Below are 114946 nucleotides of genomic sequence, written 5' to 3'. Positions count from 1 at the left end.
CGTCGATTTTCTGACCATCGGCCAAAATCTCCAACCCACGCGCAAACACCACGCCATCGTACGCTTCGTGCCTCCTGACGAGTTCGAAGCCTACGAGAAGGTCGCCTATGCCAAGGGCTTTCTGCTGGTATCGGCCACGCCGCTGATACGCTCCTCGCACCACGCTGAATGATGACTTCCGCAGGTTGCGCGAGCGCCTGCGGCAACAAGCAGCCTCGCGGGTGGGAGCCCGGAGCAGGCCGCACGATGCCTCCGGGCACCTTCGAGGATCATGTTAAAGACATGGCTTGTGGGAGCCGCCGGGCAACCCTGTCCGAATTGACGAATTCTTTGTTGCTGCAAGTGCGACGCTGGACCGGAGCCGGTCCTTGGTCCCTGCCCGAGCCAAGCGGCAATATTTCCTCCGCGCGATGTGTCCGCCGATCGAAGCGATGCAGGTGCGACGGCAGAGCTACCATCCATCGCACGCAATCGGGGAACATCGGCGTACAAAATCGTGGCGCATTGCAGCGGGGAGCGCTACCAACCCACGCCAACATCTTCTCCAACCTTTATCGTGAAGTTCACGGCAAGATGCCCGCTCAGTTTTTGCGGACACGACTACTGCTCTCTGTGGCCGCCGTACGCCGCCTAACGCAGAATTTTGTTCGCTAAAGAGAATCGTCAGTCGGGCGGTACAGCATTTGGTACAGCATGACTTGCAACGTGCGTGCTTAAGTGCTGATCGCGCTTCGCTTTTTGAGATGTCCCGGTCCAATCCATCATGGGACAGACTCACACACCCGACATGCAGTGTTCGGAACGATCGGAGCTGGCCCCGGTATCTCAGATTCACTAACCGCACCAGTTTCGCACCAGAAGCGACCTCGATAAAGCGCAACGAACGCGATCGAAATCGAAGGAAAAGTCAGTAAAATCAACGAAGCTAACCGATGTTCTGCCGCTCATAACGGTCTGGTTGCAGGTTCGAGTCCTGCCGGGCCCACCAGTAAATCAACGGCTTAGTTGTGTTGCTTCATTGCTCCGTTGAGCCACCGCACCAGAAACGCCCCGCTTCGTCGCTCCATTGCCGTAGTCTGGTGCCCCGCAAATTAATGTTTCCCGTTCGATCGGACCACGGTCTCTCCTCTTTGATCGTAGACTTGGCGGCAATGTCGCACAAACAGGCGAAACCGCACCTGCTCGATTTGTTCATCATACGGCCCGTCAACGGTCTCGACCATGTTTCGCGATAGACCGCCTTGCGCCAGGAGCGGGCGTTCCATGACCCCCGCATTCCGCGAACAACCGGCCCTTGCCCTTGACTGATAAGCTTCACGCTCAAGGAACCTTCAGTTGCTATCTCCACATCTGTGAAGCGGTATGATGGAACGTTCACCTTTGTGCAGGGTTGCCGGTCCATTGCGAAGGAAAGAGGCTCAGGACCGTGGCTTTTCATGTCAGTCTTGTTGGTCGAAGTGACCTCAGCGGAGAAATCTACCGTCAGATCCGGCAGGCAATTCTGGACGGGCGCCTTCGGCCTGGAGAGCGACTGTCTCCTACGCGAGAACTTGCCGCCGCGCTGACGGTTGCACGATCGACGGTGGCGATTGCTTATGAAAGCCTTGTTGCGGAAGGATTCGCGACATCCCATGCGGGCTCCGGAACGTTCGTCAGCCATCACCTTGAGGCAAAACGTCCGGCGTCGAAAACAAGGCGATCGACAGCCCGCGCAATTCGGGTTCGCGGAGTTTGGGAGACGATACCGCTTCCGATAGGCTTTGACCGCGTGGCGCGTTTCGACTTCAGAACCGGTCTTCCAGACGTTTCGTTATTTCCACACCGAGCCTGGCGGCGGATCGTCGCCCGTGTGCTGCGCTCGCGCGAGATGGCGGCAGGCGTCTACGAGAATCCTGCCGGCATTTCGGACTTGCGCGCGGCGATCGCTCGCCACATCGGCATCTCACGCAGCGTTTCCGCATCGCCCGACGACGTAATCGTGGCCAATGGCACCCAACAAGCACTCGACATCGTCGCTCGCGTGCTTCTCGGGCCCGGTGATGTCGTTGCGATGGAGGATCCAGGCTACCGGCCTCTAAAGGAGTTGCTCAAGGCGCTGGGCGCGCGCGTGATCGGTGTGCCGGTCGACCGCGAAGGTCTGGTCGTGGAGGCGCTGCCGGCCGAAGCCAGGGTGGTCTACGTGACGCCGTCGCATCAGTTTCCCCTCGGCGTAGCCATGAGCCTGTCGCGTCGACGTGCGCTGCTTGCCTGGGCCGAGCGCAGCAACGCGGTTGTCGTCGAGGATGACTATGACAGCGAGTTTCGCTTCGGCGGACGTCCGCTCGAGCCGCTTCAGACCATCGATTCGACCGGTCGCGTTGTGTATGTCGGCACGTTCTCAAAGACGTTGCTGCCGGCGCTCCGGCTGGCCTTTATGGTCGTGCCGCCGTCACTGCGAGAGGCGGCGCACAAGGCGAAGTTCGTCAGCGATTGGCATACAGCGACAATGGCGCAGAGCGCGCTGGCGCAGTTCATCGACGAGGGCGCGTTTGCGCGCCACATTCGCAAGGTGAGCCGCATCTATAGCGAACGGCATGAGGTGCTGACCGCGGAGATCAAGAGGGAATTCGGCGATTACCTCGACCTCGTTCCATCGAGCACCGGGCTGCACATCACCGCTTGCGTCCGAGGCGCGTCGGCTGATCGCATCGATGCGATTGTATCACGAGCCTTTGATCTCGGCGTTGCCGTTGATCCGATGTCGCGCTGTCAGGTAGACAGAAAGCCTCCGGCCGGCATGATCCTGGGATATGGGGCGATCGAGACGGCGCGGATTACCGAAGGGCTGAGGCGGCTGCGCAGATGCTTCGATGAACGCGTGTCTCGACGCTCGAAAGCGGCGTGAGCGACGCGCTCAGGTCAATCAATCCGACAAATACAGTCCTGAGGCGTCGCCTGAATTGGACTGATTGAACATCCGCAAATTGGACCTTCCGTCATACCGCTTCGCTTTCTAATGTTGGACCGCTGACGCGCGCGGCGTCAGATAGCTGCGCCGATATTGACCAGACGGCGAGCTACGCGGAACGCGATGCGACCGTGCGCGGGTACGCCCGCCACGACAACGGCCGCTTGCGTTGAGACCGCAAGCACATCTTGACCGCCGACCATGGCTCGTCATCGCACGACTATGTGAGAGGTGAACAAGCTCACACGCCAACGACGTGGATGCCGATAGTTCTATCCGCGCAACTTCTGCGATATCAGGAGAACTCATCATGTCCGTTATCGTCAATTCGCTCATGAGTTGGAAGGAAGCCACGAACGGAATCGCGGCGTCCAGCCATCGTCGACCTGGATGGGGATTACGGTTCCTACACTGGTGGATCCAGTGTTCGGAGCGGTCGCGGCAGCGACAAGCCTTGGCGGAGCTCGATGACCACTTTCTCAAGGACATCGGCAAGACGCGGCAAGAGGCCATGGCCGAAGCAGCCAAGCCGTTCTGGAAATGACGCCGTTCATCGCGCACTTGCTGCCGGCGATGTCCATGCCTCGAGCGGAAATTCGCGTCTATCACTCGTCGAGAGTGGGACTACGTGGATTTGTGCTGAAGACCACCGCGCGGCTTAAGATCTGCGAATTAACCGTCAACACCTGAGGAGAGCACTATGCCGAACCATCAGCGCGCTGCTGCGCACAGGACAACGCTTGCCCGCCAGCCCGGTTCGATCTCGGGCGAGACAAGGCTGCGCGCGGCCGATCAACCGATCGTCACCACGCAGGAGCTTCCTTCCGCCGTCCCGCTAATGGCACTTTCGACCGGCTTCTGGGCTTTCAAGACCCTGGCTGCAGCACACGAGGAGGGCCGTTCAGTCACCTTGCAGGCGGCGCCGGCACCACAGTTGCGGAGCTGGCGGAAGCGCTCGGTCTGCATCCGCGCCCGGCCGAGATGCTGTTGACCGGCTGCGCTGCACTCGGGCTTCTGGAGAAAACGGACGGCCGTTATCGCAATACGCCCTTAAGCGAAGCCTTTCTCGTGCGAGGGAAGCCGTATTATTTCGGTGGCTTCGTGCAGATGGCCGACAAGCGGCTCTACGCGGGCTGGGGCAAACTTACCGAAGCGCTGCGCACGAACCGGCCAACCACGTGGGACCCGGCAGTGCAATCCTCGATGTTCGACGGCGAGGATCCGACGATGCTGGCACTCTTCTGGGAGGCGATGCATTCGGTCTCCACGATGACCGCGCGCAAGCTCGGCGAAGCCGTGGATCTCAATCATTTCCGCCGCCTTCTGGACATCGGCGGCGGATCGGGCGCGTACGATATCGAGCTTTGCAAACTGTATGGGGAGCTGCGCGCGACCGTATTTGATCTGCCGCATGTGGCCGCGATCGCCGCGGGAAAAATTACCGAGGCCGGCTTGACCGACCGCATCGAGACCGCCGGCGGAAACTTCTTCGAACGGCTTCCCGAGGATCACGACGTGCATCTCCTGTCGATGATCCTGCACGATTGGGATGAGGCGAAGAACCGCGCGCTGCTGCGTCGGTCCTTCGAGGTTTTGCCGAGCGGCGGCGCAGTCGTCATCAGCGAGCTTCTCGTCAATGACGAAAAGACCGGGCCGGCGCCGGCCGCGCTGATGAGCCTCAACATGCTGATCGAGACGGAAGGACGAAACTACACGCCGACCGAATATTCGGCGTGGCTCGAGGAAGCCGGCTTCCGGCACATCGAGACGGTCTGGTTCGACGCACCCGCCGCGAACGGCGCCGTGATCGGCCGCAAACCATAAGGCGCAAAGCTGAGTGGCATAGGCGCACCGCAGTTCAGATTCCGAGAATAACCGACTCCAAAGGACCTCCAAAATAAGCAATCAAGCTTATCCCGTACACCGCATGGTCGGAGGCCCGCGACTCCGCCGCCAACTCTAACCATGCGGCATAATCCGAGCTTCGGCATAATGGATCTTATGCCGATATCGGCATAACGGTCACTGCAGAGGGGGGACCAACCAATCGAAGCCAGGGAGGCAAATCATGTTGCGGATTTCAGTTCGTCTTGCATTCGTGACCGCGTCATTTATCGCGCTTCCAGCGTTCGCGGCCATGGCTGACGATTCACAGATCACGCGCGGCAAATATCTCGTCACGCTCGGCGGCTGCAACGACTGCCACACGCCGGGATACTTCTTCGGGAATCCCGACATGTCACGCTTTCTCGGCGGCTCGGATGTGGGCTTCGAGATTCCGGGTCAAGGTGTCTTTGCGGGCCCAAACATCACACCCGACAAAAAGACCGGCATTGGTAGTTGGACCCCAGAGCAGATCGTGAAGGCGATACAGGTCGGTGAACGGCCGGACGGCCGCATCCTGGCGCCGATCATGCCTTGGCACGCTTTTGCGACACTCACAGCGGATGACGCCATGGCGATCGCGGCTTTTCTCCAAAGTTTGAACCCGGTCAGCAACCAGATACCCGGTCCGTTCAAACCCGGGGAAAAGGTTTCGACCTTCATGTTCCGGATTGTGCCACCGGGTGAAACCGCAGCGGCTGCGGCCAAGTAGTCTGGGTCTGATCCAAACAATACTCCGCATTTGTTTAGCGTAAGCGGACGTCGCGGGTTCGTGCGCCAATGTCTGAGAATGACGCCGCACCAGTTTCGCACCAGAAATAACCTCATCAGAACGCAACGAACGCGATCGAAATCGAACAAAAACGCGGCGAAATCAACGAAGCTGATCGATATTCTGCCGCTCATAACGGTCTGGTTGCAGGTTCGAGGACCGTGCTCATCGTGGCGAAGATTACCTAGCCGCACCAGTTTCCGCGCCGGGCTTATCGTTCAGTGCAGTACTCAGGCAGCCAACCGCATCGCACAAGCGATGACGCGCCACTGCTCGCGCCGCCATCCGATTAGTACTCCACGCTAGCCGAATCCCCGCACGCTCGCCCGTGTTGCTGTTCACGGACGCTGTTATCTGTTCCCCATTGATCGAGTGACAGAGCGCGGAGGCGGGAAGTGACGCGGCATTGCGGAGCGAAGCAGTCAAGAGCAGAATTATGTAACTCGGGTTCGATCGACGCGTGACGGGCCCGAGAAGCGCGATGTCGCCACGCTCTCCCCTTCCCGCCCGCTATCCTCCGACCGGCGCATGGCCTGCGGTTATGCGTGCCGATATGGTCGCCGCATACCTTGATTATCGTGATACAAGTGAGTTGGCACGCGGGGTGAGCCGGGGTGAGGCGCCCCCACCGATCGGCCATCACGGAATTGGACGCGCGAGAGAACCAATCTGGTCTAAGGCCGCCATTTACAACTTCGTCGGCGCCTTCGAGGTCGCTCATTATCGACCGAAGGAGCGCCCGAACAGCGTTAGGATCGTGCACCCCAAGAACGGCGAGGAAGCGTGGTGGCCGTTGTTCGATGAGGCCGGTGAAGCGCTCTTTCCGGAGCTGATGGCCGAACTCGACGAAATCAAGAAGACGACCGTCTCAGGCCTCGTTTTCCGGCGGGATCACGCGCACCGTAGATCTCGCACGCCACTGCCCTGGATCACCGAAAAGAAAGATCTTCGCTATCAGCGTGACGTGGTGAAGGAAATCATCCGGTCCGCCGGTCTCCGAGAGGAACTGTCGTTCACCTCGTTCCGCCACGGTGGCTTTACAGAGGGGGCCGACAGCGACCTCACCGACGCTGAATTGCGCGCAGCCGGGCGGCACCGGTCCTCGAGGCAGCTCCCGACATATGCCAAACGCACGCGCAAACAGCTCATCCCGGGCACGAAGAAGCGTCGCGAGGAGCGAACAAAGGCAGCCGGTTTGTCGGAATAGCCGCTGACCGCCTGTCGGAACGGCTCTCACGAGAGGTCCCCAAGCTATTGAAAAGCTTGGTGGGCGCACCAGGGCTCGAACCTGGGACCCGCTGATTAAGAGACATGCTGCTTGCCTTGATTTCTCGGGGGAATTTTTCCAACTGAGCCAAGACCCGATCATTACAGATCAATGGCTTACAGCGAAAAATCCAACCGTCTGCAGACCCAGCGTCCGCGCGCGATCCCGAGGTTCACGGGTGGGTTCATAGCTGGCAGGTGCAACTATCGATCCCAACATTCGCCGGTGGTGGCCGTCTAAAGCGGAGATTCCTGCGTCCCGAACGTAAGTAGCAGTCGAAAAATTCAACAAAAACAATGAATTTTGCGCGCGATTGAAAACCTTTATCGCGGTTTGTTCACGGGGGTTTCGGTGGTCAATCGGTGGTCAGCGCACAGCGCTCGATTGGGAAAGCATGGCAGCTCACGAGATGGTGAGTGGTGAGGCACCGGTCTTGAAATTCTGGAATGGCAGTCTCGGCTAGTACCGAGATGGCCCATTGAGTGCGGAAATGTTGGGGAATCCCCCTCGCCCGCTCTCCTTTGGTCCCCGCTCATTCAGCGTCGTCCCAACCAGTTAGGTAGCAAAACGGGTAGCAAATCGCCCGGGCGCACCCAACGCATGCGAGGGGCGTCATGGGAGATACGGCACTGACACAATCGCCTCGCCGTTCTGGTCATCGCGCTGGCCGCCCTATTCATCGTTGCCGGGCTGTCACGGGACTGGAAGTGCCCGCCAGGATGAACAAGACGGCCCTCGCGAGATGCGCCAGAGCCGTCCACTTCCGGCGGGAGCCTGTTTGGCGACGCAAACCGGAAGCCAGTGAAATCGAATCTCGCAAGCCAACTTCGTTCCTAAATAGCGGCCCGACACACGACGGTTCCGGACGACACGCGCCGGGCGTGGAGACATTCGAACGCCCCCTGTCTCGGGCGACCTATTGTGCCTGAGTGGTCGCTGTCCTTTGAAAGAACGGGACCAGCTTCTCGAAAATCTCCACCCGATGACGATTGATCTCCCAAGTCAGAGCATCATTGAAGCCTCGCGCATGGGTATGAATGGCATCCCGGTCAGCTGATACTTTGGTGGGGGCGCCGTTGATCATGATCCACCCGCTGAGTTCGTTTCCGTTCCACTCGATTGTATTTGTGCGATCGACTGACATGCCTGCTCCAATTGGTTCGGTCACCGTGCGGTCCCGTCCCAAGACCACCAGAAAACGGCGTAAACTGAAATTCTGCAGCTTGCGTAGACGGTAGGATCTTGCGAGGTACTCCACCCTCACGGCGTACCCGCCAATGGCGGGGCAAGCCCCGCATGCCGACTTTCAAACCAATTGCCACGCGGCGCCGATATCAGGCCGCTCTTCGAACACGCGCCAATGGGTACTGGCCCGGCCAACCCTCCACGCCGAATTGCTGAAGAATCGGGCAGCTCATTGTTCGCTGGCGAACCGAAGATGCGTTCGAATTGCGATAAAGTGACGAGGTAATGCCGAGTTGGAGGGAAGCGATTTGAAGCGAGGAAGCATCGAGTTCAACGGTGGCACCATCGCCTGTCTCATTCGTAACCAGTCCGATACTGGGGCGGCGCTGGAGGTGGCCAGCGCCCTCGGCATCCCGGCGCAATTTACCCTTCTGATCGTTGCTGATCGCTTGAGGTGCGGGTGCACGGTTATATGGCGAATGGAACACTTGATCGGTGTCAAGTTCCACGAAGCTTACGTATCCAAGGGATTACCCCGCCAGAGTTGCGGACAAAGTAGCCGGCCCGGCCCTTATTTTCCCCCAGCGTAGATTCTGCGCTCGGGCAGGCGCGCAAGAGGACGGCTCCGGAACGCGCACTCCCAACGTCCGAGCCGGAGCCGCCCTCCCGTAAGACAACGGCGCCGTAAGCTACCGAAACCGATGCTCCGTATCCTAACTCGAGGGTGGCGCCCGTCATGGAGCTATTTCGAGCTGAGAAGATTGCCACTGTTCACCACCAATCAAACTATGACTGCCGTTTCTGCGGAGGAAAGCTCACTCTCGTCCGGACGATCGTGGAATCTGAAAGCGGAGTTGTGATTCAAATGTTTGAATGCCTGCAGTGCGGAGATCGCACTTGGACCGCCTGAGCAAGAAATTCCGCTGCTCTTGTTCTTTTGAAGGTTTCCTGGCCCTGGTCCACACCGTTTGAAGACCCGATTCCGCTTCCGCGGGGACGATCCCTCGTAACCTTGAGGGACGCCGCCGATCACATTAGAGGATCGCCCTCGGGCATCCGATTGATCGTGACCGGCAATATCGGCGCGAACGAAATTGAGCGCCTGATAATTAGACTAGGAAATTCTGGCCGATCAGGACGAGAGCGATCGAACGTATTTTGAATGGACGAAGCCGCCCACCGAGGCGGCTGGTATGCCCCCTACTTCTTCAGCAACAGGCCGATTGAGCGAGCCATTCGCTTGACCGATCCGGCATGCCTTCCAAGTTCGGCTGCAATTTTTGATGCGCGCGTTCCTCGTCTAGCCAATCTGGCCAGCTGCTGCATCTCCGAGCCGGTCCACTCTTTGGGTTTATGCGTCTTCATGCGCGGGAGACCCCGATTCGTCGCACTACATTAACAAATGTTAGGCAACTCTCCTAGATTGTGGCCGGTTATCTCCGCATGCGCAGGTACGCCGCAGCACGGAAAGAGATCACTGACTTAGGGGGCCTATGGCCTGCCACTCAGCCTCAAACGTGACCTTCACCGCTAGCACCGGTCCGGTGTCGTCCCGGACCTCGATCGCGATGCGGTGATCCGCTCGCTGGCGGTGCCTTCGGACCGCATCGCGCAATATGTCAGCCAGTGAGTGGGCGGCCTCCACCCACGCGGCCTCAATGCCGGAGAGCTCGAGACCTTCATCATCAGATGTGACATCGTCCCCCTCGCGGACATCGAAGTAGTAGCGGGGCATTCGCGCCGGAAAATGCGGAGCTAAGTCCATCGTTCCTCTGATCTGCGAACAAGGACACGTCCCAAATCAAATTAGGATACCGGGCGTTGAATACGGACAGTACCAGCGTATGAGTGATGCAAGCGGCCCCGGCAATACGCAACGCACCGGGCCGCCGCCAGGAGGTAACCCCGGCTGGGCTCCTGGAGGGGACCAAGGCCGTACAGAATAGCCCGCCATCAGGGCACGGTCTGTACGGCCGCTGACAAAGGGCAGGTCGCTAGCGGAACTGGCTAGCCGATCTGTCGACTTTAGCGGCAGACACGCCCTCCCCAGGATCAGCATCCATATTGGATGACTGGACGCGTTTATATCGCAATGAAATTCTCAATTCGTGCGCTTTCACCATCGTGGCTGAAAGTCCTCGCCCCAACTCTGAGGCAATATTAGCAGCGGGCATCTTCCCCGCCCTCTCTTGAACTTTGAAAGACGGTCGGACGGCGCCGCCTGGACAATAGCCGGCCACGTATTCTTGATGGCGAGGCCGTGCTGTTCGGCGTCGACGGGCGTTCCGATTTCATACGGGCTCGACAGCCGCAAGCAAATGACGAGGTACTGTTTTATCCCTTTGACGTGCTCGCCTTGCAGGGTGAGACCTGCGGCATGGGTTCTCGCGGCCGCGAAAGAAGCCAGCGTAGTTGCCGGACAGTTCACGCGATGGACGTATCATTTGTTAAGGCGCGGGTGCATCCTGCGAAGCAAAGTACACGTCGATCAGCGGGAGTGACGATGAAGGATTATTAGGCGTCGATCACAAAGTTGCGGAACGACGCGCATGAGGCTTCGCGCGAGCAGGCGTGTCAGGTTGCTCTTACGAAGGTGTAGCGGCAACTGAGAACCGTTTAGCTCATATTCGTACTAGTTCCGCCTTCTCAGCAGCTCGGTTCACAGCGCTGTTTTACTGTCGGAGAGCGCGCTTCAGTGGCATCGGCAGATCTTCTTCTACTGCGGGCGGGCCATCCGCACGCTTGGGAATAAGCTGGTACGGCACTTGAGATTTGGCAAGATCGCTTCACCTTTCATGACCCAGTGGCGCCATGCGATTGCAGATCCAGCTTCCCGATCCGATCGCTGCTGTGTTCATCACAGAGCAGCTCGCCGATCGGAGGTCGACGGCTCCCGACTTCCTTCGCGAGAAGTTGGCGATCCAGGACCTGGCGCAAGTGATGTCGGACCATCCTGACGAGGTCCTGCCGCGGCTGGTCAAGCTTGGCATGGACATCAGCGGCGCTTATTCCGCCGGCATCAGCATCTATGAACCGGAGGCCGCGCAATTCCGCTGGTTCGCGCTCGCCGGCGAACTCGCGACTTTTGCGGGCGCGACGACGCCGCGCAATTCTAGTCCTTGCGGCGTCTGCATCGATTTCGCGGAGCCCATCCTGATGGAGCGGCCGGAACGCGCTTACGGCTGGATTGGCGACGCCGGGATCACCGTGCCCGAGGTCCTGCTCGTCCCCCTCGGCGTCAAAGGCGCGGAGGCGATCGCTGTGGCTCGTCGCAGGCAGTGCGGGCCATTTTAATAGGGAGCATGCGCGGGTGATGGCCGAACTCGCAGCGTTCGCCGGCGTGGTCTTGCGTGTGATCCAGACCGAGCAGCGGCTCAACTTGCCCTGCAACAGCAGGAGACCTTGATGCGCTAGATGAGCCATCGCATCAAGAACCTGTTCAGCGTCGCGGACAGCATGGTCCGGATGACGGCCCGGAACTCCGCGACCAAGGAGGAGCTGGCGGAAACGCTGTCGGGCCGGCTGCATGCGTGGCGCAGGCAAACGGGCTGATCCGGCGCTCCTTCGGAGACGATGTAGGGTACAAGTCATGTGTCCGGCCTGTTTGCGCGGCACCATGACCGCTGGCCCTGATGTAGTCCGCGGATCGGGTCCCAATCATTCGCACGGGCTTTGCCGCCCATGACCCAGAAGCGGGTTGTCCCAATCGACGGCTCGACCGTTTCGCATCACGCCATCATCACCCTCGCAATTCGGTTGTCTTGCTCCGCCGTCGCCTCAGGCTCCCATTGCCAAGCCTCTTCAGGCGGCTGCAGCAAGCTCCGGCGCTCGATAGTATCCTCCCTTGGCCATGATCGCCCAAGCGATGCGCGCCATCTTGTTGGCAACGGCAACGGCGACGAGCTTGGCCGGCTTCTTGGCCAGCAGCCTCATGACCCAAGGATGCTTTTGCGGCTGCTGCCGGGCGTGTCGAACAACGGCTGTTGCACCGATGACGAGCAACCGTCGGAGATAGCGATCTCCTTGCTTGGAGATGCCGCCGAGCCGCTCCTTGCCCCCCGTCGAATGCTGCCGCGGCACAAGTCCGATCCATGCCGCAAAACCCCGACCGGATTTGAAGTCACTCGGGTCTGTGACAGTAGAGGCAATGGCCGTGGCCCCGATCACGCCAATCCCGGGCACGGTCTCGAGGCGGCAGCTCATGTCATTGGCACGATGATGGGCGTGAATGGCGCGATCCAGAGTCCCGATTTGCAATTCCAGAGCAGCGAGTTGATCGACAATGGCCTGCAGCGCCTGTTTCATCGCAGATGGAAGAGCTTCGCGGTTACTTTCGTCCGTGATGATCGCGGCAAGCCGCGCGAGACCTTCGCGCCCTCGTCTCCGCAACGAGGCCGAACTCGGCAAGGTGGGCTCGGAGCGCATTGATCAGCTGCGTGCGCTGACGGATTAAAAGATCCGGCGTTCGATGCAACATCAGCAAGGCTTGCTGATCGGCCGACTTAATCGGCACGAACCGCATTGATGGGCGTGTCACGGCCTCACAGATGGCGGCTGCGTCGGCAGCATCGTTTTTCGACCGTTTGACATAGCCCTTCACGTAACTTGGCGGCATCAGACGCACGGTGTGACCGAGCTTGGAGACTTCACGCGCCCAATGATGAGCGGTTCCGCAGGCTTCCATGCCGACCAGGCAAGGGGGAATCTTGCTAAAGAAGCCAATGACCTGCTTGCGCCGCAACTGACGAGTGATGACGACCTTACCCGCACTATCCACGCCGTGCACTTGGAACACGTTCTTCGAGATCAACGCCGATGGTGCTAACCTGCATGTGGACGACCCCCTCCGGTGATTCGTTGTTGAACAATCACCCTTTGGCACATTCGATGCCGGGAGCGGGCGTCGTCCACCACATCAATCGCGTCATCTTGGTTGTCGGCCGACTGCTTCCGGTATTCCCCCAACTGCGGACATCACGCTTCGGGGCCACCACTTCCGAAAAGTGCCACTAGGCGACATCGCTTGTGCGTCAGGCTGCACGTGCCCATTGTCGGACATTGGACGCGCCGACGAGTAATGTCCGCCGATTCCGAATTCAGGCGAACCGGTTTGTGAATGACAGATGTCATTTCGCATAGTGCGACGCCTACCAATTCATGATGGGGATTCTGAGTATGCGAGTGGCGTTCGGGTATGGTCATCGATCAGATCACACTTAACAGGATCATTCCGACAACCGTACCGATACGTGCGAGGTCGGCCCAAGGGCGCTCACCCTCGTAACGTGCAGCCGATCGCCAGACGCCGACCGTTGCGATGATATTGTAGGGTAGTGAAAATACGTAACCGACGACAAAGGCCGCGACAATATGATCGCCCATGATCAGTGCCAGAAACAAGATTGACGTGAGCACGTTGACCGCAATTCCGCCGGCCACCGCCCAATTCCAGAACGCCTGCCGCAGCGGCAGGTCCCCTTTCCAAAGGCGACGCAGGGCGTTCATCTGGACCAATCCGGTATGGGACTGCAATGCCTCGAAACCGAAAACGGCATGACGGTGTGATCGGCTCGCGTGAGTGGTCCTGATCAGAGGTTAGCTTAGCATGAGCCTTTTGCGCCGCGTGAGTGACGACGCGTGTCGTGGTATCGCGTTTGCCAGATTCCGGTTTGGGTCACTAGCGACATTCGACCAGAGGCCGATCACTTCCGCTCTTCCCGACTAGTAGACGTTTTCGAAGCCGGTCGGCATGTCTCGAGTTGGGCCAAGAGCGGTCATTCCGGCTTCTGGCTTCTCGCGGCAGGAGCGTTGTTGCGGCCACTTAGCGCTTAGTCTCTTCGATTTTATCGAGAACTCGCTCCGGCGCGATATCTGAGGCAGCTTCCTGAAGCTCTTCGTTGTGCCGGGGATCGATCTCCAATTTGGGAGCCATCTCATTCAGGAGCGCGACCATTTTTGTAATCTCATGTTCCGTGAGCAGGCTGATCTGTAGATCCAACTCCGCCCTTCTATCCGCCTCGGCCGCCATACGATTTTGAGAGATCAGCACAAAGGTCGAAAGAAAGATTGCCTCTACAGAGGCGATCATAGCAAGCACTACAAAGCTTTGATCCCATGGTGAAATTCCTGGGAGCCAGCGGACGTTTGCGGCTATCCAAAATCCAAAAACAAATATGTGTAGGTAAACAAACTGCATGCTGCCGGTGAACGAAGTTATCGCATCGGCAACCTTTTGCTGGATGGACGCATCGGATTGCTCGCGCTTCCTTCGTTCGACTAGCGCATGGATGTTCCGTTCGAGAGCGGGCGTCAGCCCCGGCGCAGCTTCTGGGCGGGGTGCTAAAGGTTTCTTCATGCGTGGGAAACGGTCGCGCCTGAGGAGGGTTCCTATTACTCGGCCTGCTCATGACGTCTCACAGGGCAGATCAGAGTGACTCATGCACCGCGGCAAAACCAGCCATTGTTCGATCACCTCGTCGGCCCGGGCGAGAATGGTCGGAGGCAAGTCGATTCCTAGGGCCATCGCGATGCGCAAATTGATCTTCAGATCAAACTCGGTGGGCCGTTCGAAAGATATGGATCATTTCGGGCTTCACCGAACTCCAGCAGCTCTTTGGCCGCCTAACAGGCCCGGGCTAGCTCGCCCCGGACCAGTAGTAAATGCACTGGCCAGACATCACCGCGCGGTAGCGTCCAGGCGGAGGCGGAGCGCCTTTCGACCAAGCTCGACTAGGGCTTCGTCTGTCTATCGTCCGGAGGGGAGAGACGCTTTACTACTCGCGCGCCGCACCGAAGCTCCGCCGGCCGCTGATCCATTAGCTGCTTCGTCCACTCGATAGCTTGTTCGTCCGTATAGCACGCGAACGCTCGGTAGTGTGTGAAACCACCGTCTGAGCCAGCAAAGTACGCCTGATACTTGACCACCTAAAACTCCTTACTTGGCAGGCTGAAATTGAGGCGACCGCAGCAGCTCGCAAACGTGAACGGCAGCCTCGTTCTGTTGGATTCTCTTCATGAGGTGCTCCTTCGCGGCACCGTCCGGCAGCAGCTTAGTTTGCTGTAGGAGTTGCGCTGTATCTTTGGCAAGACGTTCCTCGAGGGAATGAGTTTGCTTCAAACGACGACGTTTGATGATCATGAGTTGCTCTCTATCGAAAGGAAGGCGGTAGCGCTTACTTGCGTTCTCATCACCGCCGGTGCGATGGGCGCATTGTGCACTTTGCAGCGAGTGTGCCCCGAACAATTGTTAGGTCATTTCAAAAACTTAATTCGTCATATACGTGCCGCTATGTCGGCTATCGGGCCGACACGCAGCCTGGGTCCGCCGGCCGCGGTATCTCTGTATCTGTCGGGCTTCTTGCGACCTCAGACCGGGAGTGTAATTTCGCAGGCAAGTCCGTCTTTGCGCCAGTCAAGGTGAACTTTCCCCTTTAGCTGGGTGATCATTCCTTCAATGATGCGGCCACCAACGCCCTTTCGCGTGGGTTCCTGCGCGGCAGGACCACCTGTCTCTGTCCAGCGTAGATGCAATTGACCGCGAGCCTCGTGCGACCATTGCAGGTGGACGTGGCCGTTGGACTGGGACAAAGCACCGTACTTCGCGGCGTTGGTGGCCAGCTCGTGCAGCGTCATGGCAATTGCCTGAGCGACGCCGGGTTCTAACAGGATTGGCGGTCCATCTATCAGCAATCGCTTCCCGGAATATGGAGCGAGTTCATGTTCGGCGATCGCCGATAGATCGGCACCGATCCAGCGTGTCGCGACAAAGAGCGAGCAAACCTTCGCAAGCGCTTCGATGCGCCCAACAATCGTCTGTTTGAGATCTTCCGGCGAGCTTGATTGAGAAAGATTAACCACCGCCAGAACGCTCGCAAGCATGTTCTTGCTGCGGTGCTCGGCCTCGCGTGCCAATGTCGTGATCATCTCCTGATTTTTCTTTTGCTCGGTGATATCTCTCGCGATCTTTGATGCGCCAACGATCTTGCCGCTGGCATCCTTGACAGGAGAAACCGTCAGCGAAACGACAATGAGGCTGCCGCGCTTAGTTTGCCGAACAGCCTCAAAATGGTCGATGCGCTCACCTCGCCTGATGCGAGTAAGTATCTCGCGTTCCTCGCTGTGCCGGTCCTCCGGGATAACAAGCGTAATGGGCTTACCAATCGCCTCACCGGGCGAGTAGCCGAAGATGCGCTCGCAACCCCTGTTCCAGCTCGAAATAATGCCATCGAGATTCTTGCTCACAATCGCGTCGTCGCTGGATTCGACTATGGAGGCCAGCCAGCGCAGCCGTTGCTCACTTTCGCGAAGTGCATTTTCAAAGTCGCTTTTCCGCGTCATAGGGACCCCCTAGTCCAGAAGCTCCGCGGCCTTCGGCAACATCATAGCACCAATGTTCCGTCCAGCGTTGACCCCGCCAACGTAGAAATCTGGTGCCAGTTCATGAGGTCGCCTTTGGGGTCAATAGCGGAAGTCGGCCCGCTTGATCAGTGCGTCCGCTCTACCCTCAAAGGCAGACATGAAGCGGAATGGACGGCATGTCGGCAAAGGGCCAAACTCGGAAGTCCCCGTCGGTTCGCTTTCGCTTGGCCCCGAACATGAACTGGCGGTGGTGCGATGTCCGTTCGGTAATGCCCATCTACAAAGCACTGAACAATTAAGACCTGGATGCAGCGCTTGATCCAATTGGGTCCGAAAGGGCAACCGCAGGATCCGTAGCGCGGCTCTCGATTTGACCAATCAAATCGTTGGCCATCTGCTGGAGGCGTTGGCGATCTCGATCTACAAACTCGCGGGGCTGCGTGTCAACGATGCAAAGGGAGCCTACGACGTGTCCAGCTGAGGTCCGCAAGGGGACGCCTGCGTAAAACCGAATGCCCTTCTCCAGCACGCGTGGATCGTCGGCAAAGCGTGGGTCCTCGGTCACGTCTTCGGAAACCAGCACTTCGTTTGCCGCGATCACGTATGCGCCGAGCGGCTCCTCATGAGGAGCCTGATTGATGGCCTGATTTTCCTGCGACAGGTCTGTTGCGTCTGGCTGAGTCGGGTGAATATCGTCAGCCAGAGATACGAGTGCGATCGGGACATTGAACGCCTGCGCGATCTTCTTGGACGCCTCATCGAACTGCTGTCCTTTCGCAGCGGCCAAACCGAGGCTGTGCAGCGCTGCAACCTGTTCTTGCCTAACGTCAGGAAGCACCGGACGCGTACCGCTGGCAGATGCTGGGCGGCACATCCATTCATCAACTTGCTTGATACAGCCTTCAAGCGAGGCGAATACCGCATCGGCCGCCATCTGCTTGTTGAGCTCTTCCATTTGTTGCGTACCGTGCGCCAGATTCCAGGAGCAGACGATGAGCTTCACATGGGGGGCTCGGCGACGCAGACGACGGAGGATGTACCGGGCATAGACCTGCGGCTGGGGATGCAGATAGGACAGGCACACCACGTCGACGCCTTCGAGACCAAGCTGCCCCAACGCTCCCTGGCTGACTGCGATCGGCGGCAGGACCTTGGCGCTGATGCTCCGCTCCTCGAGCACCTGCGCCATCATCTCCGCCGCCGCGTGATCTAGCTCCGTGCGGCCGGCGACGCAGAGAACGCACGGTAGCCGCTCAGCTGTGCGATCTTCGCCCCGCTCGGCCGCTGAGGAGGCCTTTTCCCGGATATGGTCCTCGACCTCCCGCACAACAGAGATCGCCGTGTCGGCAACTAGCCGCCGGTAATTGGTATCCGTCGTGCTGCGCTGGCGATCGTTTTCCGCAAGGCGCAGTGCCGGTATGGCCACGTTATCATAGAACTCGTGCGAGGAGTATTTGTCGACATAGTCTTCAGCAATCTCCACCGCCTCTTCCAGGTTGCCGGCTAGCAGGCGTTGATAAAGCTGCTCCTCCGGCGCAAGCACCGGATCGCTGCCAAGAAGCACGCCCAGGAACTCGAGTTGCGGGACGTAGCGCCCGATGACGACCGCGCAGACGGTCAGGGGCGTCGCTAGGAACAGGCCGACAGGGCCCCACAGCATGGTCCAGAAGATTGCCGCAATGATGATGGCCAGAGAGGACAGGCCTGTGCTGGCGCCGTAAAGCCATGGCTCGACGACATTGTTGCTAATCAGTTCAGCCACGAGGAACACCCCGACCACCCAGAATAACAGGGTCCAGCCAGGATCAACGGCGACTGCAAGGGCAATAGGAAATAGGGCGGCCAGAAAGGGACCGAGATACGGGATGAATCGGAGGACCGCGGCTAGCAGCCCCCACAGCGGGGCATTGGGCACGCCAATGAAGTAAAGGGCAATGCCAATCGGAATGCCGTAGGTCAGATTCACGACGAGCTGCATCAGGAGGTAACGACTGACCCGGGCGGTGGCGTCGTTGATGGCCTGCGTACTTTTCTGAAGGTCTCCGGCCCCTGCGAGTTTGATGAAGCGATCGCGCAGGTCCTCCCGCTCTAGCAGCACGAAGATCACGAAGATGACGACCAGCCCGGCAGTGGCGAGCGGCGCTAACAGCGGGCCGACTACGGATCGGATAATCTCAAGGGGTTTTGGCCGTGGTGCCTCTAGGCGCACGGTGACCGGCTCGGGAGACTTAGGGCCGGCTCCGACGCGAGGCTGTGCTTCTTCAGGCTTCCTCTCGTCGCCCGAGATGTCCTTGCCGAGATCCTCTATCGTTCTGGTAATATTATCGAGGACGCCGCCGCCAGGGGCGGACTCCTGCAAGGACCGGATTTTCTGAGTGATGGTAGTCTGATAGCTCGGAAGATTGTTAGCGAGTTGGACGAGCTGGCGCCCCACCACGAAGGCGACGCCTGTAATCAGGACAAAGGCAAGGGTAACGGCAATCAGCACCGCGGCAATGCGGGGCAACCTCCAGCGTCCTAGAAAGTTTACCAACGGTGTGAGAACGAAGCTTAAGAGGATGGCGAGGGCGAAGGGAACAAAGATATCTCGGCCGAAATAGAGTCCTCCGATTGCAAGGACGATGCCGCCGGCCGTCAGGATCGGCGAGCCTGTGGGCTGAGTGGCTGGTGAAGATCGAGGCGAGACTGGAGCAAAGTCCGCCATAGCCGCGGCCTTTTCCGTATTGGGATGACCCAACGTAAACGCACGATCGGAGTGTCTGATCCATCAAGAGCATAAAGCGATTGCTGCTCGAAACGTTCAGTCAGTCCAGCCCCGTCCGACGGGTTCGGAGCGGGCCGCGGTGTTGTCCGATCCGGGGTCAGAACGCGACCTGGCGGGGCGGGCGGCTTTAGCGCAAACCGGACACTCGCCGAGCCTAGCAGCCCGCCTCGAGCTGAGAGGTTGGCGCATCGGCTCGGGAAGAGCCAAAACCAGGGCCCGGCTGTAGTAAGGGCATCGAAGTCAATGGAGAAGACAGGGTGGCAATCGCATTATCAGTTGATGGAATCGGCAAACTAACAGTCAAGCAGCGTGCGCCCGCCGCTTGCCGGACGACCCTTTGGGATCGGCGCTTTCGGGCTGCTCCGCCTCTTTGGCGAGCCGGCCGCGCAGCAACGCGAGCACGGCGGCTTCCTCCGGCTTCAGATTTTCGACAGCGCTCCGAAGCTCGCTCTCAGCTTGTGACTTGATCTCAAGGACCAGGTCTCCATCCATATAGGAGTTCAGCACCTCCGGATGTATGTAGCACTTCCTGCAGATGGTCGGCGTGTTGCCGAGCCGTGCGGAGACTTTTTCGATCGCGTTGCGAAGATTGCACTTGGCCTGAGCGGCGCTGTCGAAGCTCTCAAGTTCGCTCAGGGCCATGGCCGCCAGCACCGTCCCCGCCCAGGTTCGGAAATCCTTTGCAGTAATGTCTTTACCGGTAATGGACTTGAGGTACTCATTCACGTCGGTCGACGTGACATGCTGACAATTGCCTTGCTCATCGATGTATTGAAGCAGCTCCTGCCCGGGAAGCTCCTGGCAGGCCCTGATGATCTTCGCGACGCGCCGGTCTCGAACGCGCAGCGACTATTGTTTGCCGCCTTTACCGATGAAGCGGAAACGTACCTCGTTTCCCTCGACCGCCGCGTGCCGGTTCTTCAACGTGGTCAGGCCATAGCTGTTGTTGTGCCTGGCGTAATCGTCATTCCCTACGCGGATCAACGTGGTCTCCAGGAGATGCACGATGGTTGCCAGAACTTTTTCCGCGGCAGGCCTCGCAATGCCATCTGCTCGCGCACTGTTTCCCGAATGGAAGACAGCGCCTCTGCAAATGCCACCACATGCTCGTACTTCGTGCTTTCCCGCACCTCGCGGAAGTGCGCATGGTAGCGATATTGCTTGCGTCCCTTAGAGTCACGGCCGGTTGCTTGGATATGGCCATCTGAAAACGGGCAGATCCACACGTCGGTCCAGGCGGGCGGGATCGCGAGTGCCCTGATCCGCTTCAGCGCGTCGGGCTCGATGAGTTTTGAGCCATCGGGCTGTGTGTAGCTGAATCCCGTCCCTGCCTTCTTGCGCCGAATACCGGGCCGTTCGTCGGAAACATATCTCAGACCCGCAGATTCGGCGGCATCCCGCGGGTCGACGATGGCCTGCGCGCTATCTGGTGACTCGATCAGCAACACACCGCCTCCTATCTCACCCCAAATGAACCTTTCTGATCACAGGGGGTTCCTTGAGGTTTCAGGAGGCATTAGGAGGCGTAAGCTGTCGGCCTGATTCCAAAACAAGACAAACGCCACTGTTTAGCAGTGGGCCCGAAGAGCGGGAGCTGCTGAAGCTATGGCCCCGTTTGGTCAACCGGCTGTGCGGTGGCGCCCGCCGCGCCTTCCCGTGGCCGGTTTCGCCGCGCCGCTCCGGCGGGAAGGCTTTGCCGGGCGCTCGGCGGCGACGCTTCGCCGGAGCGCGTCCATGAGGTTGACGACGTTCTCACGTGACGGCTTGACTGCAGGGGGCTGGACGGGACGTTTTGCCTGTTTCCTGCGCAGGATGCGCACGAGCGCGCGGCGATAGTGATCCTCCAGCATAGCTGGATCGAAATCGGCCGACTTCGTCCGGATGATGTGCTGCGCGAGCTTCATCATTTCGGGCGGCAGCTTCATCTCCGGAATCGCGCCGAAATACTCCGACTCATTTCGGACCTCGTGCGCGAAGCGCAGCGTTACGCCGCGGAGGCCGCGGCCCGTCGGCTCGAGCAGAAACGGCCGCTCGCGTGAGGACAGCACCACGCGCGCAAGGCCTACAACGGCCTCTCGGCTCATCGCATCTCGGATCACCGCAAACGATTCCTGACTGATCTCCTCGCGGGGCATGATGTAGTACGGCTTCTCGAAATATCGCGAGTCGATCTGCCCGGCGGGAAGGAAGTGCTCGATTTGGATTGTGCGCGTGTTCTGCGGCCGCCGGAAAGTGACGGCTTCCTCCTGCTCTTCGTCTTCATCATCATAGTCGGCGGCGCCCTCTTTGGCGGGCTCGTCGTGAAGGCTGGCGGGAACGGTTGGCGGGCTTTCACGGAGGGGCGGGGCGGCAAGCTCCACCTCACCAGGCGCCGGGCGCTCGCGTCGTGCCCGCTCAAGGTCGCGGTCCTCGACCAGCAGAAATTCGTTCTCGCCGACCTCATAGCCGCGCGCCTTGTCGGCTGCGTCTATGGCTTGGCCGGTAACGGAGTCGATGAGTTTCTGTTTGAGGCGATGGCCTGTTCGCCGGTTGACCTGCCGGAAGGAGATCCGCTCGGCCGCCGAAATTGCGGGATAGAGCGCGACAGGACACGAGACAAAGGACAGCTTCAGATAGCCCTTCCAATAGGGTCGGGACGCCGGCACCGGAAACTCCAACGCAACAGGGGTACAAAAGCCAAACCGGAAGCTATGGCGGGGAATCAACGGACGTAAGGGAGGGAAGTTTCAGGGCGACCTGTGTTCCACATCTCTTGCAGGATGTTCCGAACGGCCCTGCGGATGCAGCGACGACCAAGCTTCTTCCCGGCTAAGATGCCTCCCAAATTCGAGCTTATGCCGTTCAAGTCGGAATATGGGACCGGTGGTCGAGCGAGCGCGGGCCGGGTCGGCCAGGGCCCGAGCCGCTAGCAGACCGCCCATGCTAGCGCCGATGACGATTGCGCGCTTGTTCGGAAGATCTTTTTGCATGGCTGCGCCTCCGCGATGAGATATCCGCTTACAAAAAATCTAACACGCGGCGACCGGGGCGGATGTGATATGTTTCATACGTGAGCGACCTTCGCAGCACTGCGCCTCGGCGTGCGTTTCGCGCGCTAATCGCTGCAGCTTGATGACTGCTCTGGGTCCAATAGCCGACGTGATAACAAGGCGATCTATCGCACGGCGACGGTGATTGCTACGGCGAGGACGATCAGCCAAGAAAGCGCGCCTATCCATCCGGCCGAATCTGCGTCGCACAGCAATGCGCCGTTGGGCAAGCGTTTAAAGCCCAACCAGTTGAAGCCGACTTCGTCTGAAGAAAGAACGTCAACTTTGACTTTCTGAAAGGTCAAGGTTGGAAGCAATAATCGCGCTGTCGCGTACCCTACGACGTCAAGAATGAAATCTAAGAAACTCACCTACACCTCCAGCCAATCCGCAACCGCATATCGGGTGACCTCTCGTCCCCAGCAAGCGGAACTAGCGCGTAAACTAACACGTCGATGGAAGCGCCGCGAGCAAGGCCGGGCAAATTGGAAAGCCCAAACTCACAGCGTAAACGTCAGCTTAACGCCGTCATTTCTGTTATGGGTCAATCGCGTCTTCTTGGTCGTCGGCCGACTACTTCCGGTCTTCCTCCAACTGCGGACATCAAGCTTCGGGACCACTACTTCCGAAAAGTGCCAGCAGCGGACGTCGGCCACCCCAATACTCCTTACTCAGAAAGCTGCAGCCCCGGCGAGCGAAGCAATTCGCACCAATGAGAGGCAGCCTCGTTCTGTCTGATCCTAGGCATAACATGCTCTCGAACGCGACCGGGCGGTAGCATCTTAGCTTGCTCGCGTAGTTGCGCTGTATCTTGGGCAAGACGTTCTTCGAGTGATTTGGTTTGTTTAAAACGGCGACGCTTGATGACCATGCGCTGCTCCATTCATTCGAGGAAGGCAGGAGCGCGCAACAGGCGTTCTCATCACCGATAACTGCCGTAGGACCGTGCGGTGATGGGTGAAGGCTTATCCCGCCAAGCTGGCTCGTCTGTCTGGCAGGCGACTAAAGCGAGGAAAAACTTAATGCGCCCAATGAGTTACGAGCAATTTAGACGGATTTGGCGGCTAAACACAGCGTGACGTCTAATTAGTAAGGAACGTTTTTGACGCTTTTTACTTCCAGTGAGTACTTTCTTGCCTTGCTGTGGAGGGGAAGATGGGTGAGCTGAATCGAGCAGAACGCCTTCAGATCATGCTGACTCCAGCCGAATTGAAACTTGTCGACAACTGGCGCTTTGAAAAGCGCATGCCAAGCCGCATCAGCGGTGCGAGAACTGCTCAAGCGCGGATTGCTAGCCGAAGGTTTTGATGAAGCAGAAGATGGCGCTCGCTCAAGAGATTTCGGCCTAAACGACGCAGTGCCGCAGCTGAAAATAAGTTAGCAAAAACGATTCACCGTTGGCGGGTTTTCGCTTCGGGTCGCTTGCGGACTCGAAGCCCCGAGCCCGATATTCCATTTATCCTTCGATCGCTTCTCGTGGTATCAACCGAACTCAAAATCGCAGTGGCGAAATCTATTTTTGGATGTCGGGTACCAGACTGGCGCTTCTCGGAACATTGGTCGTTTGGGAGTTCGCTTGACTTGCCAGACTTCCAGGAAGAGACATTCCGAGTGGGGTTGACCTCGGTTATTGCATCAACTCGTCGGCGCGTGCCTCGGCGGCACCTTAAGGCCGAGCGCGCCGATCTCGGTGCGGAGTTGAACGGCTCCCATCGCCGAAGTTGGAGAACTTCCTTCCCCCTCACGATGTAAGTGCCGACCTGTTGGCTCGGACGCGGCGGCCCGAAGCGGCGCGCTCTTGGCGAAATCGGCTGCTGTATGAAGCGTTCGGCCGAGCCGCGTCAGCGATAGCAGTGAGATCCGCCGCTGATGACCCGACTGCTTGTCTGGAATTACGATCTCACGATCTCCTGTGTCGACCACGAATATGGCAAGCAGCTTCGCCGGAGCAGTGGTACTGGCATTCTGGCTAATCTGGTGATGATCACCCGGCTGCTCGATCCAGCTCTCGCCGGCTTGATAAGTACGCTCCGGCGCCTCGTTCACTTTGCTGCGGATCGCTCCCTCCAGCACGCGCGCATAGATAAATGCCGACGAAGGATGCCGATGGGAGGGCGATCCGCCGCCCGGCCCGTACTCGACGAGCACTGCACGTGGACTCTTGCCGGGCACGTTCGGCAGTTCGTGCTCGTAGACTAGGGTCACCTTGGCGTTCTTAAACTTCGTCTCATCCGCGAGGACGCTGCCGAACGGCAGGGTGGCGACAAGCAGCGAACAGAGGATGCGGTTCATGGAGCCCTCCTTCGGTTGCGAAACGGATCAGGCTCCTGCCCGTGAGCGGCGGAGCCATTCGTCGAAACCGATGCGGCCGAGGCGCGCTTCGCCCAACGGCACGAGCGAGTGCTCCTCGACCCGGCCGCCCCAGTACCGGGCCTCGGGGTCGCTCACGACCTCTCGCGGGTCGCCGACCGCCTTCAAATAGCGGGCTATGATTTCGTTGAACGGCGCTCGTTCCGGGCCGGCGATTTCGACGATGCCGCTTCGCGGCGCCGCGAGCGCCACATCGGCAAAGATGGCAGCAACTTCGTCCGAGGCGATTGGTTGGAACAGGCCGGGCGAGAGCCTGACCATGTTTCCATCGGCACTTGAAGCGGCGATACAGCTCGATGTTCTATTCGTGGCACTAATTCCTTTGCTGCCACTGAATGAATTTTTCAAGCAGAGCTTGGGATGTATCGGGGCGTTCTTTCACCGTTCCAGCGGCGGTGAGTTCGGAAGCAGCGTGTTTCGGGTTTTCGCTTCCTTGCACCGTTTGAATTGCTTGAATCTCTGAAGCAGCGCTTGAGAGTCTTCGGACGTCACTTGAGCCGGCGTAGCCGATGCAGGAGTGGAAATGGAAACGGAAAGTTCCGAGGGATCACTTTTTGGCTTCGGAAATCCGTTCAGAAAAAGAAGCGCCACAACAACAGTGACACCAATCGCTGCGATAATTCCGCCAGCAGTGGCGAGCAGTGCGCGTGATCGACGGCGTTCGTGAACGAGTTGGGACTCCAGCGGACGGGTGTACTTGGCGAAAGCTTCCTCGCGCATCTCATCAAAACGAGACAAGGAGGAAGCAGGAGGCAGACTGTCTGGGTCTGCTCTCGTCTGCTGCATCGAATTTAATCGTGGGTCCGCTATACTGCGCGCCGAGCGCGGTGCGTAGTACAGCGGATCTTGTGGACTAACGGGATTGGCATGGTCGTTCGCGCTGACGAAACTCATTTACGCTACTCCACACAATGTCAGACCGTTTGCATCAAAATCTTTTTGCCATTGCGGTCCTTGGGTTTCTAGGCGGGAAGCTCGTCGCGCAAGTCTAGCGAGTGATTTGGGTTGAGTCATCTCTAGATCGGCCATCGCCGCACCGAGTGCGGTCTGGGGTAATAGCCCGCGCTGACCATTTGCAGTCGGCGGCCCAGGATCGCGCTCGCGTGGCCAGTGGCCGGGACTACGAGGTGCTCTACGATGAGGAAAACTCGGAAGTCAGCATCCGGTGTGAAGAAGGCGGTCAGAAAAGTTGGCAGCAGCCGGAAGAAGGTTGAGAGTGCCTTGTCTGCACCTGTTCGCACGAACAAAAGCAGGCGCGATGCATTGGGGCGCTGATTGATTGATGAACTAACCTTCTGATATCCCTTGCCACGATGTCGATTGAGCGCCTCTAAAAAGGGTCGAGTAGGTCCGGGAAAGCTTGTTGGCTTGGTTGAGGTTCTCTCGCCTGCCTTCCAACGTTTGCTTACCGATCATCGCTCGTCGGTAGCATTCCATAGCTGCATTTATGTGCGGCAACCAGTTGGGTCGCGATCATGCCCTCGATTTCGTCTCGCGGAGAAATGGCGATTAGCGCGGAGATCGTTCCTTCATATTGACGGTTTCGCTCTGCCGCGTCTGAATTCTCTGTCCAAAGGGACTGAACAGCCTGACTAATGATAAAGTTATTCCAAGTGTGTCCGATTGAGATCCACCAATGCGCTCTAGCTCTCCTGGTTGCCCGGCAGGGTTTATCGCCTTGAATGTTTGTTTCTCCTTAGATTTCAAAGCAATCTCCCGAGATCGAGTGTTGATTAGGCAATATTCCGCCTTCCGCGTCCTCCCCCCGAGGCGTTGAGCCTGAGAAGGAGAGCGGCATAGAGGGAGCACATTTCAGCACCGTTCACCGAGGACTGCCCTATTTCGGTGGCCAGCCGCTCCCCCATTGCGCAAACACCGCAACAACACCGGGGTTCGTGGTCCTCGCTATCCCTCAGCCCGTGCTCGGGAATCGAAGCGCGCGGACGGGATAGTCGTCAAGCCAACCCGTCCATAATTCCGCGGTCAATCGGCGTTCGCCGGCCGCTCTCTCCCGGTTTGAGCGGGGCCTCGAAGCCACGGCGGCCGACAATTTGCCAAAGCTGCAAAAAGCTGAATTTTGGCAATATCGGCGCATAGAGCGGTTTGCCGACCTAGTGTATGAGATTAAGCGCTGTGCTAGTTCTGCTGGGATCGCCACTTAAAGTCCTTGCAGAACAAGGGCTTTCCGCAATTCCCGTTTGTTCTTTTCTGAAAATCCGTGCTGCTGAGTGCCGCGAACCGGTGCAAGCAAAATCAAGCCGTTACGACTGGCTCCCAACTGTTCCGAACAGCACGGAAGCGGCACGCGGTTTCGGTGTTTGTTCGCCATCGCCCGGCCGGAATGGCCTCTTCAAGCCGAGGCTGATTCTTGGCAGAATTGGGCACCTCGAATCCCGGCGGCTGGTCAGATGAAGTTCAGCCTCTCCGTGTTCATTCTCGCTTCAAGCTTGCTTGCAGGTTGCGCGAGCACCGGCAGCAACCCCGTTGCGGACATGCCAGCGTGGATGGGCGGGCTGCCTGCCGACGCGCCCCCGAGACGTGGCACCCCGGCCTATGATGCGTGGCAAGCCGAGCGAGCTAAAGAGGCTGCTCGCCCAAAGGGAACGGATGCCGCTCGTTGACACGGACGAGCACCGCATCTCGCTTTGCCGACGCCGTAAGGCTTGTTGAGAAAGTAGTCGCGGTTGCCTAGCGCCTTCTCTGCCTTACTTTCTAAGTGACTCTGGCAAAACGTCGGCGAGGCGCACCGTCTCTATTGATTGACCATTTTCGTCAGCGATCACGAATGCCTCAGCTACTGGGCTTGAGCCGCTCTTGATGGAATTCGCCAAAAGTTCACGGGCGGAGCATAGGGCCAGCCGCCTCGCTTCAGAAAGGTCTTTCAGTTCGACCCCTTCGACATCCTTTAATAGCTCGGCCTGATCACGCAGATGAAAATAAAAACGAGCCATAGCGATCTCCTTTTGCCTTCCCAATCCAGATCGGAGTCGCTCGTTCCGTCCATCGGAGCGCAGACTGAAAAGTAAAACAAGCCACTCCTCAAATTAGGCCGCTGAGGTCGGAAACAGCCCAGTATCGTCTGGCAGGTGCTGGGATCGCCGTAGCGACCCCGGCAATACGCAACGCACGGGGGCCGCCAATCAGTCGGAGATTACCCCTGGCGGGGAGCTTGGAGGGGACCATACAGTCAGGGGCCGCACAGAATATCCCGCCATCAGGGCGCGGTCTGTACGGCCGCTGATAAAGGCCAGGCCTGCCGGCGGCGTGAACCGGCGAGGCTTCCAGCGCAACAAGACCCTCATCATTGCTCGCCCAAAGGATGCACCTACCCGACGCCATAGGGCTTGTTGAGAAAGTAATCGCGTTACCCAGCGCTTTCTCTGCGTATTGGTCGATCGCAACGATGATCGCCTGGACGTGTTGATAGCAGTACCCCTCGCGCGCCGCGCGCTGACGCAACTCAGCAAGTTCGAGCCACGCCGAATTGTCGGCCTTGTCGTCGTACCATTTCAGTTGATCGCGCATCACCAACTCCGGCCCCCAGCACGCGCCCCTTCGTTGCACCGCCCTCCTCCTTCTTGAGCCGGTCCCGCTCATCACAAAGGCCCCTGATCTTTGCCAGCATCCGCTGCAGCAATAGCTCAGCCGCTGCAGTCGATATGCCGGCGCGCTGAAGCTGGAGGATCTCCTTACGCTGACTTCCGACCTGAACGCGCATGCGCTCCATTTCGGAACGGACGTGATCTATGCCCACAGCTGTCCTTCAATGCTCTCTGGATTGTTCGAATGAGCCCCTCGGCATGGCGCCCGAGCTGGTCGTACAGGCGAAGCCGCCTGAAAAGGATCTCGATTTCACGGTCGCTTTTCATCCTGCTGGCCAGGATCGGCGTCATGCGGGCGTTGAACCGCGGCCATGTCCGCGAGTTTACCGAGCCAGGGAAAAAGCATCATTGGGGGCGCCGGAAGCTGAAGAGAGACCAATGAAAACGGTGTGGATTTACGTAGATACCAGCAAGCTGGTCGGCGACCGTGACCATCTCAAGGTGTTTGCGAACTCGGACCTTGCCGATGAGTGGTTTCTGGTGAACCATCCTGAAGGCGTCGTGTTTGAGTACGAGGTCATAGGCGCCGTGGATGACGAAACCGGGTAAGGCCGCTGACGGCATCGCCAAGACCGAAAGTTGATCATCACAGGAAATGCCCGGCTGCGGGCAGTGATATGCGCGGCCTTCGTCAAGTGTTCGAGCATATTCATGACGCGGGCGACCCCGATCACCTCAAGGTCTTTGCCAGAGAGGACGCCGCGAAAAATGGTTTGAGGAAAACGACCCGAGGGCGTGGCTTTTGAATACGAGGTGATCGGTCCAGAATAAAAATGGCCCCAGCGCGCGGCGGTGCGCCGAGGCCATCTAAAGTATTCCCATTTCAAATTGCCAGACGGAGTAGTGGGTACCCACCTGGCGTACCGATAGAAGCGGGAAAAGATGGCAACGTCTGCCCAATAGTGAACAGAACGCGGAAGATCATTGAGCCCGCCAGCCCTGTGCGGGGCCTCTCCTTAGGAACCTGCAGCCGTGCCGAGAGTCGATTCCGTCGCTCCCGGGGGATCTGTGGAGACGAACCGGGAGAAAGTGGCGGCTCCGGCTTGCGCTGGAAATCTAGCTGGGGCCGTTTTGCAAGCGGGCCGCCAGAGCGAGGGAACGGTATTCACGGCGCCAATTTGATCCGTGTACTCAAGACAACGAGGAGCCGCCATGATGATCCGCTTTGCTTGCTTTGGGGCCTTCTTTGTAACTTTGCTCTTGCCGAACCAGCTTTGGCCGCGGGCGGATGTGGAGTCGGGTGCAGCAGCACGTCTGAAGGGGCTTGTGTCCGCGATGGATGGCAGCAAGGTTTGCCGGTTCGGAACGTGTGCCCGGCGACATCCCAGCCATCTCCCCCTTGCGGCCCATATCACCGATGGAGTCGGCAATCCATGTCGTGCGTTGTGCGTTGAACCGACAGGTTAGCGGCCCCGGCAATACGCAACGCACCGGGGCCGCCAGTCACTGGAGATTGCCCCAGCCGGGGGCGTAAGGAGGGATGCAGCCGGGGTGAGCAGAGACTAGGCCCACGTCCGGCTCCTCGTCTGTCCGGCCGCTGACAAAGGATAGGCCCGGCAGCGTGAACGCCGGATGACTGCGCCGATCAACCTACCCTGAGGTTTTCGGCGGATTCCTTTCCGCGGTTTGCTAAGACTTCGTAGCTCACTTTTGCGCCCTCATTCAGACTGCTCAAACCTGCTCTCTCGACGGCCGAGATATGGACGAATACGTCCTTGCCGCCATTGTCGGGCTGAATAAATCCATAGCCCTTTGTCGCGTTGAACCACTTCACTGTCCCTGTCGCCACGTCAATTCTCCCCATCGATTCGAAACACGGAATGATGGTGACAGAAACCCGGCAAAAGAAAGGGCCCGCGGAGGTAACCGTTGCACGCAAAAGCCGCCGCTGGGTTGAGACAGCGACGGCTCTACGCTTACTCTCGCGAGTGATGACCTCCGCGATTGCTTTGAGCTTACGGGCCCAAAGTTAACGAGGGGTTGTTGTGTCGGCTCAGACGCCATCGCTCAAACCCGAGCTTGTAGCGGGCGATCAGGAGACGGATCAGGCGCATTCGACCCCCGCGATATTCCGGCACCTGATAGCTCGCGCGTGATCCCCAATCAGCGTGGCTATCCGGTGCATTTCGTTTAGGGCGCTGTCCGCGTCCGGTTGAGCCAGCATGACGCATAGCAGATTGCCCTGGTCGTTGATGGCGGCGCAATCCTCTTCGGTTTTCTCGCTCATAGGACACCGCCCATTGCCGGCGTCGGCCTCGCCGAACGTTTGCCGATACGACTTTTCCTGGTTCATCATCCGATCGAAAGAGCCAAGCGACGGTTCGTCATCGCCGACCGCCTCCCGGTCGCCGTCATCCTCCAATTCGCGGGACACGTAGTTGTCCGTCTTGTCGAGGAATTGGATTAGCCGGTCTATCTCGTCTCTGGCTTCCTTGCGGAGTCGCCCTACAGCAATGAATACTTCCTCGGGCGAAGCATCTGCCCGGACGTCCAGCCAACCAAGCCGGCCGCGGCGTTGATTGAAGACGTGTTTAGGGGTGGCGTGGTATACACGCTGTCAGCCTGGATCATGTGGAATAAGCCCTTCATGGTTCGGGTTAGAGTCGGGGCGGAAGTTGCTGCTTCCCCTCGGCTTCCTATTTTGGTAAACCTAATTTATGAAAAAGTCAATTAAGGTAAACCAAAAAAGGCGTGGCCGTCCCGCAACCGGGCGTGATCCCGTTTCCGCAGTGCGATTGCCTGTTGAGCTCACCGCTGAAGTAGACAGCTGGGCTGAACAACATGAGACAACTCGCTCCGAAGCCATCCGCCGCCTGGTGGAAATTGGATTGTCTAAGTCTTCGGGGATCAAGAAACCCCGCGTTCTTTCAACAAGCAAACAGGGCGCCGCTCGTGCCGCCGAACTGGCAACCAAGACGATCGACAAACGCATTGAGTCCGGAGCCTCAGCAGAAGAGCGAGAAGTCCGAAAACGGAAGCTGGTGGAAGGGCCGAGCGCCTTCCGAAGCACCCGCAAAGATCGGTGAGACGCTAACAGGACGAAGGATATCCTACACCGCGATTACATCGAGCGGTTGAGGCTTAGTGAGATTTCGAGATCGCCCGTTGCAGCGTGCGAACCAAATCCTCCGCAGCCTCTTCCATCGTGTCTTTTTTTTTCAAATGCTTAATCATCGCGACTAGCGTGTTGATCAAGACGACTTGGGCCATCGGGGACGAAATCTGTCTTTTAGCCAAGAGCGCACGGATGTCTCGCGTAAACGCGACGCATTCGACTTCGTAGGCCTTCGTCATCTCTCTCCGCACTTCAGTACTCCAGCCAGTGAAAAGAGTTGGGATTCCCGACACGCCTGATTAGTCAGGCAAGCTGGTGGCGGGTGGGTGGCAAAAAGCCGTCGCTATGACGATCTTCGTGACGGCTAACTGCCCTAGGGGTTAATGGATCGTTACTGGCTGAGCTGGACACGATGCCATGATCGAAATGATCCGCCGCCGTGATCCTCGTCGTCCCGACCCATGGAAGATCTATTTCGGCGATGTATGTATCGGCGATATCGGCCCACGCGCGGGTGTTCCCACCACCGTAGACCAATTGGAGTGGTACTGCGGTTTCGTTCCGCCAGCGCATCGCGGTGTCGACGCTGGGGCACTGCTATCGATTTACACGACGCGCGACAAAAGTTCGAAGCTGCGTGGCGGAATTTGCGGACCGCCTTCACCGACGACGACTTTGCCGAGTACCGCTACGCGCGCGCCTGGACCGCATGGAACAGAGAATGTGGAAGGACGGCCGCAAGCTGCCGACGCAAACGCAGGATGGCCGCTCGCGATGCTTCTGCGGCGTAGCGATTGACATCCCCGGTATGGAAGGGCACGTCAGGGGCGCTCACATGACCGAACCTGCCAATGTGTAACCTCTTGTCTGATTGCGGTTGCTGGCACAAGGGTTCAGCTCGTTACCGACAGCCTGCGAGGCTCGCTCTTGTCTACGAGGTCGACGTTCATAGCCGCCTCACGATGGTAGTCCGAAGATCGGGAGCTGCTATCTATTAGGCGCGTGCTGCAGGCACAGAGGTTGCAGCGCAGTCACCCCGACCTCGTCCTCGCAGGACGTCGTTCCGCCTTTTCGGCGGATCCGCTGAATTGCTAATCGATCATGCGGTCGCCTCCTCGCGGGTCCATCGGAACTCGCTTCCATCTGCCCAGATCCGATGCATCACGATCGCTAATTTTCGCGCGACCGCCACGACTGCTCGGCGAAGACCGCGTCGCTTGGCCACCCTTACACCCCAGGCTTTCAATGCAGACCAACGCTGGGTGCGGGTTAGAAGTGCAAGCGCTGCCTGATAAAGTATGGTCCTGAGCATCACATCGCCGCACCTCGAAATAGCGCCATTCCGATCGGTTTCGCCAGATGCGTATTTGCGTGGCGTAAGGCCAAGATGCGCGCCAACATCGCGGGAGCGTTGAAAGCGATCCGGGTCATCAATAGTTGTTAGAAAAGTGATTGCCGTCAGTGCGCCTACGCCTGGTATCGTCATGAGCCGCTGGCATGTCGGTTCGCGGCGTACTATTTCAAGTACCATCTTGTGTAGGACGCCGTACTGTTCACGCAGCGCGGCTCGAGCCACAAGCATTGGGCGCAGCATCGCCGCGAGTCGTGGATGGCCATCTGTGAGTTCATTCGTTTGCTGCTCAAACGTTACTTGAGATATACGACCAGACAGCTTTAAGCCGAAGACGCGTAAGACGCCCCGAATTTCATTCTCGATATCGATCTGCTTAATCAAAAGCGTCTTGCGATTATTGAGAAGCATTCGTAGCTCCTGGCTCACGTCACCCTTGATATGAACAACGGTGTACCAGCCGACCCGCATTACCTGCGCAATAGCGCGAGCGTCGTTTCGATCGGTCTTAATCGGCATCGTCCTAGTCACGCCGCGCAGTCTTCGGGGATCGATGCAGACTGCGTGTAAGCCGGCAGCACGCAGTTCGCCGTACAGCCAACGAGCGAGACCACCAATCTCAATCCCGACCTTGGCAAGGGGCAATCCGCTTTCGTTGAGCCAGGCAACAATAGCCTCCGGTTCCGAAAATGTTTTGCCCTCGCGAATGACGACGCCATTCTCGTCCACAACACAGATAGCCGTCTCCTTTAGCGAAACATCCAGACCGACATAGTGCTTCATGTTCCCGCTCCTGCTGCCGCCGGCTCGCCGGCTTCCCTTCCAGGCTGAGCCTTTCGAGCAGCAACCGCAATCACCCCATCTATTCGATCACGACCAACCAGGAAGCCATTCGCGCGCTCTTTCGCGTGATGAACCGCTACCTCAGCAACCTGCCGCGTTGCCCGGCGTATTTCCAGATTATCCCGCCCCAGTCGTGCGCAACGCCGGCGCCGAGCGCGAGCTCGTCCTGATGCGCTGGGGCATGCCGCCACCGCTGCGGACCGGCGGGCCGCCAGTGACCAACATCCGCAACACGTCCTCGCCGCACTGGCGTGGCTGGCTGAAGCCGGAAAACCCGCTGCCTGGTGCCGTTCAACAGCTTCGCTGAGTATGCGCCCGAGCCAAACCCCGAAACCAAGAAAAAGGACGTCGTCTGGTTCGCCATCAATGACGATCGCCCCCTCACCTGCTTTGCCGGAATCTGGAGCGAGTTCAAAGGCGACCGCGGCACAAAATCGAAACCGATCGCCGGTCCGCATAACGTCTACGGCTTTCTCACCACGTCGCCGAACGCCACCGTCGAACCGATCCATCCGAAGGCCATGCCGGTGATCTTGCTCACGGACGAAGAACGCGACGTGTGGATGCGGGCGCCGTGGGATGAGGCCAAGGCGCTGCGGCGGCCGTTGCAAGATGATGCGATCAGGATCGTCGCCCGAGGCGAGGATAAGGAAGACAAGGCTGCTGCATGAAATACGCTACCGCCCGCCCCTATGCCGACCCGGAAAAAGCTGCGCGCCGGATACTCGAGATCGCAAACGCGGTCGAGCCGGTTCAGAGCCGCATCCATATTGAGAAGGTCAACGAGCCGTTCTTGTTTAAGGACAAGGGCACGCCGGCGGAGTATGGCGCCGGGCTGAATCTCGCGATCGAGCGCGGCTGGCTGGTGATACACGAATCCGGCACCTTCATCACCTTCACGCCGGCCGGCGCAGAATTGTTTGCTTGAACGCGCGAAGGGGGCCGGCCCCGACTGTCGGCGCTGAGATCCCTTTTGGCTGAGGTGTCGCACCCCGGGGAAGATGCGACACGACTTAAACCCACTTCATCTCTTGAACGCCCCATGGGGCGGCGTGGGGTCTAAGGTTCGCCGCGGGCGGACGGGATAAACAAGGGCTGTGAAAAAACCGGATAACCGGAACAGACCGGGTACCTTGAAAGGCCAGGTGGTATCCATTCCCTGTGTTCAACTATTCGGTGATTCGCGATGAAAGAACTCCTCAAACGCTGGTGGGAAGGGACCTATGTGCCGCCCCCGCCGAACTATCCCAATAGCCTGTTCGTCTTTATTTCTCCCGGCACTTACAAACTCCACTGGACAGCTAAAGCTGCACACGTGGCCAAGAACTTTTGGATGAAGCATTGGCAGTGGTGCTTCGGCGCAACCTTTGCGACGGCTTGGTTGATTATCGCTGCTATGAATTCTGAGGTAAAAATGGCCAATGAGAATGACCTATCTGCTCTCGGGGAGGCTTTCCGTCGACTACATCCAACCCTGCTACAGCAGGAGCAAATTTACCGTAGCGCCGGTCGGGCGCTTATCAATTTTCTCCAATATCGAATCCGACCTGATCTTTTTGTTCGGCGTTTTGATCGGAGCTGATCTGTACACCCAAGCTGTGGCGGTCTTCGCGGATGTGAACAACTTCGCTCTCAAGCTCAAGATGGTCGATCTATTGGTGGAGAAAGAGTGCAGTGAAAAAGAGAAGGCAATCTGGCATCCTATCTCGGGCACCATCAGTACCCACAAAGGCATTCGCAATCTCATTGCACACCAGCGGATGAGCTTTGAATCCATCGAAGGTCCGATGTCCGCCATGTCGCGAGTAGTCCTGGAGCCCACCCCGTTTGGCTCAACAAAGAAGGGAAGGAAGCGTGAAAGGCACCAGATACAGGCAACGGCGGACGCGCTGGAGCCTATTGCAGACCGCGTTTATCAGTTCGCCCGCGACCTAATGCTTCGCCGTGCGCCCAATTCTTTGCGAGCTGGCGGTACTGGTTCCTAACGTCCAAGCCGGCGCTCGACCCGCTTACCGCTGCTGCCGACCTTCTTGACTGCCTTCTTCACGGCGCTTCGCGGACCTCTCGTCTTCTTCGCCGCAGAGTGCACCTCGTAATCCTGTCCGCCGGCAACCCGCGCCCGGTCCTGCTTGCGCCCGCGGCTCGATTGCTTCTTTGCCGTTGCCATCCTGCAATACTCCCGTACGCGTGGCAACGAGTCATGACGGGCCGGGTTCCAGTTTTTCCCGGCCGGAACGATTCCACCTGTGTCAGTTTGAACCGGCTTTAGTGGCGTGGAGTTTTGTCGTGGCGTTTCAGCGCAAGAAAGTGGCGGCGATCGGGATGAAGGCGCCCTTCCCCGGCTTCATAGAACCCGCGCTGGCGACATCGATCGAGAAGGTACCGTCGGGCGATCGCTGGATCCATGAGATCAAGTTCGACGGCTACCGCGTCCAACTGCACATCCATAATGACGCCATCAAGATCCTCACCCGCCGCGGCAATGACTGGACCAGGCGCTTTAGCAAGATTGCGGTCGACGCGTATCTGATCAACGCCGGCAGCGCCATCATCGACGGCGAGGTGGTGGTGCCGGCGGCAGACGGCACCACCGACTTTTCCGTGCTGCAGAACGAATTGCGCGGCAAGTCCAACCGGCTCGTCATGATCGCTTTCGATCTGCTCTACCTGAACGGCCAGGACCTGAGAAAACTACCGCTGATCGAGCGGAAGATGCATCTGAAAAGGCTGATCGAAAAGACGGCCATCCAGTTCAGCGAAAGCTTTGAGGTCGACGGCAAGGAGATGTCTGCGCATGCGTGCAAGGTCGGGTTGGAAGGCGTCGTCTCCAAGGTCCGCGACAGCCGCTACCTTTCCGGACTCGACCGGGACTGGGTTAAGAAAACCTGCGCCCAGCGCGAGACGCTGACCATCGCCGGCTTCGCGCTCGACGGCAACAAGTGGGACGGAATCTATGTCGGCCGCCGCAAGGGCAAGGACCTGGTCTATGCCGGTAAAGTCGACCACGGCTTCGACAAGGTGTCTGCCGCCGATCTCCGCAAACGCCTGACGCCGCTGATCCGCAAAACTCAGCCTTACACCAAGCGGATCGCTCACAAGGGCATCTGGGTGGAGCCGGAGCTGCTCGCCGAGATCGAGTACCGTGCCAAGTCAGCCGAGGGCAAGGTGAGGCATCCGTTCTTCAAGGGGCTGCGGGAGGATTTGTGATGGCCACTGGCGAAGGCACCGAGACAGAATCGAGGCCCTCGAAGCGGCAATCAATGATGGCCTCTCGGTCGAGGAAGCGGCGGAAGTTCTCGACCGGTCTGACCGTGTTGATGAGGTCATCAAGAAGTGTCGAGAGCTGGGATTGGAGCCGAAAAAGCACCAATCATGAATGACATCCCGCGCTGGTTTCGGTGCCCAGAGGGAGGACCTGCAATGAAGTGGTGTGCCCGCTGCGACAACTGTCGTTGGGTTTGCGAGGCGCATCCGGACCAGCCGTGGTTAGGCGCGCGCGCCTGTACCTGTGGCGCTGCCGGAGCGCCCTGCCCGGTCTGCAATCCATCGGATGAGTCCACCGCGCCGGATCTTCCCGAGGGATTTCAGGCGGACATCGAAAGCGCTCAGCAGTTGCCGCGCAACGCTGGCGTCGACATGGATGATCCGGACCGGCCGGAGATCGAGCATTTCGGAAACTGTCCTGTCTGCGGCGCCCTGGTCGACATGCGCGACCTCGGACAGGTGATGGCGCATACGCACGGCGAGCAGCCGCTCGATCTAACGGGTAAGCCAAAGCCGGACAAACGATAGATCAGCGGGAATAATCAGCGGATTGACCGGATGATAGGGATGGAGACCGCCGCAAGCACGACCAGGGCGGCAGAACCAGCGATCCAGTACATGATATCCATGGCCCGAAACGCGCCGACCTCGCCGAACGTTCCTTTGCTTTAGATCGACGCGAAGCGCTCGCTACCCACGACCGACCTTGGTCCGGTCGCCCTACTGCACTCCAAGCGCCTTGATTGCCCGAGCCGAAATATCCGCAGGATCACGCAACCCCGTTTGCCCGATCTCGATTATCTTCTTGGACCATCTCGGCTATGGGGTCGTTGCGATCAACGAGGCCGAGAGTCCGCAGCGCTCGGTCATAGGCCGTCGTCAGTCGGCCAATTTCTTCAGGGCCCATCGGCACGTTCTGCAGCAAGCGAGCAATAGGCATATCTCAATCCCCCCTAAAGAAACACCGTATCACAGAGGAACTGGGAAAAAGTGGAAATAGCGACGCCCTCACGGCAGAACTCACGTTGAGAACAGACCGAAACAAATCGAGATCCGATGCCCGAACGTTTACGGGTAGACGGCGTTGGCGTAGGCGTGCTGGATTGCATGCGAGGCGGCCTGGCCTCTATGCCCCCAAAGCCCCAAGGCAGGCATCCTCCTTCCGTTGCCGGTCGCTCGCGCTGGGGCGGCCGGCGCGGACTGGAGCGTCTATCAGCGCGAAGCGCGCGCTACCCACAAACGGAATGGCCGCAGATTGCTCTGCGGCCTACCGGTCAGATTATGCTTGTCGTGCTGAAATGCTTCACCCCGGCTACTGGCACCAGCAATAGCAAGCGGGCACCATGTCTGCTCCGGGAAATTACGGAGCGGCGCCACAGGACCGCAAGGTCATGAACGCTGAAACTACGGCCAGCCACATCACCGCGGTGATGAAAATGGCGACAACCCAACCAGGGCCTCGGCGCCGGTACGTCATGCAAATGGCCAATCAAAAAGAGGCCAAGCCTGACTCGGATTTTGCGCTTGTCAACCGAGCGACCTGACCGCCAGCGCGGCGGTGTTCGGTTTGCTGCCCATGCCGAAATGACATGTCGGGTATGTTGCAGACCCGACAAACAAACCAGATTAACTGTTGTGGCGGGAAAGGGGGCTTTCACCGGAGTCGCTCCCAGCCCCCTTGGGGGCTGGATATGCGTATGTTCCCGGAATCCATAGAACGTCCCTCTTGCAAGAGGTGCGGCACTCGAACCACGCTCGTACGCATCGAACCAGAGGGCGCAGGGCTCGAAAGCCGGATGTTTACGTGCCCGAATTGTGAGAACGTCCACACCGAGCACGTTGTTGCTGACCCTATGGAAGCGTCCAAGGGATGGCTCTCAAGCGAACTCAAGCCACCTGTCTGAGCCGAGTCGGAACGATTGTCGGGGAAACACATTGCCGTGGCAACGCTCCAGAGATCCCTCGCATGGACTGCACCTCCCTCGCCCTCACCGCCACCGGATTCGCCCTGCTAATCGTGTCGTGTGCCGCTGCGCTGGCGCTGCACTGAAAGCAAAAATGGCCGCAGATTGCTCTGCGGCCCACCGACTAAAATAATTCTGCCGTGTTGAAATCGCCGCCCTCGGTGCTCGGATACTAAACCTCAGCTCTGTTTCTGTTTTCATTTCGTCGCTACCCCGTATGACTACGGGAGCGTTGAATTATGCGCCGGCTCGCCGGGAACGATCGCGGGCGGTGCGCATTGGCCCCACCGCGTGTCCGTGGAAGTAGCGGCACGCGGTTCGGGCGGCCCCAGTCGAGCTTGCCTGGCCCAGGCTGGGGCCATCTTCCAACCGCAATTGGACCTCGGGGGCAGTGAGGCCTGGGACCGAACCGTGCCAGCCCGCTTGGTGGTTGGCGGCCTGATGTAATAAGTCCGGGTCAATTGCACTCGGTAGGGTGGACGACAAAAGTTCATGCAACGAGCGCGTTCCGTTCCTCCGTGAATTTTAGCCATTCCGTATTTCTGCTTAGGCCACTGAGCCCGGAAACCGGCACTAGTAGATCGGCTCATTTCGAGAATGCGGCACCACACCGCGTGGGCGTCATCCAAGCAGCCGCACGATCACCGCCGCCCTCACCTCGATTATCTCAACGGGAGCCTGCAGACCGCGGCTGCTGGATAAGCGAGTCAAAAGCGGTCACGTATACATCAGTATCATTGAAAGGCCGGGCGTGATCGGTTTTATGGTGCCGCAAGGGTCCTTGACGGGCCACCGGGTCTTAGGGCTCGCGCGCTTGTCATCCACCTCGTTTGCTTACCCCTGCCGACTTCACCGGCAGGGGTTTGCGTTTGTGGTCCCTGCATCCAAACCCACGTAGAACCCCGCTGGTGGACCCATGTTCAATCGTGGTCCGCGGGGGATAAAATCGCCATGCCGGCGTGAGCCAGCCGGCTTGAATTCACCCGAGTCTTAGATTTTCCGCGGACGTTTTGCCCCGGTTGCTCATTTCTTCATAGCTCACCTTGGCACCCTCATTGAGGCTGCTCAGGCCGGCTTTCTCAACAGCTGAAATGTGCACGAAAACATCCTTGCCGCCGCTATCGGGCTGGATAAATCCATATCCCTTAGTTGCGTTGAACCACTTTACGGTACCTGTCGCCACTGTCCGCACTCCCTTTTGAACCAGTGGGCGACAGCTTAGGTGTCCTGGGCAGTACATCGCAAGAGAAACCCGCCGGCGTGAACCGGCAGGCTTTGTTGTCTACGCGCTCAAATCCTTCCCGAGGGATTTCAGGCTGACGTCGAAAGCTCTCAGCAGTTGCCAAACTACACTGGCCGCCGACATGGATGATCCGGACCGACTGGAGATCGAGATTTTCGGCAAATGCCCAGTCTGCGGCGCGCTTGTCGATATGCGTGACCTCGCCCAGGTGATGACGCATATGCACGGCGGGCAGCCTCTCGATGTAACGGGTAAGCCAAAGCCAGATAAACAATAGATCAGCGGGAACACTCAGCGGATCGACCGACAATTGCGATGCAGACGGTGGCAAGCACGACCAGGACGGCAGAACCAGCGATCCAGTACATGGTATCCATGGCCCGAAACGCGCCGCCCGGCCGAATGTTCCTTGCTTTAAATTAGCGCGAAGCGCTCGCTACACACGCATTGCATGGCAAGAAACCAGATCCGGAACAGGACAAACATTAGGCGTGAACCCATGGAGCGTCTCATTGCGCTTCCGAATGTCGCAAAGAGGACCCGCAGCTTTGCGGACAGGTGTGGCCTAACCTACGTTCCGATTGCACACGAGTATGCGCAGCATTGGCCTGCGCCTCGTGAAGCGCGTAGTCTTTCACCAATCGCTTTAACGATGGCGCGACCCGGGAGTTACGACTTGGCAGGACCCAATAACCTATCGTAATGGCGTTTCACCGTCCCGTAGCACTCGCACGCGCAGTCTTGCAGCGCTTCTGCGTCGAGGATCTGGATTCTCCCCCGCGCGTATTTGATTAGACCGGCAGATTGCAGGGTATGCGCGACGACAGTCACACTGGTGCGCCTGACGCCCAGCATGTCTGCTAGATACTCTTGCGTGAAAAGCAAAGTATCGCTGCCCGATAGGTCCCTCGCCCGCAGCAGCCAACGGCAGAGGCGTGCCTGAACATGGTGTGTGGCAAAGCACGCCGCCGACTGTTGCGCTTGGGCATACACAGTTTGCTCGTGACGAATGAGCAGTGACAGCAGTTTGGGACTTGGCAATGCAGCCGACTTCAATCCCTCGATGCTGCAGACGACGATGTCGCCGGACAGCTGGACAATTCCGCGGCTGAGAGAAATGCGTCCGTCAAGTGCTGCCGAAGCCCCGATGACGCCATCCGCGCCAACCATGGCGGCTTCGATCGTTTCCCCTGACTCGAGGGTCACCACCAATGACACCACTGCGCCCTCGGGAAAGTAGACGTGCTTGATCTCCTGTTCTGCTTCGAACAAGACCGAGTGCTGCTTGAAAGGTGTGAGCTTGAGAAAGGGCTCGACTCGTTTGAAGTCGTCTTGGCTGAGTTGGCTGAGGAGAAGGTTCTTCATGGTGCGCTCCTCGGGACAGGCGGGAGCGCAAAGAACTCTCAGCTATCGGTTGCCTTACTGGATACCCGATAATGCGAGCATAGTAGGTGCTATGCCGTACATAGCCAGATTAACTTCGCTGTGTACGGTATCAGACAGACAGCATTTCAGGGCGTATTTCAAAATCGATCAGCGACCCGTACCAGATGTGCCGCGTCATGAAGCGACGTATTTCAAAGCCCCACAAATTTGAAGATCAGCTTGCTGAAGCAGCACTCAAGCTTAAGGCGCAGGCGCGCACGTTAGGGCCCGGAGAGCAACGCGACGAATTGTTGCGGAAAATCCGCCAGATAGATGCGGCGGCGCACCTGAATGAGTGGTTGAAATCTCCCGGCCTTAGATCACCAAAGTAACAGGTCGCAAGGGAGGATCACATGATCACTGATACCTTCGATCGCCGAACGATAGCCAAAATGGAAGTCGCCCTTGAGCGTGCGTGCTTACTTCTTCCGCTGGCAGCGACAAGCACGATGCCCGTCGGATCATCGCCGGCAAAATAATTGAATGTGCCAATCGTGGCGACGCCAGCCTAAGCAGGCTTACTGAGGCAGGATACACCGCCGTGATGCAACTGACTGCTTCCGACCAGTCTCTCAGGAAGAAAGAGGTCGCCGACTAATACCTCTCGTTTTCTAATTGACGAAGCCGTTCGATCTGCTCTCGGAAGTTCAGGGGTAGCTCTCGATGTTCTTCTAATGACGCGCGCTCCAATGACGCGCGTAGTCTTTCACCAATCTCTTTGACGATGGCGCGACTATGCCGGGAGTCAATGTCAACAGGGTTTGGCGTAACGATTCTCTCAGTCCCGACACCAAGGTCGATTGGCTTCAGACGAGAAGGAAGAGACCGTCGCCTTTGGCTATCGTGCGCGAGCGCTTGTTCTTGAACAGCGGGCCCAAAAGGACCTTTGGCTATCCGCCACCTGCGCCGTTCATTGACGGCGGGCGACGGTCTCGCACACCAAGCTGCCCGCAAGGATTTTCGTTCCCATTTTTCTTAAGGTTTGTTCAGCTTCCTCGGATGGGAACTGGGAGTGGGAACGTTTGGGACGACAGAACTCTTTCAATAGCTGGTGCCTCGCGGTCGGGGCAGCACCGATTTGAACGGTCCCAGCCTGCAAGCCCTAGCGCTGGGGCCGTTCTTTTGTTTCGCTGCCCGGCAGAGAGTAATGCACGCGAATTGGCGGATGGCCAAGCAGAAGAAGTAAGCCTGCCGAGCGAACGGTTTCAGCCCGAAATTTTAATGTCGGGAACCCCACAGATGAGGTAAAGTCCGTCATCACCGCACGGTCCGCTGGCAATCTATCGGTGACAGAGAGACGCGAGCGCTCCCGCCTGATCGGAGTGCAGCTATGAGCAGCGCAAAACCTAAGTCGTATCCGAAAGCGACCACCGTTCGATCCGAACGAAAGCGATATTTTTTCGACATCCGCGAGGACGACGAAATTGCTGTCGATGAAGAGGGGCTTGTCTTCGCAAGTGTTCAAGCCGTGCAGGAAGAGGCGGCACGGTCCCTAGCAGACATAGCTCAGGATGCCGTTTGCGCGAGTGCCAGCCAAGGCATAGGGCACTACATGGCAATTGAGGTACGGGACGACGCCGGACCAGTGCTACAGGCCACGCTCACGTTCTCCGTAGCACGCCACAGGCACTAAGGCAGCCCGACGCCTGCAAAGGATGCCAGCAATCACCGGCGACTTCAGCGGGTCGGGCCGCTAGCACTCCAGACACTCATCAAGGTCGCGCAGAAAAGACCCCGCACAGTTTTCGGCCCTGGCGATCAAAGAACTGGAAGTCGGTAAAGGGCCGCCTTAGTTGGCGGCCTGTCCATTAGCTCGTACGGGCGGCCTTCGTTGGCAGCCTCTCGCCCTGTTTCACGCGCCGCGATTTAAGGGATTTGTTACGGGTTGCTGTTAGCCCTTTTGCCATTGCAGATAGGTCGCGACGAGCGGTAGCGAATTCCGAAACGCTTTAACCTGACTAGCCCGGTTGGCGGTCTCTCAACAGGAGGCCATGTTGCTCAGGGGCTTCGTGATTGCAGCCTTTGTGCTGCTTGGTGCATCGCAGGTGGATCAGTATCTCACCCACGGTCGGTATACCGACGCGGCCATGTCGATGCTGCGACAAATCAGGCACTCGTTTGGCGTTTGAGACGGCCGGACGCCCTTTGCAAAGGGCGCTTCCCGGCGCGTCGCGCCAGCATCGGTTCCCGATACGATGACGGCAGCCCAGCGCCGCCCCGCCCAGCGCATCGCGCTCGGCGGCATCAGACGCACGGTGTGAGCGAGCTTGGAGACTTCACGCGCCCAATGATGAGCGGTTCCGCAGGCTTCCATGCCGACCAGGCAAGGGGAATGTTGCTAAAGAAGCCAATGACCTGCTTGCGCCGCAACTGACGGGTGATGACGACCTTGCCCGCACGATCCATGCCGTGCACTTGGAACACATTCTTGGCGAGATCAACGCCGATGGTGCTAACCTGCATGTGGACGACCCCTCCGGTGATTCGTTGTTGAACAATCACCCTTTGGCACATTCGATGCCGGGAGCGGGCGTCGTCCACCACATCATTCGCGACCGGGCCGGGCCAGCAGCAAGTCCGCCCATGTCTGCAATGCCACCGATTGTGTTGCAAAAGTCGAAAATCGAACAGCACCAAAAATCTCGCGAAAGTTGATTTTTTGACTTCTCTGCTGCTGCATCGCTTTTCAGCGCCACTACGGAGGTCCGTGATCAATTTTGGATGAAGCGACTTGGCCCCTCACGTCGCCGCGCGTAAAACGGATCAGCGGCTCTAAGAATTTTCGTTCGCCACCCCAAAAAAACTCTTGCAACACAATCCCACCGAAAGCGGACGTCGCGGGCTCAACGGCAATCTTATGAATCCAACGTTCAGGTGCCGCCATGGCGCGACCTGTCAGACCGTCTTGCCGTCAGCCCCGATGAAGCGCACGACAACGGGGGCAGGTCATCGTCTCACAACCCGCCGCGAAGTAATTCGCTGATCACCACGAACTGGTTGTAGCGAAACTCGACCACATAACCGTCCTTGATCGGACGATAGTCCGAAGGTGTGGTGTTGAGCTTGACGCCCGGCAGCAGCAGCGGCAGTGAAACATCCTTCAGGTTCGCCGCCTGAGCCATGATGTTCTCGCGGCTCAGATTGTTCTTGCACTGCTCCAGCACCACCACCAGCGCCACCATATAGGCTTAGCCGGCGGCGAAATTGGATGGATCGACATTCGGCACCCGCGCCTTCATGAAATCGCGATAGCACCGGCGTGGGCGGCCCGCCGCCCACGCGACCTCGTCAGGTAATCGCGATCGGGCAGCCGTTGCTTCCCGTGGCGCCCTTGATCGGAGCAGGGGTAAAGCAATAGACGAACTGGTACTTCCTGTCGGCGATCAGCTCGTCGAACCAGTCCTCTGGGTCCTTTTCAGGCTTTACTGTCGGCACTACTCCCGTTTGCTTTCGGAAGTTGTTGATCAGCGTCTCTCTGGCTAGCTTGTACTTGGTCGCCGGAACAATGATACTGTCGTAAACGGGGTAGCTCGGCACGCCATCCTCGCTCATTAGCGTCAACATCGTTCCAAGTATAACCTCGCTCTCTCTGAACATCAGATCGGCCCAGCCCATTGCACGACCTCTAATCGGACCACCCCAGCGCGCCAGCAGCGGATGACGCTGTAAGACCCTCTCTCTGATTACCCTCATGGGATAGCTCTTCGGGTCGAAGCCTGTCAGCCCCTTCTTCGTCAGCTGGGCACTCAGGCTGTCGAGCACCTCCTTAGTCCACCTGCTGAGCAGGCTCCCATTGCTGAGGGACGCATTGACCCAGAACTTCGCGACGTGCCTGTCAAGTTCAGTTGAACCGAGAATGCCAGCGTAGGCATCTTGAGCGCGGTCGAGCTGTTCATCACAGAGCGCGTAGAAGATGGTCAGGTAGGATGAGGAGATGTCGAGTTCGACAATACGCTCTCCGTCGATCCGCAGCTGCTGCCGTGCCGCAGCTGGACTAGAAGCGCGCCGCTATTGTGAGCCGCACCGCGCGCGGCTCCGCCGGGTGGACGTGACGATCGGCAACGCCGCCGATCGGCTCGCCCGGCAGGCGGGACAGATAGTAGTATTCGATCTGGTTGGTCTGCGCGTTGAAGAGATTGAGCACGTCGAACTGCACCCGCAGGCCGTTGTCGAAGCGGTAGCCGGCGCGTGCATTGAAGATCAGCGAGGACAACGAGCGCACGCTGTCATCCTCGATCAGCGGACGCGGCGCGAAATAGCGTGCCTTCAACGCGCCGAACCATCCGGTCTCGCCGCCAATGACGAGGGCAGCGCTTCCCACCCACGCCGGCGCGCCAGGGATGCGGTCGCCCGCGGGATCAAAATCGGTGAACCGCGCGCGGGTATAGGCGACGTCGAGATCAAAGCTCATCCACGGCAGCGGCTTGTACTGGTTGGTCCATTCCACGCCGACCCGGCGGCTGGGCCGGCTCGCCTCGGTGGTGCCGGCATCGCCAACGAACAGCAGTTCGGAATCGAAATCGAGCACGAACAGCGCGACCGAACTGGTGAGGCCTTCGATCGTCTTGGTGCGGATACCGAGCTCGGCGCCGCGCGAGCGCACCAGCAGCGGCACGCGGTCGAGCGGCGTCCTCCTGTCGCTAGGATCGACCGTGATGGTCGCGCCGCGGATATCGTTGCTGTGCAGGCCATAGCCAGCATTGACGTAGAACTCGGTCTTGAACCACGGGCCGAGCACGATGCCGGCCTTCGGGCTCGCCCTCGATGCCTGCGCATTGCCGGAATTTTCCGGCATGTCGCTCAGCACGCGCCCGGCGAAGAAGTCCTCGCGGATGCCGACCGTGGTGCGCAGCCAATTGGTCCAGCGCGTGGTGGTGTCGGTCCAGATGCCGATGTTACCCTCCCTTACGCGGTCCTCGCGCACCGTCGAAAGCCAATTGCGCTGCTCCGTCTTGAACAGGCCGACCTGGATGTCATCGTAACGGCTCTGCACACCGACGCGGGTTTGCGTCTCAAGACCCGCAAAGCGCCAATTGAAGGCATGCCGCGCGTCGAAGCCGCCGCCAAGGGTGCGGCGATCGAGTTGGTTGAACTGGTCACCATTGACGGGATTGTCGAGGAAGTAGGTGAAGTTGTTGTAGAGTTGCAAGTCGGAGCGGATCGCGTAAGCGCTGATCCTGGTCTGGCCGTACTCGCTCGAATGCGCAAGATTGCCGGACAGGCTGAAGCGGCTGAAGACGCCGCCGTCGGTCGGATCGAGGGTACCGAAACGGCCGATGATGTTTTGGTCGATGGCGCGCTGAGGGACCTGGTCGGTCGAGTTCCAGGCATTGGAATATGCCATGCCGGTGAGCGTGAACCCGTCAGTCGCGGTGCCCTGGCTGTAGCGCAAGACGCCATTGATCTTGCGCACATCGTCCGGCACGTCCCACGGGCCGTTGTATTTTGTGCCTTCGATCGCGGCGAGCAGCGTGCCGTCACCGACGGCGGTCGATCCCGCCGCCAGCCCGCGCCGGTACCAACGCATCCCTTCAGTACGATCTACTACGTTCTTGCGCGATCTCGCTACTGTCGCGATTTCAGGCATCGGCGGCAATCTGCATGATGCATCGGCACCATACGACTGGAAGCCGATTTCGGCAGCTCAAGCTTAGACGGATTGTGATGCCACGTTTTGCCGTAATTCCTGCTGGTTCTTGGCCCCGTCGTATGCCAGCCGCAGTCGCAGCAGGCTATTGCGGAGAGCCGACTGTCGAAGCCTTTCTCAAACGAGTCGGGACGGAGTATCCTCGACCACGTGTGAAGGAAGGGAGGCGTCAGCTGTGGTTGAGAGACGATCTGGACCGAGCTATTGCCCCGGACATCGTGCCGGGCGACCTCGCCGAGGATTTGTGATGTTGGAGCGCCCGCTTCCACGCTTTGTGGAGGTGCGTCGGCTTGCCCGCGGTTCGGTCGCGTTCTACTTCCGGATCCCGACCTATTACCGCAAGCTCGGCTGCGAGATGGCAAATGAGCCACTTGGGACAAGCTACGAAGCCGCATGCGGCGATGACGGAAAAGGCGGACGCGCCGCCACACTCAATGCCTGGTTCGATGAGTGGAATGACCAGCGCACAGGAGAGTCAGGCGAGCGGGGAAAGATTGCGCGCTATGGCACAATCGATTGGCTGTTCCGGCAATACAAGATGGAGAAGGCCTATACCGAGAAAGTCTCTCCGAGGTCACGCCCTGACTACGAGCGGATCATGCAGATGATCAGCGATACCGTCGGTAAGAGCGGACGACGGATCGGCGAACGGCAGATCATGGAAGTCACGCCACGGGCCGCTGACAAAATCTACGACAAGATCATCAACGGGCCGAACGGACTCAGGCTGCGGCAGGGTGATAAAGTGGTCGGCCTCTGTCGCAAGGTCTGGCGCATCATGCGTCGGCTGCACCCGGAGCTGTTCGATAAGAAACACCCGAACCCCTGGGACGACTTCACCCTCAAGAGCCGCACCAAGACCAAGAAGCACGCGGTCACCCGCGAGGAGGTCTATAAATTTGCGTGGGGCTGCATTAAGGAGGGCCGGCCTGAACCCGCGGCTGTCGCAGTGATCTGCTTTGAGTGGCTGCAACGGCCCGAGAATGTGGTGGCCGGTTTTTTGACTTGGCCCGACTATCGTAGCAAGAATTGGCCACACGCCGTTCGCATCGAGCACCATAAGAACAAGGCGTTGGTCTGGCATCCGCTCGAAGAGACTCTCGACGGAGAGACGGTCAAGTTTTATGCCGAAGCAGAGGACGTCTTGAGCCATCTGCCCAAGCTTGGCGTCCCGATGATCATGCGCCGGATCGAAAAGGGTGAGCGCAAGGGCCACGCCAAAGTGTGGTCCTACCCTGGCATGGAAAAAGCGGTGCAGCAGATGCGCAAGAAGATCGACGGCGTGTCAAAGCTGTTCACGCTTGATGCCTGTCGACACGGCGGCATGACCGAGTTTGAGGAAGCCGAACTGACGGACGGCCAGGGTCGTGCGCTTTCCGGACACAAGACCGCACAGGCCTATCGCGGCTATGCCAAGGAAACGATGGTGCGAGCGTTGGCTGCGACCCGTAAGCGACATGCACATCTCTTGGCGCAGAAGGAGCTCGATCAGCAGAATACTGATGGAGCAGCATCATCTCGAGATGAAATGCAGCAGACCTCCCCAAGGTCGAAGACTAGCGTCGGATCGCAAAGATAGACTTCGCGCTTAGTTGAGCGCTGCAAATGGGTTGATGGCGTTTTGCGGCTGGCGATCCCGCACGCGACGTCAGCGGCAACGACTGAAAGCTTGCAACCCGCAGACAGCGTTCCGCGCTCAATTCGTATGTTGATGAGTTGAGCGGGCGTTCGCCCCGCGACGTCTTCTATCGGCCTCGACCAAACGAAACCAGCACAGAATTTCCAGATGCGGGGCAAACTGAATTTCCAAATGCGCTGGAAAATTCCGGCTCGAGTAAGCTGTTTGCTTAACAAAGTCAGTGTGTTAGCGCTGGCTGGGGCGGGAGGGATCGAACCTCCGAATGGCGGAATCAAAATCCGCTGCCTTACCGCTTGGCTACGCCCCAAAAGGCCTGGCCGGAACACGGGATCGACCGACGCGATCCGTGTCCGGCACCGCCGGTCTATAGAGGGTATCTCGCCATTTCAACAGGCAGCGGGGGCGAATTTCACCCCAAAATCAGCTCCATCGATGTGACCCTTTATAAAGGGTCCCTGCTTCCGGTCTCCCGGGCCGGTTTTTCGCGCCCGGGCGGGACCGATACCGCCCCCCGGAGAGTTGAGAGAACCCTGGTTTCGTGGGAAGACGGCGGCAGCTCATTAGCCAAAAAGCGAGATTATCGTCATGACTTACCGCGCGCCGATCTCCGACATCCTGCTCGCGCTCAACCACGGCGCCGGACTGCAGGCGGCCGTGAAGGCCGGCCATTACGGTGATTTCGACGCCGAGATCGCCGCCGCCGTGCTGGAGGAAGCCGGCAAATTCGCCGGCGACGTGCTGGCGCCGCTGAACCGGGTGGGCGACGAACACGGTATCAAGCTTGCGGACAACAAGGTGACGACCGCGCCGGGCTGGCCCGATGCCTATCAGCGCTGGGCCGCCGCCGGGTGGAACGCGGTGTCCGGCCCGGAAGACTTTGGCGGCCAGGGCCTGCCGCTCGCGATCAACGCCGCCTGCACCGAAATCTGGAGCGCGTCGAATATCGCCTTCGGCCTCTGCCCGCTGCTGACGCTTTCGGCGATCGAGGCGCTCGACGCCCATGGCACTGAGGAACTGAAGAAGGTCTATCTGCAAAAACTCGTCTCCGGCGAATGGACCGGCACCATGCAGCTCACCGAGCCGCAGGCCGGCTCCGACGTCGGCGCGCTGCGCACCCGTGCCGAACGCGCCGGCGACGGCACCTACCGCATCAAGGGCACCAAAATCTTCATCACCTATGGCGACCACGACATGACCGACAACATCGTGCATTTCGTGCTGGCGCGCCTGCCCGATGCGCCTGCGGGCACTAAGGGGATTTCGCTGTTTTTGATTCCGAAATTCCTCGTCAATGCCGACGGCTCGCTCGGTGAGCGTAACGACATCTATCCGTCCGGCGTCGAGCACAAGCTCGGCATGCACGCCTCCCCCACCTGCACCATGACGATGGGCGATCATGGCGGCGCGATCGGCTACCTGATCGGCGAGGAAAACAAGGGCATGCAATGCATGTTCACGATGATGAACCAGGCCCGCCTCGGCGTCGGCCTTGAAGGCGTCGGCATCGCCGACCGCGCCTATCAGCAGGCGCTGGCCTTCGCGCAAGAACGCAAACAGGGCCGCGCCGTCGGCAAGAAGGGCGACGGGCTCGATCCGATCATCGTGCATCCCGACGTCAAGCGTATGCTGTTGCAGATGCGCAGCATGACGGCCGCGGCGCGCTCGATCTGCTATGCAACGGCAGTCGCGCTCGACATTGCAGCGCGCGCCAAGGACCCCAAGGTGCGCGCCGATGCCGCCGCGCGCGGCGCGCTGCTGACGCCGATCGCAAAGGCGTTCTCCACCGATATCGGCAACGAGGTGACGTATCTCGGCGTGCAGATTCATGGCGGCATGGGCTTCATCGAGGAAACCGGCGCCGCGCAGCATTACCGCGATGCGCGCATCACCTCGATCTATGAGGGCACCAACGGCATCCAGTCGATCGACCTCGTGACACGAAAACTCGCGGCGAATGGCGGCGCATCGGTGTGGGCGCTGCTCGATGAACTCGGCGGCATCGTCAAGCAGGTCGAAGCCTCGAACGATCCGGCCTTCGGCACGACCGGCGCAAAGCTGCGCGACGCGCTCGGCTCGCTCGAGCGCGCCAGCAAGTGGCTCCTGGAGCGCGTGGCGTCTGCGCCCAACGACGCACTCGCCGGCGCCACGCCTTATCTGCGCCTGTTCGGCTCGACGCTCGGCGGCTGCATGCTGGCCGGCGAAGCGCTGGCCGCGAAGAGCCATGGCGATGCGGGCGATCCGCAGCGTTACGTGACGGTCGCGCGGTTCTTTGCTGAGAACATCACCGTGCAGGCCGGCGCGCTGGAGAAGACGGTGACGGACAGCGCCGATGCCGTGAACGGCGCGGATGCGGCATTGCTGGGGTAAGCCTTTGTAGGGCGGTAGGCGTAACCCGCCTTCGCGAGTCCGGGCTCGACGAACCAAGCGGCGGATTACGCCTGCGCTGATCCGCCTACGGTCCTTGCCCTTAGTGGGTACCGCACGCGAATCCCAAAAAAGCACAACAAGTTCCATTGTGCCGCTCGTTGTTTTGAGGCAACACCCTTGAAAAAACAGATTGTCCCGTAGTCTCCGGCCGTTGCGGATTCATTTCGCAATCCGAAGAATGAACCCTGTCGCGTGCTTGTGTAATCAGGCTCATGCGGAGCCTTGGGAGGCCGGATCATGGACCCCTGGCGATTGGCGACGACGGCGCAGCGCCGCATCAACGTTCTCGCGGGCCTGGCTCTCGCGAGCTGGATTATCGTTTGTCTCGCTGGCTTCGATTCGGCTTCCACCGAACGCGTCAGCGCTTCTGTCGTCAGCGCTTCCATCAAGAATGTCGCCGCTTTCATCGAGAGCGCCGACGCACCTTCAATCGTGGAACGTCAGGAACCATCTCTCCCCGCAACCGCCGAGCCTACGCACAAGCCGCCTGTGATCGCGCTGGCAAGCGCCGCCATCGATGTGCCAATCCCTACCGCATCCGTGATCGAGAAAGCGCCTGACACGACGAAAGCTCCTGACACGACCGCAGGCCTGGAGGAGCCGAAACCTGTTGTCGTGGCCGCGCTGACCGACCCGGCGGAGATACTGCCGCCGGAAACATCTTCCGCCGAGGTTGCGACGACGGTCATGCCCGATCCTGCACCCGACAATGCCGTGCAAGCTGTGCGCACCATCGAAATCAACGAGGAATGTCTGGTCGTAGAGCCCTGCATCGATCGCTATTTGTGGGCTCTCTACGAACGCGCGCCCAAGATCGACGCCATCAAGGTGCATGAGCAGAGGAAAGTGACGGTCAAGAGGAAGGGCAAGACGGTGACCGTCACCAAAACCTTTACCAGGCGTGTCGACGAGGATTTTACGTGGAAGGACCCGAAGGCCGCGGAAAGAGCCGGCATGACCATGATGGACTACGTGATAGGAGGCATGGACAAAAGCTTCAAGCTAAAGCTCTTTCATACGCTCCACGCGGCTGAGCAGGCCGGTCTCTCGCCCGGCATCACCAGCGCATTTCGCGATGACTACCGTCAATCGATTGCAACCGGGCTGAAGGCAGCAAGCGACCGATCCTACCATGGCGGGAGTTTGCGTGGCGGCTACGGCCGCGGACTCGCGGCAGACGTGGTGAGCGTCAAGGGCGCGAGCCGGGCGCAGCGATGGGTCTCCACCGAAAAGCTCTGGAACTGGATCGACGAGCGCGGCAAGGAATTTGGCATCGGGCGGCCCTACCTAGACAGAGATCCGCCGCACGTCGGGCCGATCGACGGCAAGGAATATGCCTCTCGCCGCGGCGGCACGAACACGCAGGAAGCGCAAGTGAGTGCAAAGAAGCGCGTCCGTGTGACCGCGCGGCACGATCACAAGCGACACGATCAAAAGGCAGCAAAACAGGCGAAAACCGCGAAGTTGTCGAAAGGCAGGACCATGTAGCCGGTTCAGGCACTCCCTTCCCGCATGGCGGGAAAAAAGCCAAGTTGGACGGCTGCCTCCAACCTCGGCGCCTCAGCGTCGCGAACTGGCCGCAGCGACCGTCAAGGCGATCGCTGCGGGATCGCAGCAGAGCACCATCAATAATATCAGCCAGCGAACCGCGGCTTCGGGTGCGGCACCGACCATCATCGCGAGATACTGGATCGGGCCCGTAGATGCTTCGATGCGCGAACGTTCGCCGGCCAGCGCGGCGCGTTGTGCCTGCAGTCCAACCAGCGTTGCGGTGGCCGCCTGGCGCTGCGCATCCAGCCCATCCCGCGTCGCGCGCTCCTGCGTTGCGATGTTGATGGCCCGCGTCACCCGGCCGCGGCGGGTTGATTCATCCACGGCACGGTCGATTTGCGCAATGCGGTTGGCCAAATCGGCAACGACAGCCGATTGCGCCGAGACGCGAGCGTCGAGCGATTCAATGCGCTCGGTGACGCCGGAGCGCGCCGTGGCCGCGACGCTGACATGCGCCTCGACCAGCTTGCCAAACACGCCGGCGGCGTTGATCAGCGCAAGGCCGGCAACAAGCGCGACCATGACCGAGCGCATTTTCCAGTTGGTCCGGCGCCAATGCGCCGCCAGCCATCCGGCGATCACCAGCTTGCCGGCCTCCATCGTGGCGGCAAGCACCATCACGGCAACCGGATCACCGGGAAATATTTCGGCCATGCCCGCGACTGAAAAATAGGCCGCAACCGTTGCCAGCGCGAAAGCTGCAACAAGGGCGATGGTGCGGCTGGTGACTGTCGACGTGGCGGGAACGGCCTCCGCCACGATGGGCGCGACGGAAACCGTCAGCGGCTCGAGCTGCGCGTTCGGCGCGTCCGGCTCGCCACCGAGCTCGGTTGTCTTGACGTCGGCTGTCTTGACGTCGGTTGCCTTGTCTTCGGTTATCTTGTCTTCGGTTATCTTGGCCTTGGCGGCCTTGGCCTTGGTACTCTTGCCAGCCTTGCCGCGACCGGAAGCGGAAGAGGAGCGGCCGCGCTTCGTTGCCGGCAATGGCGCCTCGCCAGATGGTTCGACGCTCATCTCTTCCGCAGGTGTAGCCACCAATCTGGGCGTGCGGTTTGAGGCATTCGCCCAGGCGTCAAGCTGATGTCTGATGCGCGCAGCGTCGCTGTCGCCCTCCGACAGTTCGGCCGCGGAGATCGCTTGCGTGGTTGCACGGCCTGTCATGTGGCACCCTGCCTCGTAACGGCGAAAGCCAGCTTCTCCTCGGCGAAGAACTGGAGTGTGCCGTAACCTTCCGTGTCGACGGCATATCTAAAGCTTCCGTCAACAGTCGGAAAAACGGCGACAACCGTACCCGACTCGTGATCGTTAGCGACGTTTTCGACTTGCTCGCCAATCGCAAACTTCGACATCGAAAACTCCTTTGCGGATTCGTCGATGCGATTATATCTGCACAAGCAGGCGGTAGCTTCTTAACGATGCGCCTTCCGGAATTTAGGACGCTGGTTGTTGCACGAATGTCTCATCCTGCTCCCGGGAGGGGAACCGCTCTGCACATGGAGCGCGAAACCAACACGGCGCAATGTCCGGATTGAGTCAGAAGTGCGCTTCGTTTCGGCCGACAGGATCGCTGCGCCCTTTCCTGCGAACGCTCATCGCGAGTCCGCCCGATGCAATACAGAACTGTTGCCGCTTAACGACAGTCATCGCCATTCCGACAGGGCGACCGTAATTCTACGCTTTGCGAATCGTCCGCGTCGCGCCTCTACTGTCAACGCAATCTGTATTCCCTGAGCGTTCTATTCCGTGCCGCGTCAGAAAACGCGCGGGTGCTGAACTGCGTATTTTTGCGGGCCGTTTTCCCTACGGGGCGCCCCGAAGACCACGGTGTGAACCGTGTCTGGCATGAACCCTGCATAGGCTGAACGAAATAAGCTAAACGAACTGATATCCAGCAACGAAGGTCACCATGCTCGTTACTCTCGTCGCCGTTCTCTGCAATAGCCAGCTCTGTCTCGAAAAAGTCGTCACCACCAGTGACCAGTCCGGCATCACCATGAGCGCCTGCGCTGTCAACGCGCAGATCGGAATTGCTGACTGGCTCGCCAAGGGCCCGTATCGCGAATGGCGATTACAGCGCTACAAGTGCGTGCTCGGAAAGTACACGCCGAAAAATGAGGCGTGAAGTGAGCACACTTCGTGGGACGGATTAGCCGCAGGCGTAACCCACCGCCACACGGAAAATATGGCGGATTACGCTTTCGCTAATCCGCCCCACGCACTCGCTCAAATGGCAAGCCATGTGAGCCCACCCGGCAGATCGCTGGCTGCGAAATCGACTTGCAGGACTCGTCGGTGAGCAGGCGCGCGAGCGGCCTCCGAGCAGTGCAGGATCGGCGTCGAGTAGAGCCAAATGTCTCCGGCGTCCGCAAGGCAGGTGGCGGTCCCGCAGTGTCGAATGACCGACTTCAGCCTGCCTTCCGGAATTTGCCCTAGCCGATGCGATCCCGGCGCGATTAGAAGCGGCGCATTCGTCTTGGGCACTGCATCCAAATGAACGCGGAGCGTCACCATACCCGCCAAGAGCTCAAATGGCGGCGCCACGTGAAGCAAGCCACTCTTGATGGTCCACGGGCCAAAGCCTTCGACCTCCACCCGCCGGTCGACCACGATCGTTCGATCCTGATGCCAGGGGAGTCCCCAGTTGGTAGAAGCCGTCTTGTCGAAAAGGATTGCTCTGACGGGCCGAGCGGCATCGCCGAGAACCGAGGCTGCCACGTTCCAGATCGCACCTGATGATGTCAGAAGCGGCCGAAGCGCAGGAATGCCGTACAGCCTGATGCCTGCCTGGTCCGGCGGTAGACTCGCGACTGCGTTCTCGAGCCCTCGCAGATCCGAGGCATCGAGCGCCCTGCGAATGCGTAACGCGCCGTCCTTTGCAAACGTCGTGGTGTCGGGTTTGGAGAGTTCGATCCGCGTCGTCATTCCAGTAATACTTGGCGCGTAGGGATTTGATGGGTTCGCTGCGCTCTACCCATCCTACAGAATCTACGAAATCGGCTTCAGCCCGGCCTCGATCGCGGCTCTTCGCGGCTCCAGGAACGGCGGCAGCGCCAGTTTCTCGCCGAGGCTCTCCATCGGCTCGTCGGTCGCGAAACCGGGGCCATCCGTTGCGATCTCGAACAGGATGCCGTTGGGCTCGCGGAAATACAGGCTGCGGAAATAGAAGCGGTCGATCTCGCCGCTGTTGGGGATGCGCAACTCGTTCAGCCGCTGCGTCCAGGCGTGATACTGCGTCTCGTCGCGGGTGCGGAACGCGACATGATGGACGCCACCGGCGCCCTGGCGGGCGATTGGCGAGGCCTTGTCTTCGAGCACATGCAGCTCCGCGGCGGGACCGCCCTCGCCCATCTCGAAGACATGAATCTCGGCGCCGTGGGCGGCATACTCGCGCACGCGGCGCATGTTCATGACTTCGGTCAGCACGAAGGCCGTGCGCGACAGCTCGTGCACGGTCAGCACGATCGGACCGAGCCCGCGGATCTGGTGCTCGACCGGCACCGGGCTGCGCTCCCATGGCGAGGCCGGCCCCACACCGCCATCATCGACCAGCACCAGCCGCTGCCCCTCGCCGTCCTCGAACGGCAGCGTCAGCCGGCCGTCGACTTCGATGATATCGCGGGTCGCTGCGCCCGCCTGCTTGAGGCGATCCCGCCAGTAGCCGAGGGTCTTCTCGCCGGCGACGCGCAGGCCGGTGCGCGAGATCGAGTTGGTGCCGCGCCGCTCCGGCGCGGCCGGGAAATCGAAGAAGGTGAGATCGGTGCCGGGATTGGCTTTGCCGTCGGCATAGAACAGATGATAGGCGCTGACGTCATCCTGGTTGACGGTCTTCTTCACCAGCCGCATGCCGAGCAGGCCGGTGTAAAAGGCCAAATTCTCCCGCGGCTTCGCCGAAATCGCGGTCAGGTGATGAATTCCGCCTAGCTGCATTGCGTTGTCCTTGTAGTCACATGGTGGGCGGGACCGTTTGGCCTCTTGCCGGATCATGTAGGATATGGCCCGATGAATGGCCAGCGCCACCCCATCCGCCCCACCGTCATTGCGAGCGCAGCGAAGCAATCCATCGCGCCGCACGAAGAAAGAATGGATTGCTTCGTCGCTCCGCTCCTCGCAATGACGAGGAAACAGCCACCTGCTATGTCACTGCCATGAAAATTTTCCGTATCCTTGTAGCATTCGCGGTCGTACTGGCGCCTGCCGCGTCATCATTCGCCCAGGCCGCCGCCCCCGTCGACCTGCGCATTCTCGCGATCAATGATTTTCACGGCTACCTCCGTCCGCCGCCCGGCGGGATCATAATCGCCGATCCCGAGGACAGCACGAAGAAGATCACCGTCGCCGCCGGCGGCGCCGAGCATATGGCGACGCTGGTGCGCCAGCTTCGCGACGGCCACAAGAACTCGATCTTCGTTGCGGCCGGCGACCTGATCGGCGCCAGCCCGTTTTTATCGGCGATGTTCCATGACGAGCCAACGATCGAAGCGCTGTCGATGATGGGCTTGAATATTTCCGCGGTCGGCAATCACGAATTCGACGAAGGCAAGGACGAACTCTTGCGCATGCAGAATGGCGGCTGCCATCCGGTCGACAAATGCCAGGGGCCGCACCCGTTTCTGGGCGCGAAATTCCGCTATCTCGCCGCCAGCACGATCGAGAAGAGCAGCGGCAAGACGGTGTTTCCTCCATACGAAATTCGCGCGTTCGATGGCATTCCGGTCGCTTTCATCGGCCTGACCTTGAGGGGCACGCCGGGCCTCGTTTCACCTGTCGGCGTTGCCGACCTCGAATTCCGCGACGAGGCGGCGACAGTGAATGCGCTGATCCCGGAGTTGAAAGCGCGGGGCGTCGAGGCCATCGTCGTCCTGATCCACGAAGGCGGATTGCCGACCGGCGATTACAACGAATGCGCCGGCATTTCGGGGCCGATCGTCGACATCGTCAAAAAATTCGACAAGGCGGTGGATGTCGTGGTCTCCGGCCATACCCATCGCGCCTATGTCTGCGAGATCGACGGACGGCTCGTTACCTCCGGCGACAAATATGGCACGCTCGTCACCGCGATCGATCTCAAGCTCGATCCCGTCACGCGCGACGTCATCAGCGCCAAGGCCGACAACACCATTGTCCGCACCGCAACGCTGGCGAAGGACGCCCAGCAGACTGCGCTGATCGAATCCTATGACAGGCTTGCCGCGCCGATCGCCAACCGCCCGGCTGGCTCGGTGACCGCAACGCTGTCGCGTGTGCCGAATCCCGCCGGCGAAAGCCCGCTCGGCGACATCATCGCGGATGCGCAACTCGCGGCGACCAGCGGCGAGACGAAAGGCGGCGCAGTCATCGCCTTCACCAATCCCGGCGGCGTGCGCGCCGACGTAACGCGCAAGGAAGATGGCGCGGTGACCTATGGCGACCTGTTCGCCAGCCAGCCGTTCCGCAATCAACTGGTGACGCTGACGCTGACGGGCAAGCAGATCAAGGACATGCTGGAGCAGCAATGGCTCGATCCGAAGCTCCCGCGGATCCTGCAGGTGTCGAAGGGATTTGCCTATGCGTGGGACGCGACCAGGCCTGAGGGTGAGCGCGTGTTGGCGGAGCGGATGTCGCTGAACGGGCGACCGATCGATCCGGCCGCGAGTTATCGCGTCACCGTCAACAATTTCCTTTTCGTCGGCGGTGACGGCTTCACCGTGCTCACGCAGGCAACCGCGCCGCAAGTCAGCGTCTATGACGTCGACGCGCTGCACGCCTTTTTCAAGGCCAATAGCCCGGTCAGCCCGACCGCCGCCGATCGCATCACCAGGATAAATTAGCGGCACGCACCGGTGCGTCCCCGGATGCTGCGCAGCGCGAAGTGGTGCGCTGCTGATCCGGGGTCCACGTGTTGCCATTGTGGGTCCCGGCTCTGCGGTGCATCATCAAGCGACGCTGCACCGCGTCCGGGACACGGAAACTGGCAGAAAAGCCATCATTGTCTGCGATGCCGCGGGCCTTTCCGAGCGGCCCCTAAGCGCCTAGATTAGCCGGTCTTACCGGCGCGTTCCTATACGCCAGGATTTTTGCATGACGCTTCTTCTGACCCATATCGCTTGTCTCGACCATGTCACGCCTCCGGGGCATCCCGAGCGCCCCGATCGGCTGCGCGCGGTCGCCGAGGTGCTGGCGGATGAGCGCTTCAAGCCGCTCACGCGCGGCGAAGCGCCGGAAGGCAGTCTCGATTCGGTCACGCTGTGCCATGGCGAACATTATATCGGCGAACTCCGCCACATCGCCCCTCAGAGCGGGATGATCTATATCGACAGCGATACCTCGATGTCGCCGGGCACCTGGGAAGCGGTGATGCGCGGCGTCGGCGGCGCGGTGGAGGCGACGGATGCGGTGATGTCCGGAACCCACCAGAATGCCTTCGTCGCGGTGCGCCCGCCCGGCCATCACGCCGAAGTCTCGAAGCCGATGGGCTTCTGCTTCTTCGACAATGCCGCGATCGCCGCGCGCCATGCGCAGCGCAAATACGGCATTGGCCGCGCCGCGATCGTCGATTTCGACGTTCATCACGGCAATGGCACGCAGGACATTTTCTGGCACGATCCGACCGTGATGTATTGCTCGACGCACCAGATGCCGCTGTTTCCAGGCACTGGCGCCAGCGGCGAGCGCGGCGAGCATGACACCATCGTCAATGCGCCGCTGGCTTCCGAGGACGGCAGCGCAAAATTCCGCGCCGCGTTCGAAAATCTGATCCTGCCGCAATTGCAGAAGTTCTCGCCGGAACTGATCATCATCTCAGCCGGCTTCGACGCGCACTACCGCGACCCACTCGCCTCGATCAACCTGAAGGCGGACGATTTCGGCTGGGTCACCCGCAAGCTGATGGATGTGGCTGAGAGCACCGCCGGCGGGCGGGTTGTCTCGGTGCTGGAGGGCGGCTACGACCTGCAGGGGCTGAAAGAGTCGGTCGCGGCGCATGTCACGGCGCTGATCGGCACGTAAATCCCCGCCTCAATAGGCCCTCAAAAGCCTTTGTTTCGACGCGTTTTCTTCACGCGAACCGGTACCCACTCCGCCTGAAAACGCTATAGTTTGATTCCGCGCCTGAATGGCGCGCATTCGGGAACTGGATATGGCCGAAAACACCCAGGTAGACGTCACAAAACTCACCTTCGAGCGGGCGATCGAGGAGCTTGAATCGATCGTGAAACGGCTCGAGGACGGCAAGGTGCCGCTGGAGGAATCGGTCGCGATCTACGAACGTGGCGAGGCGCTGAAGCGCCGCTGCGAAGAATTGCTGCGGCAGGCGGAGGCCCGCGTCGACAAGATCACGACCGATGCGAACGGCCGGGTCACGGGGACCGAGCCGCTCGACGTGCAGTAAACCCGCCGTCTGGTCTTGGGGGGTTCGCGAACAACCGGGAATATTGGGCGAATTCCGCACTCCCGGCCGTGGCAGGCGGGCCAGCCGAATTAGTTCTTTGCCCCCGGCACAGCCTGATATAGTCCGCCGACACTTGGGGACACTACGTGCGCGTCCAGCACCGTCATATCATCTATATTCAGGGTTACGATCCGCGCGGGCTGGCGCAATATTACCGCATGTTCCGGACCGAGCTGCGCAAGTTCGGCCGGCTTTATCAGCTCGAAACCACCATCAGCCGCCCAAAGGTGGCATCCGACAACGAGATCGCCTCATGGATCATCGACACCAAGGCTGAGGACTGGCAGACACGCACGTCCTACGACTTCCTCCGGTTCGAGGATTTCATCCAGCAAGACCTGGCGTCGCCGATCTGGCGCACGGTGTTCAGCGCGGTCTGGATCTACTGGCGTCTCGTCTTCGCCGGTACCATCGCCCGCTTCGGCAAGGCGAACTGGCGCTTTGCCACGTTCATCACCTATCCGCACCTGATCCTGCTACTCGAAGCCATCGGTGCTGCAGCCATCGCTTTCGTATTCGAGAAGGGCCTGAACGCGATCGGCATTCCCGACGCATTCAGCATCGCGACCGCCGCCGCCATCTTTGTGGCGCTGCTCGGGGCCATGCTGAAATACACCGAGAACGCCACTTACGTGCTCTATCTCCTGTGCGACACGATCTGGACCTGGGAGTTCTCGCACCGCGAGCGCCCCGAATGGGACCAGCGCATCGGCCGTTTTGCGCAGCACCTCGTCAATGTCGCCAAGAACACCGACGCCGACGAGATCGTCATCGTCGGCCATAGTTCCGGATCGTTCCTGTCGACGGAAATGCTGGCACGCGCACTGAAGCTCGATCCCGCGCTCGGCCATCACGGGCCTCGGGTCGTGCTGCTGACGATCGGCGGCAATTTCCCGATCGTTGGCTATCACGCCGCATCCAAGGAGTTTCGCGAGCATCTGCGGATGCTGGCAGTCGAGCCGTCGATCGACTGGATCGACTGTCAGGCCCGCAAGGACGTGATGAACTTCTACCAGTTCGATCCGGTCACGAGCCACGGCATCGACGTCGGGTCCGCCAGGCGAAACCCGAAGATCGTGCCGGTTCGCTTCCGCGACATCATCCGGCCCGAGCACTACAAGAAATTCCGCTGGCAGTTCTTCCGCGTGCATTTCCAGTTCGTGATGGCCAATGAGCTGCCCAACGCCTACGACTTCTTCATGATCGTCTGCGGGCCGGTCCCGCTCAGCGCGCGGATCGCCGCCCCCGACGCCGCGCTTGATGTGGCTACCGGCGATTCCGGAGCGCGCGATCGGGCCTGGAAGAGGATCGAAGCAGCCAGTGCCGCGGCCACAAGTGCCGCCGATTTGAGCAAATTGGAACCGTCCGTCCGCCGCAGCGGTTGAAGGATCGAGGCTTTTTGCCTCGTCACCCCGGAACCGAATCGGCTCTCCGGGTTGGCTTTGGCGGCGGCTTTGGTGTAAAGCTTGCGGTTCTATGGGTTGGGGAGAGCCGCCCGCGGCGGGTTTCGGCCGGCTGCAAGCACCTCAAATATCAAAAGAAACTGAACCGGGAAGGGTTAGAAGCGACTAAGTGATGCATATCACATGGTTCAAACCGGAGTGCATCTAGGCTTTCAAATCAGGTACCGGCCTGCCGGACTGGCAGGTGGGCCCGGATTTTCGCGGCGCGGTTAACGCGCTTCCCGTCTCGCGTCGGGCCTTTATCCCGACATGCAAAATTGGAATATCGCTGTGACCACATTTAGTAAAACGCCGCTTCTCGATACCATCCGCACGCCCGATGATCTACGCAAGCTCAAGATCGAGCAGGTGCGGCAGGTCGCGGACGAGCTCCGCCAGGAAACCATCGATGCCGTCTCGGTGACCGGCGGCCACTTCGGCGCCGGCCTCGGCGTCGTGGAACTGACCACCGCGATCCACTACATCTTCGACACCCCGCGCGACCGCCTGATCTGGGACGTCGGCCACCAGGCCTACCCGCACAAGATCCTGACCGGCCGCCGCGACCGCATCCGCACGCTGCGCACCGGCGGCGGCCTCTCCGGCTTCACCAAGCGCACCGAGAGCGACTACGACCCGTTCGGCGCCGCGCACTCCTCGACCTCGATCTCCGCCGGCCTCGGCATGGCCGTGGCGCGCGACCTCTCCGGCGGCAAGAACAACGTTATCGCCGTGATCGGTGACGGCGCGATGTCAGCCGGCATGGCCTATGAGGCCATGAACAATGCGGGCGCAATGAACTCGCGTCTGATCGTCATCCTTAACGACAACGACATGTCGATTGCGCCGCCGGTCGGCGCGATGAGCGCGTATCTGTCCCGCCTCTACTCCGGCAAGACGTACCGCACGCTGCGCGATGCGGCCAAACAGATCAACAAGCGCCTGCCGAAAATCCTCGCCAACCGCGCCAACCGCGTCGAGGAATATTCCCGCGGCTTCATGATGGACGGCGGCACGCTGTTCGAGGAACTCGGCTTCTATTACGTCGGCCCGATCGACGGCCATAACCTCGACCATCTGCTCCCGGTCCTCAAGAACGTCCGCGACATGGAAACCGGCCCGATCCTGGTGCACGTCGTAACGCAAAAGGGCAAGGGCTACGCCCCCGCGGAAGCTTCCGCCGACAAGTATCACGCCGTGGTCAAGTTCGACGTGGCGACCGGCGCCCAAGCCAAGGCCAAGCCGAACGCGCCGGCCTACCAGAACGTGTTCGGCCAGAGCCTGGTCAAGGAAGCCGAGAAAGACGACAAGATCGTCGCCATCACCGCCGCGATGCCGTCGGGTACCGGCGTCGACATCTTCAACAAGTCATTCCCGGAGCGCACCTTCGACGTCGGCATTGCCGAGCAGCATGCGGTGACGTTTGCGGCGGGGCTCGCCACCGAAGGCTACAAGCCGTTCTGCGCGATCTACTCGACCTTCCTGCAGCGCGGCTACGACCAGGTGGTCCATGACGTCGCGATCCAGAGCCTGCCGGTCCGCTTCGCGATCGACCGCGCCGGCCTGGTCGGCGCCGACGGCGCCACCCACGCCGGTTCGTTCGACAACGCCTATCTGGGCTGCCTGCCGAACTTCGTCATCATGGCGGCCTCAGACGAGGCCGAACTGGTGCACATGGTCGCCACGCAGGTTGCGATCAACGACCGCCCGAGCGCGGTGCGCTATCCGCGCGGCGAAGGCCGCGGCGTCGAAATGCCCGAATTCGGCGTTCCCCTCGAAGTCGGTAAGGGCCGCATCGTCCGCCAGGGCAACAAGATCGCCTTGCTCTCGTTCGGCACGCGTCTGGCCGAATGCGAGAAGGCGGCGGACGAACTCGCCGCCCACGGCCTTTCCACCACCATCGCCGATGCGCGCTTCATGAAGCCGCTCGACGTCGATCTGGTGCTGAAGCTGGCGCGCGATCACGAGGTGCTGCTCACCATCGAGGAAGGCTCGATCGGCGGCTTCGGCTCGCACGTCATGCAGACCTTGGCCGAACATGGCATGCTCGACGGCGGCTTGCGGATGCGCGCGATGATCCTGCCCGACGAGTTCATCGACCACGATACCCCGAACGCGATGTACGCCCATGCCGGCCTCGACGCCAAGGGCATTGTTGCCAAGGTGTTCGATGCGCTCGGCAAGGACTACAAGACGGAGACGGTCAAGCTCGCCTGAGGGCAGGCTCCGTTGGTGTAATCGGTCTTACCGCGGCCTCGTTCCACCTCTCCCGCTCGCGGGGTCGATGCGAGCGAAGCTCGCTCTTAGGTCGGATCGCATCGAAAGATGCGGTCCGGGCGGGGAAGCTCCATCCACACGAACAGTGTGATTCGCGGCGGCACCCCCACCCCAGCCCTCCCCCGCACGCGGGAGAGGGAGCCCCGTCCCGCCGTGGTTAGCTGTTCGACTGCTCTCATTGCTTCCCGGCGCAGGTAATCCCATGAAGATCTATCTGGCAGGTCCCGATGTGTTCCTGCCCGATGCAATCGAGATCGGGCGCCGCAAGGCCGCGATCTGCGCCCGCCATGGCCTGATCGGTCTTTGTCCGCTCGATAATGCCGTCGACCTTGCCGCCGCCGACGCGTCGCTTTCGATCTTCAAGGGCAATGAAGCGATGATGGATGCGGCGGATGCGATCATTGCCAATCTTACGCCGTTTCGCGGCCCCAGTGCCGACGCCGGAACCGTCTATGAACTCGGCTACATGGCCGGCCGTGGCAAGCTCTGCCTGGCCTACAGCAACGATCCCGCAGCCTATATTGAGCGCGTAAAGCGGAACTACCACGTGACCAAATCCGCCACCGGCCAACTGATCGACGGCGACGGGCTGACGGTGGAAGATTTCGGCCTGCCCGACAATCTCATGATGATCCACGCGCTCGATCTGCATGGTGCTAGACTGGTGACGCCGCGGCAGCGGCCGCAAGATATCTGGCACGATCTCACCTCATTCGAGGTCTGCGTCGCTCTGGCGGCGGATCGCGCCACCGGCAAATCGGACTGAACTTGACGGACAAGAGCGACAGCGAAACCTCTCCCCGCAAGCGCGTGGACGTGCTTCTGGTCGAGCGCGGCCTGTTCGAAAGCCGCGCCCGCGCACGCGCCGCGATCGAGGCCGGCGGCGTGACGGCCGACGGCAGGCCCGTGCTGAAGGCATCGGACATGATCGCCGCCAATGCCGAATTGTCCGCCCAGCCCGCGCACCCCTACGTCTCACGCGGCGGCGTCAAGCTCGCGGGCGCGCTGGAGCAGTATCCGATCGAGATCGAGGGTCATGTCTGCCTCGATGTCGGCGCCTCCACCGGCGGCTTCACCGAAGTGCTGCTGGCGAACGGCGCGAGCCTCGTCTTCGCCATCGATGTCGGGCGCGGCCAGTTGCATCCCTCGCTGCAGAGCCATCCCAGAGTCGTGTCGATGGAAGAAACCGACATTCGCCAGTTCGAGGGCAAGCGCCTGCCCGCCCGGCCGGATGTCGTCGTGATCGACGTCAGCTTCATTTCCTTGAAGGCGGTGCTGCCGGTGGCGCTGTCGCTGGCCGCAGCCCCGACGCATCTGCTCGCGCTGATCAAGCCGCAGTTCGAGGCGGAACGAAAGCACTCCAAGCACGGCATCATCCGCAACGCGATGGTGCATCAGGCGATCTGCGACGACATCTCGGCGTTCGCCGCCTCGCTCGGCTGCACCGACATCCAAGTGTTTCCGTCGTCGATCAAAGGCGGCGATGGCAATATCGAGTTCTTCATGGGCGCGCGCCGTGGCTGAAAGCGAACGCCTCGTCATCGACCATGTCGGCCATCACGGCGACGGCGTCGCCATATCAGGTGGCGGCAACATCTATGTGCCGTACACGCTCGGCGGCGAAACAATAGAGGCCGGTCCGGTTCCAGGCCACCATCCCGACCGCCGGCGATTGCTCAAGGTCGAGACAGCGAGCGTCGAGCGTGTCGCACCGTTTTGTCCGCATTTCGGCGTCTGCGGCGGCTGTGCGATCCAGCACTGGGACGCCGAGCCCTATCGCGGCTGGAAGCGCGAGTTGGTGGTGACGACGCTTTCGCAGGCGGGAATCGATTGCGATGTCGCAGCCCTCGTCGACGCCCATGGCGCGGGCCGCCGGCGCATTACCCTGCACGGCCGAATCGGAACGCACGATGTGCTCAAGGTCGGCTATGCAGCAGCGGGTTCGCACGACATCATTCCGATCGACCGCTGCCCGATCCTGGATCCGCAATTGAGCGGCGCGATCGAGGCCGCCTGGGCCATCGCCGAGCCGTTGATCGCGATGGGCAAGCCGCTCGACATCCAGATCACCGCGACCAATAGCGGACTCGACGTCGATGTGCGCGGCTCCGGGCCGGTATCGTCAGCCGTGGTCGCGCGGCTGTCGCGCATCGCCGAACAACACCGGCTGGCCCGCCTGACGCGCCATGGCGAGCTGGTGCTGATGCGAACGCCGCCTGTCGTTTCGATGGGCACCGCACAGGTGACGCTGCCGCCCGGCTCCTTCCTGCAGGCCACAGTGGCGGGCGAGGAGGCGCTGGCTGCGCTCGTTTCCGAACATTGCAAGCGAGCCAAGCAGATCGCCGACCTGTTCTGCGGCGTCGGTCCCTTTGCGCTGCGGCTTGCGGCGAAAGCGAAGGTCGCCGCCTTCGACAGCGACAGGGCGGCGATCGCGGCGCTGCAGAAGGCTGCGACGTCCACATCTGGCCTGAAGCCGGTCAAGGCCGAGCCGCGCGACCTGTTTCGCCGTCCGGTGATGCCGCAGGAATTGCGCGACTACGATACGGTGGTGTTCGATCCTCCGCGGCAGGGCGCGCAAGCGCAGGTGACGCAGATTGCGGCGAGCAAGGTAACGACGGTGGTTGCAGTATCGTGTAACGTCACGACATTCGCGCGCGATGCGAAGATCTTGATCGAGGGCGGCTTTAAAATAGAAGGCGTCACGCCAGTCGACCAGTTCCGCCACACGCCGCATGTGGAATTAGTGGCGAGATTTAAAAGGTGAACTCGTAGCCCGTAGCCCGGATGGAGCGCAGCGCAATCCGGGGGTGGTGCAGATGGCGACCATGTTCCCGGATTTCGCGTCGCTCCATCCGGGCTACGAAACAATCACCGCCCCCACCTGTCCTGCCAGATCTTCTCGCCTATCATGCAATTGACGCGCGGCTCCCTGCCCGCTGCAGGCACCACCGGGCGTTCGGGCGTGCGGCCGGCGATCTCGAGCAGCAGCTTGGTGCGGATCGCTTCCTTGAACTTGTCGCGTTCCTTGATCGTCACCACGAACGAGCCGGGGCCGCCGATGACGCAGTCCTCGTAATAGAAATCGAGATTGTCGATATCCATGGTGGAGTAAGACGGTTCCTTCACCATGATTGGCAGGCCATTGATGACGATGCCCTTTTCCAACGCGGCATCGCGCGCGATGAGGACCGGCGCGCCGTTGTTGTTCGGGCCATCGCCCGAGATGTCGATCACCCGCCGCAAACCGCGATGCGGGCTCTCGTCGAACAGCGGCATTGCGAAGTTGATCGCACCCGAAATCGAAGTGCGCGATGCCCGGCGGATCGGGGTCTTGACGATCTCGTTGGCGACGGCGTCGGCCGTCTCGGGTCCGTCGATCACGCGCCACGGGATGATGATCTTCTGGTCGGTTGATGCCGCCCACTCGAAATAGGTGATCGCGATCCTGCCGTTCGGCCCGCTCTTGAGTGCCTGCAAAAATTCCTTGGAGACGATCGCCTGCGCGTAGCCCTCCCGCTGCAGCGCCAGTTCATCCATGTCCATTGAGTAGGAGACGTCGACGGCAAGGACGAGTTCGACGTCGACGGTCGGATTGGCGTCCTTGTCGGACAGTTGGCGGCTGTGGGCGTTCAATTGGTGGCCCGGCCGGTTCGTTGGGTTCGGCGCGGCAACACCTGCCACGTCGCCGCCCGCGAGTACGCCGGCTACAAGCACGACCCCGATCGAGACATACCAGCGCATTGCGGCCCTCCCGTCGAACGACAGCAATGGTGACATGCAAAGCTGTCGACGCAAAGCGCTGAAATCATTTATCCTTCACATTCGGGTTAGGATCAGGCTTCCTCCACAGCCCGCGTGCCGGCAGGTTCCATCCCGCGGCTCGCCTGCCGGTATCAGATTTTGAACGATTAGAACGCCAGGCGCGACAGATGCGACGCGGCCGCTACGAAGGGCCGCATTGGTAACGATCATGGTTACGCCCCCAGCCGCGAGCGATGGCAGCCCTGAGAGCTGAAACTCTCGGCAAACCCCCAGTTTCAGGACCGGCCCGGAGCCTGTAAACTGATCGAGACGGCCGTCAGCCGCGGCGATCGGACGATGGCCCAGCGCTTGTCGGATTGCCGCGCCAACTGAGCACTGCCGGACCGTCTGAGTTCGTTCGCTTCGGGACTTAGCTGGAAATGGCAGATACCGTTGTCACGCCAAAAACCCAGGTCAAAACCAAGGTCGAACGGCCGCGCCTGCACAAGGTCATCCTGATCAATGACGACTACACGCCGCGCGAATTCGTCGTCACGGTGCTGAAGGCCGAATTCCGCATGAGCGAGGACCAGGCCCATAAGGTGATGATCACAGCGCACCGCCGCGGCGTCTGCGTGGTTGCCGTGTTCACCAAGGACGTCGCCGAGACCAAGGCGACCCGCGCCACCGACGCCGGCCGCGCCAAGGGTTATCCGCTCCTGTTCACGACCGAGCCGGAGGAGTAACGCGCCCGGCCCGTAGCCCGGATGGAGCGAAGCGCAATCCGGGTCAGTCTTTCCGCTCACCGAAATTGATCGTATCGGTACTCCCGTCGCCGCCCCAATCCGGAGGCAAAATGCCCGCACGGACGTAGCGATGCAGCGAAGAAAATGGCCAATCGGACGGAGATGCTGCTAGCTGATGCTTGACGGGATTAAAATGCACGTAGTCGGCGCAGCGCTCGAAATCCCGTGCATCACGTATGGTGTGCTCCCAAAAGCGTTTCTGCCAGAGAGAGTATTCTCCGCGATGGTCGCGCGAAATTTGAGCGCCTGTCGCGATGACGCCTCGCGTAAAGCTTCCCTTGATCCGTCGCCACCTATCCGAAAAGTCCGAGTCGCCGGGCGGCAAAGTTAGTATTGCATGTAAGTGGTCCGGGAGAATGACGATGGCCTCGGTCACAAAAGCCCGTTCGTTCCGCGTCTTCCGAAATGCCGCCCGTAGCAGCGCGATATGATCAATCAGCGCGGATGACCTTCGGTCATCCAGCGTGACTATGAAGAAAAACGTCCCACCGGGGACGAAATTACGCCGATAGTGCACCATGGTGCCAGTCTACACCGGATTGCGCTGCGCTCCATCCGAGCTACGGGGATCAGGCAGAGCCACAAGTGTAGCACGCTACTCGTAGCCCGGATGGAGCGCAGCGTAATCCGGGGACAGCTCGGGCCGCGGCGCAAATCCCGGATTGCGCTTCGCTCCATCCGGGCTTCTGTAACGGGCCTTGGTTTGTCAATCCCTCTTGCTTGGTCCACTTGCCGGGCACTTGCTTCTGTACGGGATCGGCGCTGAGGCCGTCACCTTCTGGGGTGCATGAGGAACCGGCCGGCCAATCTACGGGGTGCGTGGTTGTGAGCCGACTTCCCGGATGGCGGCCTGACCGGATCCATCGTCCCGGCGAGGGACTTCGCTCGGGGAGAGCCTGGTGTCTTGGCCCGCCCGGAATCGATCGATGCTCCTTGCTTAGGTTGCGGTGGCCTTGGCCATCGGGTTGAACGGTTTGGCGTCGGCAAGCATGCGGTGCAGGATGACGGCAAGCTTGCGCGCCAGCGCCACCTTGGCCTTGCGCATGCCCGCGCGTTTGGCGATCCGCATCGCCCAGCTCTTCAGCGCCGAGCAGCCCTTGATCGGTTTGGTCAGCATGACGTGAGCGGCCTGGTGGAGTGCCTCCCGCACCGAGGCATCGCCAATCTTGCTGATGCGGCCGGTGTAGTCTTTTTGCCCCGACTGATGTTTCTTCGGGGTCAGTCCGAAGTGCGCGCCTGTGGCCTTGGATGCGCGGAATCGCTTCGGATCATCGATCGCAGCGGCATAGGTGAGAGCGACGATCGGACCGACTGACGGCGTTGTCATCAGAAGCCTGGCCGGCGGATGCGATCGGGCGAGCTTCTGGGTTCGCTTGTCCAGGCTGCTGAACTCGCGCCGCAGCACGGCATGGGCTTCGAGCAGCGCCTTTGCCACCAGCTCCAGTCCAGGATGGCCGGCGACCAGCTCCCGGATACGGCTGGCGAACGTGCATTCGGTGGTCTTGCCGACCTTCAGGCCAAAGCCCCGGAGCACGCCACGCAGACTGTTCTCGACGTCGCGCAGCTTCGACTGCAGCAGTTTGCGCGCCGTCAGAACCGCACGCGTCTCCTGCGCTTCGATCGACTTGCAGTGCACCGGGCGGAACCAGCCCAGCCGCATCAGTTGCGCGATCCCGCGGGCATCATTGCGGTCCGACTTCACCGGCATCGATTTGAAGGCATCGCGGACGTGCCGCGTCTCCAAAAGCTCGACCGCAAACTTCGCTTCGCGCAGCGCCGCGTAAAGCCATTGCGACAGAGGACCTGCCTCCAGGCCGATCCGCTCGAGCGAAAGCCCCAACGACCGAAACCAGGCGATCAGGGCCTCCGGCTCGCTCGCCACCTTCGCCTCCCGCAAAATCTTGCCCGCGCCATCGACCACGCAAATGGTCGAGCTTTTCAAAGACACGTCGATTCCGGCATAGTGGTACATGGTCGTCCCTCGATGATGCTTGGAGCGGGCTCGCCCGACTCCGGTTATTGACACCATCAGTCTGTGGGACGACCGCCTCCCGGCAAAGCCGCACGCGAGCGCGCTTCCAAATCGCGCCGTAGCGAGCGTGCGGCTGGTTCGGCCGGCCCGTTACCCCATCTACGGATTCCTTAGGCCGCCGATTTTTCGTCGGCCAGGCCGTAGACGCGTGCCGCCTTTGAGAAACCGGCAACCGGAAACTCGCCCAGCTCGCTCCAGCCGCCGCGGCAAATTCCGGCAAAGCCTTCGGAGGCGACGACGGTGCGGCCGAGCTGGCTGGCGATCTTTTCCAGCCGCGCGGCGAGATTGACCGCGGGGCCGATGCAGGTGAAGTCGAGCCGATTGCCGCCGCCGATATTGCCGTAAAGAATTCGCCCGACATGCAGGGCAAGGCCGAAGCGAAAACGTTCGATCGTGTCTCCAATCGGATAATTCAGCTCGGCCACGCTGGCGCGGGATTCGTGGGCGGCCTCCACCACATGCGAGCAGACCTTCTGCTCGTCGCCCACATATTCGTCGATCGGAAATACCGCGAGCAGCCCGTCACCCATGTATTTGAGCACGTCGCCGCCATGCTTCTTGATCGCCGCGACCTGGCAATCGAAATAGCGGTTCAGGATGTCCACGACGGCCTCGGCCGGCAGCCGGTCCGACAGCGCCGTGAAGCCACGCAGATCGGACAGCCAGATCGCGGCGTTCATCGTCTCGGTGTGGCCGCGCCTGATCTGGCCGCCGAGAATCCGCTCGCCGGCACGGTTGCCGACATAGGTATCCAAGAGGTTCGCGGCCATGCGGCGCCAGTTGATGATCTCTATGACCCGCGACAGCGGCGTGTTCAGCCCACGCAAGGCCGCCAACTGCTCATCGGTGAAACCGCCTGATTGCTTCGTGGTCCAGCTTGAGGCGTGAATGGTTCCGTCGGTAAAAAACAGCGGCAGCGCGATGTAATCGGTGACGCCTTCGGCGCGCAGCTCCTCGACGATCGGAAAGCGCGCGCTCTGCGGGTCGTCCGCACGGGCCCGGACTTCCTGTCCCTGCTGGAACACGATGATGATGGGGCTGTTGTGAAAATCCGGTGAATCCAGAATCTTGTGATCGACCGTGCCGACCTCGACGTCGGTGCCCGGCTTCCAGATGAAACTGCGGCCGTAAATGTCGGGATGCAGGGTTCGAACGAAGACGCCGACACGCCAAAGCGGCAGGCCCGCCGCGACCATCCGTTCGCAGGTCTCGGCCATGAAGCTCTTGGGGCTGGCCGCGGATCTCCCGCCGTCGATCAGCCAGTCGGTCAGCTTCTGCAGTTCGGAGGCGTTCATGCGCAGGTATTTGCCGCGCAACTGCAGCGCGCGTCAAGCGCGCTCGCAACGACAGCCGGCGTGACCCGGCGACGACGCTGAGCTAGCTTTACGATGCAAAACAAGAGGAAACGTCAAAGTGTACGACACTATCATCGTCGGCGGCGGATCAGCGGGCTCGGTCATGGCCCACCGGCTCTCCGCCAGGAGCACCAACAAAGTTCTGCTCTGCGAAGCGGGCCAGGACACGCCGCCAGGCAACGAGCCGCCCGAGATCCGCGACAGCTATTCGGGACTGGCATATTTCGATCCGCGCTTCCACTGGACCGAACTCAAGGTCACAACCCAGGTCGTCAGCCATAACAACCCCGATGAGAGCCGACCGCCGCTGCGCAAGTACGAGCAGGCGCGCGTGCTGGGTGGCGGATCCTCCATCAATGGCCAGATGGCAAACCGCGGCGCGCCGACCGACTACGCGGAGTGGGAGGCCCGCGGCGCCGCAGGCTGGAACTGGAAGGACGTGCTGCCCTATTTCAAGAAGGTCGAGCGCGACCTCGATTTCGACGGGCCGTTCCACGGCAAGGACGGGCGTATCCCCGTCCGCCGCATTCCGCACCAGCACTGGACGCGGCACTCACAAGCTATGGGCGAGGCCTGCAAACTCGCCGGTTTTGCGTTCCTGCCCGACCAGAATGGCGAGTTCGTCGATGGCTACTTCCCGGTGACACACTCCAACCAGGACGAACAACGCGTCTCGGCCGCGATGGGCTATCTCGATCGCGAGACGCGCAAGCGCGCCAACCTGACCATATCGCCCAACACAGAGGTCAAGGAGCTGCTGTTCGAGGGCACGCAATGCGTCGGCGTGAAGGCGCTGGTCGATGGCCGGGAACAGGAGTTCCGCGGTCGCGAAGTCATCCTCTCCTGCGGTGCTATCCATTCGCCGGCGCATCTATTGCGCGCAGGCATTGGACCGGTCGGGCATCTGAAGGAGATGGGCATTCCGGTCCTGATGGGCCTTGCGGGCGTCGGCCAGGGGCTGATGGATCATCCCTCAATCGCGTTGTCGTCCTATGTCCGCCGTGGCGCGCGCATGAACGAGCACACCAGGCGCCACATCCAGATGGGGCTGCGCTACTCCTCGGGGCTTCCGGGCACACCAGCCGGCGACATGTTCGTGGCCGTCCTCACCAAGTCGGCTTGGCATTCGGTCGGGGAGCAGATCGCCTCGCTGCTCACCTTCGTCAACAAGACCTACTCGGAGACCGGTCAGGTCAAACTCGCTTCGCGCGACCCGCGGATAGAACCGATTGTCGAGTTCAACCTGCTATCCGACAGGCGCGATCTCGACCGCCTCATGAGCGGTTTTCGCAGGATGGCGGCGCTGCAGATGAGCGCGCCGCTCAAGGCAGTCACCGATAAGCCATTCCCGGCCTCGTATTCCGACCGCGTCCGCAAGATCGGCGTCGTTAACACGAAGAACAAGGTTCTCACCGCCATTGCCGCAACGCTGATGGACGGGCCGGCGGCGCTGCGCCATTACATAATCGACAACTTCATCGTCGAAGGTTTTACGTTCGAGCAGGTCATGAGCGACGACGAGGCGCTCGAAGCCTTCGTGCGCAAGGCGGCGATCGGCGTGTGGCATGCCTCCTGCTCATGCCGGATGGGCCGGCCGGACGATCCGATGGCGGTCGTCGATACGCAAGGCCGCGTCAAGGGAGTGCAGGGCTTGCGCGTGGTCGACGCTTCGATCTTCCCGGTGGTGCCATGCGCCAACACCAATTTCCCGGTCCTAATGGTGGCGGAGAAGATCGCAGACACCATGCTGTGAGAGAAGGCGGGACCCTACCCGCCGACCTGCCCGCGATGGCGCAGGAAATGATCCGCCAGCACGCAGGCCATCATCGCCTCGCCGACCGGCACCGCGCGGATGCCGACGCAGGGGTCGTGGCGCCCCTTGGTCATGATGTCGGTGTCAGCGCCGGCGCGGTCCACCGTCTTGCGCGGCGAGAGGATCGACGAAGTCGGCTTCACCGCAAAGCGCACCACCACCGGCTGGCCGGTCGAAATGCCGCCGAGCACGCCGCCGGCATGGTTGGACAGGAAGCGTGTGCCGTTATTGCCGGTGCGCATCTCGTCGGCGTTTTGCTCTCCGGACAATTCAGCCGCGCCGAAGCCGGCGCCGATCTCGACGCCCTTCACCGCGTTGATGCTCATCATGGCCGCCGCCAGATCAGCATCCAGCTTGGCGTAGATCGGCGCGCCCCATCCTGGGGGCACGCCTTCGGCGACCACTTCGATGACCGCGCCGATCGAGGAGCCGCTCTTGCGGATGCCGTCGAGATATGTCTCGAAGAACGCCGCGCTGTTCTCGTCGGGACAGAAGAACGGATTGCGCGCAACCTCGTCCCAGTCCCACTTGTCGCGGTCGATCTTGTGCGGGCCCATCTGCACCAGCGCGCCGCGCACCTTTACGTCGGGCAGAATTTTGCGCGCTATCGCGCCGGCCGCGACCCGCGTCGCGGTCTCGCGCGCCGACGAACGGCCGCCGCCGCGATGATCGCGCAGGCCGTATTTCGCCTCATAGGTGAAGTCGGCATGCCCCGGGCGAAACTTGTCCTTGATCTCGGAATAGTCCTTGGAGCGCTGGTCGGTGTTCTCGATCAACAGCGCGATCGGCGTTCCCGTCGTCACCTGGACGCCGGTTTCGGGATGCGCCATCACCCCGGACAGGATCTTGACCGCGTCCGGCTCCTGGCGCTGGGTGGTGAAGCGCGACTGTCCCGGGCGACGGCGATCGAGATCGTGCTGGATGTCCTCTGATGTCAGCGGGATCAGCGACGGACAGCCGTCGACCACACAGCCGATCGCGACCCCATGGCTTTCGCCGAAGGTCGTGACCCGGAACAGATGGCCGAAGGTGTTGTGGGACATGGTGCCGGCATTTGGCGTTAATGTTGATTGTCAACGTTTGGTAACGCGATGCAGGGGGCTGGTCAAATCACCTATCACCTCGTCATGGCCCGGCTTGTCCCGGCCATCCACGTCTTACTTGGCGGCGCATTCGAAGGAAGACGTGGATGCCCGGGACAAGCCCGGGCATGACGGAGGATAGGCCAGACACCGCCCTTAACTATACTTCTTAAGCCCGCCGTCGCGGAACACGTAGACCGCGCCCTGCTCGATCACGAGGTCGGCGGCGCTGGCCGGCGTCTCGATGCCGAGCGCCACCATCAGCGCCCGCGCGGTGCCGCCATGGGCCACGGCGACGGTATCCGCCTGCACGGAATCATACCAGTCGCGCATCCGGTGCTGCACCTCGGCATAGGTCTCCCCGCCCTCCGGCGCCATCGTCCACTTGGCGGTCAGCCGTTTTGCATACAGCACGGGATCGGCCGCCTGCATCTCGGCCAGCGTCGAGCCCTCCCAGACGCCGTAACGGATCTCGCGCAGGCGGTCATCGAGCGCGTAGTCTTCCGGCAGGAGTTTCAAGACGCCGCGCACCAATTCCATCGTCGCCCGCGCGCGCGTAAGCGGGCTTGCGACGAACGGCAGCGCGGAGCTTTCGCGGCCATCGCGCGCGAGAAGCTCGGCGAGTACATTGCCGGCATGGGCCGCCTGCTTGCGGCCAAGGTCGTTCAGTGGAATGTCCTGCGCGCCCTGCAGCCTGCCTTCCGCGTTCCACGACGTCTCGCCATGGCGGATGTAGTAGATCACGGGCACAGCCATCGGACTATCAGGCTATTCCTTAGCTGGCGAATTGGAGAGCGAGATGTCGGGCGCGTCGGGGCGCTTCATGCCGACAACGTGATAGCCGGAATCGACGTGATGAACCTCGCCGGTGACGCCGCGCGACAGGTCCGATAACAGATACAGCGCGCCGTCGCCGACTTCCTCGATGCTCACGGTGCGGCGCAGCGGCGCGTTGTATTCGTTCCACTTCAGAATGTAGCGGAAATCACCGATGCCGGACGCCGCCAGCGTCTTTATCGGCCCTGCCGAGATCGCGTTAACGCGGATGTTCTTCTCGCCGAGATCGGCGGCGAGATAGCGCACGCTGGCTTCCAGCGCGGCCTTCGCAACCCCCATGACGTTGTAATGCGGCATCCATTTCTCGGCGCCGTAATAGGTCAGCGTCAGGATCGAGCCGCCGTCGGTCATCAGCTTCTCGGCGCGCTGCGTGATCGCAGTCAGCGAATAGCAGGAGATCAGCATGCTCCTCGAGAAATTATCCTGCGTCGTCTCCAGATAGCGGCCGTCGAGTTGATCCTTGTCGGCGAAGGCGATGGCGTGGACCACGAAATCGATCTTGCCCCACTTTTCGCGGAGCACATCGAACACCGCATCGATCGTCGCGGCATCGGTGACGTCGCAATGGCCCAGCAGGAGGCCGTTCAGCTCCTTGGCCAGCGGTTCGACCCGTTTCTTCAGCGCATCGCCCTGCCAGGTGAGCGCGATTTCCGCGCCTGCGTCGTGGCATGCCTTGGCGATGCCCCAGGCAATCGAGCGGTTGTTGGCAACGCCGAGGATCACCCCGCGCTTGCCCTGCATCAGACCTGATTTTTGCGACATCCGGTTTCCAATCGAGCTCGATATGGGACTTGGAGGTACACCAGCGCTCCAGCGCGGTCGAGCCCAAATCCGCCATTCGGATTAACGCTGTTTCTCATGCGCCTCAATGGCCGGAATAGAGGCCTCGATTGGGTGTTATGTTGAATATGGCGTTCACGCCGGACAACCCTTTTTGTAACCTGGTGCCGATGACCGCGTTTCGTCAAAGTGTCGAAGCCATGATACCGGCGCTCCGCCGCTATGCCCGCGCGCTCGCGCGCGATGCCGATATCGCCGATGACCTGGTGCAGGACACGCTGGTGCGTGCGTTGCGTTCGGAACGGTTGTTTCTCGGCGGCGACGTCAGGAGTTGGCTCTACACGATCCTGACCAACCTCAACAAGAACCGGCGACGGTCGCTGGCGCGGCGGCCGCAATTCATGCCGCTGCTCGACAACAACCCGGACGCCAGCGGGACCGAGGCGGAAGGCCGCGACATCGCGCGCGCGCTTTCGACGCTGGTAGAAGAGCAGCGCTCGGTGCTGCTGCTGGTGATGCTGGAAGGGCTGAGCTACCGCGAAGTCGCCGACATCCAGGGCGTGCCGATCGGCACCGTAATGTCCCGGCTTGCCCGCGCACGCGCGCACGTCAAGGCTTCGCTCGAAGGCGAGCGCGCGGCGCTGCGGCGGGTGAAATGATCAAGCGTGATGGCAGGCGTTATGCATCGACAGGTTTCGAATAGACAGAGACGACGACAATGACCGATCCCAACATCCCCGTCACCGAAGACGAGCTGCATGCTTACGTCGACGACGAGTTGCCGGCGGAACGCCGCGGCGATGTCGAGGCGTGGCTCGCTGCGCATCCCGACGATGCCGCGCGGGTGCGGTCGTGGCGCACGATGGCGGAAGCGCTGCATACCAGGTACGATTCGGTTGTCGACGAGGCGGTGCCGAAACGGCTCGAGATCGAACGGCTGGTACGACAGCCGCGCAAATGGGTGTACGGCGCGATCGCAGCCGCGCTGGCGGCATTCATCGTCGGCGGCGGCGTCGGCTGGCTAGCGCGCGGCGCTTCCGCTGCGCCCTCGGCGATCCAGAGTTTCACGGCGGAGGCGCTCGATGCGCATCGGCTTTACGTGGTGGAGGTCCGCCATCCCGTCGAAGTGCCTGGCAGCGAACGCGCCCATCTCCAGAAGTGGCTGACCAAGCGCTGCGGCTGGGTCGTCCGCGCGCCCGAATTGACGGCGGTCGGTCTGAAGCTCGTCGGCGGTCGGCTGTTGCCGGGTCCCGCGGGTCCCGCATCCTTCATGATGTACGAGAGCGCATCGGGCGAACGCATTACGATCTACACTGCGAAGTCGGACGCCGAAGCGACGCAGATGCGATATCAGGCGCAAGGCAAGGAGAACTCGCTGTTCTGGGCCGATGACGGCGTTGCCTATGCGGTGGTGTCGAGTGGCATTGACCGTGAGCGGCTGACGCCAATCGCCCAGGCCGTCTACGATCAGCTGGAGAAAAGCGGCGGATAGGCAACATGATGCGGCAGATTGGCAACATCAGGCGGCTTGTCCAAATTCTGACATCGAAAATCTGGAATCAAACCACCAGCGCGTCTCATTAATGCACCGGGTGATCACGCGAAAATGAGTAGCGCTCGATCCGCCGATCGGCGCAAGCGGCCTCGATCGGGGTTTGGTACCGCGCTGGTCCCCCTTTCGAGGCCGCCCCTTTTTCCGGGAAACCCTTTGTTTCCTGGAAAGAAGTGCGCTTTTTGGGAAACTCCTGCTCGGAACCCCGCTATCAATTCCACGCAAAATCTGCGCCGCGAACCCGGCCGAATCAGCCGAAATCGCTGCGCGGATTGTAGGGGTGGCCATTGCGCCACTTGTGCATCAATGCCTCAAGCTCGCTGTCGTTCCCGTCCGGCAAAATAATTCGGGTGGTGACGAACAGGTCCCCGGTTTCCCCGGGCTTGGGCAGGCCCTTGCCCTTGAGGCGGAAGGTACGACCGCTCGAGGTATTTTTCGGGATCGAGAGCTCGACCGCGCCACCCAGGGTGGGCACGCGGACCTTGCCGCCCAACACCGCCTCATAGAGCGTGATGGGCAGATCCAGGCGCAAATCGCTGCCATCGACCTTAAAGAAGGGATGCGGCGCGATGCTGACCGTAATCAGGAGATCACCCGGTGGGTGGCCCGGCGTGGTTTCGCCCTGCCCTTTTAGCCGGATCTGCTGACCGGCGGTGACGCCTGCGGGGATCTTGACGTTGAGCTCCTTGCCGGTCGGCAAACGGACGCGCTTTTCCCCGCCCTTGACCGACTCTTCCAGCGACACCGTCATGGCGACGTTCAGATCGAGATCGAGGCCGATTCCGCCGGTGTCGAATTCAAAGGTGCGGCCGCCGCCGGCACGTCCGCTCCTGGCGGCGCCGCCGAACATGCTGTTGAGGATGTCCTCGAAGCCCGCGCCACCCATGCCGCCGGGACCGCCGCCGCTGCGGAAAGTGTAGGATTCGAAACCGCCTCCACCGGCTCGGCCGCGCGCGTCGCCGGAAAAGCCGCCACCAGGAAAACCCTGGAAGCGCGGCTTGCCCTCGGCATCGATCTCGCCGCGATCAAACTGCTTGCGCTTGTCTTCGTCGCCGATGATCTCGTTGGCCGCGTTGATCTCGGAAAATCGCGCCGCAGCCTTCGGATCGTTCTTGTTGTTGTCGGGGTGATGCTTCTTGGCGAGCTTGCGGTAGGCACTCTTGATCGCCGTCGCGCTGGCGCCTCGCGGCACCCCCAAGACCTCGTAGGGGTCGCGCATCCGTCACGTCTCCTTCACGGGAATTCGGTTCTCTGAAGCTTAGGGCAATTCGCCCGCTTTGGCTTCATCTGGGGAGCCAGTTGCATTTTTGCAACGACCCCTGGGTCGCTCGGAACAGTCGAACGGCTATCCCCTCGTCCACGGCTTGATCGTATGGATCTCCCATCTACCATGGCCGGCCTTGCAGGCGGCGCCCTGCAGCCATCTTTCTGAGCGGCCGTTGACGTAACTCGCCAGGAAATCCCGGCAGGTGCGCCCGTCTTCCGAGGAATAGGCCTGGGACAGCGGTGTCACCGAGCCGCGCGCGCCGGTCTCGGGATTTTCCCAAGGCTGGCTGGAATCCTTGTCGCCCTTGGTCAGCACGTCGGAGGCGGCGATGCGGGCAAAGGCGAGATCGCTCTCGGTCGGCACCGGCGGGGCGGCCGGTTGCCTGCCCACTGAACCCGTGACGTCGGCAGGGTTCATCTTGGCGTAGGCATCCGGACGCAACAGGCTGCAGCCGCCCGAGCCGAGACCGATCAAAATCAACGTCATCACAGCGCCCGTCGGCCCGATCGCCGATAGGCCAACGCGTCCCCATGCCCTATATAGGGCGTGCCCGTATCGGGGCTGCAACGCGTTCTGGGACGCGAGGGTACGCAACTGGGACTCCTGACATGACGGACACGACCTCCATCAAACACCCGACACCGTTAACATCGGGTGATTTTACCGCGGCCGAGGAACCGTTTGCGCTGTTCGCCGAGTGGTTTGCGGAAGCCGTGAAGTCCGAGCCGAACGATCCCAACGCGATGGCGCTGGCGACCGTCGATTCCGACGGCCTACCCGATGTCCGGATGGTGCTGATGAAGGGCTATGATGCCGATGGTTTCGTGTTCTACAGCCACATCGCCAGCCAGAAGGGCCGCGAACTCGCCGCAAATCCTAAGGCGGCTTTACTATTTCACTGGAAGTCGCTGCGCCGTCAGGTGCGCATCCGCGGCAGCGTGACGCCGGTTACGGACCAGGAAGCCGATGCTTATTTCGCGACGCGTCCGAAGCAGGCGCAGATCGGCGCCTGGGCCAGCAAGCAGTCGCAGCCGTTGGAGAGCCGCTTCGCCTTCGAGCAGGCGATCGCCAAGGTCGCGGCCCGATACATGATCGGCGAAGTGCCGCGCCCGCCCGGCTGGAGCGGCTGGCGCATTGCGCCCCAGTGTTTCGAATTCTGGCACGATCGCCCGTTCCGCCTGCACGACCGCATCGAATTCCGCCGCGATGCGCCGACAAAAGCCTGGAGCAAGGTGCGGCTCTATCCCTGATTGGATCGTCGTGGCCGGGCTGAACCGGCTGCCCACGACTTTCTTCTATGCGACAAGACGTGGATGTCCGGGACAAGACTGGGCACCACGTAAACCGAGAGACCTGTATGCCTTCCTCATCAAACGCGCCGCGGCGCACGTTGCTCCTGACCGGTGCCAGCCGCGGCATCGGCCACGCCACCGCGATCCGGTTCTCCTCGGCCGGCTGGCGCGTCATCACCTGTTCGCGGCATGCCTTCCCGGAAGTCTGCCCGTGGGGCGCAGGCCCGGAGGATCACATCGAGGTCGACCTCGGCAGCCATGACGACACGGTGCGCGCGATTTCCGAGATTCGCAGGCGGCTGGAGAACGACGAGCTGCACGCGCTGGTCAACAACGCGGCGATCTCGCCGAAGGCGCCGGGCGGCGGGCGGCTTGGCACCATGGATACTGATGTCGAAACCTGGAACCACGTCTTTCACGTCAACTTCTTCGCGCCGATCATGATCGCGCGTGGACTGCTTGAGGAGTTGAAACACGCCAGGGGCGCGGTGGTGAACGTCACCTCGATCGCGGGCTCGCGCGTGCACCCGTTCGCGGGCGCGGCCTATGCGACCTCGAAGGCCGCACTCGCGGCGCTGACGCGCGAGATGGCGTTCGACTTCGGCCGCGTCGGCGTCCGCGTCAACGCGATCGCGCCCGGCGAGATCGACACCTCGATCCTGTCGCCGGGCACCGAGAAGATCGTCGAGCAGCAGATTCCGATGCATCGCCTCGGCACGCCGGACGAGGTCGCCAAAATCATCTATGTGCTGTGTACGGAAACCAGTTCGTATGTGAACGGCGCCGAGATCCACATCAACGGCGGCCAGCACGTTTAGTGCTTGGAATGATCGCAACCCTTCAACCCTCATGGTGAGGAGGCGCGCTAGCGCCGTCTCGAACCACGAGGCCCGTGGCCCATCCTTCGAGACGCGCGCAAGGGCGCGCTCCTTAGGCTGAGGTTGACGTTTGCGGATACGATATTCACTCCGCGCAAAGCTTCCGCGTCGCAGTTCGCACCGCTGCCGCAGCGACGTTTAGCGTGCTCGAACACTCGTCCTCGTTCTCGCCGTCCGCCAGCACAGCACCGCAGTGCCGGCAAAGCCGCGTCGAGAACGCCTGCGCCTTGCCAACGCTGCGGCCCTGCTGATAGCGGGCCAGATCGATAACGTTGCGTGGCGACATTATGAGTTTCTCAACCATGGGATCCTCGCGGCCTGAGAGACACGTTATCGCAGACAAGTTTCGACCATTCGTTCAGTCCACCGCTCAAATTTTAGCGGTGGAGTTGAGTCGATCTTTCGCACTTCGGGATCCGCAAGGGAACCGCCGATCTACAGCCACTTCTTCCATCTGAAGAACAGGTACGGCAGCACTGCTGCCATGAGCATCATGATGAGCGCCATCGGATAGCCGTGCGCCCATTCGAGTTCCGGCATCATCTTGAAGTTCATGCCGTAGACCGACGCGATCAAGGTCGGCGGCATCAGCACCACCGCCATCACCGAGAACAGCTTGATGATGTTGTTCTGTTCGAGATTGACGACGCCGAGCATGGCATCGAGCGTGAAAGTGATCTTGTTGGAGAGATAGGAGGCGTGGTCGGTCAGAGAAACGACGTCGCGCTGCATGGTCTTGAGCTGCTCGCGCATGTCCTTGGACCATTTGACGCCCTCCACCACCGCCGATAGGAAGGTGACGACGCGGCCGATCGAGACCAGGCTCTCGCGGATCTTGGAAACCAGATCCCCCTTGCGCCCGATCGCGATCAGGATCTGCGAGTATCGCTTGGCCTGGCCATGCCGTGCGCTTTCGGGCTCGAAGATGTCATGCGAGACCTGATCGACCTCGGCGCCGGCGCGCTCCAGAATGTCGGCGCAGCGGTCGATCACTGCGTCGAGCAGTTCCATCATCACCATCTCGCCCGATATCCCCGGCATGCAGGAGCGCGCCAGCTTGTGCTCGACCAGAGCAAACGGCTTCGGCTCGTCGTAGCGTACCGTCACAAGTCGGTGACCGGCGAGAATGAAGGTGACGGCCGTGGTCTTCGGCATGTCGGTGTCGGATTGGCACATCAGGGTAGCGGTCATGTAGCGGGCGCCATTCTCGATATAGAGCCGGCTGGAAATCTCGATTTCCTGCATGTCTTCCCGGGTCGGCACCGCGATCCCGGCCAGCCGTTCCACCGCCCGGTCCTCCTGGCCCGTCGGGTTCAACAGATCGATCCAGACCGCATTTTCCGGCAGCGCCGCCGGATCCGCGGCGGGGAGCTTCTTCAGGGAGGATTCGGAGGGAACAAACACCGAAAACATGAGCAACTCCGGAACGGGTGGAAATCCTACCCAGCGGCACTAAACCCGATTCTGGCAAGCGCTTCATGACCCGCGCATTAACCGGCAGTCGATATTTACGGCAGCGGGGTGGCGGCCGCGCGGCCGCGATTTGGCCCCGCGCCATCCCTGCCCAGAAATCAACCGGAAGTCGCAAAATTTGCGGCATAAAAGCCACAGCTAGCCTTCCGCAGCGCACGATGGACGTGCAAATGCTGGCATATCAGCCGGCTTTTGCGGATAATGAGATTAATGGAATCGTCGCGTTTGAGGCGCAAGATTGCGGCTTGCGAACGCCAGACTTTCGATTGGAAGTAGTCATGTCGCTCAAAGTAATGTTGGGGTTGCTCGCCGCTGGCCTTGCGTTGTCCGGCTGTATGCCGGCAACCACCTATCAGGCCGCCCCTGAAGCCACCCTAAAGCCGAACGACAAGGCCCAGCTCGCGAAGGCGCGCTACGCCGCGGTCAAGCCCCCAGAGCCGTTCCGCCGCGCCATCGTCGACTATCACCGCAAGGAACTGCCCGGAACCATCGTCGTCGATTCCGACAACCACTACCTCTATCTGGTCCAGGACGGCGGCAAGGCGATCCGCTACGGCGTGACCGTCGGCGAGGAAGCGTTGGCTTTCTCCGGCATCGCGCGCGTCGGCAACATGGCGGAATGGCCGAAATGGACGCCGACCGCCGACATTCACAAGCGCATTGAAGGCCTGCCGGCCTCGGTGCCCGGCGGCGTCGACAATCCGCTCGGCGCCCGCGCGCTCTATCTTTACCAGGGCAACCGCGACACGCTGTTCCGCATCCACGGTACCAACCAGCCGGAATATATCGGCGCCTCGATCTCTTCGGGCTGCATCCGCATGACCAACGAGGACGTCATCGACCTCTACAGCCGGGTGAAGACGGGCACGATGGTCGTCGTGCTCGAGCCCAAGCAGGGTGACTCGCCGTTCAATTCCAAGATGGCGCTGCAGGGCGGCGGCAACAGCGGTCCGATGGCGCAATAACCTGAAGCGGTCAGACCGTATTCGAAGATCAAGAGCGCCGGTTTTGCCGGCGCTTTTTCGTTGCGGGCTTCTTCTCCTCGCGCGGCGGCTCGGCCTCATCCGATTTCTCGGCGTTGGATTTTTCGGCTTCAGGCTCGGCATCGGGCTTGGCAGCATCCCGCTTGGCTTCGTCCGGCTTAGTGGCGACCTCGCGCGGCGGCGCTTCCTCGGGCCGTTCTGCCGGCAATAGCGGCGCCTTCTGCGGCAGCGGATCCCATACATCCCACTGACAGATCCGGTAATTGCCGCGCCGTTCCATCAGGTCGAGATGGATATGATCCTCGTGGTACCAGTCCGAGCCCGGACCCAGCACCGTCGAGAACCGCGCGCAGGCGGAATGCAGCACGGTCTCGCGCAATTCCCGCGGCACCATGCGGTCGGTCAGCGAGATCAGGCGGCCGTTGGCGAGCCTGAAGGCGCGAACGTCGATTGCGTTGGCGCGGCCGTGCTCGGAGAGTCTCGCGCCGACGATGCGGTTACGGCCGCGGCACTCGAACGAGGCGAAATTATCGAGATCGGAGACGGCGCTGCCGAGCCGCTCCGCCAGTGGCGCGATGTCTTTGCGGATCCAGTCGGCGAGCGCGGACGCCATGGGACAACGCAGGATCGCAGCGGGCTTCACCGACACGCGCCGCTTGTCCGGGAGCACGATCGCTTCCAGCCGCACCAAGTCCTCGCCCCCGCAGCCGCCGTTGCCGCGAATGTCGGGGATACTGGGAGCGATGGCCACTTCGTCCGTCAACGCCAGCCGGCAGGCCGAGGGTTGCGGCGTGGGCTGCGGTGCGGGCGCGGCCTGCTCCTTGGCCTTGTCTTTCTCAGGCGACGCCTGCTCCTTCTCGGGCGGCCGTTCAGGCTCGGCAGACGGCGCCTCGGCAGGACGCGGCTTCGGCAGCGGCACGGCCGCGCGGCGCGCCTTTGCTCGCGCACGCGGTTGAAATTCCCTGAACAGGTCATCCCACGGCGCGGCGCGTGACGCTTTCGCCGCCCAGGCCGGCTCGACTGGCATGCCAATCAACAGCGCCGCTGCGGCGACGGTAACCATTGCCGCTGCAATACGGCCAAAGGCGCCATTAGCCCATTTTCGGCTTGCTTTCTGCGCGGTAAAGTTCATTTCAATTCCATGAACTTAACGCCGATCCGCCGGCAACGTTCGCGGATCGTGCGGCAATAAACAAACCATCGGAGGAAAGTGCGTATGCTCGGATTGATGCAAGATTGGCCTTTGCTTTGCCATCGGATTATCGAACACGCGGCGAAGTATCACGGCACGCAAGAAGTCGTCACGCGGTCGGTCGAAGGTCCCATTCATCGCACCAATTACGCCGAAATTCATGCGCGCGCGCTGAAAGTATCGCAACGGCTCGACGGCGACGGCATCAAGCTCGGCGACCGTATCGCCACCATCGCCTGGAACACCTGGCGCCATCTCGAATGCTGGTATGGCATCATGGGAATCGGCGCGATTTGCCACACCGTCAATCCGCGGCTGTTCCCCGACCAGATCGCCTGGATCATCAACCACGCGCAGGACCGCGTGGTGATCACCGATACCACCTTCGTGCCGATCCTGGAAAAGATCGCGCCCAACCTGCCGAGCGTCGAGCGCTACATCGTTCTGACCGACAAGGCACATATGCCGCAGACCACGCTGAAGAATGCGGTCGCCTATGAGGATTGGATCGCGGAAGCGGACGGCAAGTTCACGTGGAAGGACTTTGACGAGAATACCGCGGCCGCGATGTGCTACACCTCAGGCACCACGGGCGACCCCAAAGGCGTGTTGTATTCGCACCGTTCCAACGTGCTGCATGCGCTGATGGCCAACAACGTCGACGCTCTCGGCACCAGCGCCGCCGAAACCATGCTGCCGGTGGTGCCATTGTTCCATGCCAATAGCTGGGGCATCGCGTTCTCCGCGCCTTCGATGGGCACCAAGCTCGTCATGCCCGGTCCCAAGCTCGACGGCGCTTCGGTCTTCGAGCTTCTCGAGACCGAGAAGGTCACGCACACCGCCGGCGTGCCGACGGTGTGGCTGATGCTGCTGAACCATATGTCGGCCAACAATCTGAAGCTGCCTCACCTCAAGAGCGTGGTGTGCGGCGGCTCGGCGATGCCGCGCTCGATGATCAAGGCGTTCGTCGACATGGGTATTCGCGTGCGCCACGCCTGGGGCATGACCGAGATGAGCCCGATCGGCACCGTGGCAGCCTTGAAGCCGCCGTTTGCCCAACTCTCCGGCGAGGAGCGGCTCGACATCCTGCAGACCCAGGGCTACCCGCCGTTCGGTGTCGAGATGAAGATCACCGACGATTCCGGCAAGGAACTGCCGTGGGACGGCAAGACTTTTGGCCGCCTCAAGGTCGCCGGCCCTGCGGTCGCCAAGGCCTACTTCAAGGTCGATACCGACATCCTCGACGAGGAAGGCTATTTCGATACAGGTGACGTCGCCACCATCGATCAGCACGGTTACATGCGGATCACCGACCGCTCCAAGGACGTCATCAAGTCCGGCGGCGAATGGATCTCATCGATAGACCTCGAAAACCTCGCGGTCGGCCATCCCGCGGTCGCGGAAGCCGCTGTCATCGGCGTCTACCATCCCAAATGGGACGAACGTCCGCTGCTGATCGTGCAACTCAAGGCCGGCCAGCAGGCAAGCCGCGAGGACATCCTGAAATTCATGGACGGCAAAATCGCAAAATGGTGGATGCCCGACGACGTCGTCTTCGTCGACGGCATCCCGCACACCGCAACCGGCAAGATCCTAAAGACCGCGCTTCGCGAGCAGTTCAAAAGCTACCGCTTCCCGAACGCGGCGGCCTGACGCAAATCTGTCCCTCCGTGCCGGAGGGACAGCCTCAGGGTGTGACGCTGATCGCACCACTGGCCCGCTGGTTGTCCGTCGAGAAATTCTTGTCAGAGATGGAACGAGCGTCGATATTGGGATGGGCTCTGGCCGGTGACCGAGCGGAAGACGCGTGCAAAATGCGCGGGACTGAGAAAGCCGACGCGCATCGCCATCTGCGCGACCGAGAGCTTGCTGCTTGCAAGCAGCTGCTTTGCCATCGCGACGCGCCGCGCATGAACGAACTCCAGCGGCGTCTGTCCCGTCGTTGCCCTGAATGCGCGATGGAAATGGCCTTCCGACAGCTGGGCAAGATCAGCGAGATCGGCAATCCGAATTGTCGCGCTCAAATGCGCGTCGATGAATTCGGTGACGCGCCGCAACCGCCACGCAGGCAGTCTAATCGATGTATCCTTCATTCGCGCACCGCCGTATCGGCGTGCAAGGTACAGAATGAGGGCGAGGCTCATCGTGTCGCAATAGATCGTGTCGAGGCCGCCTTCCAGCGCGTCAAGCCGCTCGAACTCCGCCAGCATGTTCCAGACGAAGCTGTCTTCCGACCCTGACAGCGGGCCCAGTGCCTCGATCGACGCGCGCGCTGTCGCCGAAAGCTTTGCCGGATCGAGTGCGATGGCTGCCCACCGCCATTCCACATTGTGCAGCCGAAGCCGTCGCTCGCAGCCAGCCGGGAGAAATGAGACAGTAGACGGTAAATCGGGGCCGTCATAGCGATGCCCGCCATCAGCCGAAATTTCATGCCGCTCGGCGCCGCCGGACAGGGTCGCCATAATGAGGTGATTTGGCGACAGGATGCGGCCCTCGACGACGGATGTCATCGGCCGGTGCGCGGTTTCGAATGCACTGCTCGTCCATTGGGTGCGCCGCCAGCCATCCGGCCGGGAACTTAACCGATCGATTGTCGACGCGCCTTCAGACGCATCTTCAACAGCATCACGTTGCATGGCGACTTCCTGGGTACAGACATTCCCGAACAGATATAATTTCTGAAACCTCAATTCGTTACCAGGTGGAAATGGAACTGGTCGTCGCGTCAGGATCAATCAGATCGGATCAGGAACCCGCGCGACAAATCGAGTTAAAGATCATTTCTATCGGCAGGCGACCCTGCCGATTGCAGCAGGGCGCATCATCGGAGATGTGCCATGGATAAGACACGTCAAGATTCCCCGCTTACGACCGATCGCCGCCGTTTTCTGGGCGCCGCCACAGCAATGGGCGCTATCGCCGCGACAGCCGTGCATGAAACGGCACTTCGCGTTTCAACCGCCAATGCGCAGGCGCCTGCAGGCGGTGCACGGACGCCTGCAGCGGGATCAATACTGAACCGAACGATCGGCCGCACCAATGAAAGCCTTCCGGCGCTCGGGCTGGGCACGTTTCTGACCTTCGACCTGCTGCCGGGCCGCAATCGCGACGCATTGCGCGAGGTCACCAAGAGATATGTCGATGCGGGCGTCCGGGTGGTCGATACGTCGCCTCTCTACGGTACAAGCGAGGTCAGCGTCGGCTGATTTCTCAGCGCAATGGGCGTGACGGATCAGATGTTCATCAGCAACAAGATCTGGTCGACCGGCGACTACCTGGCCGACGAAAGTCACGCGTTGGCCAGCATGGAGCAGTCGAGGCTGCGGCTGTGGCGCGACAAGATAGACCTGTTCCACTGCCATAGCCTGGTCAATGTCGACGCGATCGTGCCGCTGCTGCGCGCATGGAAGAAAGAGGGCAGGATTCGCTATGTCGGCGCCTCCGTCCACGAGAACGACTACCATCACATTCTTGCAGGCTTAATCGACAAGGACCTGGTTGATTTCATCCAGGTCAACTATTCGATTTTCAATCGCCATGCCGAAGAGCGCATCCTTCGCGCGGCGATGGATAAGGGCATTGGCGTGTTGACAAACATGCCGCTGGAAAAAGGCCGCTTGCACAAGATCGTCGAAGGCCGGCCGCTGCCCGATTTCGCTCGCGACATCGGTGCGGAGAACTGGTCGCAGGTCTTCATCAAATGGGCAATGGGCCATCCGGCGGTGACGACCGTTCTTGCCGCGACATCGAACCCGGATCACGCAGCCGAGAATGTCGGCGCGCTGCGCGGACCTCAGCCTGATCAAGCCATGCGGCAGCGGATGGCGCGGCACATGGAAACCATTGCCGGCTTCACCAATCTCGCGTCGATGCAATGGTATCCTGACAAGCAGGGCATGTATCAGGGCGTCATTCGTCGTTCGCAGGCGGCATTGCGGCAGCGCATGAGTTAAACGATGAGCGGCAGGCGCGCTGGGTTTGGTGTTCCTGCCATTCCTCACCGTGATGCGGCGAGACAAGGAGTAACTCGCACATGAAATGGCATTGGATCGCATTTCCATGCGGGTTGATGGCGATAGCCAGCATTGCATTCGCCGAATCTGGCGGACGCGAGAATCTGGCAAGTTTGCCATCGACTGGACCGAAGTCACGATCGGCCAGTTTCGGAAGTTCGCTGCCGAGCGGGCTCTGAAGACCGCGGCCGAACAGGCGGGTGGTGGGCATGAATTCGAGGGCGGCTGGATCCGTCGCGTCGGCTGGACGTGGTCGACGCCGTTCGGACAGCCGGGCAGCGAGGATGAGCCGGCTGTGCATGTGTCGTGGAGCGAAGCTCGTCACTACTGCTCCGCCATTGGCGGACGCTTGCCTACGCTGGAAGAATGGGAGCACGCCGCCTACACCGAAACGCGCGCCAATCCTACCGATGATTTTGTAAGGGGACGCACCTATCCCTATCCTGCTGGCGACACGCCTGATGGCATGAACACATCCGGGAACGATCGCTGGCCGCGCCACGCAGCCACCGGCACCACGAAGCGAGGCATCAACGGCCTCTATGATATGGGTGGCAATGTCTGGGAGTGGCTTGCGGATCGCCGCGGCGACGAAGCCCTCACGGCTGGCGGGTCGTGGTGGTACGGTGCGGACAAGACACAATCGCCAGCCGTACAGTGGAAACCGGCCGACTTCTTCGCCGTTTATATCGGGTTTCGCTGCGCTTACGGTCCTCAGTAGCTCCGATTGCACTTCCCTGCCACCAGCGAAGTCGGCTTGAAGCCCGTTGACTGTCAACGCAAGCCTTCCCGCCCTTGTCCGGCAGAACCGACTGGTGTCCCGGGCCTGCGCGGCCATGAACTGCGCCGCGTCCAAATCAGCGCGAGAGCGCCAGCGCGTCGAGTTGTCGCTGCGCGTCGGGTTCGCCCCATTCCTTTGCCCGCTGATACCAGAGGCGGGCCTGCGCAACGTCCGCCAGCGGGCCCTCGGCGCCCATCTGCCTGAGCCGCGCCGGATCGTAGGTGGTGCCGAGGAGCAGCGCGGCGCGCGCATCCCGCGCTTCCGCTCCACGCATCAGCAACAGCCGCGCCGACTGCACGTCGCCGGCAGCGAGCAGGTCCTGCCCGCGTTTGATCAGAGTAGCGATCTCCTTCGGATCGAGGCTGCGCACGACCTCCGCCTGCTGCCGGACGGCCGGCATCGGCGGCGCGGCTGCGGCCATGGCAACCGGCGGCGGTGCGGCGACCGGCGCTGCAGAAACCGGCGCTGCAGCAACCGGGGTCGGCGCGACAACCGGCCGCGCAGCGACGGTTGGCAGGGGCGTCCAGGTCAGCCGCGTGGAGGTGCCGGTGAGCGCGACGCCATTGCCGTCACGCAGCTCCGCCGTCACCAGCATCTGGCCGGTGAAGCCATCCGGCGGAATGACCGAAACACCGGAAATTTCCGTCGCCGGCACGCGCCACTCGCTTGGACCGACACGCTTGCCGGACGTCAGCCGTGCGCCGGCAGTCAGTCCATTGACGGATACGAATGCGTCGGGCGGCGGAGCGCCGACGTGAATTCCGAGCGGCACCGGATCGTTGGTGAACCCGCTGCCGTCCTGTACGGCCAGGGTCGCCGTACGCCTCGCTGGCTGCGGCTGCGGTGCCGGAAGCACCGACGATTTCACCGACTGCCAGGCGGCCGAAAGCGACGGGTTGTCCTGGTTTGCGGGGCGCTGCGACGATGGGATGGCCATGACGAGAAGCATCGCGATGCTCGCCGCAATCGCCACCGCGATCGAGAAACGGATGACCTGCTGAAACAGCGCGCGCCGTCCCGACAGGTCACGGAGCACGGACGGCGCTTCGACCGGCGCGTTGTCCCTCGCCTCCTGCATGGCTTGGGCCACGGCCTTGGTGAACATTTCGGAATCCGGGCGGCGTGCGGGCTTGCTGAAGGGCTGCAAGGGCGGTCCTTCCGTCGGCATTCGCGGACGCCAGCCATCGTCATTCTGCATAAGCATCGTGCCCGGTTGATCGCTGCTCGTTCGTTCCCTCAGCTCACGCGGCGCATAATATGCCGGATCGTTAGGGCCGACATATCCTTCGTGCTTTGCATCACTCATACTGAACACTCGCCCCCATGGGGCCTTCCGCCAGCCCCGCGGACGTATGCCGATTGCGCCCTTTGCGATCCTAGAACTCCGGGGGCGCAACCGCAATTTTTTTGCGGCTCCACCCGGCAACAAAGACCGTGAGTTGAGATCATCCTGCAGCGCTTCCGGCTGACGCCCGCCGTTTCCCCTTTGGCTGGCGCTCGCCGGTGTCCCGTGCAGGACAGTCCCGTTTTGCGGCAAATACGACAACCTGGCGGCGAGAGGTAGACGAAAGTTGGACCAACTTCAATCTACAACTAATAATCAATTTACGTGGATGGTTAACCCGTCAGGTTGCTGCACGCAGCGCATTGCCCGAGTAGTATTGCCTGCAAACTTGAAATTCGCGCCACGCCGTGGTCTCAAGCTTGCGAGTTTGCAGCCGGCCCGCCGGCCAGACAGATTTCAGAAACCCGGCAGATTCACGATGGCCCGAAGGTTTTCCGCTCCCTACCAGTCGGAGCCCGTGTCCAGCCTCGCCACCTGGTCACGCAACCTCGCCATTTTCGCCGTGGTCGCGGTGATCGTTTCCATTCTCATTGTCCGCTTCGGCTTTCTGGAGGTGAAGCCGGCACTGGCGACATTCTTCGGCGCGCTCGGTTTGGCCGTGCTTTCCATTCTGGTCGGCCTCGCCGCCTTTGCCGCGATCTGGCAGAACGGGTCGCGCGGCATGGGCCGGATCCTGCTGGCGTTCCTGATCAACGCGCTCCTGCTTGCCTACCCGACCTACCTCGCCCTGCAATACAGCAAGCTGCCGCCGATCCACGACATCACTACCGATCCGATCGATCCGCCGCGCTTCGAGGCGCTGGCGCGGCTGCGCAGCGGCGAAGGCGCCAACTCCGCGGTCTATGCCGGGCTCTATTCGGCCGAGCAGCAGCGGATCGCCTATCCCGACATCGAGACCGTGGAACTCGAAGTCCCCCCGCAACGGGCCTATGAAGTGACGCTGGGGCTGGTCACCAAGCGCAAATGGCTTGTGATTGACGAACGGCCGCCGCAGCCGCCGCGCCGCATCGGCCGCATCGAGGCGGTGGCGCGAACGCCGATCATGGGATTCCGCGAGGACATCTCGATCCGTATCACGCCCGATGGCGAAGACTCGCGCGTCGATATCCGCTCCTCCTCGCGCTATTTCGAAAGCGACCTCGGCAGCAACGCCGCCCGCGTCTCAAAGCTGATCGAGGACATCAACGCCGCCGTCGACAACGCCAAACCCGCGGCGCCGAAGAAGTCGCAGACGCCGGCCAAGGCGCAGGCGAAGAATGTGAAAAAGTGACACGCGAAAGCGCGTCATTCCGGGGCGCGTCTTAGCGCGAACCTCAGGTGCGCAATTGCGCACCGGGGAATCTCGAGATTCTCAGGTGCGCAATTGCGCACCATAGTTCGACACTTCGTGTCGCCCCGGAATGACTACGAGAGATCAAGCCATCCGATAAGTCCCGCCGATCACCGGATCGCCATCGGTCGCCACGATCCCGCGGGCGACCAGGTCTTCCAGATGCGCCAGCACGGAATAGCCGGCGGCATTGGTCAGCCGCGGGTCGATGCCGATATAGATCGCGCGGACCATGGTCGGGATGTCGGTCTCGCCCTTGGCAAGCCGATGCAGGATCGAGGCCTCGCGGGCCTGGCGGTGCCGGGTCAGGAAACGGACGTAACGCGGCCCTTCCGGAATTTCCGGCCCGTGCCCTGAGAAATACAGATCCTCCTCGCGCGCTTCCAGCCGCGCCAGCGAGGCCATGTAGTCGCTCATCGATCCGTCCGGGGGCGCGACGATCGACGTCGACCAGCCCATCACGTGGTCGCCGACGAAATTGATCTTTCGCTCGGGCCACGCGAACGCCAGGTGATTGGCTGTGTGGCCGGGGGTTGCGACCGCCTCCAGCGCCCAGCCCTGCCCTTCAATGACGTCGGCATTCTTGACCTCGATGTCGGGCCGGAAATCGCGATCGGCGCCGGATTCCGGATTGTGCTTTTCGCTCTCGAAGCGCGGCCGCGAGGCGCGGTGCGGCCCCTCGGCATAGACGGGCGCGCCGGTGGCCGCCTTGATCCGTGCGGTGTTCGGCGAATGGTCGCGGTGGGTGTGGGTGACGAGAATATGCGTCACTGTCTCGCCGCGCACGGCGTCGAGCAACGCCTTGGCATGCGCTTCATCATCGGGACCGGGATCGATGATCGCGACCTTGCTTTTGCCTACGATGTAGCTGACTGTGCCGGTGAAGGTGAACGGGCTCGGATTGTCGCAGAGGACCCGCCGCACGCCGGGCCGCGGCTCATCGACGACGCCGGGCAAAAGCGGGAAATCGCGGTTGAACGGGATGTCGTCGTTGTCGGCCATTGTTCTTCCTGCTCGTTTCGCGACACACCACAATCGTCATACCCCCGCGAAGGCGGGGTATCCAGTAAACACCGGCGTTCGTGATCGACCGAGAGGCCTCTGGAATACTGGATCGCCCGCCCCAGTGCGCAATTGCGCACAAGGCGGGGCGATGACAGCAAACGCCGTGGGCACGCGCAACGCCTTTACGAAAACGCCTGAATCCCCGTGATTGCCCGGCCCAGGATCAGGGCGTGGACGTCGTGGGTGCCTTCATAGGTGTTCACGGTTTCCAGGTTCGCGGTATGGCGCATCACATGATACTCGATCTGGATGCCGTTGCCGCCGTGCATGTCACGCGAGACGCGGGCGATGTCGAGCGCCTTGCCGCAATTGTTGCGCTTGACGATCGAAATCATCTCCGGCGCCATCTTGCCTTCGTCCATCAGGCGGCCGACGCGCAATGAGGCCTGCAGGCCGAGCGCAATCTCGGTCTCCATGTCGGCGAGCTTCTTCTGCACGAGCTGCGTTGCCGCTAACGGCCGGCCAAACTGCTTGCGGTCGAGCGTGTATTGCCGCGCGCGATGCATGCAGTCTTCCGCCGCACCCATCGCGCCCCAGGAGATGCCGTAGCGGGCGCGGTTGAGGCAGCCGAACGGTCCCTTCAGGCCTGATACGTTGGGCAGCAACGCGCTCTCCGGCACCACCACGCCGTCCATCACGATCTCACCGGTGATCGAGGCGCGCAAGGACAGCTTGCCGCCGACCTTCGGCGCCGACAGGCCCTTCATGCCCTTTTCGAGAATGAAGCCGCGGATCTGGTTGTCATGCGCGGCCGACTTGGCCCAGACCACGAAGACGTCGGCGATCGGGGCGTTGGAAATCCACATCTTGCTGCCGCTGATACGATAGCCGTCCGACACCTTCTCGGCACGGGTCTTCATGCCGCCGGGATCGGAGCCGGCATCCGGCTCGGTCAGGCCGAAGCAGCCGACCCACTCGCCGGTGGCAAGCTTCGGCAGGTATTTCTTGCGCTGGTTCTCGTCACCATAGGCGTAGATCGGGTACATCACCAGCGACGACTGCACCGAGTTCATCGAGCGATAGCCGGAATCGACCCGCTCGATCTCGCGAGCCACCAGGCCATAGGCGACGTAGCTCGCGTTCGCGCAGCCATATTCTTCCGGCAGCGTGACACCGATCAGGCCGAGCTCGCCCATCTCGTTGAAGATCTCGCGGTCGGTCTTCTCTTCCAGATAGGCGTTGATGACGCGCGGCAACAGCTTGTCCTGCGCATAGGCACGCGCGGTGTCGCGGATCATGCGCTCGTCTTCGGTGAGCTGGTCGTCGAGCAGGAACGGATCGTCCCACTGGAAGGAAGCCGCCGCCGGCTTGTCCTTGGCTTGAGGGCGCACGCTCATGAAAATCCCTTTCGCATCACTGTCCTCATGGAAATTGTCGATAAATTAATGCGCTATCGGCAGAAGCGCAAATGGTTCACCACGTCATTCCGGGGCGCGCGATAGCGCGAACTATGGGGCGCCCCCTGCGCCCCTGAGAATCTCGAGATTCCGGATATGGTGCTAGCGCACCATTCCGGAATGACAGCACGCTATATTTCCAACTTTTCGTTGGCGACGATCTCGATGCCGAAACCGGATAGCCCCTTGTAGTCGTGCACCGACGAGGTGAGATTGACGATCGAGGTGATGCCGAGATCGCGCAGGATCTGGGCACCAACGCCGACTTCACGCCATTGCCGGTGCCTATCGGCCTCTGCCGTTTTCTGTTCGCCGACCGGCTCGACGGGAACTCCGGCCGCTCCGTCGCGCAAGTAAACCAGCACGCCGCGGCCGGCCTTCTTGAAATGGTCCAGCACGATCTGCATCCGCGCCTGGCCGGTGAAGAGGTCCTTGACGATGTTGGGCTTGTGCAAGCGCGTCAGCACGTTCTTGCCGTCGCCGACGCCGTTATAGACGAAGGCAGCATGCGCGATCTCGTCGAATGGCGAGCGATACGCATAGCCCTGCAGCGGACCGATCGGGCTGTCGGTGGTAAACGTCGCGACCCGCTCGATCAACTTTTCGCGCGCCTGACGATAAGCAATCATGTCAGCGATTGTGACGTGCTTGAGCTTGTGGGTGGCGGCGAATTTCGTCACCTGCTCGCCCTTCATCACAGTGCCGTCGTCGTTCATCAACTCAGAGATGACGCCGACCGGCGGCAGGCCGGAAAGCTTGCAGAGATCGACCGCCGCTTCGGTATGGCCGGAGCGCAAGAGCACGCCGCCGTCGCGGGCGATCAGCGGAAAGATATGACCGGGCCGGGCAAAATCATTGGCGCCGGCGTTGGGATTGGCCAGCGCGCGGCAGCAGGAGGCGCGCTCCTCCGCCGAAATGCCGGTGCCGCCATCGGGTTTATAGTCGATCGAGACGGTAAAGGCGGTGGTGTGATTGGACTCGTTATGCGCCACCATCGGATCGAGCCGCAGCCGCCTGGCGTCGTCGGTGGTGACCGGCGCGCAGACGATGCCGGAGGTGTGGCGGATAATGAATGCCATCTTCTCCGCGGTGCAGAGCGAAGCCGCAACGATCAGATCGCCCTCGCCCTCGCGATCGTCATCGTCCGTGACGACGACGAGTTCGCCTTTGGCAAAGGCTTGCAGAACTTCCTGGATGCTATCGCCCATTTCTTAAAATCTCGCCAAATCTAGCTCGGTTCAGCCAGTGCATTAGCCGGACTCTATGCGCGGCGCCAGCGCCAATACGCAGGGCGGAGCGGCGTCCGCAGGCATACCAGGATGCCGGCCCGTAGCCCGGATGGAGCGAAGCGCAATCCGGGTAGGTCAACCCGTTTGCGAGAATCCCGGATTTCGCTGCGCTCCATCCGGGCTACGCGACCCCCTTTTTTACGGCAGCACCTCGCGGCGCTCGCTGAGCAGCGCGTCGGTCTCGGCGCGCTTGTCCTCCAGCAGCCCGGCCTGGGCGGCTTCGATCACCTTGTAGAGCTCGTGAGCGTCGCTGAGCCGGGTCACCGTCACATAGTCGGCGCCGGCCTTGTAGAGGTCGTTGACGTTGGCCAGGATCTCCGCGGTGGCGACGATCTTGGCGGTCGGATTGAGCGAGCGGACATGCCGGACCAGCTTTTCGTTGTCGGCACCCTTCAACAGCGAATCCGGGATGCTGAGGATGATCAGCTCCGCCTTGCCGACGCCGGCATGCACCAGCGTATCGACGTTGCTGATGTCGCCATAGACCACGTGCATGCCGCGGTCCGTCAACGTGCGGAACACCAGCGGATTGAAGTCGATCACGGTGATCTGCTCCAGCACCGCCGGATTGAGGCGCTCGATCTCGGCAACCAGCGCGCTGGCGGCGCGGAAGAACCCGAGAATGACGATCCGGCGCGCCTCCCCGTGCCCGCCCTCGTGCCCTCCGTCGGCCTCATGCTTGTGATCGAGATCGCGGAGCCCGATCCGCTTCAGGGGACCGATCAGGTTTCGCGTGACCTGATCGCTGCGGCCCATGACGAAGGTACTCAGGACCGCCAGCACCACGAAGGCGAACGACGCCGCGCTCGACGTCTCAGGCCCAATGTGACGCGCCGTCACGCCGGTCTGGATCACGACCAGCGAAAACTCCGAGATCTGCGCCAGGTTGATCGCCGGCAACAGGCTCGCGCGCAGGCCCTGCTTCATCAGATAAAGCGGCGTGAACGTCGTCACCATGCGGCTGACGACGGTGAAGGCCGCGATCGCGAGCGCCAGCCCGATCACCGACGCACCGGGGATCGGGATGGTCATGCCGAGCGAGACGAAGAACAGCGTGATGAAGAAATCGCGCAGCGTTGTCACCTTGGCGGTGACGTCGAGCGCATAGGGGAATGTCGACAGCGATACGCCAGCTACCAGCGACCCCATCTCGCGCGACAGGTGTAGCCTCTCCGCGATCTCGCCGATCAGGAAGCACCAGGCCAGGGCACCGAGCAGGATCAGCTCAGGCCGGCGCGCGATCTGGTGGAACAGCCACGGCAGCACATAGCGGCTGAGCACCAGCGCGGTCGCCACCAGCACGCCGACCCGGGCAATCGACAGCAGGATCACGCTCACTTGCAGATTGTCGAGGCTCGGCTGCACCGCCAGGAACAAGATCGCGAAGATGTCCTGCAGCACCAGCACGCCGAGCGTAATCCGCCCGGGCAGCGTGTCGAGCTCGCGCTTCTCGTACAGCACCTTGACGATGATGACCGTGCTCGACAGCGCGCAGGCGATGCAGAGATAGAGCGCGTCGAAATGCCCGCTGCCCATCGACAGGCCGATCCCGATAAAGAACAATATTCCGAGCAGGACGCCGCCGACCAATTGCCCGCCCGCGGCAAACAGAATCACCTTGCCGGCGCGCACGATCTTCTTCAGGTCGATTTCCAGCCCGATCATGAACAGCATGAAGATCAGGCCGAGTTCGGAGATCACGGTAATCGACTCCTGGGACTCGACCCACTTCATGCCGAATGGACCAATGACGAACCCGGCGATAAGGTAGGCCAAAATCAGCGGCTGCCGCGAAAAATGCGCCAACAGGCCGAGCCCCCAGGCAAACAGGATGCATAAGGTGATATCGCGAATAAGCTCGTGCATGGTTCCGGACTTCCCCCTTCTGCAACCTAGAGGCCCCGGCGCAAGGGTCAAACAAGCAATGTGTCACAGCCATAGAATGGGGGCTTTTCTCGCGATTCTGGCCGCGTTGTCGATCCCGTACGCCCCCACCGCCAGCGCCCGGACCGCGGGCGGAATCGAACAGAATTTCGCAAACTCCCGCCCCCTGATCCCCGAGCGGATCGCCTATTTCGACACATCAGGCAAGATCGCGGAGAGCTACCTCAAGTCCCCGGTTGCGCTAAAACCCTTCGTGACTGTCCAGGCCTTCGTCGCTGCAAATGAGGTGCGCGGCGGAACGGGAGCCAATTTCGTGATCGACTGGGCGGCCACGGGCGAGATCGCCGAGCTCACGATCGAGAAGCTGATGGTCGGCGTCGGCGCCGGACATTATGTCTTCATCAGCCATGCCGATCAGGATCGTCGGCAAGAACCAGGCTGAACGACGACGAGACAGAGAGCCGCCCGGTCGGCCCTCTCAACAAGAAACAAGATGGAGTGAAACATTTATGTCTACCGCTTCTTTCGATTTCGCGCCCTTGCTGCCCGCCGGATTGCCGGCGCCGGCAGCGCGGTGGACCGGGCTTGCCAGATACAGTTTTGTCGGCGGCAATAATGATCCCGAGCAGGTTCCGGTCGATGACTTGGTCGACGCCGTCAATACCGTGCTCCGGCGCGAGGGCAAGACGCTCGCAACATACGGCCTCGCCAGCGGCCCGCAGGGCTATCGCCCCTTGCGCGAATTCCTCAGCGCGAAACTCAAGCGCGACGCCGGCATCGCCTGCATTGCCGATGATATCATGATCGTCTCCGGTTCGCTGCAGGCGCTCGACCTGGTCAACCAGTCGCTGCTCGCGCGCGGCGACACCGTGCTGGTCGAGCAGGAAACCTATCAAGGCGCGCTGACCCGGCTGACGCGGCTCGGTATCAAGGCGATCGGCATCCCCCTCGACGACCAGGGCATGCGGATGGATGCGCTGGCGGCAGCCCTTGCCGACCACAAAAGCCGCGGCATCACGCCGAAATATATCTACACCATCCCGACCGTGCAGAATCCGACCGGCAGCATCCTTCCGGAGACGCGGCGCGCCGAGATGCTGAAGCTGTCGCAGCAATATGGCGTGCCGATTTTCGAGGACGATTGCTACGCCGATCTGATCTGGAGCGGCCAGCGGCCGCCCGCGATCTATGCCATGAGCAAGCACGGCGGCGTCATCCATATCGGCTCGTTCTCGAAGTCGATCGCGCCGGCGCTGCGGGTCGGCTTCATCGTGGCACCCTGGGAGATGATGTCGCGGATGCTGGCGCTGAAGACCGACGCCGGAAGCGGCGCGCTGGAGCAGATGGTGCTGGCCGAGTATTGCGTGCCGCATTTTTCGACCCACGTGCCGAGGCTGACGCGCGGCCTGCGGGCCAAGCTCGACACGCTGATGGAAGCGCTGAACGAGCAGTTCGGCACGTCGGCCGAGTTCGAGGAGCCTGAGGGCGGCATCTTCCTGTGGGTGAAACTGCCCGACAATGTCGACACGCTGAAACTCTATCAGGCCGCGCTTCCTGCGGGCGTCGCCATCAACCCCGGACCGGAATGGTCGACCGACAAGGCCTATGCCGGCAGCCGGCTGCGGTTGTGCTTCGCAAGTCCCTCGCATGAACAGATCCGCGAAGGCGTCGCCGTGCTCGCCGAGGTCTGCCGCAAGGAGTTTGGGGTGCCGGCACGGATTGCTAATGTGGAGAAGCGGGCGCGGAGCTGAGCCTGTGCCACGTTCGATCCTCTTGCCCGATATCGTCGCCAAGCAAGGAGGCCGTCGCATTGATTGAGATCAAACGGCGTCGGCTGCGGCGCAATTTGATTTGATCAACCGGCCGCAGGCTGTGGCCGGTGTCCTATTCAGCCTTGATCCCGGCCTCGGCGATCAGCTTGCCCCATTTCACGCTTTCGCTCTGGATGAATTTTGCAAAAGCCTCGGGCGAGGTGGGCGCGGGTTCGGCGCCGAGAACGCGGATTTTCTCGATCGCCGCGGGATCGCTCAACGCCTTCGCGAAGGCGGCATTCAGCGTTTTGACGATATCGGGCGGCGTGCCGGCGGGCGCGACGATGCCAAACCAGCCGACGGCTTCGAATCCGGAGAGGCCCTGCTCCGCCAGCGTGGGAACATCAGGCAGGAAGACCACGCGTTTCGCGGCAGAGACTCCGAGCGCCTTCAACTTGCCATCGTGGATCAATTGCTTTGATGCAGGGATATCCAGCACGGCCAGCGGGACATGGCCGGCAAGAACATCCGTCGTCGCCGGCGCGGTGCCGCGATAGGCGATCAACTGAATTCCGACACCGGCCTTCTGGTTGAACAAGGCCGAGGTCAGGTGCATCGCCGTTCCGTTGCCGCCATGGCCGATCGACAGACCCGCCGTTTGAGCCTTGGCCTTGGCAATGAGATCGGCGACCGAGGCAATAGCCGATTGTTGCGAAGACACCAGCACGAACGGGATTTCCGCCAGCAAGGTGACCGGCGCCAGATCCTTGATCGGATCGAATGCCATCGCCGCCCGGTTGAGATGCGGATTGACGGTCAGCACGCCGGCTGCGGCCACGCCGAGCGTATAGCCATCAGGCGCCGCCTGCGCCACCGCGCCGATCCCGATATTGCCGCCCGCGCCCGCCCTGTTCTCGATGACAACGGGCTGACGCAGCGTTTCCGAAAGCAGCGGCTGCAGGGCGCGGATCACGATATCGGCACTGCCGCCGGGCGGAAACGTCACGATGATCTTGATGGGTTGATCAGGATATGCGTTTGCTGCTTCAATCGCCGACAACAATAGCAACAAAACAACAACAAGGGCGCGGATCATGCCTTCCCGGATCGACGGAAACATTGAGGGTCCCCCCGATGATCTCTGTGGCGCTTAGTAATGCATGATCGTCTCAACCCAGCAAGCGACAAGGCGGCAAGTGACATGGTGAAGACCAGCGTTCTCGTGGTCGGCGGCGGTCCGGTTGGTCTCACTTTGGCGATGGACCTCGCATCGCGGGGAATATCCGTCGCTGTCATAGAAATACGCGCCGCCGGCGAGCCGCCGAGCGTGAAATGCAATCACGTCTCGTCACGATCGATGGAGATCTACCGAAGGCTCGGCCTGGCGCAGAAGCTGCGCGATGCCGGCCTGCCGGCCGACTACCCCAACGACTGCTCCTACCGCACCACGGCAACCGGCATCGAGCTCTCGCGTATCCTCATTCCCTGCCGACGCGATCGCTATACCGCCACCGGCGGGCCGGATACCGATTGGCCGACCGCCGAGCCGCCGCATCGCATCAACCAGATCTATATGGAACCCGTGCTGTTCGCCCACGCTACTAGTATTGACGGGCTACAGATTCTGAACCGCACCGCGTTCGAGGATTTCAGCGAAGCCCAGGACGGCATCGTTGCGACTGTCCGCAACCTCGACACCGGGACCGCCTCCCAGGTCCATGCCGACTTCATCGTCGGCTGCGATGGGGCGCGTTCGCTGGTTCGCAAGGCGATCGACGCCAATCTGCAGGGAACGCCGATCATCCAGCGCGTGCAGTCGACCTACATCCGCGCGCCCGCCCTGCTCGGCCTGATGGACCGGCCCGCCTGGATGACGCTGTCGCTCAATCCGCGGCGCTGTGGCACTGTGGTCGCGATCGACGGCCGGGAAAAATGGCTGATTCACAATCACCTCAATCGCGAGGATGAGACCTTCGAATCCGTCGATCGCGACGCCTCGATCCGCGCCATTCTCGGCGTCGGCCCCGATTTCGAGTATGAGATTCTGAGTAAGGAGGACTGGGTCGGCCGCCGCCTTGTCGCCGACCGGTTTCGCAAGGGACGCGCCTTCATCTGCGGCGACGCCGCCCATCTGTGGATGCCCTATGCCGGCTACGGCATGAATGCGGGGATTGCGGACGCGACCAACCTCGCATGGCTGCTCGCCGCCTATCTGCAGGGTTGGGCCGACATTGCCATCCTCGACGCCTATGAAGCCGAGCGCCTTCCCATCACCGAGCAGGTATCCCGCTTTGCGATGGAGATGGCGGGCAAGGTGCTGAGCCAGCGCCGCACCGTTCCCGATGAAATCGAGCAGCCGGGGCCTGAGGGCGACGCCGTCCGCAAGCAGGTCGGGCAAGCGGCCTATGATTTGAACGTGCAGCAATATTGCTGTGCCGGCCTCAACTTTGGGTACTTCTACGACCGCTCCCCGATCATCGCCTATGACGGCGCGGAGCATCCGGGTTTTACCATGGCGGATTTCAAGCCGTCGTCGACGCCGGGGTGCCGGCTTCCGTTCGCGAAGCTGCCGGACGGACGGCCCGTCTATGATGCGTTGGGTCCGGGCTACACACTTTTGCGCTACGATCCGGACGTTGCGGTTGCGCGCTTGGCCGACGTGATGCGCGACAACGACGTACCGTTTGCGGTCGTCGACGTCCCCGCCGGCGAGGCCCAGCCTCCGGGCTACAAACTCATCCTTGCGCGCACCGACCAGCACGTCGCCTGGCGGGGCGACGCGATCCCTAACGATCCCGCGCACCTCGTCGACAAGCTGCTCGGCCGAGGCTCCAAACTCGGTCCGGGTTGACCGCCCATGGGGGAAGCGCGCTCTCAGCAACGCTTGGGCATCGCCCTCGTGGTCGCCGCCGCCATCGCCTGGAGCACGGCGCCATTCTTCACGCGGCTGCTTCCCTATGATTCCTGGACCATCCTGTTTTGGCGCGGATTGTTCGGCGGCGGCCTGATCGTGGTCTTGATGGTGCTGTTGCAAGGTCGTGCCGGCCTGCGGGACCTGACCAGGATTGACAAGAACGGCTGGCTTGTCGCGTCGTTTTCGACATTGGCGATGATCGCCTTCATCCCTTCCCTACAGCTCACGGATGTATCGAACGTAGCCATCATCATTGCGACAGGCCCCTTCCTCGCAGCTGCGCTTGCCTGGATATGGCTGCGGGAAATCCCCCAACCGCGAACCATGCTGGCGAGCATCGTGGCGCTCTGCGGCGTCATGATCATCGTCGGTAACGCACGCGCCGGTTCCGACATCCTCGGTATCGCCCTCGCCTGCTTCATGGCGCTTGCGATCGCTGCGATGACAGTCATGGTACGGCGGCACAAGAATACATCGATGGTCGCCGCTGCAGCGATGTCGAACATCCTGGGCAGCGCTATCAGCATTCCCTTCGCCCACGGAATAGCTGCGATAACCGGGTTCGACCTGTTCATCCTTGCGATGTTCGGATGCTTTCAGGTCGCCCTGGGCCTCACACTGTTTTTCCTCGGCTCGCGCCTGCTGCCATCCGGTCAGGCGGCCCTGATCTCGACGCTGGAGACGCCGCTGATGCCGTTCTGGATATGGGTGGGATTCGGCGAGGTGCCCACACTCCGGGTCCTCGCCGGCGGCGCCCTGGTGATGGGCGCAGTCATTGCCGACATCGTCGGCGATAGCCGCGCGCAGCGGCTATCAAAGTGAATGGGCCGAGCTACCGAACCGCGAATGGCGCCTGGTAGGGCCGGCCGAACGGCACGCCGTTGATCACGGTCTGCACCGGCTTGAGCAACAGCTTGCCCTCGCGCTTGTTGTTGCGGGTGTCGACGAACGAGGTCTGCCCCTCCACCAGTTCCAGGATTGCGACGTCGCCAGGCGCGCCGATCTGCAGCGTGCCGATTTTCGGTGCGCGGTTGATGATCTTGGCCGGCGTTATGGTCGCCGCCGCCACCACCTGCTCCAGCGACAAGCCGAGCGTGATGAACTTGCTCATGACATTCGGCAAATACGGCATGCCCGGCGAATTGCCGGAGAAGACGTGGATGTCGGAGGAGATCGTATCGGGCGTGCAGCCGCCGGGAAGCGCCACCTCCGCCACCGTGAAATCGAAACTGCCGCCGCCATGGCCGACATCGAACATCACGCCACGCTGCTTGGCTGATAGCGCCGCCGGCAACAGCTTGCCATCCTGCACGATATTGGTGAAGACGCCGCCGATGTTCGGAGCGCCGGAATAGGCATGCGTCAGCACGTCGCCCGGCCGCATCAGATCGAGAATTTGTGACATCAACTCCTTGGTCTCGACGCCGCCGATATGGACCATCATCTTGGCCGGCCAGCCGCACATCTCGCAGGCCTTGATGCTGCGCTTCAGCGGCTCGAGGCCATGCCTGGCGATGACGTTCTCGGACATCCTGACCTTCACGCCGAGCAGGAAGTCCGGATTTTCCGCCAGCGCCATCGCGCAGGCATCCACCTGCGCATAGTCGATGTTGTAGAGCTCGGGGATAGGAAATCCGGACAGGCCGTTGTTGGCGATGTGAACGAAGGCGTAAATCCGCGCCCGCGATTGCGCCACGATGTAGCGGCGCAGCGCGGCGAGATTGTTGACGCCGGCGTCACCCGCCGACACCACTGTGGTGGTGGCCTGCGCCTGCACCAATTCGTCGGCCGGAATGCCGATGGCCGAACCATAGGGGTAAACGTGGGAATGCAGATCGATCAGGCCGGGCGTCACCAGCTTGCCTGAGGCATCGATGGTCTTCGCGGCACGCGCGGCTGGAATCTCGTTCTCGATGGCCTCGATCACGCCCCAGCGAATGCCGATGTCGCGCTTGCCTTTGAGCGACTGGCTGGGATCCAGCACGTCGCCGCCCTTGATCACGAGGTCGAACTTGTCGTTCGGTCCCATCGCGGCGACAGCAGGGCCCGATATCGCCGCGACCGCGGCCGAGCCTGCCAGACTCAGAAAATGACGGCGTGAAACCTCGCTCATGGCAACCTTCCCCCTGAGTTGATTTTTTATGGAGGAGATGATGCGCCGAGCGTTGGCATTCCGCAAGCAGCGTCGCGCCGGCCCACGCAGAAACGAATAGCCGCCTCGCCGATCTTCCGATGGGCGTGCGGCTTGCTGGCTCCGGCGCTTGCGCTGCAACAACCGGGATGCGCAGGGCGCGGTGGAATCGATCCGACAATCAGAATTCAGCGCGCTGATCGTCATCGGCATCTGAACAAGCGTTCAGAATTCTCCTGCAATTCGGCGGGAACGTTCCTCATCATCTCCTGTTTTATCTTCGCTCAATTGAGGAGGATTGGATGAAGAAACTTGGATACGTCATTGCGGCACTCGGCGCACTCGTCATCGCAGCTCCGTCAATCGCAAGCGCCGAGACCGTCGTGATCAAGAAGCGTAGCTACCACACGGGTCACCATCACCACCATCACGGTGCGCGTGCCGAATTCCGGCGCGACCGCGGTTGGCATCGCGGGCATCGGCACGGTCACCGCCACAAGACCGTGGTCATCAAGAAGTATCGTTACTGACGTAGCATTGCTGGAGCCCGGCTCTGATTAATTCAGTGCCGGGCTCCGTTTTGGTTTGAGCCGTTTCTTGATGCGATCCCGGTCGCTTCCGGATCGCGTCCGAGCGCGTGCTCGTTCGAACGCCAAGAACGGAAAATGGCCCCTCGCGGGGCCATTCTCTTTTGCTTGCTTCTTTTTGCTGTTCGCTGCGTTCGACGATCTTAGCTGTAGATCTCGAACAGGCCGGCGCCGCCTTGGCCGCCGCCGATGCACATCGTGACGACGCCCCACTTGGCCTTGCGCCGGCGGCCTTCCTGCAGGATGTGGCCGGTGAGACGCGCACCGGTCATGCCGAAGGGATGGCCGATCGCGATCGAGCCGCCATTGACGTTGTACTTCTCGGGATCGATGCCGAGCTTGTCGCGGGAATAGAGGCACTGGCTGGCGAAGGCTTCATTCAGCTCCCAGAGATCGATGTCGTCGATCTTCAGGCCATGGCGCTTCAACAGCTTCGGCACGGCGTAGATCGGGCCGATGCCCATCTCGTCCGGCTCGCAGCCCGCGGAGGCCCAGGCGACGAAGCGGCCCATCGGATTGAGGCCGCGCTTCTCGGCGTCCTTGGCTTCCATTAGCACCACGGCGGCGGCGCCGTCCGAGAGCTGGCTGGCGTTGCCGGCGGTGACGTATTTGCCCGGGCCCTTGACCGGCTCGAGCTTGGCAAGACCTTCCATCGTCGTGTCGGGACGGTTGCATTCGTCACGGTCGACGACGTAATCGACAATGCTCTCCGCCTTGGTCTGCTTGTCGACCACCTTCATCTTGGTCTTCATAGGGACGATTTCGTCCTTGAACTTGTTGGCCTGCTGCGCGGCCGCCATGCGGCGCTGCGATTCCAGTGAATACTCGTCCTGATATTCGCGGCTGACCTTGTAGCGCTCGGCAACGATATCGGCGGTGTCGATCATCGCCATGAAGATGTCAGGGGCGACCTTGAGCAGGTCCGGATCGATCGATTCCTTGGGCGAGCCACCGCCGGGGATCGAGATGCTTTCGACGCCGCCCGCCACGATGCAGTCGGCACCGTCAGAGCGGATCGAGTTGGCGGCCATCGCGATGGTCTGAAGGCCCGACGAGCAAAAACGGTTCACCGAGACGCCGGCGGTCGACTTCGGCAGGCCCGCGAGCAACGCAGCCTGGCGACCGATATTGGGCGCACCGTGCGCGCAGTTACCGAGATAGCAGTCCTCGACATACTCCTTCTCGACGCCGGCGCGTTCCACGGCGTGCTTGATGGCGTGGGCCGCCAGCGACATCGGCGGGGTGATGTTGAACCCGCCGCGGCCGGACTTTGCCAACCCCGTACGTGCATAGGAAACGATGACAGCTTCACGCATTTGAAAGACCTCCCTTTGATGCGATCCAGTATGGACTGGAGCCGCGCCCGTGTGTAGCGAAAACCCGAATTCCGGCCAGCGGAAAAGAATGAATCCGCAAGCCCGGCTCGAGGCGGGGATTTGCACAACGCCTGTCCTCGGGCAAGGCCGCGGTTGGCTTTTCGTCGCGTTAAGCCAATGCGCGACGCTCCAGCTATTTCACTAAGCGAAATTGACGTTTGGAGATCGCCGCGCGAATGGAAATCAGGACCAAGTCAGGGGTGCGATGGTAAGGGCGTTTGCCACCGTGCTCGGGGGCTGATCATCGCCCTCTCCGAGCTAATCGTGGTCGGCGGCGATCTGCTGGTACGCCCTCAGGACGTCGCCTCAGATGTGCTGCGCCATGATCTGGCCCGGCCGTGCATCCGGACGGGGCTCGATATCGACCGACCACAGGTCGCGATTGTCGACGTCCTTTAACGTCACCGTCATCACTTCGGTCTTGCCGTCGATGTCGACGCGACCAAAAAACTGCATACCGAAACACGGGGCAAGATTCTCGCCGCTGCAGCCCTTCTGGAACATCGCTTTCGGGCCGAAGGTGTTGTCGAGCGGGGCCGGCGCCCAGGTGCCCGCATGCAGCGGGCCGGAGACGAATTCCCAGAACGGCTCAAAGTCCTGATAGATCGCGCGGTTCGGATCGTAGTGATGGGCGGCTGTGTAGTGCATGTCGGCGGTCAGCCAGACTGTGTTGCGGATGCCAGCGCGTTTCATGAACGACAGCAAATCGGCGATCTCGTGCTCGCGCCGCTCCGGCGGACCGTCGCCGAGCGCAATCGCGTCCTCGCTGATCAAGCCGATCGGCATGTCGGCCGCGATCACCTTCCAGGTGGCGTCGGAAGCCACCAGCTCGCGCTTCAACCAGGCCAGTTGCGTCGCGCCGAGAATGCAGGTGTCGCTGTGGTCGTCGCGCCTGTTCAACGTGGAATCGCGGTAGCTGCGCATGTCGATCATGAAGACATCGAGCAGCGGACCGTAGGCGATCCTGCGATAGATGCGGCCGTCCTGCGCGGGCGTCGCGCGCATCGGCATGAATTCATGGAACGCGCGGCGCGCCCGCGCCACCAGATGCGAGGTACCGGCCTCGGCATAGCCGCTCGCGTCGGCCGGGGCGATCGGAGCCCAGTCGTTCGTCACCTCGTGATCGTCCCATTGCGAGAACACGGGCACGGCTGCATGGAACGCGCGAAAGTTTTGGTCGAGCCAGTTGTATTTGTAGTTGCCGCGGAATTGCGCGAGCGTTTCGGCGACGACGGACTTTTCCTCGGTGACAAGGTTTCGCCAGAGCCCGCCGTCGGGCAGCTTCAGTTCCCGCTCCACCGGGCAGTCCGCATAGATGTGGTCGCCGCAATGGATGAAGAAGTCCGGACGGTTGTTGAGCATGGTGCCGTAAGTCCGCATGCCGCCGCGGCTTTCGTCGATGCCCCAGCCCTGCCCCGTGGTATCGCCCGACCAGGCGAACGACACCGAGCTGCGCGCTGTGGGCGCGGTGCGGAAATGCCCGACCTGCGCCTCGCCAGCGACCCCCGGCTCGCTTTCAAACTGCACGCGATAGAAAATATCCTGTCCCGGCGGCAATCCGTCGAGCAGAACTTTCGAGGTGAAATCGGCATCCGGCAACGCGTCGGCCGAAGCCGTGCCAATGATGGTCTTGAAATCTTCGCTGGCCGAACATTCGACCTGCATCCGCGCCGCGCGGTCGGCGCGCGCCCAGATCACGGCGGTGTTGGCCGAGACGTCGCCCGATTGAATGCCGCTGGTGATGAGCGGCCGATCCGCGGCGCGGCTGAGATAGGGTCTGGCGAGGCTGCCGAGACCGGCGACGGCACATGTTGCCGCGGAGCGGACCAGCCATTGACGCCGGCTCAAACTTTGCGCGGCGCGTATCGCAATCGGCATCGAAGCACCCTCGTCGAATCACGACGAAGGTGTGCCTGTTGAGTTTGACTCGCGGCTGAAGCTTTTGCGACAGGTGGATGAAAGTGCGGAATCGTAGGATGGGTAAAGCCACCGGGTCCGGCCTTCGGCCGGCCCGATGATAAACTCCGCGAAACCCATCAATCCCAACGTGGAGACGTGATGGGTATCGCTTCGCTCCACCCATCCTACGAAGTCTCTACCGCTGCCAGTCGCAGATGCCGCCGGACGTGCACGGCCAGGTCTGGATCCGCGTGTCGCGGGCCTGGGCGTCGAGCGGATTGGTATGGCGGCGCGCCTGCTTGGTGCTGCGGACCGCAGCGCGCGGCTTCTGCACGCGCTCCTGCACGACGCGCGTCTTGCGCTCGGCAGCCTTGGGTACGACCACGCGTTCCGTCTTCACTGGCCGGGCATCGGTTCTGGCCTCGATCCGGACCGCGGCGAACTGCGTCTCTGGGCCGAGCCGCTTCGGCGAAAGCAGAGCATGGGGGAGATCCAGACCGAGGATCTCGCCTGCACGGTACTGATCGGCCAGCGCGGCGCTGCCTGAGATCAGGAATACCGTGCAAAGTGCTGCGGCAATAGCTCTCTTCAGGACCATCGCTGGCCTCCTGAAATCAACCAAAGACTGAAGAATAGCCATCATGTAGGAAGCCGGCAGGACAATTCCAGCCGGTTCCGCTCTCAGGGTTACGCGTGAGGATCCCGGCTGTGAAAAAGTTCACGCGCCGGGTGAACAACTTCTACTCCGCGGCCTGCGCCACCGGCTGGCCGATCGCCGCTTCCAACCGCGTGCACTCCGCACGGTATTTCGCGACATTGATTTCCTTGACGTGGCCATAGCCGCGAACGAGTTCCGCTGATTTCGCCAGCGCCACCAGACGTGGCCAGTCATGCGGCTTGGCCCGGTCGAGATGGCGGAAGATCATCGCGGAGTATTCGCCCGGCAAGGCCCGCTCCATCCGCCGCTCGGCTGTATAGCCGAAAGGATCGAATGCTGTGCCGCGCAGGAACTTGAAGCGGGTCAGGATGTCGAAGGCGCGGAATATCCAGGAGCCGAACTCGCGCTTGCGCAGACGACCCGTGACCTTGTCGCGCGACGCGAGCAGCGGCGGCGCGAGGCTGACCTTGACACCCTCTTCGCCGTCGAATTGCTCCTTCAACGCTTTTGCGAACTCGCCGTCGGAATAAAGCCGGGCGACTTCATATTCGTCCTTGTAGGCCATCAGCTTGAACAGACCTTTAGCGAAGGCTTCCGTCAGTTCATGCGAGCCCGGCGCGGCCTTGGCTTCCGCTGACCGCACGTGCTCGACGTCGGCGAGGTAGCGCTTCGAATAGGATTCGTCCTGGTACTCGGTCAGGAACTTGGCGCGGAACGCGATGCTCTCGTCAAGCGTACGCTTTACCGGCGCCGCGCCCGAACTCTTGAAGCGTGCGGCGCTGACGACGCGCTGCAGATCGTGCGCCGCGAGCCGGCCCCAGGAGAACGCCAGCTTGTTCATCTCGATCGCGGCGCCATTGAGGTCGATCGCCTTCATGATCGCTTCCAGCGACAGCGGGATCGCGCCGCGCTGGAACGCAAAGCCGAGCATGAAGGCGTTGGTGGCGATGCTGTCGCCCATCAGCACCGTTGCAAGCCCGGTCGCGTCGAGAATGTCGAGGTCGGAGGCGCTGACGGCCTCGTTGAGCGAATCCCGCATCGTCCCCGCTTCGAAATCGATGTCGGGGTTGATGACGAAGCTCGCAGTCGGCAACAGGTCAGCATTGACGATCGCCCGCGTGACGCCACGCTCGGCCCGGCTCAGCGCTGGGATGCTGGTGGCGACTACGATGTCGCAGCCGAGGATGAGGTTGGCGCCGCCGGGCGCGATGCGCACGGTTGCGAGATCGTCCGCTTGCGGGGCGATGCGGACGTGGCTCATCACAGCACCGTTCTTCTGCGACAGTCCCGTGAAGTCGAGCGTCGAGCATGCCCTGCCCTCGACATGGGCAGCCATGCCGAGCAGCGCGCCGATGGTGATGACGCCGGTGCCGCCGATGCCGGTGACGAGGATGTTGTAGGCGCCATCGAGCGCCGGTGTGGCGGGCGTCGGCAGATCGGCAAATAGCGCCGAGGGATCAGCCGCCGCGCGGTCGGCTTTCCGCAAGCGTCCGCTATGCACCGTGACAAAGCTCGGGCAAAAGCCCTCGATGCAGGAAAAGTCCTTGTTGCAGTTCGATTGGTCGATCCGCCGCTTGCGGCCGAACTCGGTCTCCAGCGGCTGCACCGAGACGCAGTTAGAAACGGAGGAGCAGTCGCCGCAGCCTTCGCAGACGCGTTCGTTGATGAAGACGCGCTTCGGCGGATCCGGATAGAGCCCGCGCTTGCGGCGGCGGCGCTTTTCCGCCGCGCAGGTCTGGTCGTAGATCAGGACGGTGAGGCCCTTGACCTCACGCAGCTCTTTCTGCACCGCGTCGAGTTCACGGCGGTGATGAACGGTCGCTCCATCAGGGAAATAATTCGACGGATATTTGTCGGGATCGTCAGAGACGATGGCGAGGCGCCTGGCGCCCTCGGCCGAAACCTGGTGCGCGATTTGCGAGACAGTCAGGCCGCCTTCGGCCGGCTGGCCGCCGGTCATCGCCACCGCATCATTATAGAGAATCTTGTAGGTGATGTTGACGCCGGCGGCGGCCGCCGCGCGGATCGCCAGCAGGCCGGAATGGGTGTAGGTGCCGTCACCAAGATTCTGGAACACATGTGCTTCGCTGGTGAACGGCGCCTGCCCGATCCAGGTGACGCCCTCCGCGCCCATATGCGAGATCGTCTGCGTGCGGCGGTTCGGCACCGACAGCGCCATGCCGTGACAGCCGATGCCGGCCATTGCGCGGCTGCCGTCGGGAATCTTGGTCGAGGTATTGTGCGGACAGCCCGAGCAGAAATACGGCGTGCGCTGCAGCTTTGCGGCGCCGACGCCGTCCGCCGGCCGGTCGAAGGCTTCGAGTTTTGCGAGACGCTGCTCCAGCGCCGGGCTGCGGTGACCGAGTCTGCGCAGCCGCGCAACGACGGCGGCCGCCACCATGGTCGGCGTTATTTCGCCTTCGCTCGGCAACAGCATGGCGCCGCTCTCGTCACGCTTGCCGACCACCGAAGGGCGCTTCGCGGCATCCATGTTGTAGAGAATGCGGACGAGCTGGTCCTCGATAAAGCCGCGCTTCTCCTCGACCACCAGCACGTCCTGCAGGCCTTCCGCAAAGGCCCGCGCGCCGGATTCCTCCAGCGGCCAGGTCAGCGCCACCTTGTAGATGCGCAATCCCAGCGCCTGCGCTTCAGTATCCGTGATGCCGAGATCGGCCAGCGCCTGCCGCAGATCGAGATAGGCCTTGCCGGTCGCCATGATGCCAAGCCGCGCCGGCTTTGAATCCAGCACGATGCGGTCGAAGCGATTGATACGCGCGAACGCCGCGACCGCCTGCATCTTCGGACCGTGCAGCCGCCGCTCCTGCTCCATCGGCGCATCGGGCCAGCGGATGCTTAAGCCTCCCGGCGGCATCTCGAAATCATCCGGTGTGATGATCTTGATGCGATCGGGATCGCTGACGATCGATGCCGAGCTTTCGACCGTCTCGGAAATCGCCTTGAACCCGACCCAGCAGCTTGAATAGCGCGACAGCGCAAAGCCCAAAATGCCGAGATCGAGATAATCCTGCAGCGTGGCCGGGTTGACCACCGGCATCAGCGCCGCGGCGAACACCTGCTCGCTCTGGTGCGCCAGTGTCGACGACTGGCAACCATGATCGTCGCCGGCCAGCGCAATCACGCCGCCATTCGGCGAGGTGCCGGCGGAGTTGGCATGCTTCAGCGCATCGACGGAGCGGTCGACGCCGGGACCCTTGCCATACCAGATGCCGAATACGCCATCGACCTTGGCGCCGGGAAACATGCCGACCTGCTGGCTGCCCCACACGGCCGTCGCTGCCAGGTCCTCGTTGAGACCTGGAGAGAACTCGATGTCATGCTGCTTGAGGAAGGATTTGGCGCGCCACAACGCATGATCATACATGCCGAGCGGCGATCCGCGGTATCCGGAGATGAAGCCTGCGGTGTTGAGCCCCGCCGCGCGGTCGCGTTCGCGCTGCAACATGGGCAACCGGACCAGCGCCTGTGTACCGGACAGAAAAATCCGCTTCGCATCCAGACGGTACTTGTCGTCCAGACCCACTTCCATCAACGCCATTCGTCCGCTCCCCGTCGCACGTTCCGCCGGTTATTTGAACCGGTCTAATTGCGAACAGCATGCACCGATTTTGCTATGCGTGCCCAGCGTGAATTCATGGCCGCAGGGCATATCTCGCCCGTCGTGTGGATCGGCCGGCCTCTTGCGGGAGCCCGCCTTCTTTGAAACGCTTGGGGGTAAAGGGAGACGCTAGCGATGACAGAACCGGCCTTCAGGACCGAGATATTGGAGAGCGGTAATCTGCTGGTGGGGCCATGGCGGAGCCCCAGGCAGATGCTCCACGCGCAGGTCTATGATTCGCACGCCTCGATCCACGACGATGCGACCGCGCAGAAGCTCGGCTTTCAGGGCGGTACCATCGAGGGCCCGACCCATTTCAGCCAGTTCGCGCCGCTCTGCGAACGCATCTGGGGCCAGGCATGGTTCGAGACCGGTTGCCTCTCCGCCCATTACCGCAACCCCGCCTTCGAAGGCGAGGAAGTGCAGGCCAACATCGAAAAGCCGAAGCCGGGGCAAACGACTTGCGCGATCGGCATGACCAAGCGCGACGGCACCGAGATATTGCGCGGCACCGCGTCCGTCGGCGACGTAGTGGAAACGGCGCTCTCCCAGCGGCTCGGCGAATTGAAACCGCTCGCCGATCCTGTCATCCTCGCCGACGTCAAGGTCGGCATGAAGACGCCGCGCCAGACGGTGAAAATGGATTTCGACCAGCACATGGGCGATCTCTATCCGTTTTCGCTTGAGCAGAAGCTGAAGGTGATCACCGAACCATCGGTGTATTATTCCCAGGAACTCAATCCGTGGGGACGAGCGATCATACCGTTCGAAATGCTGAGCGTGCTGTTTCAGTACCGTGCCCGCGAGGACCGGCTGCCGGTCCGCGGGCCCGCCGTCGGCCTGTTCGCAGATCAGGAGATTCGCCTGCTGCGTGGGCCGCTTTTCGTCGGCGAGAGCTACGTCACCGAGCGCGAGGTCGTCGCGCTGAGCGGCAGCCGCCGGACCGAAAGCGTATGGATGCGCACGACGGTGTTCGCAATGGACGATACGCCTGTCGCCACCATGCTGTTGAACATGGCGAGCATCAAGGATTCCTACGCCAACTACGAGCAGGAGCACAAAGCGCGCTACGGCTAGGTGAGCCCGAGCCGGTATCGCCAACAAGGACAACAACAAAATGGCCCGCCTGCCCTATCTCGAAGCCGATCAGGTTGCGCCCGAATACCGCGACATGCTCAAGCGCAACACCAACCTCCACAAGCTGTTGGTGAACTCGCCCGACATGGCGCGCGCCTTCAACGGCATCGGCGGCTATATCCGCTTCAAGAGCAAGCTCCATCCCCGCCTGCGTGAACTCGCGATCCTCCAGGTCGGCTGGATGGAAAAATCGGAATATGAGTTCACCCACCACGTGAAGATCGGCAAGGAATTCGGCGTCACCGATGAGGATATCGAAGGGCTGATGGCCGAGACCGACGGCAGGCCATCGAACCTCGAGCCGCTGGCAAGAGCGATTTTGCGCGGCGCCCGCGAGATGGTGCGGGATCTCGCGATGTCGGAGGCGACCTTTGCCGAGATCAAGCGGCGGCTTTCCGATGAGCAGATGATCGATCTCGTGCTCACCATCGCCTTCTATTGCGCCGTGGTCCGCGTACTGGCGACGATGAAGATCGACAACGAGCCCTATTACAAAGAGGTACTGCAACAGTACCCGATCCCGGGAGTGGAACGAGATGCGCCTGAAAGATCGTGTCGCCATCGTCGTCGGCGCCGGCCAGAGCCCCGGCGAAGGCATCGGCAACGGCCGCGCCACCGCGCTGACTTTTGCGCGCGAAGGCGCAAAAGTGCTGTGCGTCGATCATAATCTGGCCTCGGCCCAGGAAACGGTCGACATGATCGCCGCGAACGGCGGCCTCGCGGCGGCGTTCAAGGCAGATGTCACGAGGAATGCCGAGCTCAAGGCGATGGTGGCGGACGCGCAGGCACGCTGGGGCCGCATTGACGTGCTGCATAATAATGTCGGCGTCAGCCTGGCCGGCGGCGACGCCGAACTGCTTGAGATCAGCGAGGAAGCATTCGACCGCTGCGTCGCGATCAACCTGAAGAGCTGCGTGTGGGCGGCCAGGCACGTCATCCCGATCATGCGGGCGCAGAA

At 61.3% G+C, this 114946-nt stretch carries 100 protein-coding genes, 1 tRNA gene and 10 pseudogenes (2 of these 111 running past the window's edge); 54 read left to right on the top strand and 57 right to left on the bottom strand.

The annotated features are described in order from the left end of the window. The 8 genes and pseudogenes from lipA to RX328_RS16510 all read left to right on the top strand — a co-directional run. Positions 1-278: pseudogene (lipA, locus tag RX328_RS16540) on the top strand (lipoyl synthase); it begins 761 nt to the left of the window's first position. 1148 nt (positions 279-1426) lie between these two features. Continuing rightward, positions 1427-1594 (top strand): annotated as a pseudogene (locus RX328_RS43645) (GntR family transcriptional regulator); the annotation flags it as partial. 174 nt (positions 1595-1768) lie between these two features. Further along, positions 1769-2884, top strand: coding sequence for a PLP-dependent aminotransferase family protein (locus RX328_RS16535; protein WP_312018067.1), 1116 nt, complete (start codon positions 1769-1771; stop codon positions 2882-2884). A 373-nt stretch (positions 2885-3257) separates the two neighbouring features. After that, positions 3258-3491, top strand: a complete 234-nt coding sequence (locus RX328_RS16530; protein ID WP_249726760.1) for a DUF1127 domain-containing protein — start codon at positions 3258-3260, stop codon at positions 3489-3491. A 156-nt stretch (positions 3492-3647) separates the two neighbouring features. Further along, on the top strand, positions 3648-3938 hold the full coding sequence (locus RX328_RS16525; protein WP_249726759.1) for a hypothetical protein: 291 nt from the start codon (positions 3648-3650) through the stop codon (positions 3936-3938). Further along, complete coding sequence (locus RX328_RS16520; RefSeq protein WP_312018068.1) at positions 3890-4771, top strand: methyltransferase; 882 nt, start codon at positions 3890-3892, stop codon at positions 4769-4771. Before RX328_RS16525 ends, RX328_RS16520 begins: the two co-directional genes overlap by 49 nt. A 244-nt stretch (positions 4772-5015) precedes the next feature. After that, positions 5016-5543, top strand: coding sequence for a cytochrome c (locus RX328_RS16515; RefSeq protein WP_213253531.1), 528 nt, complete (start codon positions 5016-5018; stop codon positions 5541-5543). Between the two features lie 892 nt (positions 5544-6435). Further along, positions 6436-6810: a hypothetical protein gene (locus RX328_RS16510; protein WP_317258749.1), complete on the top strand. Its 375-nt coding sequence runs from the start codon at positions 6436-6438 to the stop codon at positions 6808-6810. Positions 6811-7786: 976 nt separating this feature from the next. On the opposite strand, the gene RX328_RS16505 is transcribed toward RX328_RS16510, so the two are convergent. From RX328_RS16505 to RX328_RS16495, 3 genes are all read right to left on the bottom strand, one after another. Next, positions 7787-8014, bottom strand: coding sequence for a hypothetical protein (locus RX328_RS16505; RefSeq protein WP_213253529.1), 228 nt, complete (start codon positions 8012-8014; stop codon positions 7787-7789). Between the two features lie 190 nt (positions 8015-8204). Beyond that, positions 8205-8564, bottom strand: coding sequence for a hypothetical protein (locus RX328_RS43640; protein WP_410734047.1), 360 nt, complete (start codon positions 8562-8564; stop codon positions 8205-8207). A 965-nt stretch (positions 8565-9529) separates the two neighbouring features. Continuing rightward, positions 9530-9790 carry a DUF6894 family protein gene (locus tag RX328_RS16495; RefSeq protein ID WP_213257565.1) on the bottom strand — a complete coding sequence of 87 codons (261 nt, stop codon included), beginning with the start codon at positions 9788-9790 and terminating at the stop codon, positions 9530-9532. Positions 9791-10866: 1076 nt separating this feature from the next. Here RX328_RS16495 and RX328_RS16490 point away from each other — a divergent pair. Continuing rightward, positions 10867-11349, top strand: coding sequence for a hypothetical protein (locus tag RX328_RS16490; protein WP_213257567.1), 483 nt, complete (start codon positions 10867-10869; stop codon positions 11347-11349). 120 nt (positions 11350-11469) lie between these two features. Further along, the gene (locus RX328_RS16485) at positions 11470-11607 is read left to right on the top strand and encodes an HWE histidine kinase domain-containing protein (RefSeq protein ID WP_213257569.1); all 138 of its coding nucleotides are present in this window, start codon (positions 11470-11472) and stop codon (positions 11605-11607) included. A 249-nt stretch (positions 11608-11856) separates the two neighbouring features. Here the strand turns inward: RX328_RS16485 and RX328_RS16480 are convergent. From RX328_RS16480 to RX328_RS16440, 9 genes and pseudogenes are all read right to left on the bottom strand, one after another. Next, positions 11857-12887 (bottom strand): annotated as a pseudogene (locus RX328_RS16480) (IS110 family transposase). 373 nt (positions 12888-13260) lie between these two features. Then, positions 13261-13560 carry a hypothetical protein gene (locus tag RX328_RS16475; protein ID WP_213256717.1) on the bottom strand — a complete coding sequence of 100 codons (300 nt, stop codon included), beginning with the start codon at positions 13558-13560 and terminating at the stop codon, positions 13261-13263. A gap of 316 nt (positions 13561-13876) precedes the next feature. Continuing rightward, positions 13877-14410, bottom strand: a complete 534-nt coding sequence (locus tag RX328_RS16470) for a DUF1003 domain-containing protein (RefSeq protein WP_213256716.1) — start codon at positions 14408-14410, stop codon at positions 13877-13879. A gap of 579 nt (positions 14411-14989) precedes the next feature. After that, entirely contained in the window at positions 14990-15193 is a 204-nt protein-coding gene (locus tag RX328_RS16465; RefSeq protein WP_213256715.1) for a hypothetical protein, read from the bottom strand. 227 nt (positions 15194-15420) lie between these two features. Next, positions 15421-16392, bottom strand: a complete 972-nt coding sequence (locus RX328_RS16460) for a sensor histidine kinase (RefSeq protein ID WP_213256714.1) — start codon at positions 16390-16392, stop codon at positions 15421-15423. Positions 16393-16708: 316 nt separating this feature from the next. Next, positions 16709-19117 carry an AI-2E family transporter gene (locus RX328_RS16455; protein ID WP_213256712.1) on the bottom strand — a complete coding sequence of 803 codons (2409 nt, stop codon included), beginning with the start codon at positions 19115-19117 and terminating at the stop codon, positions 16709-16711. A 360-nt stretch (positions 19118-19477) separates the two neighbouring features. Then, positions 19478-20616, bottom strand: a pseudogene (locus RX328_RS16450) (DNA topoisomerase IB). 180 nt (positions 20617-20796) lie between these two features. After that, positions 20797-21822, bottom strand: coding sequence for a Ku protein (locus RX328_RS16445; RefSeq protein ID WP_317258747.1), 1026 nt, complete (start codon positions 21820-21822; stop codon positions 20797-20799). Between the two features lie 509 nt (positions 21823-22331). Further along, positions 22332-22577 carry a hypothetical protein gene (locus tag RX328_RS16440; protein ID WP_213256708.1) on the bottom strand — a complete coding sequence of 82 codons (246 nt, stop codon included), beginning with the start codon at positions 22575-22577 and terminating at the stop codon, positions 22332-22334. 784 nt (positions 22578-23361) lie between these two features. On the opposite strand from RX328_RS16440, the pseudogene RX328_RS16435 reads away from it, so the two are divergent. Continuing rightward, positions 23362-23587: pseudogene (locus tag RX328_RS16435) on the top strand (hypothetical protein). A 506-nt stretch (positions 23588-24093) separates the two neighbouring features. Here the strand turns inward: RX328_RS16435 and RX328_RS16430 are convergent. The 3 genes and pseudogenes from RX328_RS16430 to RX328_RS16420 all read right to left on the bottom strand — a co-directional run. Beyond that, positions 24094-24498, bottom strand: a pseudogene (locus RX328_RS16430) (cupin domain-containing protein); the annotation flags it as partial. Between the two features lie 27 nt (positions 24499-24525). Beyond that, the gene (locus tag RX328_RS16425; RefSeq protein ID WP_249727247.1) at positions 24526-24837 is read right to left on the bottom strand and encodes a hypothetical protein; all 312 of its coding nucleotides are present in this window, start codon (positions 24835-24837) and stop codon (positions 24526-24528) included. A 117-nt stretch (positions 24838-24954) separates the two neighbouring features. Beyond that, positions 24955-25470: a hypothetical protein gene (locus tag RX328_RS16420; protein ID WP_213256707.1), complete on the bottom strand. Its 516-nt coding sequence runs from the start codon at positions 25468-25470 to the stop codon at positions 24955-24957. A 161-nt stretch (positions 25471-25631) separates the two neighbouring features. On the opposite strand from RX328_RS16420, the pseudogene RX328_RS16415 reads away from it, so the two are divergent. Further along, positions 25632-25851 (top strand): annotated as a pseudogene (locus RX328_RS16415) (DUF3606 domain-containing protein). A gap of 1430 nt (positions 25852-27281) precedes the next feature. Here the strand turns inward: RX328_RS16415 and RX328_RS16410 are convergent. Both RX328_RS16410 and RX328_RS16405 read right to left on the bottom strand, forming a co-directional pair. After that, positions 27282-27527: a DUF6894 family protein gene (locus tag RX328_RS16410; protein ID WP_213256705.1), complete on the bottom strand. Its 246-nt coding sequence runs from the start codon at positions 27525-27527 to the stop codon at positions 27282-27284. Positions 27528-27615: 88 nt separating this feature from the next. Next, the gene (locus RX328_RS16405) at positions 27616-28101 is read right to left on the bottom strand and encodes a hypothetical protein (protein WP_249727246.1); all 486 of its coding nucleotides are present in this window, start codon (positions 28099-28101) and stop codon (positions 27616-27618) included. Between the two features lie 275 nt (positions 28102-28376). On the opposite strand from RX328_RS16405, the gene RX328_RS16400 reads away from it, so the two are divergent. Next, complete coding sequence (locus tag RX328_RS16400) at positions 28377-28727, top strand: hypothetical protein (protein WP_213256718.1); 351 nt, start codon at positions 28377-28379, stop codon at positions 28725-28727. A 1036-nt stretch (positions 28728-29763) separates the two neighbouring features. Here RX328_RS16400 and RX328_RS16395 read toward each other — a convergent pair. Together RX328_RS16395 and RX328_RS16390 are read right to left on the bottom strand one after the other, a co-directional pair. Then, the gene (locus RX328_RS16395; RefSeq protein ID WP_057849549.1) at positions 29764-29967 is read right to left on the bottom strand and encodes a cold-shock protein; all 204 of its coding nucleotides are present in this window, start codon (positions 29965-29967) and stop codon (positions 29764-29766) included. Positions 29968-30222: 255 nt separating this feature from the next. After that, positions 30223-30540 carry a hypothetical protein gene (locus tag RX328_RS16390; RefSeq protein ID WP_213256703.1) on the bottom strand — a complete coding sequence of 106 codons (318 nt, stop codon included), beginning with the start codon at positions 30538-30540 and terminating at the stop codon, positions 30223-30225. 295 nt (positions 30541-30835) lie between these two features. On the opposite strand from RX328_RS16390, the gene RX328_RS16385 reads away from it, so the two are divergent. Beyond that, on the top strand, positions 30836-31204 hold the full coding sequence (locus tag RX328_RS16385; RefSeq protein WP_213256701.1) for a hypothetical protein: 369 nt from the start codon (positions 30836-30838) through the stop codon (positions 31202-31204). Positions 31205-31259: 55 nt separating this feature from the next. On the opposite strand, the gene RX328_RS16380 is transcribed toward RX328_RS16385, so the two are convergent. Together RX328_RS16380 and RX328_RS16375 are read right to left on the bottom strand one after the other, a co-directional pair. Next, positions 31260-31472: a hypothetical protein gene (locus tag RX328_RS16380; RefSeq protein WP_213256699.1), complete on the bottom strand. Its 213-nt coding sequence runs from the start codon at positions 31470-31472 to the stop codon at positions 31260-31262. Positions 31473-32332: 860 nt separating this feature from the next. Further along, a complete protein-coding gene (locus RX328_RS16375) occupies positions 32333-33367 on the bottom strand; it encodes an IS110 family transposase (RefSeq protein WP_317258523.1) in 1035 nt (344 codons plus the stop codon). Between the two features lie 128 nt (positions 33368-33495). Here RX328_RS16375 and RX328_RS16370 point away from each other — a divergent pair. The 3 genes and pseudogenes from RX328_RS16370 (at position 33496) to RX328_RS16360 (ending at position 35412) form a co-directional block, all read left to right on the top strand. Next, positions 33496-34098 (top strand): annotated as a pseudogene (locus tag RX328_RS16370) (SOS response-associated peptidase family protein). Further along, positions 34095-34355 carry a hypothetical protein gene (locus RX328_RS16365; protein WP_213257486.1) on the top strand — a complete coding sequence of 87 codons (261 nt, stop codon included), beginning with the start codon at positions 34095-34097 and terminating at the stop codon, positions 34353-34355. The pseudogene RX328_RS16370 and the gene RX328_RS16365 overlap by 4 nt, the downstream one beginning before the upstream one ends. A gap of 499 nt (positions 34356-34854) precedes the next feature. Continuing rightward, positions 34855-35412, top strand: coding sequence for a hypothetical protein (locus tag RX328_RS16360; protein ID WP_213257484.1), 558 nt, complete (start codon positions 34855-34857; stop codon positions 35410-35412). Here the strand turns inward: RX328_RS16360 and RX328_RS16355 are convergent. Beyond that, positions 35409-35594, bottom strand: a complete 186-nt coding sequence (locus tag RX328_RS16355; RefSeq protein WP_213257482.1) for a DUF3606 domain-containing protein — start codon at positions 35592-35594, stop codon at positions 35409-35411. The two genes, RX328_RS16360 and RX328_RS16355, sit on opposite strands and share 4 nt — an antisense overlap. 119 nt (positions 35595-35713) lie before the next feature. On the opposite strand from RX328_RS16355, the gene ligD reads away from it, so the two are divergent. Both ligD and RX328_RS16345 read left to right on the top strand, forming a co-directional pair. Next, positions 35714-36634, top strand: coding sequence for a non-homologous end-joining DNA ligase (ligD, locus tag RX328_RS16350; RefSeq protein ID WP_213257480.1), 921 nt, complete (start codon positions 35714-35716; stop codon positions 36632-36634). Between the two features lie 213 nt (positions 36635-36847). Beyond that, entirely contained in the window at positions 36848-37219 is a 372-nt protein-coding gene (locus RX328_RS16345) for a hypothetical protein (protein ID WP_213257488.1), read from the top strand. A gap of 2415 nt (positions 37220-39634) precedes the next feature. Here the strand turns inward: RX328_RS16345 and RX328_RS16340 are convergent. Next, entirely contained in the window at positions 39635-39838 is a 204-nt protein-coding gene (locus RX328_RS16340) for a cold-shock protein (RefSeq protein WP_213256041.1), read from the bottom strand. Positions 39839-40019: 181 nt separating this feature from the next. Between RX328_RS16340 and RX328_RS16335 the strand changes: the two genes are divergently transcribed. Further along, positions 40020-40175: a hypothetical protein gene (locus RX328_RS16335; protein ID WP_213256043.1), complete on the top strand. Its 156-nt coding sequence runs from the start codon at positions 40020-40022 to the stop codon at positions 40173-40175. Between the two features lie 392 nt (positions 40176-40567). On the opposite strand, the gene RX328_RS16330 is transcribed toward RX328_RS16335, so the two are convergent. Then, complete coding sequence (locus RX328_RS16330) at positions 40568-41263, bottom strand: Crp/Fnr family transcriptional regulator (protein ID WP_213256045.1); 696 nt, start codon at positions 41261-41263, stop codon at positions 40568-40570. 197 nt (positions 41264-41460) lie between these two features. On the opposite strand from RX328_RS16330, the gene RX328_RS16325 reads away from it, so the two are divergent. Both RX328_RS16325 and RX328_RS43635 read left to right on the top strand, forming a co-directional pair. Further along, positions 41461-41655, top strand: a complete 195-nt coding sequence (locus RX328_RS16325) for a hypothetical protein (RefSeq protein ID WP_213256047.1) — start codon at positions 41461-41463, stop codon at positions 41653-41655. Positions 41656-42653: 998 nt separating this feature from the next. Beyond that, positions 42654-42956: a DUF6894 family protein gene (locus tag RX328_RS43635; RefSeq protein ID WP_249727159.1), complete on the top strand. Its 303-nt coding sequence runs from the start codon at positions 42654-42656 to the stop codon at positions 42954-42956. 591 nt (positions 42957-43547) lie between these two features. On the opposite strand, the pseudogene RX328_RS16320 reads toward RX328_RS43635, so the two are convergent. The 4 genes and pseudogenes from RX328_RS16320 to RX328_RS16305 all read right to left on the bottom strand — a co-directional run. After that, positions 43548-43786 (bottom strand): annotated as a pseudogene (locus RX328_RS16320) (IS110 family transposase); the annotation flags it as partial. A 491-nt stretch (positions 43787-44277) separates the two neighbouring features. Beyond that, positions 44278-44574: pseudogene (locus RX328_RS16315) on the bottom strand (branched-chain amino acid ABC transporter substrate-binding protein); the annotation flags it as partial. A 37-nt stretch (positions 44575-44611) separates the two neighbouring features. After that, positions 44612-45085: a hypothetical protein gene (locus RX328_RS16310; protein WP_213256095.1), complete on the bottom strand. Its 474-nt coding sequence runs from the start codon at positions 45083-45085 to the stop codon at positions 44612-44614. A gap of 232 nt (positions 45086-45317) precedes the next feature. Continuing rightward, positions 45318-46850 (bottom strand): TonB-dependent receptor, encoded by a 1533-nt coding sequence (locus RX328_RS16305; protein WP_249727161.1) that lies wholly within the window; start codon positions 46848-46850, stop codon positions 45318-45320. Between the two features lie 367 nt (positions 46851-47217). On the opposite strand from RX328_RS16305, the gene RX328_RS16300 reads away from it, so the two are divergent. Then, positions 47218-48549, top strand: coding sequence for a hypothetical protein (locus RX328_RS16300; protein ID WP_213256057.1), 1332 nt, complete (start codon positions 47218-47220; stop codon positions 48547-48549). A gap of 292 nt (positions 48550-48841) precedes the next feature. Here RX328_RS16300 and RX328_RS16295 read toward each other — a convergent pair. Then, a tRNA-Gln gene (locus RX328_RS16295) sits at positions 48842-48916 on the bottom strand. Positions 48917-49194: 278 nt separating this feature from the next. Here RX328_RS16295 and RX328_RS16290 point away from each other — a divergent pair. Next, positions 49195-50976, top strand: a complete 1782-nt coding sequence (locus RX328_RS16290) for an acyl-CoA dehydrogenase (protein ID WP_213256059.1) — start codon at positions 49195-49197, stop codon at positions 50974-50976. A gap of 297 nt (positions 50977-51273) precedes the next feature. Then, the gene (locus RX328_RS16285) at positions 51274-52524 is read left to right on the top strand and encodes a hypothetical protein (protein WP_249727162.1); all 1251 of its coding nucleotides are present in this window, start codon (positions 51274-51276) and stop codon (positions 52522-52524) included. A gap of 72 nt (positions 52525-52596) precedes the next feature. Here the strand turns inward: RX328_RS16285 and RX328_RS16280 are convergent, their stop codons facing one another. After that, entirely contained in the window at positions 52597-53748 is a 1152-nt protein-coding gene (locus tag RX328_RS16280) for a hypothetical protein (RefSeq protein WP_213256061.1), read from the bottom strand. Further along, entirely contained in the window at positions 53745-53936 is a 192-nt protein-coding gene (locus RX328_RS16275; protein WP_213256063.1) for a hypothetical protein, read from the bottom strand. Before RX328_RS16275 ends, RX328_RS16280 begins: the two co-directional genes overlap by 4 nt. A 557-nt stretch (positions 53937-54493) precedes the next feature. Here RX328_RS16275 and RX328_RS16270 point away from each other — a divergent pair. Continuing rightward, the gene (locus RX328_RS16270; protein WP_213256065.1) at positions 54494-54709 is read left to right on the top strand and encodes a hypothetical protein; all 216 of its coding nucleotides are present in this window, start codon (positions 54494-54496) and stop codon (positions 54707-54709) included. Positions 54710-54810: 101 nt separating this feature from the next. Here the strand turns inward: RX328_RS16270 and RX328_RS16265 are convergent, their stop codons facing one another. Continuing rightward, positions 54811-55509 (bottom strand): phytanoyl-CoA dioxygenase family protein, encoded by a 699-nt coding sequence (locus RX328_RS16265; protein WP_213256067.1) that lies wholly within the window; start codon positions 55507-55509, stop codon positions 54811-54813. 63 nt (positions 55510-55572) lie between these two features. After that, positions 55573-56514, bottom strand: a complete 942-nt coding sequence (locus RX328_RS16260; RefSeq protein ID WP_213256069.1) for a ring-cleaving dioxygenase — start codon at positions 56512-56514, stop codon at positions 55573-55575. 218 nt (positions 56515-56732) lie between these two features. On the opposite strand from RX328_RS16260, the gene RX328_RS16255 reads away from it, so the two are divergent. The 8 genes from RX328_RS16255 (at position 56733) to RX328_RS16220 (ending at position 66496) form a co-directional block, all read left to right on the top strand. Further along, entirely contained in the window at positions 56733-58394 is a 1662-nt protein-coding gene (locus RX328_RS16255; protein ID WP_213256071.1) for a bifunctional metallophosphatase/5'-nucleotidase, read from the top strand. A 250-nt stretch (positions 58395-58644) separates the two neighbouring features. Next, positions 58645-59571, top strand: coding sequence for a histone deacetylase family protein (locus tag RX328_RS16250; protein WP_213256073.1), 927 nt, complete (start codon positions 58645-58647; stop codon positions 59569-59571). Positions 59572-59701: 130 nt separating this feature from the next. Further along, a complete protein-coding gene (locus tag RX328_RS16245) occupies positions 59702-59953 on the top strand; it encodes an exodeoxyribonuclease VII small subunit (protein ID WP_213256075.1) in 252 nt (83 codons plus the stop codon). Between the two features lie 146 nt (positions 59954-60099). After that, positions 60100-61398 carry a hypothetical protein gene (locus tag RX328_RS16240; RefSeq protein WP_213256077.1) on the top strand — a complete coding sequence of 433 codons (1299 nt, stop codon included), beginning with the start codon at positions 60100-60102 and terminating at the stop codon, positions 61396-61398. Between the two features lie 327 nt (positions 61399-61725). Beyond that, positions 61726-63672 (top strand): 1-deoxy-D-xylulose-5-phosphate synthase, encoded by a 1947-nt coding sequence (gene dxs, locus RX328_RS16235; protein ID WP_213256079.1) that lies wholly within the window; start codon positions 61726-61728, stop codon positions 63670-63672. Between the two features lie 262 nt (positions 63673-63934). Then, the gene (locus tag RX328_RS16230; protein ID WP_213256081.1) at positions 63935-64498 is read left to right on the top strand and encodes a nucleoside 2-deoxyribosyltransferase; all 564 of its coding nucleotides are present in this window, start codon (positions 63935-63937) and stop codon (positions 64496-64498) included. A gap of 2 nt (positions 64499-64500) precedes the next feature. Continuing rightward, the gene (locus tag RX328_RS16225) at positions 64501-65256 is read left to right on the top strand and encodes a TlyA family RNA methyltransferase (RefSeq protein ID WP_213256083.1); all 756 of its coding nucleotides are present in this window, start codon (positions 64501-64503) and stop codon (positions 65254-65256) included. Further along, positions 65249-66496, top strand: a complete 1248-nt coding sequence (locus tag RX328_RS16220; RefSeq protein WP_312018124.1) for a class I SAM-dependent RNA methyltransferase — start codon at positions 65249-65251, stop codon at positions 66494-66496. The genes RX328_RS16225 and RX328_RS16220 overlap by 8 nt, the downstream gene beginning before the upstream one ends. 104 nt (positions 66497-66600) lie before the next feature. Here RX328_RS16220 and RX328_RS16215 read toward each other — a convergent pair whose 3' ends face one another. After that, positions 66601-67473: a DUF1194 domain-containing protein gene (locus RX328_RS16215; protein ID WP_213256087.1), complete on the bottom strand. Its 873-nt coding sequence runs from the start codon at positions 67471-67473 to the stop codon at positions 66601-66603. A gap of 440 nt (positions 67474-67913) precedes the next feature. On the opposite strand from RX328_RS16215, the gene clpS reads away from it, so the two are divergent. Next, entirely contained in the window at positions 67914-68219 is a 306-nt protein-coding gene (gene clpS / locus RX328_RS16210; RefSeq protein WP_213256089.1) for an ATP-dependent Clp protease adapter ClpS, read from the top strand. 43 nt (positions 68220-68262) lie between these two features. On the opposite strand, the gene RX328_RS16205 is transcribed toward clpS, so the two are convergent. From RX328_RS16205 to RX328_RS16195, 3 genes are all read right to left on the bottom strand, one after another. Continuing rightward, positions 68263-68799, bottom strand: a complete 537-nt coding sequence (locus tag RX328_RS16205; RefSeq protein WP_213256091.1) for an REP-associated tyrosine transposase — start codon at positions 68797-68799, stop codon at positions 68263-68265. Between the two features lie 417 nt (positions 68800-69216). Continuing rightward, positions 69217-70251: an IS110 family transposase gene (locus RX328_RS16200; RefSeq protein WP_317258590.1), complete on the bottom strand. Its 1035-nt coding sequence runs from the start codon at positions 70249-70251 to the stop codon at positions 69217-69219. Positions 70252-70421: 170 nt separating this feature from the next. Next, entirely contained in the window at positions 70422-71606 is a 1185-nt protein-coding gene (locus RX328_RS16195; protein ID WP_213251462.1) for an adenylate/guanylate cyclase domain-containing protein, read from the bottom strand. A 118-nt stretch (positions 71607-71724) separates the two neighbouring features. Here RX328_RS16195 and RX328_RS16190 point away from each other — a divergent pair, with 118 nt between their 5' ends. Next, positions 71725-73419, top strand: a complete 1695-nt coding sequence (locus RX328_RS16190; protein ID WP_213251463.1) for a GMC family oxidoreductase — start codon at positions 71725-71727, stop codon at positions 73417-73419. A 14-nt stretch (positions 73420-73433) separates the two neighbouring features. On the opposite strand, the gene aroC is transcribed toward RX328_RS16190, so the two are convergent. From aroC to fabI, 3 genes are all read right to left on the bottom strand, one after another. Then, positions 73434-74522, bottom strand: coding sequence for a chorismate synthase (gene aroC / locus RX328_RS16185; protein WP_213251464.1), 1089 nt, complete (start codon positions 74520-74522; stop codon positions 73434-73436). Positions 74523-74717: 195 nt separating this feature from the next. Then, positions 74718-75317: a histidine phosphatase family protein gene (locus RX328_RS16180; protein ID WP_213251465.1), complete on the bottom strand. Its 600-nt coding sequence runs from the start codon at positions 75315-75317 to the stop codon at positions 74718-74720. A gap of 12 nt (positions 75318-75329) precedes the next feature. Then, a complete protein-coding gene (fabI, locus tag RX328_RS16175) occupies positions 75330-76160 on the bottom strand; it encodes an enoyl-ACP reductase FabI (RefSeq protein ID WP_213251466.1) in 831 nt (276 codons plus the stop codon). Between the two features lie 188 nt (positions 76161-76348). Between fabI and RX328_RS16170 the strand changes: the two genes are divergently transcribed. Both RX328_RS16170 and RX328_RS16165 read left to right on the top strand, forming a co-directional pair. Beyond that, positions 76349-76837, top strand: coding sequence for an RNA polymerase sigma factor (locus tag RX328_RS16170; protein ID WP_057843379.1), 489 nt, complete (start codon positions 76349-76351; stop codon positions 76835-76837). Positions 76838-76896: 59 nt separating this feature from the next. Beyond that, positions 76897-77670 carry an anti-sigma factor family protein gene (locus RX328_RS16165; RefSeq protein ID WP_213251467.1) on the top strand — a complete coding sequence of 258 codons (774 nt, stop codon included), beginning with the start codon at positions 76897-76899 and terminating at the stop codon, positions 77668-77670. Positions 77671-77980: 310 nt separating this feature from the next. Here the strand turns inward: RX328_RS16165 and RX328_RS16160 are convergent, their stop codons facing one another. Both RX328_RS16160 and RX328_RS16155 read right to left on the bottom strand, forming a co-directional pair. Continuing rightward, positions 77981-78949, bottom strand: coding sequence for a DnaJ C-terminal domain-containing protein (locus RX328_RS16160; protein WP_213251468.1), 969 nt, complete (start codon positions 78947-78949; stop codon positions 77981-77983). A 126-nt stretch (positions 78950-79075) separates the two neighbouring features. Further along, positions 79076-79483, bottom strand: a complete 408-nt coding sequence (locus tag RX328_RS16155; protein ID WP_213251469.1) for an RT0821/Lpp0805 family surface protein — start codon at positions 79481-79483, stop codon at positions 79076-79078. Between the two features lie 122 nt (positions 79484-79605). On the opposite strand from RX328_RS16155, the gene pdxH reads away from it, so the two are divergent. Both pdxH and RX328_RS16145 read left to right on the top strand, forming a co-directional pair. Then, positions 79606-80247, top strand: a complete 642-nt coding sequence (gene pdxH, locus RX328_RS16150) for a pyridoxamine 5'-phosphate oxidase (protein ID WP_213251470.1) — start codon at positions 79606-79608, stop codon at positions 80245-80247. 107 nt (positions 80248-80354) lie between these two features. Continuing rightward, positions 80355-81107: an SDR family NAD(P)-dependent oxidoreductase gene (locus RX328_RS16145; protein ID WP_213251471.1), complete on the top strand. Its 753-nt coding sequence runs from the start codon at positions 80355-80357 to the stop codon at positions 81105-81107. Between the two features lie 145 nt (positions 81108-81252). Here RX328_RS16145 and RX328_RS16140 read toward each other — a convergent pair whose 3' ends face one another. Beyond that, a complete protein-coding gene (locus RX328_RS16140) occupies positions 81253-81471 on the bottom strand; it encodes a hypothetical protein (protein WP_213251472.1) in 219 nt (72 codons plus the stop codon). Positions 81472-81602: 131 nt separating this feature from the next. Further along, positions 81603-82580: a magnesium transporter CorA family protein gene (locus RX328_RS16135; protein WP_213251473.1), complete on the bottom strand. Its 978-nt coding sequence runs from the start codon at positions 82578-82580 to the stop codon at positions 81603-81605. Positions 82581-82918: 338 nt separating this feature from the next. On the opposite strand from RX328_RS16135, the gene RX328_RS16130 reads away from it, so the two are divergent. Next, entirely contained in the window at positions 82919-83605 is a 687-nt protein-coding gene (locus RX328_RS16130; protein WP_213251474.1) for a L,D-transpeptidase, read from the top strand. Positions 83606-83633: 28 nt separating this feature from the next. On the opposite strand, the gene RX328_RS16125 is transcribed toward RX328_RS16130, so the two are convergent. Next, positions 83634-84755 (bottom strand): extensin family protein, encoded by a 1122-nt coding sequence (locus tag RX328_RS16125; RefSeq protein WP_213251475.1) that lies wholly within the window; start codon positions 84753-84755, stop codon positions 83634-83636. Positions 84756-84839: 84 nt separating this feature from the next. On the opposite strand from RX328_RS16125, the gene RX328_RS16120 reads away from it, so the two are divergent. Beyond that, on the top strand, positions 84840-86468 hold the full coding sequence (locus tag RX328_RS16120) for a fatty-acid--CoA ligase (protein WP_213251476.1): 1629 nt from the start codon (positions 84840-84842) through the stop codon (positions 86466-86468). A gap of 92 nt (positions 86469-86560) precedes the next feature. Here the strand turns inward: RX328_RS16120 and RX328_RS16115 are convergent, their stop codons facing one another. Next, a complete protein-coding gene (locus tag RX328_RS16115) occupies positions 86561-87451 on the bottom strand; it encodes a helix-turn-helix domain-containing protein (RefSeq protein ID WP_213251477.1) in 891 nt (296 codons plus the stop codon). Positions 87452-87652: 201 nt separating this feature from the next. Here RX328_RS16115 and RX328_RS16110 point away from each other — a divergent pair, with 201 nt between their 5' ends. The 3 genes from RX328_RS16110 (at position 87653) to RX328_RS16100 (ending at position 89549) form a co-directional block, all read left to right on the top strand. Continuing rightward, complete coding sequence (locus tag RX328_RS16110; RefSeq protein ID WP_249726363.1) at positions 87653-88021, top strand: twin-arginine translocation signal domain-containing protein; 369 nt, start codon at positions 87653-87655, stop codon at positions 88019-88021. A gap of 12 nt (positions 88022-88033) precedes the next feature. Continuing rightward, a complete protein-coding gene (locus RX328_RS16105) occupies positions 88034-88768 on the top strand; it encodes an aldo/keto reductase (RefSeq protein WP_312017998.1) in 735 nt (244 codons plus the stop codon). Positions 88769-88859: 91 nt separating this feature from the next. Then, positions 88860-89549, top strand: a complete 690-nt coding sequence (locus tag RX328_RS16100; RefSeq protein ID WP_249726364.1) for a formylglycine-generating enzyme family protein — start codon at positions 88860-88862, stop codon at positions 89547-89549. Positions 89550-89685: 136 nt separating this feature from the next. Here the strand turns inward: RX328_RS16100 and RX328_RS16095 are convergent, their stop codons facing one another. Then, positions 89686-90714 (bottom strand): hypothetical protein, encoded by a 1029-nt coding sequence (locus tag RX328_RS16095; protein ID WP_249726365.1) that lies wholly within the window; start codon positions 90712-90714, stop codon positions 89686-89688. A gap of 658 nt (positions 90715-91372) precedes the next feature. Here RX328_RS16095 and RX328_RS16090 point away from each other — a divergent pair. Further along, entirely contained in the window at positions 91373-92224 is an 852-nt protein-coding gene (locus RX328_RS16090; RefSeq protein ID WP_213251479.1) for a DUF1499 domain-containing protein, read from the top strand. Positions 92225-92368: 144 nt separating this feature from the next. Here RX328_RS16090 and RX328_RS16085 read toward each other — a convergent pair whose 3' ends face one another. The 4 genes from RX328_RS16085 to RX328_RS16070 all read right to left on the bottom strand — a co-directional run bounded on the left by RX328_RS16085 (position 92369) and on the right by RX328_RS16070 (position 97901). Continuing rightward, positions 92369-93286 carry an MBL fold metallo-hydrolase gene (locus RX328_RS16085; protein WP_213251480.1) on the bottom strand — a complete coding sequence of 306 codons (918 nt, stop codon included), beginning with the start codon at positions 93284-93286 and terminating at the stop codon, positions 92369-92371. Between the two features lie 185 nt (positions 93287-93471). After that, the gene (locus RX328_RS16080) at positions 93472-94686 is read right to left on the bottom strand and encodes an acyl-CoA dehydrogenase (protein ID WP_213251481.1); all 1215 of its coding nucleotides are present in this window, start codon (positions 94684-94686) and stop codon (positions 93472-93474) included. A 191-nt stretch (positions 94687-94877) separates the two neighbouring features. Continuing rightward, on the bottom strand, positions 94878-95954 hold the full coding sequence (gene ribB, locus RX328_RS16075) for a 3,4-dihydroxy-2-butanone-4-phosphate synthase (protein WP_213251482.1): 1077 nt from the start codon (positions 95952-95954) through the stop codon (positions 94878-94880). Positions 95955-96173: 219 nt separating this feature from the next. Further along, positions 96174-97901 carry a cation:proton antiporter gene (locus tag RX328_RS16070; RefSeq protein WP_213251483.1) on the bottom strand — a complete coding sequence of 576 codons (1728 nt, stop codon included), beginning with the start codon at positions 97899-97901 and terminating at the stop codon, positions 96174-96176. On the opposite strand from RX328_RS16070, the gene RX328_RS16065 reads away from it, so the two are divergent. Both RX328_RS16065 and RX328_RS16060 read left to right on the top strand, forming a co-directional pair. After that, entirely contained in the window at positions 97900-98361 is a 462-nt protein-coding gene (locus tag RX328_RS16065; RefSeq protein ID WP_312017999.1) for a DUF3124 domain-containing protein, read from the top strand. The genes RX328_RS16070 and RX328_RS16065 overlap by 2 nt on opposite strands. A gap of 67 nt (positions 98362-98428) precedes the next feature. Next, positions 98429-99670, top strand: coding sequence for a PLP-dependent aminotransferase family protein (locus tag RX328_RS16060; protein ID WP_213251485.1), 1242 nt, complete (start codon positions 98429-98431; stop codon positions 99668-99670). A gap of 133 nt (positions 99671-99803) precedes the next feature. Here the strand turns inward: RX328_RS16060 and RX328_RS16055 are convergent, their stop codons facing one another. After that, positions 99804-100790, bottom strand: a complete 987-nt coding sequence (locus RX328_RS16055; protein ID WP_213251486.1) for a Bug family tripartite tricarboxylate transporter substrate binding protein — start codon at positions 100788-100790, stop codon at positions 99804-99806. A 36-nt stretch (positions 100791-100826) separates the two neighbouring features. Here RX328_RS16055 and RX328_RS16050 point away from each other — a divergent pair, with 36 nt between their 5' ends. Beyond that, positions 100827-102521, top strand: coding sequence for an FAD-dependent oxidoreductase (locus tag RX328_RS16050; RefSeq protein WP_213251487.1), 1695 nt, complete (start codon positions 100827-100829; stop codon positions 102519-102521). A 33-nt stretch (positions 102522-102554) separates the two neighbouring features. After that, a complete protein-coding gene (locus RX328_RS16045; protein WP_249726366.1) occupies positions 102555-103406 on the top strand; it encodes a DMT family transporter in 852 nt (283 codons plus the stop codon). A gap of 10 nt (positions 103407-103416) precedes the next feature. Here RX328_RS16045 and RX328_RS16040 read toward each other — a convergent pair whose 3' ends face one another. Beyond that, complete coding sequence (locus RX328_RS16040; RefSeq protein WP_213251489.1) at positions 103417-104697, bottom strand: amidohydrolase family protein; 1281 nt, start codon at positions 104695-104697, stop codon at positions 103417-103419. Between the two features lie 320 nt (positions 104698-105017). Between RX328_RS16040 and RX328_RS16035 the strand changes: the two genes are divergently transcribed. Beyond that, the gene (locus tag RX328_RS16035; protein ID WP_213251490.1) at positions 105018-105245 is read left to right on the top strand and encodes a hypothetical protein; all 228 of its coding nucleotides are present in this window, start codon (positions 105018-105020) and stop codon (positions 105243-105245) included. Between the two features lie 200 nt (positions 105246-105445). Here the strand turns inward: RX328_RS16035 and RX328_RS16030 are convergent, their stop codons facing one another. The 4 genes from RX328_RS16030 to RX328_RS16015 form a co-directional block, all read right to left on the bottom strand. After that, entirely contained in the window at positions 105446-106618 is a 1173-nt protein-coding gene (locus RX328_RS16030) for a thiolase family protein (protein ID WP_213251491.1), read from the bottom strand. Positions 106619-106984: 366 nt separating this feature from the next. After that, positions 106985-108556, bottom strand: coding sequence for an alkaline phosphatase D family protein (locus RX328_RS16025; protein WP_213251492.1), 1572 nt, complete (start codon positions 108554-108556; stop codon positions 106985-106987). A 217-nt stretch (positions 108557-108773) separates the two neighbouring features. Continuing rightward, entirely contained in the window at positions 108774-109175 is a 402-nt protein-coding gene (locus tag RX328_RS16020; RefSeq protein WP_249726367.1) for a hypothetical protein, read from the bottom strand. Between the two features lie 142 nt (positions 109176-109317). Further along, positions 109318-112791 carry an indolepyruvate ferredoxin oxidoreductase family protein gene (locus RX328_RS16015; RefSeq protein ID WP_213251493.1) on the bottom strand — a complete coding sequence of 1158 codons (3474 nt, stop codon included), beginning with the start codon at positions 112789-112791 and terminating at the stop codon, positions 109318-109320. 195 nt (positions 112792-112986) lie between these two features. On the opposite strand from RX328_RS16015, the gene RX328_RS16010 reads away from it, so the two are divergent. The 3 genes in view from RX328_RS16010 to RX328_RS16000 are tightly spaced (at most 40 nt apart) and all read left to right on the top strand, a layout consistent with a single transcriptional unit that may run on beyond the window. Then, positions 112987-113928 (top strand): hypothetical protein, encoded by a 942-nt coding sequence (locus RX328_RS16010; protein ID WP_213251494.1) that lies wholly within the window; start codon positions 112987-112989, stop codon positions 113926-113928. Positions 113929-113968: 40 nt separating this feature from the next. Further along, positions 113969-114655, top strand: a complete 687-nt coding sequence (locus RX328_RS16005) for a carboxymuconolactone decarboxylase family protein (protein ID WP_312018000.1) — start codon at positions 113969-113971, stop codon at positions 114653-114655. After that, on the top strand, positions 114549-114946 hold the 5' portion of the coding sequence (locus RX328_RS16000) for an SDR family NAD(P)-dependent oxidoreductase (RefSeq protein ID WP_317258801.1). The gene runs 379 nt beyond the window's last position; only the first 398 of its 777 coding nucleotides appear in the window; the start codon lies at positions 114549-114551; the stop codon falls past the right edge of the window. Before RX328_RS16005 ends, RX328_RS16000 begins: the two co-directional genes overlap by 107 nt.

The sequence above is a fragment of the Bradyrhizobium sp. sBnM-33 genome (assembly GCF_032917945.1).
Classification (GTDB): Bacteria; Pseudomonadota; Alphaproteobacteria; order Rhizobiales; family Xanthobacteraceae; genus Bradyrhizobium.
The sequence above is the reverse complement of the archived record's forward strand: the minus strand, read 5'-3'. Positions and strand labels throughout refer to the sequence as shown.

Bases quoted from the DNA above. Each gene is read 5' to 3' on its own strand.
- RX328_RS16010 (WP_213251494.1), top strand. From the start codon at position 112,987: ATGACAGAACCGGCCTTCAGGACCGAGATATTGGAGAGCGGTAATCTG.
- RX328_RS16460 (WP_213256714.1), bottom strand. From the start codon at position 16,392: ATGACGCGGAAAAGCGACTTTGAAAATGCACTTCGCGAAAGTGAGCAA.
- RX328_RS16025 (WP_213251492.1), bottom strand. From the start codon at position 108,556: ATGCCGATTGCGATACGCGCCGCGCAAAGTTTGAGCCGGCGTCAATGG.
- RX328_RS43635 (WP_249727159.1), top strand. From the start codon at position 42,654: ATGAGCAGCGCAAAACCTAAGTCGTATCCGAAAGCGACCACCGTTCGA.
- RX328_RS16105 (WP_312017998.1), top strand. From the start codon at position 88,034: ATGGGCGTGACGGATCAGATGTTCATCAGCAACAAGATCTGGTCGACC.
- RX328_RS16070 (WP_213251483.1), bottom strand. From the start codon at position 97,901: ATGCACGAGCTTATTCGCGATATCACCTTATGCATCCTGTTTGCCTGG.
- RX328_RS16425 (WP_249727247.1), bottom strand. From the start codon at position 24,837: ATGGTCAGGCTCTCGCCCGGCCTGTTCCAACCAATCGCCTCGGACGAA.
- pdxH (WP_213251470.1), top strand. From the start codon at position 79,606: ATGACGGACACGACCTCCATCAAACACCCGACACCGTTAACATCGGGT.
- RX328_RS16260 (WP_213256069.1), bottom strand. From the start codon at position 56,514: ATGCAGCTAGGCGGAATTCATCACCTGACCGCGATTTCGGCGAAGCCG.
- RX328_RS16455 (WP_213256712.1), bottom strand. From the start codon at position 19,117: ATGGCGGACTTTGCTCCAGTCTCGCCTCGATCTTCACCAGCCACTCAG.
- RX328_RS16490 (WP_213257567.1), top strand. From the start codon at position 10,867: ATGCGATTGCAGATCCAGCTTCCCGATCCGATCGCTGCTGTGTTCATC.
- RX328_RS16035 (WP_213251490.1), top strand. From the start codon at position 105,018: ATGAAGAAACTTGGATACGTCATTGCGGCACTCGGCGCACTCGTCATC.
- RX328_RS16290 (WP_213256059.1), top strand. From the start codon at position 49,195: ATGACTTACCGCGCGCCGATCTCCGACATCCTGCTCGCGCTCAACCAC.
- RX328_RS16515 (WP_213253531.1), top strand. From the start codon at position 5,016: ATGTTGCGGATTTCAGTTCGTCTTGCATTCGTGACCGCGTCATTTATC.
- RX328_RS16040 (WP_213251489.1), bottom strand. From the start codon at position 104,697: ATGAGCGAGGTTTCACGCCGTCATTTTCTGAGTCTGGCAGGCTCGGCC.
- RX328_RS16385 (WP_213256701.1), top strand. From the start codon at position 30,836: ATGAAAAAGTCAATTAAGGTAAACCAAAAAAGGCGTGGCCGTCCCGCA.
- RX328_RS16245 (WP_213256075.1), top strand. From the start codon at position 59,702: ATGGCCGAAAACACCCAGGTAGACGTCACAAAACTCACCTTCGAGCGG.
- RX328_RS16085 (WP_213251480.1), bottom strand. From the start codon at position 93,286: ATGGCCGACAACGACGACATCCCGTTCAACCGCGATTTCCCGCTTTTG.
- RX328_RS16280 (WP_213256061.1), bottom strand. From the start codon at position 53,748: ATGACAGGCCGTGCAACCACGCAAGCGATCTCCGCGGCCGAACTGTCG.
- RX328_RS16405 (WP_249727246.1), bottom strand. From the start codon at position 28,101: ATGCGCGATCAACTGAAATGGTACGACGACAAGGCCGACAATTCGGCG.
- RX328_RS16030 (WP_213251491.1), bottom strand. From the start codon at position 106,618: ATGCGTGAAGCTGTCATCGTTTCCTATGCACGTACGGGGTTGGCAAAG.
- RX328_RS16525 (WP_249726759.1), top strand. From the start codon at position 3,648: ATGCCGAACCATCAGCGCGCTGCTGCGCACAGGACAACGCTTGCCCGC.
- dxs (WP_213256079.1), top strand. From the start codon at position 61,726: ATGCAAAATTGGAATATCGCTGTGACCACATTTAGTAAAACGCCGCTT.
- RX328_RS16115 (WP_213251477.1), bottom strand. From the start codon at position 87,451: ATGCAACGTGATGCTGTTGAAGATGCGTCTGAAGGCGCGTCGACAATC.
- RX328_RS16275 (WP_213256063.1), bottom strand. From the start codon at position 53,936: ATGTCGAAGTTTGCGATTGGCGAGCAAGTCGAAAACGTCGCTAACGAT.
- RX328_RS16330 (WP_213256045.1), bottom strand. From the start codon at position 41,263: ATGAAGAACCTTCTCCTCAGCCAACTCAGCCAAGACGACTTCAAACGA.
- RX328_RS16060 (WP_213251485.1), top strand. From the start codon at position 98,429: ATGTCTACCGCTTCTTTCGATTTCGCGCCCTTGCTGCCCGCCGGATTG.
- RX328_RS16090 (WP_213251479.1), top strand. From the start codon at position 91,373: ATGGCCCGAAGGTTTTCCGCTCCCTACCAGTCGGAGCCCGTGTCCAGC.
- RX328_RS16215 (WP_213256087.1), bottom strand. From the start codon at position 67,473: ATGCGCTGGTATGTCTCGATCGGGGTCGTGCTTGTAGCCGGCGTACTC.
- RX328_RS16300 (WP_213256057.1), top strand. From the start codon at position 47,218: ATGTTGGAGCGCCCGCTTCCACGCTTTGTGGAGGTGCGTCGGCTTGCC.
- RX328_RS16410 (WP_213256705.1), bottom strand. From the start codon at position 27,527: ATGGCTCGTTTTTATTTTCATCTGCGTGATCAGGCCGAGCTATTAAAG.
- RX328_RS16365 (WP_213257486.1), top strand. From the start codon at position 34,095: ATGAAATACGCTACCGCCCGCCCCTATGCCGACCCGGAAAAAGCTGCG.
- ribB (WP_213251482.1), bottom strand. From the start codon at position 95,954: ATGGGCGATAGCATCCAGGAAGTTCTGCAAGCCTTTGCCAAAGGCGAA.
- aroC (WP_213251464.1), bottom strand. From the start codon at position 74,522: ATGTCCCACAACACCTTCGGCCATCTGTTCCGGGTCACGACCTTCGGC.
- RX328_RS16165 (WP_213251467.1), top strand. From the start codon at position 76,897: ATGACCGATCCCAACATCCCCGTCACCGAAGACGAGCTGCATGCTTAC.
- RX328_RS16495 (WP_213257565.1), bottom strand. From the start codon at position 9,790: ATGCCCCGCTACTACTTCGATGTCCGCGAGGGGGACGATGTCACATCT.
- RX328_RS16505 (WP_213253529.1), bottom strand. From the start codon at position 8,014: ATGTCAGTCGATCGCACAAATACAATCGAGTGGAACGGAAACGAACTC.
- RX328_RS16065 (WP_312017999.1), top strand. From the start codon at position 97,900: ATGGTTCCGGACTTCCCCCTTCTGCAACCTAGAGGCCCCGGCGCAAGG.
- RX328_RS16380 (WP_213256699.1), bottom strand. From the start codon at position 31,472: ATGACGAAGGCCTACGAAGTCGAATGCGTCGCGTTTACGCGAGACATC.
- RX328_RS16420 (WP_213256707.1), bottom strand. From the start codon at position 25,470: ATGAGTTTCGTCAGCGCGAACGACCATGCCAATCCCGTTAGTCCACAA.
- RX328_RS16200 (WP_317258590.1), bottom strand. From the start codon at position 70,251: ATGTACCACTATGCCGGAATCGACGTGTCTTTGAAAAGCTCGACCATT.
- RX328_RS16250 (WP_213256073.1), top strand. From the start codon at position 58,645: ATGACGCTTCTTCTGACCCATATCGCTTGTCTCGACCATGTCACGCCT.
- RX328_RS16305 (WP_249727161.1), bottom strand. From the start codon at position 46,850: ATGCGTTGGTACCGGCGCGGGCTGGCGGCGGGATCGACCGCCGTCGGT.
- RX328_RS16080 (WP_213251481.1), bottom strand. From the start codon at position 94,686: ATGAGCGTGCGCCCTCAAGCCAAGGACAAGCCGGCGGCGGCTTCCTTC.
- RX328_RS16335 (WP_213256043.1), top strand. From the start codon at position 40,020: ATGGATGATCCGGACCGACTGGAGATCGAGATTTTCGGCAAATGCCCA.
- RX328_RS16120 (WP_213251476.1), top strand. From the start codon at position 84,840: ATGCTCGGATTGATGCAAGATTGGCCTTTGCTTTGCCATCGGATTATC.
- RX328_RS16155 (WP_213251469.1), bottom strand. From the start codon at position 79,483: ATGACGTTGATTTTGATCGGTCTCGGCTCGGGCGGCTGCAGCCTGTTG.
- RX328_RS16050 (WP_213251487.1), top strand. From the start codon at position 100,827: ATGCATGATCGTCTCAACCCAGCAAGCGACAAGGCGGCAAGTGACATG.
- RX328_RS16125 (WP_213251475.1), bottom strand. From the start codon at position 84,755: ATGAACTTTACCGCGCAGAAAGCAAGCCGAAAATGGGCTAATGGCGCC.
- RX328_RS16375 (WP_317258523.1), bottom strand. From the start codon at position 33,367: ATGAAGCACTATGTCGGTCTGGATGTTTCGCTAAAGGAGACGGCTATC.
- RX328_RS16020 (WP_249726367.1), bottom strand. From the start codon at position 109,175: ATGGTCCTGAAGAGAGCTATTGCCGCAGCACTTTGCACGGTATTCCTG.
- RX328_RS16360 (WP_213257484.1), top strand. From the start codon at position 34,855: ATGACCTATCTGCTCTCGGGGAGGCTTTCCGTCGACTACATCCAACCC.
- RX328_RS16015 (WP_213251493.1), bottom strand. From the start codon at position 112,791: ATGGCGTTGATGGAAGTGGGTCTGGACGACAAGTACCGTCTGGATGCG.
- RX328_RS16325 (WP_213256047.1), top strand. From the start codon at position 41,461: ATGAAGCGACGTATTTCAAAGCCCCACAAATTTGAAGATCAGCTTGCT.
- RX328_RS16170 (WP_057843379.1), top strand. From the start codon at position 76,349: ATGACCGCGTTTCGTCAAAGTGTCGAAGCCATGATACCGGCGCTCCGC.
- RX328_RS16205 (WP_213256091.1), bottom strand. From the start codon at position 68,799: ATGGTGCACTATCGGCGTAATTTCGTCCCCGGTGGGACGTTTTTCTTC.
- RX328_RS16465 (WP_213256715.1), bottom strand. From the start codon at position 15,193: ATGATCATCAAACGTCGTCGTTTGAAGCAAACTCATTCCCTCGAGGAA.
- RX328_RS16135 (WP_213251473.1), bottom strand. From the start codon at position 82,580: ATGTTTTCGGTGTTTGTTCCCTCCGAATCCTCCCTGAAGAAGCTCCCC.
- RX328_RS16510 (WP_317258749.1), top strand. From the start codon at position 6,436: ATGGCCGAACTCGACGAAATCAAGAAGACGACCGTCTCAGGCCTCGTT.
- RX328_RS16270 (WP_213256065.1), top strand. From the start codon at position 54,494: ATGCTCGTTACTCTCGTCGCCGTTCTCTGCAATAGCCAGCTCTGTCTC.
- RX328_RS16285 (WP_249727162.1), top strand. From the start codon at position 51,274: ATGGACCCCTGGCGATTGGCGACGACGGCGCAGCGCCGCATCAACGTT.
- RX328_RS16110 (WP_249726363.1), top strand. From the start codon at position 87,653: ATGGATAAGACACGTCAAGATTCCCCGCTTACGACCGATCGCCGCCGT.
- RX328_RS16180 (WP_213251465.1), bottom strand. From the start codon at position 75,317: ATGGCTGTGCCCGTGATCTACTACATCCGCCATGGCGAGACGTCGTGG.
- RX328_RS16470 (WP_213256716.1), bottom strand. From the start codon at position 14,410: ATGAAGAAACCTTTAGCACCCCGCCCAGAAGCTGCGCCGGGGCTGACG.
- RX328_RS16230 (WP_213256081.1), top strand. From the start codon at position 63,935: ATGAAGATCTATCTGGCAGGTCCCGATGTGTTCCTGCCCGATGCAATC.
- RX328_RS16055 (WP_213251486.1), bottom strand. From the start codon at position 100,790: ATGTTTCCGTCGATCCGGGAAGGCATGATCCGCGCCCTTGTTGTTGTT.
- RX328_RS16255 (WP_213256071.1), top strand. From the start codon at position 56,733: ATGAAAATTTTCCGTATCCTTGTAGCATTCGCGGTCGTACTGGCGCCT.
- RX328_RS16160 (WP_213251468.1), bottom strand. From the start codon at position 78,949: ATGCGCGACCCCTACGAGGTCTTGGGGGTGCCGCGAGGCGCCAGCGCG.
- RX328_RS16005 (WP_312018000.1), top strand. From the start codon at position 113,969: ATGGCCCGCCTGCCCTATCTCGAAGCCGATCAGGTTGCGCCCGAATAC.
- RX328_RS16130 (WP_213251474.1), top strand. From the start codon at position 82,919: ATGTCGCTCAAAGTAATGTTGGGGTTGCTCGCCGCTGGCCTTGCGTTG.
- clpS (WP_213256089.1), top strand. From the start codon at position 67,914: ATGGCAGATACCGTTGTCACGCCAAAAACCCAGGTCAAAACCAAGGTC.
- RX328_RS16145 (WP_213251471.1), top strand. From the start codon at position 80,355: ATGCCTTCCTCATCAAACGCGCCGCGGCGCACGTTGCTCCTGACCGGT.
- RX328_RS16485 (WP_213257569.1), top strand. From the start codon at position 11,470: ATGAGCCATCGCATCAAGAACCTGTTCAGCGTCGCGGACAGCATGGTC.
- RX328_RS16475 (WP_213256717.1), bottom strand. From the start codon at position 13,560: ATGAACGCCCTGCGTCGCCTTTGGAAAGGGGACCTGCCGCTGCGGCAG.
- fabI (WP_213251466.1), bottom strand. From the start codon at position 76,160: ATGTCGCAAAAATCAGGTCTGATGCAGGGCAAGCGCGGGGTGATCCTC.
- RX328_RS16355 (WP_213257482.1), bottom strand. From the start codon at position 35,594: ATGGCAACGGCAAAGAAGCAATCGAGCCGCGGGCGCAAGCAGGACCGG.
- RX328_RS16530 (WP_249726760.1), top strand. From the start codon at position 3,258: ATGTCCGTTATCGTCAATTCGCTCATGAGTTGGAAGGAAGCCACGAAC.
- RX328_RS16400 (WP_213256718.1), top strand. From the start codon at position 28,377: ATGGCGCCCGAGCTGGTCGTACAGGCGAAGCCGCCTGAAAAGGATCTC.
- RX328_RS16195 (WP_213251462.1), bottom strand. From the start codon at position 71,606: ATGAACGCCTCCGAACTGCAGAAGCTGACCGACTGGCTGATCGACGGC.
- RX328_RS16140 (WP_213251472.1), bottom strand. From the start codon at position 81,471: ATGGTTGAGAAACTCATAATGTCGCCACGCAACGTTATCGATCTGGCC.
- RX328_RS16345 (WP_213257488.1), top strand. From the start codon at position 36,848: ATGAAGTGGTGTGCCCGCTGCGACAACTGTCGTTGGGTTTGCGAGGCG.
- RX328_RS16265 (WP_213256067.1), bottom strand. From the start codon at position 55,509: ATGACGACGCGGATCGAACTCTCCAAACCCGACACCACGACGTTTGCA.
- RX328_RS16095 (WP_249726365.1), bottom strand. From the start codon at position 90,714: ATGTTCACCAAGGCCGTGGCCCAAGCCATGCAGGAGGCGAGGGACAAC.